This is a genomic window from Geothrix rubra (assembly GCF_030268065.1).
Classification (GTDB): domain Bacteria; phylum Acidobacteriota; class Holophagae; order Holophagales; family Holophagaceae; genus Geothrix; species Geothrix rubra.
Map to the genome: position 1 here is coordinate 1 of NZ_BSDD01000003.1, position 109,835 is coordinate 109,835.

Below are 109,835 nucleotides of genomic sequence, written 5' to 3' on the forward strand. Positions count from 1 at the left end.
CGTTTATCTCGATCCCCCGCACCGTCCTAAGACAATACGGAAAATCCTCAAAGGCTTCCTATCTCCCTATCCGGTTTTCAAAGACGCCCCCAGGTCTCCCTGGCTCCCCGCAGCCTCAACTGCGCAGGACAGCCAGAATAGCGCACCTCGGACGCAAAGCAAGCGGAAAAATTCCCGGGGCCGCGGACAGGTAGAATTCCCCATCTGGAGGGAGCGTGATCCACGTCATCGGTGCGGGCCTGGCTGGCTCGGAAGCGGCCTGGCAGCTGGCCGAGCGGGGCCACCGGGTGCGGCTCTCCGAGATGCGGCCGCGGTGGCAGACCCCGGCCCATCTCACGGATCGCGCGGCCGAGATGGTCTGCTCCAACTCCTTCAAGAGCGACGACGCCCACTCCGCCACGGGCATCCTCAAGGCCGAGATGCGCCGGATGAATTCCCTTGTCCTGTGCTGCGCGGAGGCCACGCGCGTCCCCGCCGGGAACAGCCTCGCCGTGGACCGGGAGGCCTTCTCCGTCTCAGTCACCGAAGCCCTGCGCACCCATCCGAACATCCAGTGGGACGCGTCCCTGGTGGAATCGCCCGACCTCGCCGGACCTACGCTGATCGCCACGGGCCCCCTCACGGCCGAGCCGCTTGCCGACTGGCTCTCCCGCATCACCGGCGCAGATCGGCTCCACTTCTACGATGCCATCGCGCCGATCGTCGAGCGCGAATCCATCGACATGGACATCGCCTGGCTGGCCTCCCGGTACGACAAGGGCGGAGCCGACTTCATCAACTGCCCCCTCGACCAGGCCCAGTACGAGCGGTTCCTCGACGCCCTGCTCGCCGCCGAGCGGGCGCCGCTCCACGACTTCGACACCCCCTATTTCGAGGCCTGCCTGCCCATCGAGGTCATGGCCGATCGTGGTCGCGAGACCCTGCGCCATGGCCCGATGAAGCCCGTGGGACTGGACGATCCGCGCACCGGCCGGTGGCCCCACGCCGTGGTCCAACTTCGCCAGGACACCGTCGCCGGGGACCTCTACAACCTGGTGGGCTTCCAGACCCGGCTGAAATGGAGTGCCCAGCGGGAAGTGTTCCACCTGATCCCCGGCCTGGAATCCGCCGAATTCGTCCGCTTCGGCAGCATCCACCGCAACACCTACATCCAGGCTCCGGCCGTCCTTGATGCGACATTGGCTGTCAAAAATGTTCCCTGTCTCTGGATCGCGGGGCAGCTCTCCGGCGTGGAAGGCTATCTCGAGTCCGCAGCGGCCGGGCTTGCGGCCGCCTTCGCCATGGACCGCTCAGCTAGGGAGCTGCCCCCGGCGCCCTTCCCCCGGGAGACCATGCTCGGCAGCCTGCTCCACTACCTGGCCCACGCCGCGCCCTCGGAGTTCGGTCCCACGAACGCCATGATCGGCCTCCTGCCGGCCCTGCCCGAGGGCGCCGTGGATCTCCGCGGCCTCAAGCGCTCCGGGGGCACCCGCGCCGTGAAGGTGGCCAAAGGCGAGGCCCATCGCGCCCGGGCCCTCCAGGCCCTTGAACGGCACCTCACCTCCGGAGCCCCCGCATGAAGCGCATCCTGCTCCCAGCGCTCGCATTCCTCCTGGTGACCCTTGGCCTCGGGGCGGGATGGTTCCTGAGACGAGGGCCCGCAGGGCCTCCACCCGAAGGCGGGGATCGCCCGCCCTTCCTCGTCCAGGCCGCCGGCCAGGGGCAGCTCATCGAGTTCCAGCCGTCCGAGATCCCCATCCGGAGCCTGCGCTGGTCGCGACCCCTGCCTGGCCGGGCGGCGGTGGCGCAGGTGTTGACGCAATCGAACCGGCAACAGGCCTTCCTCTTCGTGGATGGGCACCTGCAGGCGACCCTGACCCTGGTGCGTCCCGCCGGCATCCCGGAGAACCTCTTCCATTTCGCCGAGCTGCAGGACGCCGCCTACCTCCCCGGCCGGCTGCTCCTGCTGCTCTATCGGATCTCCCCGCCCGGGGAGGATCCGCTGGTGGTGGCCTGGAACCTCGAGAAGGGCGCCATCCAGTGGACCTTCCGCGGACCCGGGAGCCGGCTGGTCCTATCCCCTGAGGCACGAACCGCCTTCCTGTTCGGGCCAGGCGCCCCTGTCCAGATCCTCCGGCTCACCGGAAAGGACGGCAGCTCCCTGGCCGGCCCGTCCCCGACCCGGGTCGACCTTCCCCCTGGCTCCACCGGCTTCACGGATCTGCTGGCCATGGGCCAGGGCGACTTCCTGGCCACCGATGCCACAGGCCTTTCCGCCTGGAGGGGCGGCACCTGGAGCCAGACTCCCGCCCCGACCCGTTCCCCGCTGGGGTTCGGAGCCGATGGGGGCAGTCTCGCCCACACCGGGGATTCGTACTGGTGGCAACCCGAACCGGGCCAGCTGATCCAGGTGGGTGCCGACGGCAGGCCCTCGGGGCCCCAGGACCTCTCCACCCTGGTGGCCGGAACCCATGCCCGGGACGCCGCGCTCCTCCACCTCCTGGGTGCGGATGCCCAGGGTGCCCTGTGGTTCGCGCCTGTGGCGCCGGACTTCACCGGGTCGCCCCTGGACGCCTCCGTCCCGGGCCTCCCTGTTCCCGAGCCCGTCGTGGCGGCGCCAGCGACCGTTCCCGGGAGCCCTGAAGCCCCGCCCGGGGCCCCGGCTGCGCCAACCCCCTCCCTGCGGGAGACCTGGGAGCCGTACGTGAAGGGTGGACTGGACCGTCTCTACCGATGGAAGCCGGGCACCCCCTCCATGCAGGGGTTCGCGTGGGCCTCGGCCTGGCCCCGGCTCGGTCCCCCCGCCGTCATCTCCATGCCGACCGGCGACGGCGGGCTCGTGCCCGATTCGGGTGCTTTCCTCCTGGGCGGGCAGGAACACCGCTGGTGGCTGCCGCTGGCCTCGGTCCCGCTGGCTCAGCCCAGGTAGTTGAACAGGCTCTGCTGGTTGGTCTTCGCCATGGTGCTCAACGTGGCGGACTGGACCGTCGTGTCGCTGGAGATCTGGGTGAGGGTGTCGGGATAGTTCGTGTCCTGCAGGTTGTTCTGCTGATCCTGGAGGTTCAGGTTGAACCCGGAGAGGATGGATTTGAGGGACGTCAGGCCCGCCTGCCGACCGCCAAGGTCGGTCTGCGCTTGGCTGAAGGTACCCACAAAGTGCTGGAGGTTGTCGTAGGCCGCCTGGATCTGCGCGGTGTTGTTGGAAGCGAGCCCGTCGCGGAGGCTGGCGGTCACCTGGAAGAGGTCGATGGTGGCGGGGGGCGTGCCTCCATCGGAGGTGTAGTAGAGCTTGTCGCCCGTGAGGTTGGTCGCCACCGAGGTCCCGACTGACACGTCGAGGTTGATGCTCGCGGAATTGCCGTTGTAGGTGGTGGCCCCGCTGGCGGGGGGCGTGAAGGGCTGGGTCTGGGTCATGGTGCCGGAGAAGAGGTACTTCCCCTGGACCCTGGTGTTCGCGAGGGCGATCAGGTTAGTGCGGATGCTGTCGACTTCGGTGGCGATGGCCGCCCGGCCGTTCGCCCCGGTCGCGCCGCTGAGCCCCTGCTGGGCCAGCTGGGTCAGGTTGGAGATGGAATCCAGGGAGGAGCTCACGACATTCTCGGCCGAGCTCAGGAAGGTCATCGCCGAATCCACCTGCTTCTGGAACTGGCCGTTGGCCTGGAGGGAGGTTCCGAGATCCAGTACCGACGCGGCGGCGGCGGGGTCATCCCCCGGGTTGGTGAGGCGCAGGCCCGAGCTGACCCGCAGCGAGTTCTGGGCCAGACGTTCCTGGGTGCGCTGGAGGCCGAGAAGCATCTGGCGCGTCTGGATGCTGCTGGGCATGCGGATGGACATGGTCTACCCCTTCCCCGGCCTTATCGGCCGAAGTTGTTCACCAGCTGATCCATGAGCTGGTTGATGACGGTCAGGAAACGACCCGAGGCCTGGTAGCCCTGCTGGAGGGTCATCATGGACGCAGCCTCTTCGTTGAGATCCACCCCCGAAATGCTGTCCCTCTGGGACTTCAGGGCGGTCACGAGGTTCTGCTGGGTGGTGGACTGGGCATTGAGGGACTGGACCTTCGTTCCCACGTCGCCCACGAGGCTGGCGGCGACGCTGCTGTAGGGGCCCGAATCCCCCGTCCCGTCGCCATTGGTATCCACCGTGCCCGAGGCGAACTGGAGGTTGGCCAGGGCGTTGGCGTTGGTGTTGTCGCCCACGGCCCCGGCCACTCCGGCCGCGGCGATCAGGCCAGGGTTGGCCACCACCGCCGCGTTGACGGAGAGCGCATTGACCATGCCCTTGTAGTCCGAAGCCGCGGTGATGATCGTCGGCAGGCCGTTGGCGCCATTGGCCACGCTGGTCTGGAAGAAGTCCGTGCCCGTGGTGACGCCGTCGGCGGCATAGCCGGTGCGGTGCAGCAGGTTCACCTGGCCGGCGATGCCGGCGGCCAGCTGGTCGAGCTGGCGCTGGTAGGCGGGCAGCAGGTTGTCCCGCAGATCCAGCTGGGCTCCCAGGGAGCCCTCGCCGATCTTGGAGGTCACGTCCACCACAGTGCCGCCCATGGTCGAATCCACCCGGAGGTGGCCGTCCAGGGCCGGATCGGGGCTGGTGCTGAGCTGGTACGAGGTGTTCCCGCTCACCAGGGCGGCGGCCCCCGAATCGAGGGTGATCTGGTACTCCCCGTGGGAGCCCTCGGTGACATTGATGCCCACCAGCTGCGAGAGCTGGTTCGTCAGGGCCGTGCGCTGGTCCCGCGCATCGTTGCGGGAACCCGGGGTGATCTCGGTACCGATGGTCTCGTTGAGCTGGGCGATCTGGCCTGTGAGGGTGTTCACCTCGTTCACGAGGTTCTTCACGGAGAGGTCCGCCGTGTTCCGCTGGCCGTCAATCACCCGGTACTGGCTCTGCATGCCCGTGATCATGGCCTGGGCCTGTCCGATGAGGTTGGTCCGCAGGGAGGCGTTCTCCGGCTGCGCCGCGAGGTTCTGGAACCCCTGGAAGAAGGACTGGATCTGGGCCGCCAGGCCGGTGCTGGTGGAATCCCCGAGCGTCGAGGCCACGGCGCTCAACCCGGCATAGCGGTCCGAGGCGCCTGATTCCCGGGCCGTCTCCCGGTAGATCTGGAGATCCAGGAACTGGTTCCGGATCCCCTGCACATCGTTGAGGCTGACGCCGGTCCCGAAGTACACCCCGCCGGCATTCAGGGCCTGGGAGGCCGAAAGGTCCGCCCGCTGCCTGGAGTAGCTGGGCGTATTGACATTGGCGATGTTGTTGCCCACCACGTTGAGGGCCGACTGCTGGGCCTGGAGCCCGGACAGTCCGACGAAGAGCCCCGCATTGAGTCCCGGCATGGCTAGATCCTCCCGTACATGCGGGGAGCCAGGACCGGGCCGCCGGCGACCTGCCCGTCCCGCCCGTAGCCCCGGTCGCCCGCCAGGCCCATGAGGGTCGCGCGCAGGGGGGCCTGGAGCCCGTTCACCAGGGCCTGGATGGAGGCCACCTTCCGCTGGAGGGCCTGGGCCCCTTCGCGGTCCTCGGGCCAGCCCACCAGCTCGGACCACCGGATGGAGGAGAGCAGGCCCATGGGGTCGTCCCCGGCGATCAACCGGGCTTCCAGGGCGTCCAGAAGGTCGGGCACGGCATGCAGCATGATGGGCCTCCTCCTGGGACCTTCGGCAAGGCTCAGGCCAACAGGTCCAGGTGAGGCCCGGCACCCTCTGCCGAGTCCTGGGACATCAAGGCCTCCGCGTGCTCCGCCGCGTCGTCATCCGCGCCCGCACCATGCCCCGGCTGGCGGCCGCGACCCTCCCGCTCGGTGAGTCGGAGGACATCGGTCTCTTCGACATCGGCCACGTCCAGCATGGCCTCCGCCAGCTTCGCGTCGAAGGCCTGCCTGCGCGCCTGCTCCTGCTGGATCTGGGCCTGACCGTCCACGGCCAGACGGGCGGCCTCGACCGAGGCGGTCTGGAGGATCTGGCGCTGGGTCAGGGGACTGATCATCACCTCACGACGGGGGCCTCAGGCTAGGGGTTGGAGCCCCCCGCCAGGTGCTCTCGGATGAGCCCCTCGGCCACTGCCTCTCCATCGGGGTGGTAGGCGTCCGCATCCATCTGGTTCTTGATGGCTTCCACCTTCTCGGTCCGGATGTCCGGGGTCACCGCCAGCACTTCCTGGGCCACGGCCACCAGCCGGGCGGAGGAGGAGACCTGGAAGGCATCCGAGACGGGGGCCGGACCGGATGTGGAGCCGACGGCCGGGGAGGGCGATGCCTTGGGGCCGCTGGTCCCCTGGGTCCCGCCGACACTGCCGGTCTTGCCACCGATGCGCATGTTCACCTCGACATGAATGCGTATCGGCAGTTTGCCCGGAATCTTCAGCCCTGGACGGGTGGTTTGGTCTCCTTGCCCCGGGACCACGCCTCCTCCAGGCGTTCCGCAAGGCCCCAGCCCTTGCCGGAGGCGGCGGCCTTGTTGGCCACGGCCTGGTCCATCAGATACTCGTAGGTGGATCGGGAGTGCCCCGAATCCCCGAGGAGCCCGGAGGACTGGACGGTCTTCCGCATGGCCTGGAAGAGGAGACCCATGAGCAACCCCTCGAACTGCTGGGCGGCCTCCTTGGTCTTGTCCGAGGCCGGGGGCACCCTCTCCGCCCCCTGGCCCAGGGTTGCGGCGTCCACCGCGGGAAGGGACACCAGGCCGCTCACAGGACCCTCAGCTCGGCCTGGAGGGCACCCGCTTCCTTGATCGCCTGGAGGATGGCCACCAGATCCCGGGAGCTCACGCCCATGCTATTCAGCATTTCCGCCAGCTTGCCCACGCTCACCCCTGGTTCCACGGACACGGTCTTGGGCTTGTCCTCCTTGACGGTCACGTCCGTCTTGGTGGCGGTGACGGTCTTGCCCTGGCTGAAGGGCGCGGGCTGGCTCACCAGGGGCGTGGAGCTGACGACGATGCTCAGCCCGCCCTGGACGATGCTCACGGCCCCGATCTTCACGTCGGCCCCCAGGATCACGGTCCCGGTGCGCTCGTTCACCACCACCCGGGCGACGGGCTGCAGCTCCACCCGCAGGTTCTCGAGCCGGGCCACCAGTTCCACCGCGTGGCCCTGGAGGGCCTTCGGGATCTGCACGTCCACGGTGCGTCCATCCAGGGGCTGGGCCGCGTTCTCGCCCAGCTCCTGGTTGATGGCATGGACCACCCGCATGGCGGTGGTGAAGTCCTCTTCCTGCAGGTTGTAGCGGAGGGTGGTCCGGGCATTGAAGTTGCCGCCCACCTCCCGCTCGATGAGCGCCCCATCAGGCACACGGCCCACGTTGGGATTGTTCTTCGTCACGGACGCCCCGCCAGCCGCGGCGGCGAACCCGCCCACCAGCAGCGAGCCCTGGGCCACGGCGTAGATCTGGCCGTCGGGCCCCTGGAGCGGCGTCATCAGCAGCACGCCTCCGGCCAGGGACTTGGCATCGCCGGTGCTGGAGACGGTCACGTCCATGCGCGACCCGGACCGGGCGAAGGGCGGGAGCTCCGCCGTCACCATGACCGCGGCCACGTTCTTCACCTTCACCGAGGCGGGATTGATGGTGAGCCCCTGGCGGGCCATGAGGTTCGTGAGGGACTGGACCGTGAACTTGGTCTGGTCCTTGTCGCCCGTGCCGTCGAGGCCGACCACCATCCCATAGCCCAGGAGCTGGTTGCCCCGGACCCCCTGGAGCTGGGCCACCTCCTTCAGGCGGGCCTCCACCCGCTTGTCGGACTTGATCGTATCGGCGCCCACCAGGGCCAGGGTCGCCAGGAACAGGGCCGCGACGCGCATGGAAGCCTCCTAGAAGGGCCAGATGTAGTTGAGCAGGCGGCTGATGTAGCCGGGCTTGAGGGTCTCGTCCACCACGCCCTCGCCGCCGTAGCCAATGCGCAGCTCGGCCACCTGACCGGACGCGATGGAATTGGCGGTGTCGAGCCGCTGGGGGTCCAGCATCCCGGCCACGTAGAGCCGCTGGGTCTCGTTGTTCAGCTGGATGTCCCGGAAACCCTCGAAGATCAGGTTGCCGTTGTTCAGCACCTTCACCACCCGGGCCGTCACCACCGTGGTGAAGACGGCACTTCGGCCCGTGGTGCCTGTGCCGGCGTACTTGTTCGTGGTGGCCGTGGTGCGGTCGGTGCTCCCGCCGCCGCCGATGCCGAATCCAGCCAGGGTCCCGAAGAGGGTGGGGCTGTTCAGCTTGTTGCTGCCATCCCGCTTGGTGGTGACGTCCGCCTTGCTGATGGCGTTGGTGCTCTCGGCGATGCGGAGGGTGACCAGGTCGTTCACGTGGGCCGCGCGGAGGTCCCCGATCAGGGTGCGGTCGCGCCAGAGGCTGCCCTCGCTCAGGGGCTGCATGGGCGGCGCCTCCTCCACGTAGGGGATGGCGGGCTTCTTCACCAGGTTCACGTCATGGCGCTTGGGAAGGGAGCAGCCGACCCCGAACAGGACCAGGGCAATAGGCAGCATTTTCCGCATCACGCACCTCCACACCGGGGAAGGGCGAGGAGGATGCCAAGTCCTCAGTCGAGGGTGATCAGGACCCGGTCATGGCCAGCCATGTCCTGATGGACCATGGACTTGCGCCATCCCATGCCCAGGGCCCGGCGGCACAGTTCGCCCCCCTGGCCGGCCCCGATCTCCAGGAGGCAGGCCGGGGCCTTCCGGGTCCGGGCCTGGGTGAGGAGGTCCGTGGAGAGCTGCAGGCCCCGGTCGGGCGCGAAGAGGGCGGATTCCGGTTCGAAGGCGAGTTCCCGCTGGAGGGTCGGCCGGTCCGCAGGATCCACGTAGGGCAGGTTCGCCACCACCAGGCCCAGGGGCTCCGCCACGGGAGCCAACAGGCTCCCGGGCAGGAAGGCCACCTCGGCCCCCAGGTCGGATGCGTTCGTCCGGGCCACGGCCAGGGCCCCGGGGCTGATCTCAGTGGCCGCCACCGTCCAGTCCGTCTCCAGGGCCAGGCTGATGGCGATGATGCCGCTCCCGGTGCCCACGTCCACGCAGCGGTCCACCCCGAGACGCCGGCCCACGTCCAGGGCCGCTTCCACCAGGAGTTCCGTCTCGGGACGGGGGATCAGGGTGTCGGGGGTCACCCGGAAGCGGCGATCCCGGAAGAGGGTCCAGCCCAGGATGTAGGCCCAGGGTTCCCCGGTGCGGCGGCGGCGGACCCAGGCGCCCACCTGGCGTCGCACGGCGTCCGGGACGGGGTCACTCCCGTGGGCGGCCATCCAGCTCCGGGAGCGGCCCAACCCGTCCTCGAACCAGCGGATGCTCTCGGCGTGGGCCTCCTCCGGATCGAGGAAGACCGCCAGGGAAGAGGCCAGGTCGAGGCGGAGCTGGAGGTAGGTCTGGACCATCCCTCCAGGTTATCGCGGGAAGAGGCAGCCCCCAAACTTCGATTCTGGCCAAGCCGAGGCCTGGCTCCGGCCAGGACACGGCGTGGGGGTTCCGGGGGTGTGTGCGCAGCACGACGCTCGATCCTCGCGACGCATGCGTCGCGAGGGGGACCCCCGGGGAAACATCATCCCATCAGGGCCTTGGCCCGGGCCTGGCTCTCGGCCAGCACGATCTCGTGGAGGCTGCCCCCGTGGCTGTCCATGGTGACCACCAGGGGGAAGTCCTCCACCTCGATGATCCAGAAGGCCTCGGGGCTGCCGAACTCCTCCAGCATCTTCACGTCCACCACGCGCTTGCAGCGCTCGGCCAGCAGGCTGCCGGCCCCGCCGGTGGCGTGGAGGTAGACGGCGCCGGTCTTCTGCAGGCCCTCGCTGGTCTTCTTGCCCATGCCGCCCTTGCCGATGACGCCGCGGACCTTGTAGGTCTCGATGACGTCGGCCTGGTAGGGCTCCTCCCGGATGGAGGTGGTGGGCCCAGCGGCCACGAAGCTGTAGTGGCCGTCCTCGTGCTTCTTCACGACCGGCCCGCAGTGGTAGATGACCATGTTTTCGAGGATGGGCTTCAGCCACTCGGGCTTCTGCTCCTTCATGTACTTGTGGCCCATGTCGCGGCTGAGGACGACGCGGCCGTTGAGCAGCACCTCGTCGCCGACCTTGAGCTGGCGGATCTGGTCTTCGGTGATGGGGGTGGTGAGACGGATCATGGGAGCCTCGTCGCGATCAATCGAAGGACACTTCGCCGCTGGGCTTGAGGGTCAGTGTGCCCCGGCGGCTGCTCCAGCACATGTAGCTGATGCTCACGTAGAAGCTGGCCGGGTGGCGGTACATCTCCTCCGCCATCACGCCCAGCACGGTGGTGTTGCCGCCGTAGCCCATTGGCCCGATGCCCAGGGTGTTGAGGTCGTTGGTGACCTCCTTCTCGAAGGCGTCCATCTTCGGATCGGGGTTCGGGGTGCCGAGCTTGCGGAGGATCAGTTCCTTGCTCTTCTCGTAGCCGGTGACGCGGTCGCCGCCGATGGCCACGCCGAGGATGCCCGGGCTGCAGCCCTGGCCCTGCGCCTTTACCACGGCGTCGATGATGCACTTGCGCACGCCCTTGATGTCCCGGCCCGCGCCCAGCGCGGCGTCCGGCAGGCGGTACTGGGCGCCCACGTTCTCGCAGCCCCCGCCCTTCTGCATGACGGAGATCGCGATTTCAGGCCGGTCCCACTCCTCGAAGTGGACGGCCGGGTGGTGCTCGTGGAAGGGATCCATGTTGGTGCCGGTGTTCTTGCCGCTGAGGGACTCCACGCAGTTCGGGCGCAGCCAGGACCGCTTGGTGGCATCCACCACCGCGGCGCGGAGCTGCTGCTTGGCCGCCCGCTGGCTGAGGCCGAAGGGATGGCGCACCCAGAAGATGATGGAGCCCGTGTCCTGGCAGAGTGGCGTGACGTGGCCGTCGGCGAGGATGATGTTGCGCACCATGTCGTTCAGCGTGTTGAAGGCCCGGCTGCCCTCCTCCTCCGCGTCGCGGCCCTTCACCAGGGCATCGATCACGTCCTGGGGGAGACGGCTGGTGGTGCGGCGGAGCAGCTCCAGCACGGGCAGCGTGAGGTCGAGCCCCTTCAGGTTCGCCAGATCCGCCTTCCACCCCTGGGGCAGCACGGACTTGGATTGCACCACGTCGGCCGTGGTGAGGGTGGGAATGACGCACTCGGACATGGACCCTCCGCAGGACACCGGACCTCATGATCCGCTCGCGGAAGCTCACGCTCAAGTGATCAATGCCCGGTTCAGCAGACAGGGAGGTGGAAAGAAGATCCACGGGACGTGACCCTTCTCACATTCAGCCCCCGGTGGAGCGATTGCCCCTGGCCCTCAGGCAGGGCGACTGTATGTTCGGACAGGTTGAAACATGGACCCAATTTCGAGTCTTGCGGCCACCTGGGAGTCTCCACATGCAGTCCCGTGTCATGAACCGGATCGTTTCACGTACAGCCCTGTTGGCAGCAGGACTGGTCATCCTCGGGTGCGGAGGGAGCAGCTCCAGCCCCGGTACGACCCCGGCGCCCCCCAAGCCCGCTGCGGGCACAACCCCGATGCAGGTCAGCCTGGGCGACGCCCCCGCCGACTGGATCATGACCTTCGGGATGACGGTCAACACCATCACGCTGACGAGCTCGACGGGGGACACCGTGAGTGTGCTGCCCACGGCCTCCCCCATGGAAATGATGCAGCTGATGGCCACGGTGCAGCCCATCTCCTCCGTGGCCGTGCCTCAGGGCACCTACACCCAGGCCACGGTCACCTTCTCCGCGGTCGCCCTGGGCTACCTGGATCCCGTGTCGCACACCTACACCCAGAAGACGATGCCCGGTCCGTACTCCGCCACTGTGCCGTTCAGTCCCGCCATGACTGTGGGCACCTCACCCATGGCCCTGAATGTCGACATGAACATGGGGTCGTCGGTATCCATTGACGGCTCCGGGAATGTCACCCTCACGCCGACCCTCACCGCCGCCATGGCATCGGCCCCCGGGACCGGGATGAACCCGTGGCAGGGCACCATGCAGCAGCGGCTCGGCGCCGTTTCGAGCATCTCGGGATCCCAGTTCACGATGGGCTCGATGATGGGGATGCAGACGGCCACCTTTACCACGAACAGCAGCACGCAGTTCGCGGGGACAGGCTTCACCGGCATGGGCTCGATGTCGACCGGCATGCTGGTCGGTGTGGACGCGGCCCTGCAGGCAGACGGCACCTACCTGGCCCAGCGCGTGGAATCCATGGGGTCCGGAACCACCGGCATGATGGGCGGCGGCCTGGTCACCGCCATCACGGGCAACCCGCCCACCCAGCTCACGATGGTGGCGAACGCCGGCCAGGGGGGCGGGATGATGGCCTCCTCCATCGGCGGGACCCTCACCGTGGCCATCCCCGCCTCGACGCCCTACAGCATGGATACCGATGGCATGGATCTCACGGCCCTGCCCTTCACGCCCGCCTTCGGGCCCACGAGCCTCGCCAAGGGCCAGCGGGTCCAGGTGGTCAGCGGCGGCGGGATGATGGGGGGGGGCATGATGGGTGGCACCGGATCCCTCACCGCCAGCCAGCTCCGCCTGGAACAGCAGGGATTCCACGGTACGGCCTCCGGATACACCGCCAACGGATCCCAGGCCACCTTCACCCTGACGCTGCCCCCGGATGCCGCCTTCGCGACCCTCACCGGCACCACCACCCTGCAGGTCTACCAGCAGACGGGGACCCAGCTCCATGGCCTGACCACCCTCGCCAACGGCAATGGTGTGGTGGTCCGGGGGCTCCTCTTCGACGACGCCGGGACCTACCGGCTGGTCGCCAGCTGGATCGCCCTGCCCTGACACCGGGTTCGGCCCGCCCCGTCGCGTGCTCCCCTGCGGCGGGGCGGTATCCTGGGGCCCTGCGTGGAGACCCCGTGCGCCAGGTCTTGTTCATCCTCAACGATCCGCCCTACGGCACCGAGCGCAGCTACAACGGCCTGCGCCTGGCGGGGGCCACGGCCAAGCGCGAGGGTACGGAGGTCCGCGTGTTCCTCATGGGCGACGCCGCGGCCTGTGCCAAGCGGGGCCAGAAGACCCCTGAGGGTTTCTACAACCTGGAGCGGATGCTGAAGGGCGTCACCACGCGCCACGGGCAGGTGGGCGTCTGCGGCACCTGCATGGACGCCCGCGGGATCGCCGAGGCCGAGCTTGCCGAAGGCTGCCGCCGGAGCACCCTGGAGGAGCTGACCGACTGGACCCTGGGGGCGGACCAGGTGCTGGTGTTCTAGGGGGCCCCATGGGCGAGCCGGGCCAACCCCGCTGCGACTGTTGCGGCGAAGTGCCGGCGGCGGAGGCCGCCCCCTGCCCGGGGTGCGGCGGGGCGGGCCGGGTGGTCGGGACGCCCACCCTGCGGGCCCTCCTGGCCCCCCGCTGGGCCAGCGAAGTGCCCCGGGGCCCCTGGCGGTTCTGCGCCAGTCCCGCCTGCGACCTCGTATACTTCGGCCCGGCCGGAACCTACCGCAAGGACCAGCTCCGCGTGCGGGTGGGACTCAAGGAGACGGAAGCGCCGCGACCCCTCTGCTACTGCTTCGGCCACAGCGCCGAGAGCCTGCGGGCCGATTGGCAGGCCACTGGCCGCCTGGACGCCGTGGAGGAGATCCGTGCCGCAGTGAAGGAAGGTCGCTGCCGGTGCGACGTGGAGAACCCCTCCGGCGCCTGCTGCCTGGGGGACGTGCTGAAGGTGGCCGGGGCCATCCAGCGGCGGGGTTGAGCCTCAACGGCCCCAGGCCCGGCAGAGGGCCAGGGTCAGATCCAGCAGCGGGGCCTCGCTCCGGGACAGAGCCATGCCCTTGAGGTCCCGCTCGCACTGGTTGAGTCGGGCGAGGAGCCCCTTCAGTCCCTTGGGTTTCAGGCGGTCCAGGGTCCCCCGGTAGCCGTCCAGGAGGAAGGCCTGGCGGGGGGACAGGCCCAGGGCCGCCATCAGTTCCGCCCCCTTGCACCCGGCCGCCTCCGCCTCGGCCAGCCGCAGCAGGCGATCCACCTCGCGCCGGGCCTGGCCCAGGAGCATCAAGGGCTCGTCCCCATCCTCCAGGGCCAGGCGGAGCGCTTTCAGGGCCCCGGCCGCATCCCCCTTCTGCCAGGCCCCTGACCAGGCAAAGGCCTTCTGCTCGGCCAGACGGAAGGTGACCTGGTCCACCATGGCTTCGGTGACCTTGCGGTCCTCGGCCAGGAGATCCAGGACCTCCAGGGCCCGCTTGAGGAGGCCTGGCTGGCCGCCCTGGCGCTGGGCCAGCAGGCTGGCCGCGGCCCCCTGGAGCGAGAGCCCGAGGCGCCGGGCTTCGCCTTCGATGAAGGCCGGGATCTCGGTCACTTCGAGGGCGCCGACCCGGAGGATCCGCCCCGCCTTGCTCCAGTCTGTCCAGGGCTTGGCCCCCAGGGCCTTGCCGGGGGCCGCCGGGAGCGTGGTCCAGGCCACCAGTAGGAGCTTCACGCCCTGGGGCGGCTTCTCCAGCAGCGCCTTCACGGCGCCCGGCAGCTCCTTGGCCCGGGTGAACAGGTTGTCCGCGGCGGGCACCACCACACAGCGGGCCTCGGCCCCGAAGGGCGCGGCCTCCTGCAGGGCCGCCATGACCTCGGGCCAGGGACAGCCCTCCCCGCAGATCGTCAGCGAGAAATCCGCCCACTCGGGATCCACGTGGCGGCGCTTCCAGGCGTCCACCGCCTCGCGGCGCCCATCGCCATCCTCGCCGTGGACGAGGGCGAAGCCATGCTCCAGCCAGGCGTGCGGCGCGGCCATCAGTCCGTGCCCTCCAGGAGCTGGGTGAGGAAACTCTCCGCGAAGTCGTCCGCCAGGCTGTCGAGCACCTGAAGCTCGCGGTTGTCGAAACTGGCGAAATTCTGGTCCACCCGGTACTGGTTCGAGAAGGTGAGGCCCCGCCGGGAGAGCACCACGGCGCCGGTCTGCCCATCCAGCAGCTCCACGCTGGCCACCACCTTCACCTCGACGCGGGTGGCGGTGCCGGCGCTCTTCTGCTCGATCCCGTTCCCGAGGGTGAGGCCAAGGGGCCGGGACTCGTACTTCTCAAGGGTGCCCTGGAGCACCCAGCGCGAGGGTTCCCCGGGGCCCACCAGCTTCCAGGGGCTGGCCGCGACCACGCGGCTTTCCAGGGCCTTGGTGAACCGGTCCTCCAGTCCCAGCTTCGGCGTGAGGTTCCGGAACCGCGCCAGCCGGATCGTGTCCCCCCGGTGGGCCCACGCCGCCTGGTGCGGCTCCCGGTCCAGCCGGCGGTACCCGCAGCCGGGGACGAGCAGCAGGGCGAAAGTCAGTGCGGAAAGGCGGAACGCAGAGGACACAGGGATCACACCAGGGGCGCTAGGGATGGAACACGCCGACGTAGGGGAGGTTGCGGAGCTTGCCGTTGTAGTCGAGGCCGTAGCCTACGACGAAGTGGTCCTCGATGGTGAAGCCGACGTAGTCCACGGGCACTTCGACTTTGCGGCGGCTGGGCTTGTCCAGGAGGGTGCAGATCCTCAGGCTGGCGGGCTCCCGGTCCAGCAGGAGGTTGCGGACCTTGTGCAGGGTGAGGCCGGTGTCCACGATGTCCTCCACCACCAGCGCATCGCGGCCCTGGATGGATTTGTCGAGGTCCTTGAGGATGTGGACCTCCCCCGTGCTCTCCAGGCCCCCGCCGTAGCTGGCCACCTGCATGAAGCTCACCTCGAAGTCCAGTTCCGTGGCCCGGGCCAGGTCTGCGAAGAAGGGGAAGACGCCGTTCAGGAGGCCCACCATCACGAGATCCTTGCCCACGTAGTCCGCGGCCAGCCTGCGCCCCATCTCCCGCACCCGGGTCCGGATCTGCTCCTCGGTCAGCAGGGGGGTGATGCGGTCGCGCATGGGGTCTCCTGGAAGGGCGTGGGTCGGGCCTAGGACCACACTAACTCGATTCCATTCAACCCCAGGCCCCCATCCCGGGTCCATCCATTGACGGCGGATCCCGGCTTGATCCCCCCGCCGGAGCCTAAGATGATGCTGGCGATTGCCTTGAACGAGCCCCCGATGCCCCAGACGGCCCCCCAGACCGCCGAGCGGATCCCCGATCCGGGCTCGCCGTACCACACGCCGGAGGTGCTCGCCTGGGTGGAGGCCGCCCAGGGCGGGGACCAGGCCGCCTTCGCCTCCCTGGTCCGCCTCTTCTCCCGGGACGTCTACGGCAAGGCCTTCTCCATCGTGAAGAACCACCAGGATGCGGATGACGTGGTCCAGGAGACCTTCATCCGGGTGTTCCGGGCCCTCCCGGGCTTCCGTTTCGAGTCGTCCTTCCGGACCTGGCTCATCACCATCGCCACCCGCCAGGCCCTGAACTACCGGGAGCGCATGGCCCGGGACCACGAGAGCCTGGAGATGCCAGAAGAAGGATTGGAGCACCCCGCCCTGCGGGTCGAGGAGACCCAGGGGGCCGCCCTGCTGGACGAGGAGGCCCGCCGCCTGCTCTACGAGGCCCTCCCGAAGCTGCCCCGCCGCCAGAAGGAGGCCCTGACGCTCAAGCTCCAGCACGACTGGAAGTACGAACGCATCGCCGCGGAGATGGGCACATCCGTGGGCAGCGTGAAGGCCCACATCTTCCACGCCATCCAGAGCCTCACCCGCCATGTGAAAGGGGGCCGTCCGTGAGCCACGACATCCTCCCCATCTCTGAACGCTGCACGCGGACCCTCGCCGCCGTCGAGGCCGATCCGCTGGAACCGGGTGCCGATGCGGAGTTGCACATGAAGACCTGCACCGCCTGTGCGGAAGCCCGGGTGATCTACCTGGCCCAGGAGGACACGCCCGACGTGCTGGTGCCCGCCGGCTACTTCGACCGGCTGCCCGGCCGGGTGGTGGGCAAGCTGCCCGTCCGCCCCTCCCTGGCCCATCACGCCCGGGGCCTCTTCTGGGCCGCTGCGGCCGCCCTGCTCATGGCGGTGGGGGCCGGGGCCTTCTGGGCCGGCCGGGCCAATCGCACCCCGCTGGTGGAGGCCACCATGCCGAAACCGCCCGATACCGTCGAAGTCATGGTTCCCGAGGCCCCGTTCCACGACCGGGACGAGGAGGCCGCCCAGCTCCAATCCCTCAGCCCCGAGGAGATGAAGGCCCTGCTGGAACGGCTGGACCGCCAACCCGCTGCGACCAAGAGGTAAGCCATGTCCCGACTTTCCTTCCTCCTCCCCGCCCTGATCCTGGCCGTCCAGCCCCTGGCCATGGCCCAGGCCCAGCCCGAGGGCGAAGGCCGGCTGCTCTACCAGTTCCGGGTGGAGCACTTGGAGCGGAACGTCGGTCTCACCGAGGACCAGGCCAGGTCCGTGGCGGATCGCTGGGCCCGCTTTGACCGGGAACTCTTCGAGAAGACCCGCCAGGTCCGCGAGCTGCGGACCCAGTTCAACGACATCCTGATGGGCCCCGGCACCGAGGACGAGAAGAACGCCCGGGTGAAGCCCCTCCTGGATCAGTTCGTGGCCCTCCGTCACCAGCAGATGAACCTGAAGATGCAGTTCGAGGATGACATCCGGTCCCGTCTCAGCCCCGCCCAGCAGGTCCGCCTCATCGTGCAGGTCGATGAGATGCAGCGCCGGATGCTGGAGGTGCTGCGCCAGGGCCTGGGCAACCGGCCCGGCATGGGCCTCGGCAACCGCATGGGTCCCGGTGCCGGGTTGCGCCGTGGCGGACGGTGAGGCGCCTGGGCGCTCGAGGCCTCAAAGCGGAACACAGAGGACACAGAGGAGGCAGAGAACGGCGTGAGGAGCCTGTCTCTGTGTCCTCTGCGGGTTTCTGTGTCCTCTGTGATCCTGCTTTCCCCGAGAAAGCCCACGGCCCCGCTACTGGGGCGCTTCCAGCAGGACGGGGACGACGAGGGGCCGCGACTGGGTGGTCTTGCGGATGATGCGCCGCAGGGCCTGGCGGATGGCTTCGCGGAGGGCCTCGGGGTCCCGTCGGACCTCGGCGGGGGCCTCCTCGAAGGCCTTCCGTGCCACGCCCCGCAGCAGCTCGCCGTAGGTCTCGTCGTCCGAAAGCATGACGAACCCCCGGCTGAGGATGGTGGGATCGGCGGCCAGGGCGCCCGTGGTCGGGTCCACCAGCAGGGTGGCGAAGACGACGCCGTCCTCCTGGAGGATGAGCCGGTCCTGCACCACGCGGGCATCCACCATGTGGTCCACGCCCTCGTGGACGAAGCACTTCCCCACCGGCACGGCCCCGGGCTGGTCCACGAGGCCGTCCTGGAACAGCCGCAGGCACTGGCCCCCGTCCAGCAGCGAGATGCGGTCGGGCTCCCAGCCAAGGGAGGCCGCCAGGGCGCCGTGGGCCCGGAGGTTCCGGTAGGTCCCATGCACGGGCACCATCTGGCGGGGGCGCACCGCGCGGATGAGGTCCGCCAGTTCTTCCCGCTGGCCGTGGCCCGAAGCGTGGACCGGGCCCAGGCCCTCGAGGGAGGTATCCGCGCCGAGCCGTTCCGCCGCATCCAGCATGCGGGAGATGGCCACCTCGTTGCCCGGGATGGCCCGGGCACTGAGCAGCAGGCGGTCGCCCGGCTCCATGGGCAGGCCCTTCACCTCCCGGCGCAGGAGCCGGGCCAGGCCGCTCAAGGGCTCGCCCTGGCTGCCGGTGCAGACCACCAGGAGTTCGGAAGGCGGGTACTTCGCCGCGTCCTTCACATCCAGCAGGATGTCGTCCGGCAGGGCCAGCCGCTTGAGGGAACGCGCCAGGTTCATGCTCCGTTCCAGGCTGCGCCCCAGGAGCACCACCTGGCGGCCGTGCTCGTAGGCCAGGTCCAGGAGCAGCTGGAGACGGTGGATGTTGGAGCTGAAGGTGGTGACCACCAGCCGGCCCGGGGTCTGGCGGAAGGCCGCATCCAGCCCCTCCCGGCAGGCGGCCTCCGGCAGCGATCGCCCGGGACGCTGGACGTTGGTGGAATCGGCCATGAGCAGCCGCACGCCCCCGTCGCCGAGCGCCCGCAGCCGCTCCATGCCGGTGGTGCGGCCGTCGAGGGGATCGGGATCGATCTTGAAGTCGCCGGAATGGACCAGCACCCCCTGGGGCGTGTGGAGGGCCAGGGCGCAGGCATCGGGGATGCTGTGGGTGACGGGGATCCACTCCGCCTCCACCTCGCCGTCCCCCACCGCCACCCGACCGTAATCCGGCACCGGATGGAGGAGGTCCAGGTCGAGCCCGTGCTCCTTCAGCTTCCCCTCCACCAGCCCGAGGGTGAAGGCCGTCCCGTAGACGGGCACGGGCCAGCGGCGCAGGAAGTAGGGCAGCGCGCCGATGTGGTCCTCGTGGCCGTGGGTGAGCAGCACGGCCTGGAGGCGGCCCGCGAAGGGCTCCAGGTAGGCGAAGTCCGGCACGATGGAATCGATGCCGGGCTGGTCGTCGGAGGGGAAGAGCTGGCCGCAGTCCACGAGGAAGAGGCTGCGGGCGCTGTGGACCACGAGGGCGTTCATGCCGAACTCGCCCAGGCCGCCGATGGGGATCAGGCGGAGCTCGTCCTGGCCCGGGGGCTGGTTCCAGTCGGTGAAGGCGGGGACAGTCGTGATCACGTTGGAAACACCTCAGGATGATGGATCAACAGGGAGCGTGTGGCGGACAACCACGCCGAAGGCGTGATTACTTCGGCGCGCAGCGCCGAAGCCAGCCCAACTTCAGATAATGCCTCGCCTGAAAGGACCCCCTGCCAGTTGTTGGCCAGGGTCTTCCGCCGATGGGCGAAGGACCGGTGCAGCACCGCGAGGAGGGCCTTCCGCTCGGAAGGGGTGGGTGCCTCGGCCCGCGGCTCGAACAGCACCACGGCCGAATCGACCTTGGGGGCGGGACGGAAGGATCCCGGGCCCAGCTTGGCGAGGCGCGTGAGGCGGGCGCAGAGCTGGGCCAGGACCGACAGCGGGCCGTACGCCTTGGTGCCGGGCTCCCCCATGAGCTTCTGGGCGACCTCCAGCTGGAACATGAGGACCATGCGCTCCCAGGGGACCCCCTCCGTCAGCATCCGGGCAAGGATGGGCGTGGCGGCGTTGTAGGGGAGGTTCCCCACCACGGACCAGGGCGGCCCTTCCGGCAGCCCGATCCGCACCGCATCCCCTTCGAGCAGGTGGAAGGAGGGCCGGGCCGCGAAGCGCTCCCGCAGCAGGGCACAGGCTTCGGGATCGAGGTCCACCGCCCAGAGGGGCCGCCCATCCGCCAGCAGGCGCTCCGTCAGCACGCCCGGTCCGGGGCCGATCTCCAGCAACCGCGGGGCCGGCGAAGCCAGGGCCGCATCCACGATGGTCCGGATGGCGCCTTCGTTCACCAGGAAGTTCTGCCCGAAGGCCCGCTTGGGCCGGAGTCGCTGAAGGGGGGAGGGGTCCTGCACCATCCCACCCTAGCACGCGAAAGGAGGCCCTTGCGGGCCTCCCTCGGTGGTTGCGCTGGGATCAGCGGACGGTGCGCCAGGTGCGCGGCCGGGGCAGGCGGTCCTTGACCTGGCCGAAGATGGTCTGGATCTGGACCTGGCTGGTGCCGGGGGCGCCGGTCCCGCCCGTGGACACGACGCCGGCCTGGTTCACGGACACGGTGCTGCGGGCGGAGAAGTTGGTGGCCACGCCGGACCAGGCGAACATGTGCCCACCCACACAGGGGCCGTTGTAGCTGTTGCTCACGGTCGTGGCGTTGCCCTGGTAGGTGGGGTAGAGCACGTCGCAGATGCGGTTGGAGCTCGTGATGCCGCCGCCGCCGGTGCAGGGGTCCGATTCCGTCGGGGTGAAGTAGGAGAAGAACATCGCCCCGCCCAGCACCATCGGTTCGTTGATGCCCTTGGGGATGTACCCGCCGCTCTTCGCGGGGAACCGGATGACGTAGCCCCGCTTGCCGTTCGCCAGGTAGAACGCGGCGTTCCCGGGAATGACCTCGGAGGGGGTGACGCCGGGCGCCGAGTCAGGCACCACGTAGAGGTCGCTGGGCGTGATGGCGGTCGCACCCAGCGAGGCGTCCTGGTTGTCGAAGAGCACGGAGACCTCATGCTGCGTGAGGCTGGCGGGGGGATTGTAGTCCAGGGGGTTGTCCCGGTTGCCGGAGGCCAGGGCGATGCCCACGGGGATGGCGCCGGCGGTGGTCGGCACGTTCCCGGTGAGGAAGGGCGCGGGCAGGGTGGTGATGAAATCGTTGGTGGTGCCTGCGTAGACCTTGCGGAGCGAGAGCTTGCCGCCCACGGTGCCGTCCTGGGTCCAGGCATCGAGGCTGCTGGTGTCGCGACGGTAGTAGTTGTTGTCGCTGGCCTTGGTGTTCGCCCCGGACCCCAGGGCCCAGAGGTTGCCGTTGAAATCGGTGAAGTAGGCCCGCTGGACGAGGCCGCTGTTGAGGAAGTATTCGAAGGGCACCACACCGGCGCCCACGGGGCCCATGCCCGAGGCGATGCCGCTCAAGTTGCCGTCGTTGATGAAATCCCAGGCCTGAAGGATGTTGCCGCTGGCCGCATCCACCGCCAGGGCGGAGCGCCCCAGCTTGGTGGTGCTGGAGAAGGCGGCATCGACCTGCGGGGTGCTGAAGCCACCGCCGAGGAAGAGGGCATCCCGGAGGTGCACGGCGGGCGAGCCGTAGGCCACCCGCCCCACCGCCAGGTTGGCAGAGGAGAAGCCCATGTTCTGGACGAGGGTCTTGACCAGGGCCGGGTTCGAGGACTCGATGCGCCCGTCGAGGATGCCCGGATTGGCCGTGACCTCGTCCGGCGAAAGCGCCCACGCCATGGCGGGGTTGAAGGGATCGTGGATGTCCAGGGCGTAGTAGCTTCGGCCGCCCTTTCGGAGCCCGAAGATCACCCGGGCCGTCTCGTTGCTGTCCACGGTGCCATTGGGGAGCATCGACCCGGTGGGCGCGAGGTCCAGGTGGTAGACATAGGGCGACCCGTCCACCATGAACCGGTGGGGGTTGATGCCCTGGAGGTAGTCCAGGTGGGACAGGAGGTCCGTGGGCACGAAGGCCCACAATTCATCGGCCACCCCCTTGGTGATGGGATTGAGGGGATCCGTGGTGTCGATCCAGCTGATCTCGCCGAAGGCGTGGAGCATGCCGGTGTTGGTGCCCACGAAGATCACCCGGAAACGCGCGCCCGGGTTGGTGGCGGCGGTCGCGAGGGTGGTGGGGAGCTGGCTCGTGACGGCGGGCGTGAGCGTGTATTCCACTGCCGAGGGCGCGCTGTCGATCACGTCGCCCATGATGCCGAGGGTGTCGGTCTTGAGGGGCGGGTGGGCGATGCGGCTGGGGTAGGGCGTCGCCGTGGAGCCGGTGTCGGCCCCGAGGACGAACTCGATGAGCTTGTTCTTGGCGTCGTCGTTCATCGTCGAGGGGCCCACGTAGGCCTTGATGGCGTCGAAGGCGGACGTGGAACCGCTGGTGGGGCGGTAGGCGAAGGGCACCAGGGGCGGGTTGGGCACGCTCGTGGTGGCCGGCAGGCGCGTGAACACCTTCCGGTTGGCCCAGCCCCGGGCGTAGAGGGCATCCGCAGCCGTCCAGGTGGCGGTGGAATAGTCGATCTTGGAGGCGATGGCGCCCGTCTGGTCCAGGATCATCGTCTGCCCGTTGACCTGCTTGGTCGGGAACATCAGCAGGTCCCCGGACCACACGGCCCCGCCGTTGAGGGGGATCTGGAAGTTGCCGAGGTAGATCTGCGAGGCGAGGCCCAGCCCCACGAAGGGCACCGTGGGCTTGGAGGTGGCGTTGTTGCTGGAGAGGGCCACGGTCGAGTAGAAGGCCGCGTCCAGGTTGTCCACCAGCGTCTGCGGGTTGGCGGCGTCGAAGAAGAAGACGCTGTTGGGATCCTTGGAATTCGGGTCGGAGGGATTGGTGAGGGTGAAGGGCTTGAGCTGGGTGATGTCATCCGCATGCACCCGGTCCGGGTCGCCGAAGGCCGCCGCCAACAGGAGGCGGTACTTGGGGCTGTTCGGGTTCGACGCGCTCCCGGCCATGCTGAGGCCCACGGTCATGGTGTAGATCGGATGGGGCTTGGTGAAGGTGGTGAAGTTCGTTCCCGACCCGCGGCTCTTGATGTAGAAGGGAAGCCAATTGGCGACGGAGGTCCCACCCCCGCTGGGGTAGGTGCCGGCAGCCGGGTAGGTGACGCCCGTCGGATCGATGAAATTGGTGATGTCCGGGCGACCGCCCCCCAGGTGCGCGGCGACAGCCGCCAGGTTCATGGGGTTCCAGTCGGTGCTGTTGGGGTTCATCAGGCTCGGATTGCCCTTGATGACCCCGTTGCCGGCGTTGGCGTCGAAGGTGGTGCCGCTGGTGCCGGTGAGGTAGGGGGTGTTCGTGTTCTCGCCCCCGCCGTCCGTGTTCGGGAAGCCGTCCGTGAACAGGATCAGGAAGTGCTTCATGCAGTCCACGGGCTTGTCCGTCCCGGTCTCCACGTCATTGAAGACATTGTTCGGATCGTTGAGCTGGGCCAGGGTGTTGCCCACGGCATAGGTCATGGGGGTGTTGCCGCCGGACTGGTAGGCCGCCAGGCGCTGAAGGCCGGTGAGGGAGTTGGAGTTCAGCAGGTACCAGCCCCGCTGGGCGCCCCCGTAGACGAACGAGGAGCGCGGATCACCGCTGGGCATGTTGGTGCGCGAATCGTTGTAGACCGTGGTCCCGTGGGTGTTCTCCTGGGAGACGTTGTCGGTGATGTCGTGGATGAACCGGTAGGCCCAGTACACCTGACCGTGGTACTTGGCCCAGGTCCGCATGGCGGCATCCTTCACCGCGGAGGCGCGGGTGCGGGAGGGGATGCCGTTCTTGAAGGCCACGCCCGCGGTCGTCGAGGCATCGGGGACATAGGGCGCGGAGGCGCTGCTGAAGAGCCAGTTGAAATAGGCGTTGCGGTAGACCACCCCGGTCATGGTGTAGCTGGAGAGGGGGACCGTCCCGGAGCTGCTCACCAGGGTGTTGCTGGGAATCCGGTACCGGGTGTCCATCTCGTACTCGGTGCCCGGGGCGGTCCCGGTGTTGGGATCCAGGATGGTCATCTTGAGCGGATAGCCCATGTACTGCTTCCGGTACTCGTTGGTGCCGGGGGTGATCGAGCTGTCGTCCAGGATGGTCCAGGGCACGGGGATGTCGAGGGTCCGCCCGTTCTTGGTGAACCGGACATGGGAGAGGCTCCGGACCCAGTTGCGCACGTCGGAGGATTTCGGACTGGCCGTCTCGCCCGGGAGGGCGGGGCTGCTGGCGACATAGTTCGCGTCGATGTTGGCGGCCGTCAGCACGCTACCATCCGGACGAATCAAGGGATTGGTGGCGCTGTTGCTCTTGGCCGTCAGAGTCGACCCATTGATATAGAGGGAGGCAGTGCAAACATAGGCGCCACCTGTGTAGGTCACGCTGAACTTCATGTTCGCGCCGCCGTCGCTGTCCGTGAGATCCGCGTTGGGGAAGTTGGGGTGGAACATGATGCTGTCCATGGACCCCGTGAAGTCGAAGATCGTCACGATCTCCGGCTTCAGCGTCTGCGAATTGGTCTGCTGGTACAGGTTCAGGAAGTCCGTCGGATCCTTCTGCAGCCGGGGGTCCAGCTGGGCGGAAAGGGGTGTGGACAGCAGGGCCGCCAAGCCGAGGGCGGCCAGGGTCCGGGCGAACAGGGGGCGCAGCATGGGTGCCATGGGAGACCTCTCAGGGGAGGGTGCGTTCACTGCTTGATGGTGGTGGAGACCCACATCTCGCGGCTGTTCTGGAAGTTCAGGCCACCGCTGTAGGTGAGGTTCGCGTCGGAGCGGATGGCCCAGAGGTCGGGCTTGAGGCGCTCGTCGATCTGGCTTGTGAGGACGATGGGGAGCTTGCCCATGCGCAGCAGCTGCAGGTCGAAGCTGCCGGTCTTGCCCGGGGCCGGGGTGTAGGTCATGGAGCTGTCGGTGTTGATGGTGTAGTAGCGGCCGCCCAGCTCGGGCTGGTTCCGCAGCTTGTCCATGGCGGCGATGAGGCCCTGGTAGCCGGTGGTGGCGTTGGGATCCACCGTGGGCCGGTTCTCCTTCTCCTGGATCATCCAGTAGATGGTGTAGTCGAGGCCGGAATCGGCGATCTCGCGAGCCTCGGTGCCCTGCCGGGAGGTGCCGGCCACGATGAGCTCCCGCAGGGCGTTCCGGGAGAGGGCCAGGGCGGCCACGGTGAGGAGCACCAGCAGCATGAAGGTCACCAGGATGGTGATGCCGCCGGCCTCGGGATGCTGAAGGGAACGTGGGGATCGAGGAGTCATGGTCCGTCTCGCGATCAGTTGAAGGAGAGGCCGAAGTGCCGGGGCACCATGTAGAGGGTCTGGGTGCGCTCCTGATAGTCCGCCGTCGTTCCGGTGGCCGTGTTCTCCGCGCGCTTGATGGCGGTCCGCGTGGTGAGGTCCACCCGCACGATGAGGGGTGTGTTCCGGAACCAGTTCGGATCGCTGGTGTTCGGCACGGAGGTGAGTCCGAGGGAGGTCAGCTGCGTGTTGATGGTGGACAGGATCCCGTTGGTCCAGCCCCCGCTGAAGTCGTTGGCCGCGAGCTTCCATCCGGCCCAGGTCTTGGCGGGGTCCCCCCCGGGATCCGGGTAGGCGCTGAGGTACACCTTGAAGCCGGTGACATCCTCCGCGATGACCGTCTCCTGGGTGGGCACGAAACCGCCCGTGGCATAGTCCCCCTGCTGGCGCACCAGGCAGGGGACCCCCACGGCGGGATTGGCGGGGTCGAGGGCCATGGACTTGATGGTGTAGCGGACCATCTGGGCCGGGTGCACGAAGAGCACCGGGGCCCCGCTGGTCGAAAGGGCCCCGTTGATGGTGGAGGGCAGGCCGGTCGGGAAGGATCCGTCCCCGGCGAAGTGGCGATCCTTGTTGAGGGGGTTCACCCCGGTGGGCAGGCCCTTCTCGTTGTCGGGGGCCGTATCCGGCTTGAAGGTCACGGTGGACCCGGAGGCGACCACCCCGGTGACGGCCATGGGGCCCCACTGGTCCTTGAACACCGCCACCAGACCGGTCCTGTTGTTGGCGACGGCGGTGTTGTAGTAGGTCTGCACCATGTCGGCGTAGGTGGGATCCTGGAATTTCACGACCAGGGTGGTGTCGAGCTTGGCGACATTGGCCTGGCTGCTCACCAGGTCCGCATTGGAGGTGGTGGCGAAGGTCGCGGCCCCAGATCCGCCGGTGGGGTCGAACAGGCGCCCCTCGAAGGGCAGGGCCTCGTCGTAGTAGAAGGTCAGCTGATCCGTGAGGGCCTTCGCGGCCGGCACGTCCGTGCCTGCGTAGGCCTGGTTGGGCAGGATGTAGAACCCCGGGTTACCCGCGCCGAAGGTGGGGTAGGACGTGAGGTTCACGAGGTACTGCCCCGCGGCGTTGAGGTCGTCGTAGAGCAGGTCCATGGCCATCCGGTTCCGCCGGCCGCTGCTCAGGCTCTCACTCGATTTGTAGAAAGTGTTCATGCTCGACTGGTACACCTTGGCCATGCCCGCCATGAGCAGGGCCATGAAAACCAGGGCGACCAGCAGCTCGACCAGGGAGAAGCCGTTCCGCGTCCCGCGCGGAGTCAGGGGCAGGCGCGGCTCAGGCATGGATCACCGTCCGGGTGAGGTTGATGGCATGCTTCACGTACTGTCCGGGGTTGGTGGGGTCGGGCGACTCGTTGAATTCCACGCGGACCCTGAACACGTCCGTGGAACCCGAGGTCCCGTTCCCGATCACCTGGCTGTCCACCCAGGTGGACACGGTGTAGTAGGCCCCGGCGGCGGAGGTCAGGGGCGTGCCGGCGAAATCGAAGTAGTCCACGATGGCGCCGCCCGGTACGGGATCCGTCGGTTTCACGCCGGGCGCCACGGGGGCCTTGCCGACATAGCGGGTGGCCCCGGTCGGCGCGCTGCTGAAGATCATCCCCAGGTAGGACTGCCGGGCTTCGGTGTTGATGCGCTCCATGATGCCGTCGGCCACCAGCACCGAGGTGGACATGCCCCGGCTGGTGGTGGTGGACCGGAGGGCCAGGGTCTGGAGGGCCGTCAGCCCGAGGAGCCCGATGGCCATGATGAAGGCCGCCATGAGGAACTCGACCATGCTGAAGCCGGCCTGGGAGGCGGATCCCGGCCCCGGCCGACGCGATGTGGATGGACGGATGCTCACAGGCGCCTCCAGGGCTCGGCGGAGTTGGTCCGGAAGAACTTGTAGACGGTGCCGCTGCCCGCAGGCATCACCAGGACGCCCACCGGTCCGCTGTCCACGGGTACGCCGTTCCGGAGACCGACCACGGCGATGAAGAACCCCTTATTCGCCCGCTTGCTGTAGCCGTTGATGACGGCGGTTCCGGACTTGAACAGGTTGCTGTTCGCACCGAGCGCCGCTCCAAAGGTGGGGTCCGTGGCGAAGGGGGGGAACGTCACGAGGGAGGCGATGGCGTTGTCGGACCAGCCGGTGCCGCAATCCACGCCGGCGTACTGGTGGTCCCGGGAGGTGGGGGTGAAGACGAAGTTGTCGGCCGGACCAGTGGACCCGGTGTAGGTGAGCGTGGCCGGCGTGGCGGCGGTCCAGTTGCCCGTGGCCGTGAGGGTGATGTCGCCCAGGGTGGCGGTGGTGCCCTTGTGGGCGGCGGCGATGACCCCCTCCAGTTGGTCCATGACCCCGTGGACGGCGGAGGCGGGACGGTTGCCGATCATCTGGACGGAGGCGATGGCCAGGATGCCCACGATGACCAGCACCACGAGGAGCTCGATCAGCGTGTAGCCGGAGGCGCGCTTCCAGGATCTGCGTGATTCCATGGTTCACCTTTCCGTTGGCTCAAGCATCGGCCGAGGGAAGGCCGAGGCCCAGGTTGAAATAAGAATTCGCGTGGAACGACTTGGAGAAGAATACCCCGCCTTGTCATCTGAGTGTCATCGGGGAGTGTAATGTTTTTTTACATCATCCGAATTGCATGGGATCCCGGTCGAGGCTGAGGGGACCCGCCGGTGGCAGGGGGGACCTTCGCAGCACCTCGCCCAGAGCCCCCCGCCCCCCCTTCAGCAGCAGATGCATGCGCCAGCGGTCCCGCACCCGGGGCACGGGCGCCTCCAGGGGCCCGAGCACGCGCAGGCCCGGGACGGACAACCGCTGGCGGAAGGCCTCGAGGGCCTCCCGGGCCTCCCGCGGCGTGTCCGCCTCGGCACGGTAGAGGGAGAGGGCCGTGAAAGGCGGGTAGCCGAGGCCTTCCCGGAAGGGCAGCTCCGAGGCCGCGAAGCCCTCGAAATCCTGGGCCAGGGCGAAGGTGATGGCGGGGTGGTCCGGCGAGTAGGTCTGCAGGATCACGCGGCCCGGCAGATCCGCCCGGCCCGCCCGGCCCGCCACCTGGGTGAGCAGCTGGAAGGTGCGCTCCGACGCCCGGAAGTCAGCCACCTTGAGGCCCTGGTCCGCGTTGAGGACGCCCACCAGGGTGAGCCTCGGGAAGGTGTGCCCCTTTGCGAGCATCTGGGTGCCCACGAGGAGGTCCACCTGGCCCTGCTCGGCCGCCAGCAGGCCCGCCTCCAGGGAACCGCGGCGCCGGGTGGTGTCCCGGTCCAGCCGCAGGATGCGGGCCCCGGGGAAGCACCCCGCCAGGTGCTCCTCGACCTGCTCGGTGCCCTCGCCCACGCCCCGCAGATGGTCGGCGCCGCACTCGGGACAGGCCTCGGGCGGCACGGTCTCGAAGCCGCAGAGATGGCAGCGGAGGCGGAAGTCGCCCCGGTGGTAGGTGAGGGAGATGGCGCAGTGGGGGCAGCCCAGGGCCTTGCCGCAGGCCCGGCACATCCAGAAGTTCTCGTAGCCCCGCCGGTTCAGCAGCAGGAGGGACTGCTCGCCGCGGGCCAGGTTCTCCGTGAGGGCCTGCATCAGCGTCGGCGCGAGGATCACCTTGCGGCGGGCGGCACGGAACGCATCGCGGAGATCGACGATCTCCACCTTCGGCAAGGTGACCCCGGCGGGCCGCTCCCGCAGCCGGAGCAGCTTGTACCGCCCGGTCTGCGCCGCATGCCAGCTCTCCAGGCTGGGGGTGGCGCTGCCGAGCACCACAGGGCACCCCTCGAGCTGGGCGCGCTTCACGGCCAGGTCCCGGGCGTGGATCCGCGGGTGCTCCTCGGACTTGTACGAGCCCTCGTGCTCCTCGTCCACCACCACCAGACCGATCTCGCGGAGGGGTGCCAGCACGGCGTTCCGGACGCCCACGAACAGGTCCGCCCCATTGCCCAGCAGCCGGACCACATCGCCGTGCTTCTCACCCGCGTTGAGGCCCGCGTGGCCGACGGCCACCCGGCCGGGGAAGCGGGCCTCCAGGCGATCCAGCAGCCGCGGGGTGAGCCCGATCTCCGGCACCAGCCACAGCACCCGCATCCCCGCCGCCAGCACCCGCTCGGCCAGGGCGAGGTACACCTCCGTCTTGCCCGACCCCGTGACGCCCTGCAGCAGGTGGACGCCGAAAGCGCCAAGGACCACACCTTCGAGGGCAGTCCGCTGTTCCGCGCTGAGAGCCACCACGCGGTCCCGGCCGGCCTCGCGCCGCTGGCCCAGGAGATCCATCCGTTTCATGCGCTCGACCAGGCCGCGCTTCTCCAGGGTGGCCAGTACGGAGGGGCCCACGGCTGCGGCGGCCAGCAGGTCCGGTTCCATCAGGGCCCCGCCCGCCTCCTCCAGGGTCAGCAGCACCTTGGCCTGGGCCGGCGTCACCCGGGGGGGGTGGGGCCGACCCGTGAGGTGGACCTCGGTGAACCCCGCCCCGCGCAGGTCCTGGCGGTGCAGCAGGGTCGGCAGGATCGAGGGATCGCGGTGCCAGGCCTCGCCCAGCTCCACGAGGCTGGCCCACCGGCCGCTGTCCCGGAAGAACGCCAGGCGCTGGCCGTCGTCCTCCGTCTCCCAGCGCGGCAGCAGGGCCTGGGGCAGCGCCAGGGGCAGCAGGTGGGCCTCCAGGCAGCCGTAGTAGCGGGCGGCGAAGGCCAGCAGCTCGCGAAGCGCGGGCGGCGGCAGCGGAAAGGGATCCAGCACCGCCTCGATCGGCCGCAGCTTCACCGCGGGCGTCCCCGGGTCCGGCCCCATGGCCAGGCCCACGGCGGCGCTGTTCCGCACCTTCACCCGCACCCGCACCCAAGCGGGCAGCCCCTCCGGCGCCAGGTAGGTGAGGGGCGGCAGGGGGCGGTTGAGCTGGACGAGCGTGGGGACGAGCGCGGGGGTCATCGGCCCCAGGTTACACTTGGCGGATGCTGGTCCTGGGTCTCGAGTCCTCCTGCGACGACTGTTCCGCCGCCGTGGTGGAGGAGACGGCCCATGGGCCGGTCCTGAAGTCCCTGGTGCGCAAGAGCCAGGACGGCATCCACGGCCCCTTCGGCGGGGTGGTGCCCGAGCTGGCAGCCCGGGAGCACCTGCTGCAGGTGCGGGCCGTCATGGCCGAGGCCCTGGCCAAGGCCGGCATCGGCCTCGGCGATCTCGACCGGATCGCGGTCACCCGCGGTCCCGGCCTGGTGGGCAGCCTCCTGGCCACCTTCAGCGCCAGCAAGGCCATTGCCTGGCGGGAGGGCATCCCCTGGGTGGGCGTCCACCACCTGCTGGGCCACCTCAACGCCGCCCGGTTCGCCGCGCCGGACCTCCCCTTCCCCGCCCTGGCCCTGCTCGTCTCCGGCGGCCACACGCACATCTACCTGGCGAAGGACTGGACCTCCCTGGACCTGCTGCAGAAGACCCGGGACGATGCGGCCGGCGAGGCCTTCGACAAGACCGCTCGGATGCTGAACCTGGGCTACCCCGGCGGCCCCGTGGTGGACACCTGCGCCAGCCGTGCCCCGCAGGCCGCCGACCCCTTCACGCCCCCGAAGTTCCGCGATGGCAAGGCCGCCTGGAGCTTCTCGGGCCTGAAGACGGCCGTGAGGCTGCGGGTGGAGCGCGACCCCCGCCTGGCGGAGGCCGGCGCGGAGGATGCAGAGGTCCAGGGCCTCTGCCGCAGCCTCCAGGAGGCCATCTCAGGCTGGCTGCTGAAGCCCGTGCCTGAACTCGCCCGGGCCCACGGCGCCCGGAGCCTCGTCATCAGTGGCGGCGTCGCCTGCAACTCCCGGCTGCGAGCCGACGCCCAGGCCCTGGCCGCCCGGGAGGGCCTGGCCCTGGCCATCCCCGAACCGAGGCTCTGCACCGACAACGGCGCCATGATCGCCGCCGCGGGCGCCCTGCTGCCGGTGGACGCCGACCCCTGGCCCCGGAACGCCGACGCCGACCTGAAGCTCGGAGCCTGACATGGACGTGACCCGCGAGGACGTGCTGCGCTGCGCCCGCCTGGCCCACCTCCGCCTGGCGGAGGAGGAGATCGAACCCATGCGGCAGGCCATGGCCCAGCTGCTCACCCACGCCGCCAGCCTGGATGAGCTGCCCCTGGAGGGGGTCGAGCCGATGCTGCCCGGCCAGGGCCGACCCCTGCCGCGGCGGGAGGACGAGCCCGGAGAGGGCTTCACCCAGGCCCAGGCGCTGGCCGATGCCCCCGTCCAGGACCGTGGCCATTTCGTGGTGCCGAAGGTGCTGTAGACCCCGACAGGAAACGGCCCCGGTTCTTCCGGGGCCGTGCCTGGTTGGATGCCGGGCTCAGAAGCTGTACCGGACGCCGAGCCGGACGGAGCGCGGGGCCTGGAAGTCGAAGGGCCCCCTGTAGTTCGAGTTCGTCTGCCCCACGTCCGACTGGGCGAAGTTGTACCTCTGGTCGATGACCGTGGCGGTCTGGGAGTCGAGCAGGTTGGTCACCTCCAGCACGATCCGGACGCGGTTCTTCCCGGCCAGTTTCATCTGGTAGGCCAGGCTGGTGTCGAGGCGCGTGGTGTCCGGGGTCCGTCCCTCGGTGCCCCGAGGGGTGAGGAAGAGCTCGTACCGGCCATACCCGTCGTGGTAGCCCAGGCGGCTGATGGGCGTGCCGGTCTGGTAGGTGAGGGTGGCGCCGAGGCTCCAGCCGGAGTCCCACTGGTACGAGCCGTTCGCCTTGACCTGGTGCTTCCGGTCGCCGCTCAGGTTGCCGTAGCTGTTGACGATGAACTCCGGAAGGTCGAAGGCGCTGTTGATGTTCGGGTCGAGCTGCCCCGTGCCATCGATGCCGCCGATGCCCTGGTAGGCGCCCTCGTAGTTGCCCTTCAGCTGGCTCCAGAGATAGCTGAACTGCCAGTTGTAGTGGTCCGCGAACTTCCGCTCGGCCGTGAGCTCGACCCCCCGGTAGTCGCGGATGGCCTGGGGATAGGTCACGCCGGCCGGGGAGCTCTGGCCGGGGTTCATGATGAAGTAGTCACCCAGGGGCGAGGTCACGTCCAGGCCGTCCTCGATGGCCCGGCCGAGGTAGCGGCGGATGAACTTGCCCCCGAAGGTGTAGAGGCTCCGGTAGGTGGTCTCGACGCCGAGGATGAACTCGTCCGTGTAGGAGCCCTTCAGGTTGGTGTCCACCGGCTCCACGTAGGAGCCCACGATGGAGGAGGCCGTGCCCACGTAGCCTTCCGCGGCAGTCGAAGGGGTCAGGTCCGTGGGGCTGAAGTTGTAGGTGGTGGGATTGCGTTCCACGCTGAAGGAGCGGATCACGAGGTCGAGGGGGATCTGCTCGTAGTAGCGGGAGAAGCTGCCGTAGAGCTTGTCCTGGCCCTTGCCCCGGAAATCCCAGATGAACCCGACCCGGGGGGACCACTGGTCCTTCAGGGAGACCACGGTGTTCCCGAACTGGTCCTTGATGTCCGTCTGGTCCAGGCGGACGCCGAGGTTGAGCGTCAGCGCGGGGATCACCGTCCACTTGTCCTGGGCGAAGTAGGCCTGGCTCTGGTGCTTGGGCTTGGAGGCGAAGACGATGCTGGGCGCGTTGAAGGGGGAGACCGTCGCGTCGGCCGTGGTCCACCAGTAGTGGCTGTAGATGTCCCCGCCGGGGCTCGTCTGGAGGCGGGTGACCTGCTGGCCTCCGGTGTAGCCCCGGTGGATGTCGGCGTTGTCGGTCTGCAGGTCGAAGCCGGCTTTCACCTCGTGGTTCCCGAGGAAGCCGGTGACGGAACCCGTGATGTTGTCGCGCGTGAATTTCTTGTCGTCCCAGCGGCCGAACCCGCCGCTCTGCACCCCGCCGTTGAGCTGGTCCACCAGCTGGATCTGGTCGCCGCCGCTGCCGGGCAGCACGGAGTTCGTCTCCTCGTGACGGCTCACCTGGAACTGGCCGAACCAGCGGTCCCCGGTCACCTCGTAGCGGAGGCTCAGGTCGGTGCCGCCCACCTCGCTCTTCCCCTCCCAGGTGCCGAGGCTCCCCTGCGGGGTCTTCGCGGCACCGGTGATGGTCTCGGGATCGCCGACCACCGAGGCGATCAGGCTCTGGCCCTCCGTCAGCTTCCAGGTGAGCTTCGCCGAGAAGAGGTCGCGGGTGGCATCCTTGGGCGCCAGGTCCCCGGCGTTGGGCGCCAGCCGGATCTGGAGCTTCTGGTTCTCCCGGCGGCGATCGTAGGCCACGAAGTACCACAGCTTGTCCTTGATGATGGCGCCGCCCACGTCGAATCCGATCTCGAAGGTCTTGTCCTCGAGGAGCAGCGGCTTGGAGAGGTTCCCGTCGTTCTGGTGCTTGTTGCCGGTTTTCAGGAAGGCACCCTCCGAGTAGGCGAACACGTCCCCGGTGAACTCGTTCCCGCCGGACTTGGTGATGACGTTGATGATCCCGCCCATGGCCTTGCCGTACTCGGCCTCGTAGCCCCCGGTCTTCACCTGGAATTCCTGGATGAACTCCATGGGGACGTTCTTCCCCTTGGTGCCGAACTCCACGTTGGTGGCGTTGACGCCGTCCACCACGTAGTTGTTCTCTGCCCCCGTGGCGCCGTACACCTTGAACCCGGCGTTGTCCTGGCTCACGCCCGGCACCAGGAGGGCGATGTTGGCGTAGTCCCGGGAGACGTTCAGGGCGCTGAGGGTCTCCGGGGTGTAGTTCCCGCCCACGGTGGTGGCCTTCAGGTCCACGGCGGCAGCGCTCTCCAGCACCTCCACGACGGCCGCGGCCACGGCGTTCATGGCCAGGTCCACCGTGGCCGTCTTGTCGAGGCCCACCTGCACCTGGGCCTTGGCCGCGTTCAGGCCCTCCCGGGTGGCCGTGAGGGTGCAGGGACCCGGGGGCACCAGGCCGAACCGGAAGGCCCCGTCCTCGTCGGTGACGGTGGTCCGCCCGCCCTGCAGGCCCGCCCCGGCGAGCACCACCTTGGCCCCGATCACCGGGTGGCCCTTGGGATCCCGGACGTGGCCCTGGACCGCGCCCGTGGTCTGGGCCAGAAGGACGGCGCTGCCCGAGGCGAGGAGCAGCGGCAGGTAGCGCAAGCGGGAGGAGAGCATGGCCACTCCGTTGGAATCGGCCCCACACAGGGGACCCGGCATTCAGGAAAGTGGACCTATGCTGCCCTGCTGCGAATGGGAATCAAGAGGAAATTATCCGGAATTTAACAACCGGAAGGTCGCCATTGCGGTCCTGGTGGAGGCCTACCAGTCCCCGCCGGAATCCCCGCCACCCGAGTCGCCGCCGCCCCAATCACCGCCCCCGGTATCACCACCCGAATCCCCCCAGTCGCTGGATCCCGAACCGGAGTCGCCCCAGTCGCTGGAGGATCCGCCGGAGGCCCCGCCGCCCCAGCCCCCGTCGTCCGTGCCGCCGTGGCCGTGGGAATGGCCGCCGCCCATCATGCTGCCGATCATCATGCCCGTGAGCAGGTCACCCACGCCGCCCCCAGGCTGGCCGTACCCGACCTGCCCCGGGGCCATCCCCTGCACGGGCGCATCCAGACCCAGCCGTCGGCGGGCGGAGGGCGGCAGTTCCTCGTCCTTCAGTTCCTGGACTCCCGCCTGCGCGCCGCAGTAGCCGCAGGTCCACTTCACGGAGCGGAGGCCATCCCAGTCCTGCTTCATGCCGTCGCCGGAGCCGCCGCAGGCCTGGCACTTGGGATAGGGGCAGGGGAACTTGTGGGCCTCCAGCGAGGTGGTGGGAAGGGCGCGGCGCGCCGCACCGAGCTGCTCAGGCCGGTCCTTCTTCCCCCTCAGGACGAAGTAGAGAACGATGCCGGCGATGAGGATGATCCAGAACATGGGCCCTCCGAGGGGACAAGGGTACCCGCTTTCCCCGGCCCGGGAGGCTGCCATCATCAGCCCCATGCGCGTCCTCCTTCCGCCTCCCGACGACCGCCCCTGGCGGGTGCTGGGGCTCATGTCCGGCACCAGCGCCGACGGCGTGGACGCCGTCCTCGTGGAGGTGGACGCGACGGGCTACGACGGCGGGCGGCCCTTCCGGGCCCTCCTCGGCCACCACCACCTGGCCTACCCGGAGGCCCTCCGCGAAGGTGTGCTGGCCGCCGCGGGCGACCGCCTGGCCCCCTCGGCGCTCTGCCGCCTGCAGCGCGAGCTGGGGAACCATCATGCGGAGGCCGCCCGGGAGCTGTGCGGATCCCTGGATCTGGCGCCGGATCTCGCGTCCCTCCACGGACAGACCGTGCAGCACCACCCGGATCGGGGCGCCACCCTCCAGCTGGCGGACCCCTACGTGCTGGTCGAGGCCCTCGGCTGCCCGGTGGTGTGGGACCTGCGGCGCCGGGACCTGGCCCTGGGCGGCCAGGGTGCGCCCCTGGTGCCCCTCACGGAGCGGTGGCTGCACGGCAGCGGCCCCTGGCTGGCCCTCAACCTGGGCGGCATCGCCAACCTCTGCGCCTGGGACGGTTCGCGGCTGCGGGCCTGGGACGCGGGCCCCGCCATGTCGCTCCTCGATCTGGCCGCCCGGCGCTGGCTGGACCTGGCCTTCGATCCGGAGGGCGCCACGGCCACCGGCGCCCTCGAGGAAGCCCTGCTGGCCCGCTGGCTGGCGCATCCCTTCTTCCGCCTGGAACCCCCGAAATCCACGGGCCGCGAGACCTTCGGCGAGGCCTGGCTGGCGGCGGAGGCCCCGGCCCTGGAGGTCCTGCCCCTGCCCGACCGCCTGGCCACCCTGGCGGCCTTCTCCGCGGCCTCCGTGGCGCGCGAGGTCGCCCGCCTGGGCCCGCTGCCGCCGGGCACCCGCGGCCTGGTCAGCGGCGGCGGAGCCCGCCACCGGCGCCTGCGCGACGAACTGGCCCGCCGGCTGCCGCTGGCCCTGGCTGATGACGTGGCCTTCCCTCCTGGCGCGCGGGAGGCCGTGAGCTGGGCCCTCCTGGGCGCCGCCAGCGCCCTGGGCCTGCCGGGAAACCTGCCGGAGGTGACCGGGGCCCGGCGGCCCGCCGTCCTGGGGAGCTGGGTATGGCCCTGAGGTGGCAGCGCTGGCTGGACCACCTCCCACCCTGGCTGGCCTGGGGCGCGGCGGCCTCCACGGGCGTCTACGATCCCGGCGAGACCGCGCTCATGGCCCTTCCCCTGGCCGCCGCCGCCGCGGTGGAAGTCCTGCGCCTGGACCTCAGCGGCATCCGGCGCTGGCTGGAGGCGGGCGCCCTGGCCTTCTTCGTCTTCGACCTGTTCCGGGGGCGGGGCATCTTCCCCGTGGCCATCCACACCCTGTTCCTCCTGGCGGGCCTCCGGCTGGCCCTGCCCCGGGAGCGGCCCCAGCGCCGCCAGCTCCTCCTCATGGGCTTCCTGCTCTTCCTCACCTCGGCGGTGAGCACCACCGACCCCGTCTTCCTGGCCTGGGCCGTGGCCTGGCTCCTGGCGGCCATGGCGGCCCTGCTCCAGCAGAGCTGGGAGGCCTCCGCCGTCCTGCGGCCCGGCCGCGCCCAGCCCCCGCCCCTCCGGAAGACCCCGCTGTGGGCCCTGGGTGCCTTCGCCTTCGGCTCGGTCTTCTTCCTGATGCTCCCGCGGGTCAGCCTGGGCTTGCGTCCCGTGCCCTTCCTGGGCCTCTCCTCCGCCTTCGGCCAGGCTGGCCTGAGCGACCACCTGGACCTCTCGGGCCAGGGACCGATCCAGCCCAACCCGGAGGTGGTGCTGCGGATCATCCCCCCAGCCGGGGAGCAGCCGGGGCGGGATCCCCGCGGGGCCGAGGGCCTGGGTCTGCTCCGGGGTGTGGTGCTGGAATCCGTGCGGGGTTTCCGGTGGGAGGTGTCCGAAGCCACGCCCGATGCGCCGAACCCGCCCGTCCTGGGGGACTTCCGCGCCCCGGGCGACCTGCGGCAGGCGGAGTTCTTCCTCTCGCCCACGCCCCGCGGCATCCTCCCCCTGCCCTACGGCCTCTTCGGCATCGGGCGGCCCCCGGTGCCCCTGCGGCGCGGATCCGGGGGCAGCCTCCGGTGGCGCTACCCCACCCCCCGGGCCCTGCCCCTGCAGGTGACCTGGCGTCCGGACCGCGACGGCCCGCAGGAGCCGCGCCTGGGTCCCGCCCGCTGGGCGCAGCTCACGCGGCTCGAGCCCGAGCACGAGGCCGCACGGCGGTGGAGCCTGCGGCTGGCGCCCCAGATCCTCCAGGCCCCGGACCTGGCCCGGACCCTGGAGGCGGCGCTCCGCGGCTGGCGCTACACCCTCGACAATCCCAGCGGACGGGCCGCCAACCCGCTGGAGGACTTCCTGGACCGCACCCAGGCGGGGCATTGCGAGTACTTCGCCTCGGCCATGGCCCTCATGCTGCGGGCCCGGGGCGTGCCGGCCCGCGTGGTGAACGGCTACCGGCTGGGCCCCTGGATTGCTGAAGGCGGCTACTACCGGGTGAGCCAGGACGAGGCCCACAGCTGGGTGGAGTACTGGGACCAGGGGGTGTGGCACGTGGCGGACCCCACCCCGGCGGCTCCGGCCGCCGGGTCGGAGGGCGGGACCGGCCTGGGCCTGCTCTCCCGGTGGACCGACGCCCTGCGGTACCGCTGGGACCGCTATGTGGTGCGGTTCTCCGACCAGGACCAGCAGGCGGGCTTCGGCTGGCTCCGGGATCGCCTGTCCGGCTGGTCCTGGCGCTGGACGCCGCCGGCCCGGAGCACCGTGGGGGTCCTCGGCGGGGTCGCCGCGCTCTGGCTGCTCTGGCGCACCCGGGCATTCTGGCGGCCACGCCCCGCGGATCCGGACCGCATCAAGGCCCTCCGTCCCCTGCTGGCGCGCCTGCGCCGCAAGGTGCCTCCGGCGGCCGGGGAGACGGCCCGGGGCTGGCTCCTCCGCCTGGGGACCCACCGTCCCGAACGGCGGGAGGCCCTGGCCCGCCTCGCCGACGCGGTGGACGCCGAGGCCTACGGCGAGGGACGCCCGGGTCCCGCCGCCGACCTGGCACGGACGGAGGCGGGAGCCTGGCGCGGGTGGCGGCCTACTTCGTGAACTTCTCGAAGGCCTTCATGAGCTCCATGGGCAGCGGGAAGACGATGGTGCTGTTCTTCTCCACGGCGATCTCGGTGAGGGTCTGCAGGTAGCGCATCTGGATGGCGGTGGGGTTCTCGCTGATCTTGTTGGCGGCTTCCAGCAGCTGCTGGCTGGCCATCAGTTCGCCCTCGGCGGCGATGATCTTCGCGCGCTTCTCGCGCTCCGCCTCGGCCTGCTTGCCCATGGCGCGCTGGATCTGCTCGGGCAGGTCCACGCTCTTCAGCTCCACGGCGGACACCTGGATGCCCCAGGGCTCGGTGGACTGGTCGATGATCTCCTGCAGGCGCTTGCTCAGCTTCTCCCGGTCGGCCAGCAGCTCGTCCAGGGTCACCTCGCCGAGCACACTGCGCAGCGTCGTCTGGGCGATCTGGCTGGTGGCGTAGAAGTAGTTCTCCACGCCCACGATGGCCTGCTTGGGATCCAGCACCTTGAAGTAGACGACGGCGCTCACCTTCAGGCTCACGTTGTCGCGGGTGATGATGTCCTGGCTGGGCACGTCGAGCACCACGGTGCGGAGCGAGACGATCACGGCCTTCTGGAAGGGACGCCAGATGAAGCGGAGGCCGGGCCCCAGCGGGGTTTCGCCCACCTTGCCGAGGGTGAAGATGACGGCTCGTTCGTACTGGTTGATGACCTTGATGCAGCTCAGGACCCAGACGATCAGGGCGAGGCCCACGGGGCCGAAACAGCCAAGGGAGGAAATCAGGGCGTCCATTCAGGACCTCCGGGGATGGTTGGCCCCAGTCTACGCCCTGACGAAGGGATTCCCCCCGGCCTCCTCGCCGATGGTGGTGGCGGGACCATGGCCGGGGATCACGAGGGTGGCCCCGTCGAGGACATACAGCTCCCGGCGGATGCTCTCCTCCAGGTGGTCCCAGCTCCCGCCCCAGAGGTCCGTGCGGCCCACGCCGCCCCGGAACAGGGTGTCCCCGGCCAGCACCACCTGGCCCTTCTCGAAGGCGCCGTGGAAGCAGCAGGAACCGGGCGTGTGCCCCGGCGTGTGGAGGGTGGTCAGGTCCAGGTGACGGTCTCCGGCGGCCAGGGGGACCATGTCGGGCCGGGGGATGGCGGGCATGCCGAACATCCCTGTCTGCTGGGCCAGGGCCTCGATGAGGAAGCCGTCCTCGCCGTGCAGGTGGGCGGGACACTGCCAGAGGTCCTGGAGCTCCTTCGTGGCGCCGACGTGGTCGAAGTGGGCGTGGGTGTGCAGGAGGGATGTCACGGTGAAGCCGAGGGCCTCCACGCGGCGGCGGATCTTGGCCCCGTCTCCGCCCGGATCCACCACCACCCCGCGGCCCGTCGCCGGATCCCACAGCAGCGAGCAGTTGCAGCCCAGGGGGCCGACCGGGAAGGACTCGAGCTTCAGCATGACCCCAGTCTACGGTTCACCACTCGATGTGGTAGATGCAGGCCCGGTGGCCCTGCTTCCGGCATCCCGTCCCCGACAGGTGGGAAAGGCCCGGCGGATGCCCGCTGGGCGCATGGTGGGCGAGGAGGGTCTCGAGGATGCCCTGGTCCAGCTCGCAGCCGTAGGGATTGTCGCAGTAGAGCTCCATGCGCCGGGGCCCGAGCGGTTTGCAGGTGTAATGGCCGATCCGACCGCCCCGGTGGTTCACCTGGTAGGCGATGTCGAGGGTCAGGAGGGCCCGCTCGAGCGTTTCCACCTCAGGCGGGAAGCGCGAGCCGACGGGGATGGCCCGTCCCGCCGACCGGAGTGCGGCTTCCCCGTAGCGTCCCCCGGCCTCGCGCAAGGTGTCCAGCAGGGCCTGGTGGGAGTACCAGCCCTCCCGTTCGGGATCCAGCACCCCGGCCCGACCCAGGAGGGCCATCGCCTCGTCCCGGGGCATGCCCGCGGAGGCCAGCCCGTCGACCATCGCAAGCAGGCTTCCGCCCCAGATTTCCACGTCGGGCGAGAAGGCTTTGAACTCGGGCATGGGGACGTTCAGGATGAAGGGAGGATTCGGCCCTCGGGACTCAGTCTAGATTTGACCCAGGCCCAAACCCCTTGAAAAACATGAGCATTCGGTCAAACGTCGGAAAATCCCCAATCCTCCAGCGCAAGCTGGCCGATCTCCCTCTGCGTCCGGGTTGCTACCTCTACCGCGACCAGAAGGGGAACCTCCTCTACATCGGCAAGGCCAAGGTCCTCCGGAACCGGGTGAAGTCCTATTTCCAGAACAAGCACCAGGACGCCAAGACGCGGCGGCTGGTGGCCCGCATCTGGGACCTGGAGTTCATCGTCTGCGAGACGGAGCTGGAAGCCCTGGTGCTGGAGAACAACCTCATCAACGAGCACCTGCCGCCCTTCAACATCCTGCTCCGCGACGACAAGAGCTATCCCTACGTGAAGCTCACCTGGAAGGAGGCCTTCCCCAAGGTGTTCGTGACGCGGAAGGTGCGGAAGGACGGCGGCCTCTACTACGGCCCCTTCTTCCCGGCCAGCACGGCCTACCGCACGGCGGAGCTGGTGTACCGCTTCTTCCAGATCCGCGACTGCGACATCGAGATCGACGGCAAGCGCGGCCGGGCCTGCCTCAAGTACCAGCTCCACCGCTGCACGGCCCCCTGCATCGCCGCCGTGGACCAGGCCGCCTACCGCGAGCAGGCCAAGGAGGCGCGCCTCTTCCTGGAGGGCAAGCGGGACGAGCTGAAGGCCCGGCTGGAAGCGGCCATGTGGCAGGCGGCCGAGGCCGCGGCCTTCGAGCGGGCCGCCCAATACCGCGACGCGCTGCAGCAGGTGGACGCCTGGTTCACGCGCCAGAAGGCCGCCAGCCCCAACCTGGAGGACCTCGATGTCTACGGCAGCGCCGTGCTGGACGGCCGGGCCTGCGTGCATCGGCTGATGCTGCGCGACGGCCGGATGATGGGCCGCCAGGAGCATGTGCTGGACGACGTGGAGGCCTTCGACGGCGCGGTGCTGGCGGAGGTGCTGCAGCGCGTGTACAGCGCCGATGCCGTTCCGGGCCGCATCCTCGTGGAGGTGGAGCCCGAGGACGCGGAGCTGCTCCGCGACTGGCTCGGTGGCATGCGCGGGAGCCGCCCGCAGATCCATGTGCCCAGGAAGGGCGAGAAGGTGGACCTGCTGGCCATGGCCCAGGAGAACGCCCGCCTGGCCCTGGAGCGGAAGTTCGAGCCGGCGCGGCTGAGCGAGGCCGTGCTGGAGGGCCTGCAGGCCTTCCTGGGCCTCAGCCATCTGCCCCGGCGCATCGAGTGCTTCGACATCAGCCACGGCCAGGGCCGCGAGGTGGTGGCCAGCTGCGTGGTGTTCAGCGAGGGGGCCCCCGACAAGGCCCGCTACCGCCGCTTCAAGATGACCAACGAGCAGAACGACGACTTCGCCAACATGCACGAGGCCGTCACGCGCCGCTACAAGCGGATGAAGGAGGAAGGCCAGGACTTCCCCGACCTGGTGCTCATCGACGGCGGCCTGGGCCAGCTCCATGCCGCCGAGGCCGCGCTGAAGGAACTGGGCCTGGAGCAGTTGGAGGTGGGCAGCCTCGCCAAGAAGGAGGAGCTGGTCTTCCGCCCGGGATCCAGCGAACCGTTGCGCATCCCGAAATCCTCGCCCGTGCTCCAGCTCCTGCAGCGCATCCGCGATGAGGCCCACCGCTTCGCCATCACCTACCACCGGGCCCTCCGGGCCAAGCGCACGCTCCAGACCGAGCTCACGCAGATCCCGGGCATCGGCCCGGCCACCGCCAGGAAGCTGCTCCAGGCCTTCGGCAGCGCCACCCGCGTGCGGGAGGCCCCCGAGGCGGAACTGTCCGAGGTGGCAGGCCCCGCGGTGGCGGGACGGATCGCCTCGTGGAAGCAGTCTCAATCGCCGCAACCCCATAAATCTCAGGACATTTAGGTCAACTGGTTCGGCTTCAACCCCTCGCGGCGGAATCGCCTCTGTGGGGGTGTGCGGACGGTTCCGCACCCACCAGGAGGCACCCATGAAGACCTCGATCTGGCTGGCCGCGACCCTCGGCGCGACCCTCGCCCTCTCGGCCCAGACGACCACGCAGGACCAGACCCGGTCCCAGAGCCGGACCCAGGACCGGACGCAGGCCCGGGACCAGACCCGCGACCAGGCGCAGGCGCAGACCCGCAGCCGCGACCAGCTCCGCAAGCGCGACGGCAGCTGCGGCCAGGCCCCCGGCACGGGACAGCGGCTGGGCCAGGCCGGCGGGCGGAGTGGCCGCGGACGCTGATCGGCCGCACCCTTTCGGAATCCATTCGCCGCCCCGGAGCCCACCGATGCTGAAGCGACTCGCCCCCCTCGTCCTGGCCTCCCTGTGCCTCTCCGCCCAGGAGGACCCCTTCGACCTCGAGCCGCCGAAGCTCACCACGACCACCCGTGTGGCCGTGGGCGGGTACGACCAGGCCTTCTCCGATGGCTACGGCCGCTGGAAGGGCTGGACCCTGGAAGGCACGATCTATCCCACCAGCGGCGGGCCCTGGCAGCTCGCCGCGGTGGGCTTCGACCGGCCCGAGGGCAAGGGCACCCTCTTCTCGGCAGGCAAGTACCTGCTGATCGGCAAGGCCTCCTCCGTCTACCTCGGCGTGAGCGGGGGCACCAACGAGGACATCCTGCCGAAGGGGCGGGTGGACGTGGACTTCCATCTCGACCTCGCCGCCGGCTGGAAGTTCGACCTGGCCGGGGCCCTCAGCCGCTTCTCGGGCGACCAGGAGGTCCGGCTGCTCCAGGCAGGCCCGGCCTACCAGGGCGCCTCCTGGAGCGCCTCGGTCTGGGTGCAGCGCCTGCAGTACGAACCCACCGGGGATTCGGATACGGGCTGCATCGTGAACCTGCGCGTGGGCGCCAACGACTTCGCCATGTGGCACAACCTGCGCCTGGCCTGGGGCCGGGGCATCATTGAAAGCACCGCCTCCGGCGGCGGCCTCACCTCGGGCACGACCACCATGACCATGGGCGGCACCGGCTACGGCGGGCGCTCCGGACGCGGCCAGGGCGGGACCACCACCACCACGACCACAACCACCACCTACCTGGCGGGCTCCATCCCGCAGGAACGCCTCGCCAGCCTCTCCGGCCACTGGCCCCTGAATGACAGCCTGGCCCTGAAGGCGGAGGCCACCTGGGGCGAGAAGGTCTCCACCTACCATTTCTGGGGTGGGAGCCTGCAGCTGGTGGTCACCTTCTGAGGGAGGCTACTTCCCGGCGGCCTGCAGCTTGGCGAGTTCCTCGCGAGCCGCATCGCTGCCCTTCTCGGCCGCCTGCCGGTACCAGTGGAGCCCCTTCTCCCGATCCTGCGGCACGTTGAGGCCGTAGTAGTACATCACCCCGAGCATGCGCATGGCGTGGGCATCCCCGGCCTTCGCCTGATCGAGGTAGGTCTGGACCCCAGCTGGCACGACCTCCGGCGAAGGCGCCTGCGCAGCCGGTGCCGGGGCCGGCCCTCCGCGGAAGAAGACCAGATAGGCCCCGCCGAGGACCACCGCCAGGAAGGCGATGCCGCCGAGGAGCTTCCAGGGTCCCGACCTGTGGGCCTCGGATGCGGGCGCCAGGGGCGGCCCTTCCGGCGGCGGGGCGAGCCCCGGATCCGTGGCATCCGAGGGCAGGACGTCCATCTTGACGGTGCTGCGGGGATCCAGTGGCATCCCGGTCGGGAGCTTCTGGGTGGCGTCCGGGGAGGGTGCCCGCTCGGGGGAGGGTGGCGTCTGAGGGTCCGTCATGGGCGTTCCTCGGGAGGCGTACAGGATAGACCGGTGATCCGGGCGCTCAACCCATGCGCTGGATGCGGAGGATGAGTTCCTCGTATTTCAGCCATTCGTCGAAGGCCCAGAGGCGGGCCTGTTCCTCCCAGGCGCTCACCAGGCGATCCGCGGGCGGCAGTTCGGGCCGCCAGGCCGGTTCCGGTGCGCCGCTCTCCTCGTGGCAGACCAGGCTGGCGAGATCCGGCAGCTTGAGCTGCTCGCAGTGGCGGCTGATGACCTGGAGGGGTTCCCCCAGGGCATGGACCGGGTGCCCAATGGCCTTCCCCAGCTCGGAGGCGGTGAGCGGACGTCGGCGTTCCCGGGCCTGGGCCACCAGCAGCCGGACGAGTTCGGGGGCGAGGTGAGGGGTGCTCATGGGACCTCCTTCTGGGCCCGGGCCCAGACCTGCAGGCCCGGCATGAAACCGAGGAACATCACCGGCGGGAGGAACAGGAAGGCCAGGGCATGGCGGGCGGCATGCCAGCCCACCAGCGCCCAGTAGAGGGCGCCCCACAGGGCGCTGGTGAGCGAGAGGGCCGCGGCGAGCAGGGCCTCCCGCCGGAGGATCCCCGGCCGCGCCACGGCGGGGACCTCTCCAAAGGCCTTCAGGACCCGGCCGCGGCGCCAGGTGGCCCAGGCCGCGGCCAGGAACACGAGCCCGGTGAAGGTGTAGCCCACCTGCTGGTAGGTCCCCGCCACGGGGTTCCCACCCGGCGTCAGCACGCCGGCGGCGGCCAGGCCCAGGACCAGCAGCGGTCCGGCCACGCAGGCCGCCAGTCCCGCCGCCCGGGCCTTCCGATGGGCCTCCCGCACAGCCTCTGGGATCTCAACCACGGTGCCCCGCCTCCAGGACCGCCAGCCACGCTTCCGGTCCCGGTACCAGGATGAGGTATCCGGCCGGCGGCACCAGGAAAAGCAGGAGGGCCAGGGGGGTGGCCCCGGGACCCGCCAGCATCCCGGCCACCAGGCCGAAGATGGCCACGGATTCCAGGAGGGCGCAGGAGACCACCGTGGCCTGCCGGGAGATCGCCACGGCCCGGGACAGGGTGGGGTCCCGCCGCAGCTGGTTCATGAACAGGGGGCCCAGCAGGAAGGTGGCGCCCAGGGTGCCCGCAGCCAGGAAGGCCGACCCCAGGACCGCCGGATGGGTCCAGGGGACTCCCAGCCGGAGCGACGGGAGCACCGGGCCCTTCACCACGGTCATGGCGAACACCAGGACGTACACCAGGGGCGCGCCGAAGCACAGGACCCAGGCCAGGAGGCGCGTGAGGGTCCACGCCTGCTGGAACTGGCGACGGTCGTCGGGAGTGAGGGGCGGCATGGTCGCTCCTGGGTTGGGTCAGGCGGCCTCGGCCGCCTTCACGCGGATCTCGCCGAAGACCTCGCCCTGCACCAGGGCGATGCGGCCCGTGCGGACCAGCTCGAGTAGGGCGAGGAAGGTGAGCACCAGCTCCTCCCGGGTGCGGACCCGCCCCAGCAGGCCCTGGAAGGGCTTCCAGAGGCCGTCCTGCAGCTCGGTGAGCACCTCCATGACCCGCTGCTCCAGCGTCTTCGGCTGGGTGCGGACCTGGACGGGCGGGGGCGGCATGAGGCGCTTCAAGGCCTCCCGGTAGGCGCCCAGGAGGTCGAAGAGGGTCGCGCGGATGGGTTCGTCCTCCACCCGCCGGTGGTCCTCCAGGTCCAGCCCCGGGGCGAAGGCGATCTTCTGCCAGTCGGACTCGCGTTCGGAGAGCACCTGGGCCGCAGCCTTCACCTGCTGGTAGTCCAGCAGCCGCTGCACCAGCTCCTCGCGGGGATCCTCCTCGCCCGTCTCCGCGGGCGGGCGGGGCAGCATGAGCCGCGACTTGATCTGGAGCAGCTGGGCGGCCATGGCCACGAATTCCGCGGCGATCTCCAGGTTCAGCTCCTCCATGAGCTTCAGGTATTCCATGTACTGCCGGGTCACCTCGGCCATGGGCAGGTCGAGGATCTCCAGCTTCTGCTCGCGGATCAGGTGCAGGAGCAGGTCCAGGGGGCCATCGAAGGAGGCCAGGTGCAGGGGGAGGTCCTTGAACTTGGTCTCGAAGCCCTTGGGCGGCTCGAAGGTCCGCGGAGCTTCCGCGGCGGGCACCCCCTCGGCGGGGGGTTCGGGCAATTCCTGCGGGGTGTCGGTCATGCGTCCATTCTAACCGTCCCGGCCCCCGAGGGGCCGTTTCCGCCACAATGGAAGCCTATGGCCCGACCCCCCGTCCTCCCCGGCCCCCGTCCCGACTGGCTGAAGATCCGAGTCCCCGCGCCCGAGGTGGTGGCCGAGGTGGAGAGCCTGATCCGGGAACAGCGGCTGGTGACGGTCTGCGAGGAGGCCCGCTGCCCCAACCTGCACGAGTGCTGGGGCGTCCACCGCACGGCCACGTTCATGCTCATGGGCGAGATCTGCACGCGGCACTGCGGGTTCTGCAACGTCGGCAAGGGCCGCCCCGGGGACCTGGATCCGGGGGAGCCCCAGCGGGTCGCGGAAGCCGTGGCCCGCCTGGGCCTGCGCTTCGCCGTGGTCACCTCCGTGAACCGTGATGACCTGCCGGACGGCGGGGCGGCCCACTTCGCCGCCACCATCCGCTGGATCCGCGCCCTGTCGCCGGCCTGCGGCGTGGAGGTGCTCGTCCCCGACTTCCGCGGGAACGAGGCGGCCCTGCGCACGGTGCTGGAGGCCCAGCCCGAGGTGCTGAACCACAACGTGGAGACCGTGCCCCACCTCTACCGACGCGTCCGTCCCGATGCCGACTACCGGCAGAGCCTCGACGTCCTCCGCCGCGCCGCGGACTGGCGGGACACCCACGCCCCGGCCATGCGCGTGAAGAGCGGGATCATGGTGGGCCTGGGCGAGACGCCGGAGCAGGTGCTGGAGCTGATGGCGGACTGGCGCCGCAGCCGCGTGGACATCGCCACCCTCGGCCAGTACCTGCCGCCGTCCGAGCTGCACCTGCCCCTGCACCGTTTCGTGGAGCCGGCGGAGTTCGAGATGTACCGGGCGAAGGGCCTGGAGATGGGGTTCCAGCGGGTGGAATCCGCCCCCCTCGTCCGTTCCAGCTACCACGCCCGCGAAAGCTACGGGGGCTGAGCAGGCCCAGCCCCCGCGGCCGCCCCGTCAGCCTCAGGCGTGGGCGTGCTCGCCCTGGACCAGGAAGGCCTGCTCGAAGGCGGCCCAGTCGAGGGGTGCCGCATTCACCGCCTGGGCCTGGGTCTTGCGCAGCCGGGCGATCTCCTCCTGGTACCAGGTCACGGCGGGTTGCCCGATCCTGAGCGTCGCAAGTTCTCCGGCGAGATCGGAAGGCTCCAGCAGGCAGAGCCAGCCGCGATCGTAGGGGCTCTCCACCACGGCCTCCGGGGTGGCCCGCAGGCCGGCGTTGTCATGGGTGACCTTGCCGCTGAGGGGGGCGGCGAGATGGACGGAGCCCGCCGTGCCCTTCAAGGTGACGAGGGGATCGCCGGCCTTCACGCGCGTCCCCCTGGCCGGGAGTTCGATGGCCGTGACGCTGCCCAGGGCCTTGCGGATGAAGTCGTCGAGACCCACGCGGACCTGGCCCTCGGGCTCGATCCGCACCCAGGCGTGGCCCTGGGAGAGGAAGGCACCGCCGGGGAGGCAGTACTCGGTGGCCGGCATCACCTCGGCCATCTCGGGGGACACGACCCGCACGGTGGGCTGGCGTTGCGCCTCCAGCCGGGCCTCGCGCTTGACCAGCAGCTTCCGGGCGAATTCGGACAGCTCGTCCGCCGTGAAGGGCTTCTGCACGTATTCGCAGGCCCCGTGCTGGAGGGTCTGGACCGCCGTCTCGATGCTGCCGTAGCCCGTGATCACCACCACATCCACGTCGGGCCGGAGGTGCCTCACGGCCTTCACCACCTCGACGCCATCCATGTCCGGCATCTTCAGGTCGGTGAACACGAAATCGTAGTCGTTGCGCTGCACGAGCCCCAGGGCCTCGGGACCGGTTTCCACCGTATCCACGCTGTAGCCCTCGAGCACCAGGATGCGACGGAAGGAATCCAGCACCACGGCCTCGTCGTCCACGGCCAGGATGCGGGCCTTGGGGTTCGGCACCGCCACCCGCTTGAGGCTCTTCGCCTCATGGGTGAAGTCGAGGCGGATGGAGGTCTTCAGCACCTCCTCGCGGGCCAGGCGGTCCCGCTTCTCCCGCAGGCGCCGCATGCTCGTCCGCACCAGCAGATCGATGCCGACGAAGGCCAGGAACATCAGAAGGATGAGAAGGGCGGTCATGGGACCTCCTTGGTTGGATGTGGGGGATCTGTCCGGGGGGCCTGCGGGATGCGGACGGTGAAGCGCGCCCCTTGGCCCGGCTGGCTCTGCACGTCGATGCGGCCGCCATGGGCTTCCACCAGGCCCCAGGTCACCGCAAGGCCCAGGCCGGTTCCGCGGTTGCCCTTGGTGGAGAAGAAGGGCTCGAAGAGGTGGGGCAGGTCTTCCGCGGAGATGCCGCACCCGTCATCCGCAACCGTCAATTCGAGGGCGGGGCTGGGTTCCCCGCCAGGGGACGGGGCCGCGTCCGGATCGGTCTCGAGGGGGGGCGGCATCACGGCCGCCCGGGTGGAGACGGCGATGGTGCCGCCCCCCTCCCCGATGGCGTCCGCGGCGTTCAGGAGGAGGTTCACCACGACCTGCTGGATCTGGTTGGCATCCGCCTGCGCGGTCGGCAGATCCTCGGCCAGGTCCAGGGAGAGGCTCACGTGCCGGAGGCTCAGCTGGGACATCACCACGGCCACCGCCCGGCGGGCCACCTCGTTCAGGTCCGTGGGCTTCCGCATGGGCTGGGCGGGACGGGAGAAATCCAGGAGGCCCTTGATGATGCCCCGGCAACGCACGGTCTCCCGCACGATCACGTCGAGGTCGTCCGCGGCGGCCTGGTCCGCGTCGAACCGCTTGCGAAGGAGGGACGCATAGCTGAGCACCCCCGTCAGGGGATTGTTGATCTCGTGGGCGATCCCCGCCGCCAGCCGCCCCACGGAGGCGAGCTTGTCGGCCAGGGCCAGCTGCCGCTGGGTCTCGGAGAGGCGGTCGACCATGGTGTTGAAGGCCTTCGCCAGCTCGCCCAGTTCGTGCCGCCCGACGAAGGGAATGGGGGTCGAGAGATCCCCCTCCCCCACCCGGCGGGTTCCCGCCACCAGCGCGGCCACGGGGCGCACCACCAGGCGGCGGTTGAGCCACCAGAGGATGGCGCTCCCGGCCAGGATGGCGGCCAGGGCTGCGCCCGCCATCACCGCCCGGCTCCGGGCGATCTCGCGGTCCACCTCCGCCAGGGAGACGTTCACGTCGAGCACCCCCAGGAGGCTCTGCCGCGGGCTGTGGGCGTGGCAGTCCGCGGTGGAGCAGGAGGGCTCGTTGGGAATGGGGTTGATGATCCCCAGCAGGCGGGTCCCGTCCGGGCCCCGGAAGACCCGGGCCCGCTGCCGGATGTCCAGGTGCTCCAGGGGCCGGCCCTCGGCGTGGCAGGCATAGCAGGCCTCGCCCTTCGGATCCAGGCTGGTTCCGATCTCCTCGCCGTCGGAGGAGAACATGATGCGCCCCTCCTTGTTGAAGACCCGGACCTTGCGGATGCCCTCCTGCTCCAGGCCGCCGATGGCCCTGATCTGCCGGTGGAGGTTCTCCCGCCGGTTCTCCAGCATGTCGAAGTGCGTGCTGCTCTTGATCGTCTCGCTCAGCTGGTTGGCGCTGCGGGTCCGTTCGAAGAGCAGCTGCGAGGCGTGGTCCCGCACGATCACCACGGCCATGATCCCGATGACGAGGGCGGTCGAGAGACCGGCTCCCAGGATCAGGCGCGTGCCGATGCGGGTCCGCATGACGGGGCTCCTAGACGCTTTCCGGAAGGCTTCCCGGGATCCGTTCGGGAGGCCTGGACGCGGACTGGACGGCCCCCTCCGGGAAGATGTCGAAGAAGCGCACCGCGAACGCGAAGACCGCCATGCCCATGGCCACAAGGGCCACGGACACGATGATCTCCATGCCGGAGGGGATGTAGCGGACGCCCGCGGCGCGCTCCATGCCCGTGATGCTGACGTTCAGCCGGTTCGCCACGAAGCCGAGCACCGCCAGGAAGGCGCTTCCCACCAGCCAGTCGGGATGGGTGCGCAGGCGCCGGAAGGACATGAGCACCACCGGGAGGATCACGCCGATGGTGAACTCCAGCAGGAACATGCGGCCCTCGTAGCCGAACGCGAGGATCGAGGCGAAGGAACCGTTGCGATGGATCGACTCGAGGCGCAGGAGGCCGTAGATGCCCAGGGCCACGACCATGCCGCGGGCCAGGGGCTCGAGCAGGTCCATCTCGAGGTGCCGGTGGAAGGCCCGCCGGCTGAGGTACGACTCCAGGATCACCATGCCGATGCCCGCCCCGATGGCCGAGATGAAGAAGTGGAGCGGGAGCATGGGCGAGTACCAGAGCGGATGGAGCTTGCTCGGCACGATCAGGTACAGGGAACCCAGTGAGGACTGGTGCAGGGTGGACAGGATGACCCCCAGGATCACCAGGGGCGTGATGAGCCCGTGGATGAACCGGGCCGGCGCATGCCACCCGAACCGCTCGAACACCACCGGCGAGAACTCCACCGCCAGGACCGTGGTGTAGAGCATCACGCACCACGCCACCTCGAACATCACGGAGTGGGGATTCCAGTAGATGATCGCGTGCCAGATCCGCCAGGGCTGACCCAAGTCGAAGAGGAGGGCGAGGATCACGAAGGCATAGCCCAGGAAGCCTGTGAGGATCGTGGGCCGGACGATGGGCTCGAACCGTTTCAGGTTGAAGAGGTGGACGATGGCCGTGAGGGTGAAGGCCCCCGCAGCCAGGCCGACGCCACAGAGGAGGTCGAAACCGATCCAGAGGCCCCAGGGGAAGCTGTCGCTCAGGTGGGTGACGGCCCCCAGGCCCCTGGAGAAGCGGAGGAAGGTCACCACGCAGAAGGCCACCACCAGGACCGCGAAGACCGCGGTCCAGAAGCCGGGCCGGAAGCGCCGCTGGGTACGGACGAGGGGTGTGTTCATGACCGGCCTCCCTGGCCGTTGCGGCCGTTGCCGTGGTGCTCGACCTTCGCGACCACCTCGCGTCGAGCCGTGATCCAGTGGACGCCGTAGAGGAAGACCGCCCAGACCCCCACGAAATCGGGGATGTTGGACAGCACCTGCCAGGTCCGCATGGCGGGCGGCTCGCTGGGCAGGTTGGACTTGAGGCCGAGCTTATCGAAGGGCACGCTGGACACCATCAGCACCGAGGTGCCGCCGGCTTCCGTGAGCCCGTAGACATGGTTCACGTACTTCTCCGGCTCCTTGCGGAGGCGGGTTCTCGCCTCCCAGATCAGGTCGTCCCGCTTGCCGAAGACCGTGGCTTCCACGGGGCAGGCCTCGGCGCAGGCGGTGGGCTTGCCCTCCTTCACCCGGCTCGTGCACATGATGCATTTCCCCACCACGGGAACCGGGCGGTCCCACTGGTACTTCGGGACATCGAAAGGGCAGGCCATCATGCAGTAGCGGCAGCCCATGCACTTCTTGGCGTCATAGACCACCGGCCCCTCCGGCGTCTTCTGGAGGGCGCCCACCGGGCACACCGAGACGCAGGTGGGCACCTCGCAGTGCATGCAGAGCCTTCGGACGTTCACGCCCTCCCGCGGCTGCACCGTCGTCCACGTGTAGGCCGTGGTCACCTCCTCCACCGGACCCGGCAGCTTGTTCTGCTCCTTGCACGCGGAGCTGCAGGCGCCGCATCCGATGCAGCGCGTGGTGTCAACGAGAAGGCCCATGCTCATGGGTTCTCCTGCTTCCTTCAACGGACCCCGAGGGCTTTCGGGTCGATCCGCAGGAAGCATCCTCCTCACGCGAGGCATAGTCAACCCATGGGTATTCAAAAAGACAACCCACCTGTTGGTGTGTTTTACGCAGAAAGCCCCGCAGGTGCGGGGCTTTCTGCGTGCTGAAAAAAAAGTGGGATCAGCTCTTCTTGGCCTTGGGGCAGTCCGCCTTCTTCGGGCAGTCCTTCTGGCCCTTGCAGGCGGCCTTGTCGCCCTTGGGACACTTGCTGCAGTCCTTGCACGCCTGGGGGCAGCCGGCCTTCTTCGGGCAATCCTTGGGCGCGTTCTGCGCGAAGGCCACCGTGGCGAAGGTGATCAGGGCGAGGGGGAGGAGGAGCTTCTTCATGGGATCTCCGGGTAGGGACAACCAGACTACCTCGGCAGGGGAGGAGAAAACCGTCACAACCGCCCCCAGATAGACTGGCCCCATGCGCCTGGCCGTCCTGCATCACCGTCCACAGGAATGGGCATCTGCCCTGCAGGATGCCGAGCCCCGGCTTGAGATCCAGAGCTGGCATCCCCGGGAACTGGAGACCCTGGACCACGGCTGGCTCGCCCGGGCCGAGGGCCTCTTCTGCTGGCGGCTGCCGGCGGGGCTGGTGGCCCGCCTGCCGAACCTGCGCTGGATCCAGAACAGCGGCGCCGGCGTGGATCACCTGCTTTCGGATCCTGAACTCCCGCCGGACCTTCCCATCTCCCGGGCGGATGGGGCCTTCGGCTTCTGGATGGCGCGGTACGTGGCAGGCCACTTGCTCGCCGGGGCCCAGCGCCTGCAGCCCTGCGCCGAGGCCCAGGGAGCGGGACGGTGGGAGCCCTCGATCCTGCCGGAGGACCTCACGGGCGAACCGGCCCTCGTCGTCGGCTTCGGCCGCATCGGACGCCAGATCGGGCGGGCCCTCCAGGCGCTGGGGCTGGCCGTGACCGGCGTCGTGCGGACCCCACGGCCGGATCCCGAGTTCCCCCTGGTGGGCCTGCCGGACCTCCGCTCCCGCCTGGGCGCCGCCCGCGTGCTGGTGCTGGCGGCACCGCTCACGCCCGCCACCCGGGGTCTCGTGGACGCGCCTCTGCTCGGCCACGGAAACGGCCAGCTCACCCTCTTCAACGTGGGGCGTGGCGAGCTGGTGGACACCGACGCCCTGCTCGCGGCCCTGGCGCAGGGCACCCTCGGCCGGGCCGTGCTGGACGTCTTCCCCGAGGAGCCCCTGCCCGCGGAGTCGCCCCTCTGGCGCCATCCCGGCGTGACCGTGACCCCCCACCACAGCGGGCCCAGCACCCCGCGCCAGCTGATCCCGGACATCCTCCCGAACCTGCGCGCCTTCGCCGAGGGACGGCCCATCCCCTCGGTCGTGGATCGCGCCCGGGGCTATTGAAAAAGGCCCCGCTCGCGCGGGGCCTTTCCACCAACCGTGACGCGGCTGATCAATACATGTCTTCCATGCCGCCCATGCCGGGGCCCGCGGGGGCGGGAGCCTTGGGCTCGGGCAGCTCGGTGATGATCGCCTCGGTGGTGAGCATCATGGCGGCCACGGAAGCGCCGGCGCCGAAGGCGCACGCAGCATCATCCGCAGGGCGGACTTGGTCACCTTGGCGGGATCGACCACGCCGAACTTCACCATGTCGCGACCCTGTGGGTCGCGCAGCAGGCTCCGGTGGAGCCTGCGAAGCGGGGCCCCACAGGGAGCGAATCACGACCGGCAGAGCAGCCCCCGAAATCTCCCCTCCCCTTCATCACGAAAAAGGCCCCGCTCGCGCGGGGCCTTTCCACCAACTGTGACGCGGCTGATCAATACATGTCTTCCATGCCGCCCATGCCGGGGCCCGCGGGGGCGGGAGCCTTGGGCTCGGGCAGCTCGGTGATGATCGCCTCGGTGGTGAGCATCATGGCGGCCACGGAAGCGGCGTTCCGCAGGGCGGACTTGGTCACCTTGGCGGGATCGACCACGCCGAACTTCACCATGTCGCCGTACTCGTTGGTGGCGGCGTTGTAGCCGTGGTTGCCCTTGCTCTCGCGCACGGTGTTGACGACCACCGAGCCCTCGACACCGGCGTTGTTGGCGATCTGGCGGAGGGGCTCCTCGAGGGACTTGCGGACGATCTCGACGCCCGTGGCCTGGTCGCCGGTGACCTTCAGCTCGGCGAGCTTGGGCAGGCTGCGGAGCAGCGCGACACCGCCGCCGGCCACGATGCCGTCCTCGACGGCGGCCTTGGTGGCGTGCATGGCGTCTTCCACGCGGGCCTTCTTCTCCTTCATCTCGGTCTCGGAGGCCGCGCCCACCTTGATGACGGCGACGCCACCCACGAGCTTGGCCAGGCGCTCCTGCAGCTTCTCCTTGTCGTAGTCGCTGGTGGAGACCTCGACCTGGGCGCGGATCTGCTTCACGCGGCCCTGGATGGCCTCGGTGCTGCCGGCCCCCTCGACGATGGTGGTGTTCTCCTTGTCGATGACGATCTTCTTGGCGCTGCCGAGGTCAGCCAGCGTGAGGTTCTCGAGCTTGAGGCCCAGGTCCTCGCTGATGGCCTTGCCGCCGGTCAGGATGGCGATGTCCTCGAGCATGGCCTTGCGGCGGTCGCCGAAGCCGGGGGCCTTCACGGCGGCCACGTTCAGGGTGCCGCGGATCTTGTTCACCACGAGGGTGGCCAGCGCCTCGCCGTCCACGTCCTCCGCGATGATCAGCAGGGGGCGGCGGCTGTTGACGACCTGCTCCAGCAGGGGCAGGAGGTCGCGCATGTTGGAGACCTTCTTCTCGTAGGCGAGGATGAAGGGGTTCTCCAGCTCGACCTTCATCTGGTCGGGATTGGTCACGAAGTAGGGGCTGAGGTACCCGCGGTCGAACTGCATGCCCTCGACCACGTTCAGCTCGGTCTCGCGGCCCTTGGCCTCCTCGACGGTGATGACGCCGTCCTTGCCGACCTTGCCCATGGCCTCCGCGATGATCTTGCCGATCTCCTCGTCGCCGTTGGCGGAGATGGTGCCGACCTGGGCGATGGCGTTGCCCTCGACGGGCTTCTTGATCTCGTCGATGGCCTTCACGACGGTCTCGACGGCCAGATCGATGCCCTTCTTGATCTCCATGGTGTTGGCGCCGCTCACGACGGCCTTGATGCCCTCGCGGTAGATCGCGCGGGCCAGGACGGTGGCGGTGGTGGTGCCGTCACCGGCGATGTCGGAGGTCTTGGAGGCGACCTCACGCACCAGCTGGGCGCCCATGTTCTCGTGCTTGTCCTTCAGCTCCACTTCCTTGGCGACGGTGACGCCGTCCTTGGTCATGAGCGGGGAGCCGAACTTCTTCTCGATGAGGACGTTGCGGCCCTTGGGCCCGAGGGTGACCTGCACCGCGTCGGCGAGCTTGTTCACGCCACGCAGGATCGCCTGGCGGGCATCTTCGGCATAGATGATGGACTTGGCCATGTGTGTCTCCTGAATTCAGAAAAGGGATAAACCACGAAGACCACGAAGACAGCAACAGGAGCCCGAAGGTTTTTCTTCGTGGTCTTTCCGTCTTCGTGGTGAGTTTCCTTAGCCGACGATCGCCAGGATCTCGTCCTCGCGGACGATGACGTGGTCCACGCCGTCGATCTTCACTTCCGTGCCGCTGTACTTGCCGATCAGCACCTTCTGGCCGGCCTTCACGGACATGGGGTTGCGGGTCCCGTTCTCGTTGATCTTGCCTTCGCCGACGGCCACCACCTCGGCCTCCATGGGCTTCTCCTTGGCGGTGTCGGGGATGATGATGCCGCCCTTGACGACTTCGGCGGGGTCCACGCGCTTGAGCACAACGCGGTCGGACAGGGGCTTGATGGCCATGAGACCTCCTTGGATGAAAGAAAGAACGATGGGTTGCTGTTAGCACTCAACCACAGCGAGTGCCAAGTCTCTCAGCCCTCCCGAAGTCCCGTCAAGGCCAAAGGTGGGAGGAGGAGCAAAATTTGAGTGCATTCAATTAATATTTTCTTCTATTTCTGTTAATTCCTTGGCCCGGGGCCCGTACCCCGCGTCCGGGGTGTACGCTGGAATCCATGGATCTGCTGCCCATCCTTCGCGATCTCCAGGCCACCCTGGACTACCTCCGGACCATCGAGCGGGATCTCGCTGCCCTGCCTCCGGATCTGGCCGCCCTGGACACCCGCCTGAAGAGCCTCGCCAAGCAGGGCACCGACAAGGCCAAGGCCCTGGAGTCGGCCCGGGTCCAGATCCAGACCCGGAGCAAGGACCTGGCCGCCGCCCAGAAGGAGGAGGAGCGCGCCCGTACGGCCCTGAAGGCCACCAGCCAGAAGGTCCACTACACCGCCGCCATCCGCGAGCTGGACGAGAAGGAGCGCCAGAAGGCCCAGATCGCCAAGCCGCTGAAGGCCCTGGAGACCCAGGCGGAGGCCCTCGAGGCCGCCCTGGCCGCGCTGGAATCCGAGCGGGCCGGCCTCCAGGCCCAGTTCGACGAATTGCATGCGGTCTTCCTCGAGGAGCACGGCAACCAGGTGGCCGCCCGCACCCAGCTCCTGGCCAAGCAGGCTGAGCTGGAGGCCCACCTGCCCGAGGCGGAGCGGACCCGCTTCCACCGCCTGCTGGGCGGTCGCCAGGGCAAGGCCCTCGCCGCCGTGGAGAACGGCGCCTGCACGGGCTGCCGCGTGAAGCTGCGCGGCCCCTACCTGTCGGCCCTCCGCGAGGCGAAGGAGATCCTCGCCTGCGAGTCCTGCCAGCGCATCCTCTTCCTGCCGTGACCCTGGCCGAGCGCATCGAGGGCCTGCGGGCCCGCATCGCCCGCGCCTGCTCGGCGGCCGGACGGGATCCGCAGGCCGTGGAGCTGCTCCCCGTCTCCAAGAAGCAGCCGCTGGCGCTGATCCGCGAAGCCGCCGACCTCGGGTTCACCCGCTTCGGCGAGAACTACGTGCAGGAGGGCGCAGTCAAGGCGGAGGCTGCGCCCGACCTGGACTTCGTACTGCTGGGCCCTCTCCAGCGGAACAAGGCCAAACCCGCGCTCCTGGCCTTCCGCGAGATCCTCAGCCTCGACCGCCCCGAGCTTGCCGAGCGCCTGCGCCGGCTCGCGGAGGAACTCGACGTGGTGCGCCCGGTGTGGATCCAGGTGGACCTCTGGGGCGAGGCCACCAAGCTGGGCGGCTGCGCGGAGGCCGACCTCCCGTCCCTGCTGGACGCCCTGGGCGGCGACCCGCGGCTCCCCCTCCAGGGCCTCCTGGCCATCCCGCCCCCTGACGTCCCGGCGGCCTTCGCCCAGCTCGCCGCCCTCCGCGAGCGCCTGCAGCAGGGCCTCGGTCGACCGCTCCGCCTCAGCATGGGCATGAGCGCCGACCTGGAGGCCGCCATCGCCGCCGGCTCGGACCAGATCCGCATCGGCACGGCGTTCTTCGGCGAGCGGGTCCGCTGATCCGCGGCCCTGTCCCCCGGTAGGGCCTCGCGGTTCCCGGCCCTTCGTGGTTCGATGGCGGTTTCCCACCGGAGTCCCCATGACCACCCTCCAGACCGCCACGGCCACGCTGCCCGTTTCCGCCGACGCGCTGTACGCCTTCCTGTCCGACCTGTCGAAGCACCGCGCCTTCCTGGAACCCGCCGCCCAGAACTTCCAGGGCGAGGCCGACCGACACAGCTACGTCATCGAGGTCATGGGCATGAAGATGCCCCAGGAGCTGGTGGTGAAGGAGCGTGTCCCCGGGCAGCGTGTGAGCCTCCTGCCCGGCGGCAAGAAGATGTTCGACCACGAGCTGCGCTTCGAGATCGCCGCCAGCGGCAGCGGCAGCACCCTGCGCCTCGTGGACGAGGCCGACATCCCCGCCATGATGAAGATGATGGGCGCCGAGAAGCTCCTCCAGGGCCAGCTCGACACCGCCCTGGCGCGGATCCAGGAGCTGGCGGCGCAGGGGAGGATCTAGGACCCGGTCCCTCTCACAGGGTGCGGGTCACCTTCTGGAGGCTGGCTGGGGCATCGGGGTCCAATCCCAGCCGACCAGCCACCTCCACGCACGCCATCTGGGAGAGGAAGGCGAACACGGCCGTGCGGGCCCAGGGCCCCCCGGGGACCGGAATGCGCAAGCCAGCTTCGCGGGGAGCCTCGGCACCGACAATGAGGAAGGGCACCCCTCGGGACCGGAGCGTGGTGACCAGGGCCTGCCGGGTGGCATTCGGATCCTCCCCGCCCGAGAAGAGGATCACCCGATCCGTGGAATGGAACATGCCGATGGGCCCATGCAGGCATTCCGCTGTGGAGTAGCCGAAGGCGGCCATTCCCAGGCTCTCCTGGGTCTTCAGCGCTGCGTCCAGCGCCCCCGCACAGGAAGGCCCCCGGGCGACCCAGGCCACCGTCCGCCCCCCCTCCAGGAAAGTGGCCAGGGTCGACCCGGCCTCGCCTTCGAGGATGGCGTCCATGGCCTGCGCGGTCTCTTCTGCGGCCTGGACAAGGGGATAGCCCGCCAGGGCCGCGGCGGCGAAGAGCTGAGCGGCGAAGCTCTTGGTGGCCGGCACCGCCTGCTCCACTCCGCACTTCAGCCGGAAGACGGCATCCGCATGCTCCACCAGCCGGACGTCATCCCCCGGGGCCCCTGTCACGGCCACGGCCAGGGCTCCACGGGATCTGAGCCACCTGAGGGATTCGGCGATATCGGTGCTCTGGCCGGATGCGGAGAAGGCATAGACCACGGCATCGCTCCAGTCGGCCGCGGGCAGTTCCTGGGTGGTCAGCCAGGGGTGGAACGCGATGGGGTGCCGGCCGGTCCGCAGGGTGAGAAGGTAGGCACCGAAGGTGCAGGCATTCCCCGAACTGCCCCGCCCGATGAGCACCACACTGGGGCGGTGACCGCTGAGCTCACGGATCGACCGGGCTTGGGCCTCCCAGCCTTCGGCTTCCCTCCGGAGCATGGCCGGAGTCTCCAGGAGTTCCCGCCTCATGTGGCGTCCCTTCATTCGGCCCCCTCTGCCCTGACCAGACGGAGCCGCCAGGCCTTCCCATGGCCTTCCCAGGGCAAGCCCATGCTGAGCCAGGACCAGGGCACGAAGGCCCAGGAACGGACGAGACCCGCGACGCAGCGTGGCACTCCAGCCTCGGCGGTCATGGTCCGATCCTAGCACTTTCCAGGAAGGAGACCTCGGAAGGCTAGGCAGCTGCGGGGACCGAAAATGATATAAAAAGGCCCCCCCTGAAAGGATCTGGCCTCTCGGAGCATGACCAGATATCAGGCACCATCCAGGTTGCCTTGGCCCACCTTCCTTCCATGCTCCTTCCGGAGGTTCCATGCGCCCCGCCCTGCTGCTCGCCGCCCTGCCCGCGCTCCTGGTCGCCCAGGAGACGGCCACCACCCTGAAGGACCAGAAGGCCCTGGCGGTGACCATCTACAACGACAACCTGGCCCTGGTGAAGGACACCCGGGAGGTGCGGCTGCCGAAGGGCGAGGCGCGGCTGGCCTTCGAGGAGGTGTCGGCCCAGATCCGCCCGGAGACGGCGCTGCTGCGGAACCTCACGGCGCCGAAGGACTTCTGGGTGGCGGAGCAGAACTTCGACTTCGACCTGCTCACGCCCCAGAAGCTGCTGGACAAGCACGTGGGGAAGCAGGTGACGGTGGTGCGTAGCGTACCCAACGCGGAGGGCGCCGGGTCGAAGGAGGTCCGCGAGCCGGCCACGGTGCTGGCCACCAACGGCGGCGTGGTGCTGCAGTTCGCGGACCGCATCGAGACCAGCATCCCCGGCCGCATCGTCTATCCCGGCGTGCCGGCCAACCTGCGGGCCCGGCCCACCCTGGTCATCAGCCTCCACAGCGGCGCCGAGAAGGCCCAGCAGCTGGAGCTGAGCTACCTCACGGGGGGCCTCTCCTGGCGGGCCGACTACGTGGCCAACCTGGCCCCCGACGAGAAGACCCTGGATCTGAGCGGCTGGGTGACCCTCACCAACCAGAGCGGCGCCGCCTATCCCAATGCCACGCTGCAGCTGGTGGCCGGGGACGTGAACCGGGTGCAGGAGCGCCGGATGGAGGGCCTGGCCATGTTGGCTCCTGCCGCCAAAGCCATGGACAGGGCGCCCCAGATGCAGGAGGAGGGCCTCTTCGAATACCACCTCTACACCCTGGACCGCCCCACCACCCTGGCCGTGAACCAGACCAAGCAGGTGGCGCTGCTCAGCGCCGGCTCGGTGCCAGTGAAGAAGGAGTACGTGCTGCTGGGCCAGCCCTACTACTACACCGGCAGCTACGGCGACCTGGGGACCGCGCAGAAGGTGGGCGTCTTCGTGGCCTTCGACAACCGGGAATCCAGCCGCCTGGGCATGCCCCTGCCCAAGGGCATCATCCGGGTGTACAAGCGCGACAGCGAGGGCCGGGCCCAGTTCGTGGGCGAGGACCAGATCGACCACACGCCCAGGAACGAGCAGGTGCGCCTGAAGCTGGGCGACGCCTTCGATGTCACCGCCCACCGCAAGCAGACGGACTACAAGAGCCTGGGCCGTCAGGGCAAGTTCGGCAACGTCTCCGAGAGCGCCTACGAGATCGTGCTGAAGAACGCCAAGAAGGAGGCGGTCACGGTGGGCGTGCGGGAACCCCTGCCCGGCGACTGGGAGATGGTCCAGAGCAGCCACCCCTTCACCAAGGAGGACGCCCACACCGCCCAGTTCAAGGTGGAGGTCCCCGCGGAGGGCAGCGCCACGCTGACCTACCGGATCCGGGTGAAGTGGTAGGCGAAGGAGGGGCATGGGCCCGGCGCCGACCTGCGCCATACTGAACCCCCATGCCCCTGCCCGCCCGGTTCCTCGCCCGCCTGCGCCGTCTGCCCCTGCGCCTGCGCGGACGCCTGGGCGGCGGCACGGAGGGGCTGCATCCCTCCACCTTCAAGGGCGCCGGCCTCACCTTCGTGGAGAACCGGCCCTACGTGCCGGGGGACGATCCGCGCTTCATCAACTGGCCCCTGACGGCCCGCACGGGCGAGCCGATCATGAAGCGGTTCGAGGCCAGCCGGGACCTCGTGCTGTGGCTGGTGGTGGATCCCTCGCCCTCCATGTTCCTGGGCGACCCCGTCTCACCGCTGCGCTGGGCCCTGGAGCTCTGCGGGGCGGCCTTCGCCACCCTCCAGGCCACCGGCGATCGCCTGGGGCTCATCGTGCCCGGGGACGGCCGCACGCCCGCCCTGCGCCTCGCGCCGAAGCGCGGACGGGTCCACGGTCTCCGCCTCCTGGAGACCCTGGTGGAGCGCGGCCCGTCGAGGCCCACCGAGGCCGCCTGGCGGGAGGCCCTGGGGCGCTGGGGCGAGCACGGCAAGGGCCACCGGCTCTGGCTCTTCAGCAACGGGGCCGGCCTCCAGGGCCTGGCCCCCCTCCTCAAGCCCCTGGCGGCGCGGCACCGCGTGGTCTGGTTCCAGCCCACCGAACCCCGCAGCCGCTGGTCGGTGGACTGGCCGGATCCCGGGTTCGCGCCCACCATCGAACGCCAGTCCTGGGACCTGGCGGAGGATCCCGTGGTGAAGCTCAACGCCTGGCTGCGGGCGGGGGGCGCATGACCGGTGGAGGTCCCGCCCTTCGATCCTCCCTGCTCGAATGTCGCGGGCGACATTCGGGGTATGGGAAAGCCATGGTGATGGTGGCGGTTTCCTGGCTGGGGGCTGGCGCCGCACCGGTTTGGAAGGCGCCCGCGCGGCTCAAGCTCGGCGAGTTGCAGACGCTGGAACTCCGGGAGGAGGATCCGGCGAAACCCGCCCCGGGGCGTCCGGCCCTGGAGGACCACCTGGGCCCTCTGCGGCTCCGGGCGGTGGAGCCCCTGCCGGACGGCCGGGGCTGGCGCCTCCAGGTGCAGGCCTTCACGACCGGGACGGCCGTGGTGCCGCCCCTGGATCTGGGCGACGGACAGCGGAGCCCCGAACTGAAGCTCGAGGTGCCCCGCACCATCCCCTTCGGCGGCCCCTGGGTGGGCTTCGGCGGCGGCAATGACGACCTCCTCCCCGCCATCCCCTTCCCCTGGGCCTGGGCCAGCCTCCTGCTCCTTCCCTTCCTGGCGCTCGGCAGCTGGATCGGTCTCCGCTGGCGGCGGGGGCAGGGCAAGCGCCGGCTCCACCACGCCGCCCGCGCCTTCCGCCGCCACTGGCCGCCGCCGCAGGTGGATCGGGCCACCCTGGACGCCGCCCATGCCCTGGGTCGCGAGCTGCTGGCGGCCCGCTTCGGGGAGGCCGCCCGGGCCTGGGGACCTGGGGATTTCAAGGCCCTGAACCTCGGGCCCTGGGACCAGTGGGTGCTGAGCCTCGACGCGGCGCGGTTCGGGCGCACCCAGCCCCCCTTCCCGGGAGTGGAGCCCCTCCTCGCGGCCCTGGATGCCCGGAGCGGACTGAGGGAGGCTGGCCGATGATCGCCTTCCGCACGCCCCTCCTGCTGCTCCTGGTGCCCCCGCTCCTGGTGTGGGCCTGGCGGGTGGTCTACCGCTGGGGCATCCCCCACTCCAAGCCCTCCGGCCGGCTGGCGCGACTCAGCTCCCACTGGCTGCCGGTGCTGGTGGCCCTCTGCCTCGGCCTGGCCGCGGCCGGACCCGAGTGGCGGACGAACCTGCGGGGCATGGCCCCCGTGGTGGACTTCGCCGTGGTGCTGGATGGCAGCAGCAGCATGCGCATCCTCGACCAGCCGGACGAGGACCGCTGGCACGCGGCCCGGCGGCTCCTGGCCCAGTTCGTCCTGAAGCGGCCCGACGACCGCTTCGCCCTGATCCTCTTCAGCGCCCATCCCGTCACCCTCAGCCCGCTCACCTCGGACCACCTGCGTCTGCTGCGCATGCTGGCGCGCCTCGACCTCGACAGCCGCGACGACGGCACCGCCATCGGCTCGGCCCTGATGACGGCCGTGCGGCGCCTGGAAGACAGCCCGGCCCGGTCCCGCGTCATCCTGCTCATCACGGATGGCTCGCAGAACCGGGGCCGCGTCACCCCCCAGGAGGCGGCGGAGGAGGCCCACCAGAACGGCATCCGCATCCACACGGTCGCCCTGGGCCACAGCGGGGAGAGCCTCGTGCCCATCGAGGGCGGCGGCTTCGCCCGGCTCCATGTCGAGGTGGACCACGACGCCCTGAAACAGGTCGCCCAGGCCACGGGCGGCGAGGCCTTCAGCGCCGAGGATCCCGGCGGCCTGGCCCGCAGCCTCGCCGCCGTGGACCAGCTGGAGAAGACCCTGCTGCCCGTGGATCCGCCCACCGAGGGCCGGCCCCTGGCCCAGTGGTTCCTCCTCGCCGCGGCGATCCTCGCCCTGCCCCTCGCCGCCGACCTCGCCTTCAAGCGCGGGAAGCCCCGGCCCGCCTGGGTGGAGGGGCCATGAACCTCCCCTTCACCCACCCCTGGATCCTCCTGCCCGCGGGCCTGCTGGCCCTGGCGGCGGTGGGCTTTGGCGTCTTCGCGCAGCTGCGGCCGGGCCTGGGGGTGCGGGTGGTGGGCCAGCGGCCGGCCTGGCAGGGGCTGGGCATGGCCCTGATGCTGGCGGGCCTGGGGCTCGGGCTGGCGGAACCGCGCTGGGGCCTGCCGGACTTCCCGCGGCTGACGGTCCATGTGGTGCTGGACGCCAGCCGCTCCATGACCGTGACCGATGCCGGCAGCCGCAGCCGCTGGGACGCCGCCGTGGCCGCCCTGGACCGCATCTGGTCCCGGCCCCAGCCGGGCCTGCGCTGGAGCCTGGACCTGCTCACCGGCGACGCCATTCCCCTCCAGCCGCCGGGCGAGGACCGCACCCTGCTTCGCGAATCGCTGCGGGCAGTCACACCGGGAGACGTGGGCTCCCCGGGCACGAGCCTGGGCCGCGGCCTGCCCCAGGTGGCCGCCCAGGCGGACCGCGAGGGCCCCGAGGTGATCCTGCTGCTCAGCGACGGCGAGGAGACCTGGGAGACGCCGGAGGCCGCCCTGTCCCGGGCCTCGGAGGCCCTGAAGAAGGCGAGGCTGCCCCTCTATGCCCTGGCCTTCGGCGACGGCAGGCCCCACCCCGTCCCGCCCCGGCCCGCCCCCGTGGCGGAGGCCACCCCCGCCCCGGGAGCCTCCCCGGTCCCCGCGCCGGCCGCCGCAGCGCCCGCCGCGCCGGTGCCAGAGCCCCCCGTGAGCACAGCCCAGCCCGAGTTCCTGGCGCAACTGGCCCAGGCCACGGGCGGCCGGATGTTCGCCGATGGCGCCTCCGCCGCCACCGGCCTGCAGGACCTCGCGGCCGGGAAGCTGCCCCTCCCCGCCCGGCGTTCCCTCCAGCCTGCCCACCCGGAGCTGGGGGCCTGGGTGGCCCTCGCCGGCCTGCTGCTCTGGCTCGCCTTTGCGGGCAAGCCCATGGCCCGCTGGCGGCCGGTCCTGGGCCTCCTGCTGGCCCTGGCGGCGCCCACCCTGCGCGCGGCGCCCCCGGCGGCCCGAATCTGGGCGCCTGGCAGCGTGAAGGCCTGGATGGCGCAGCGGGCCCTGGAGGCCGGAGACCTCCAGGGGGCCCAGCGGTGGCGCCCCGCCGACGGCAACCCCGCCCACCTGCTCCTGGCCGCCGCCATCGACCTGAAGACGGGCCTCCCCGGCGACGCCCTCCAGACCCTCAGCCCCCTGGTGGGCCAAGGCGCTCCCCGTCCCGTCCCTGCCTGGCGGGCGCCGGCCCTCCTGCTCGCCGCCCGCGCCCTCCTGGACCTCAAGCGGCCGGAGGAGGCCCGGGGACTGCTCGAGCGCCTGCTCCTGGAGCAGCCCGGCCAGCGGGACGCGGTCCACGACCTGCAGACCCTGGTCCGGGACTCGAACCCGCCCCCCCCCGATCCCAAGAAGCCGCCCCCGCCGCCCCCGCCCCGCCCCAGCATGGGCGCCCAGCAGGATGAGCTGGAGGGCCTCAAGCAGCGCCTGCCCAAGCCCCCCAAGGCCCCGGGCGGGGTGAAGGACCAGTAGGGGGCAGGCGGAAAAGGAACGGCGGCCCGATGGGCCGCCGTTCCTTTTCCGCGCTGACGCCCGACTGCTACTTGGCGAGCCAGGCGGCGAACTCGGCGCCGCTCCGGAAGGCGCCCACCTGGCGGCGGACCTCCTTGCCATTGGCATCGAGGATCACCATGGTGGGGAAGGCCTCCAGGTGGAACTCCTGGGCCAGCCGGGTGCCCTCGGGTACGGGGGTTCCGTCCTTCTTCTGCACCAGGGCGGAGTAGGGCACCATGCGCGCCAGGGCGGCCTGGCCCTCGGCGCTGGGGAACACGTTCTTCTGGAGGTACTGGCAGGGCGGGCACCACTCGGTCCAGAGGTCCATGAAGATGAGCTTCTTCTCGGCCTTGGCGCGCTTCAGGGCGGACTGCATGTCGTGCTCCCACTTCACGGGCCCCTGGGCGACGAGGGGGACGGCGGTCAGCAGGAGGGCGGCGAGGGTCTTCATTCGGAATCTCCGGAGAGGGGCGGGGCAACCGCTCGGCAGTTGGATGACCGGATCCGGCGGACCGTTCCCGGCCTTCCAGGATAACCGGGCTAATCCCCTCCCCCGGTGCTTCGTAATCCCATGCGAGCCGGGGACATCCCGACCCCCCTTCAAGGAGGCCGCCCATGCGCGCCGTCATGCTTCCGCTGGCCCTCGCCGCCAGCCTCGCCCTCCCCCTGTCCGCCCAGCAGGCCGCCCGTTTCATCAAGGTGGACATCGTCTCCAAGTCCTTCCACCCCCACCACGAGCGGGCCCGCAATGCGGACGGCCCCACCGAGGTCCATATCCGCATGCCGGTGAACCTGGCCAGCAGCATCCTGGACATGGCCGGGGACAGCGAGATCAAGGTCAACGGGGAGACGAAGAAGGGCCTCAAGCCCGAGCAGCTGCAGAAGCTGCTGAAGGAATCCAAGCCCGGCGACCTGCTCCTGGAGATCACCACGGACAAGGGCGACCACGTCCGCGTGACCATCGAGTAGCCGGACCTTTCCGCGAAACGGCCCCGCCCCCGGGCGGGGCCGTTTCGTGGACAATCGATCCATGGAATCGAGGACCGAACTCCGAGTGCGCTATGCCGAGACGGATGCCATGGGCATCGTGCACCACGGGGCCCCCTCCGCGATCGCAAGCGCAGCGCCGCGGGAGCGGGAGGACAGCGCAGGGCGCTGTCCGGTCGGGGGGTAGTCGGGTGGGGCACAATCAAGCCATGGAATCGAGGACCGAACTCCGAGTGCGCTATGCCGAGACGGATGCCATGGGCATCGTGCACCACGCCACCTACCCCGTGTGGATGGAGCTGGGACGGAGCGACTTCCTGCGTGGCCTGGGCCAGAGCTATGCCGAGTGGGAAGCGCGGGGCGTCCGCCTGGTGGTGAACGAGATCCGGGTCCGATTCCGGGCCCCGGCGCGCTACGACGAGCTGGTGGTGGTGCGGACGCGCCTCGCGGAGGCCGGTCGGCGCCGCATCATGTTCCACTACGACATCGAGCGGGAGGGGGTGCCCCTGGCCGAGGGCGAGAGCGTCCACCTGGTGGCGGGGGCCGACGGCCGTGCCCGGGTGCTGCCGGAGGACCTGCTGGCCCTCGTTCAGGCGCCCTGAATCAGGCACCGCGAGAGGATGGTGCCGAGGGCGTCCATGAGGCGGCGCCGCCGTTCGTCGAACGCGTCCGTCTGGAAACTCTGGAAGCTGAGCAACCCCAAGGGCCGCTCGCCGCGCCCCAGGGGCACCCCATACCAGCTGTGGGGGATGAGGCCCGTGGCCTGCTCCGCGGCGGTGAGCAGGCTGCCCGCGGCCTGACCCTCCTCCATGGTCCGGATGTAGAGGGGCCGGCTCGAGGCGAGGACCCGCTCAGAGAGGCCCGCCCGCTCGGAGAGATGGCGGGAGGGATGGTTCCGGGTCCGTCCGCCCTCGTGGTACAGCACGAACGTGAGCCGGTCCTCCTCCCAGTCCGCCAGGGCCAGGTAAAAGCAGGCCAGGCCCAGGGGCTTGAAGCAGAGGTCCAGCAGCGCCTCTGCCAGCTCCCGGGGGGGCATCCCCGGGCGCAGGGTCTCGAGGGTCGCCAGGAGCAGGTCCTTGTCGGCATCAAGGTGCCTCACCAGCTCCTCGGTCTCCTCGAGGCGCGCCCGCACCGAGGCGCATTCGGCCTCCAGGTGGCGGAGCCGCTCCCCCTGCTCGTGGAGCGCTTCGTCCTTGGCTCGGGTTCCGAACAGACCCATGCGGGCACCTTTGGGGGGTTATGGCGGAGGGGGCGATGGTGGTTACCTAGAGCCATGAAGATGAGGCGACCCCTCTCCCTGTTCAATACCCTGACACGGAAAGTTGACGAAGTTGCGCCCCTCGAGCCCGGCGTCGTCAGCCTGTACACCTGCGGTCCCACGGTCTACAACGTGGCCCACATCGGCAACCTGCGCACGTTCCTGTTCCAGGACCTGCTCAAGCGCACCTTCCAGGCCGCCGGCCACGACGTCCGCCACTGCATGAACATCACCGACGTGGAGGACAAGATCATCCGGGATTCCCAGGGCGGCCTGCCCCCGGAGGCCTCGAACGAGGCCCGCCACGGGGCCATGAAGGCCCTCACGGACCGCTTCACGGCCCTCTTCCTGGAGGACCTGGAGGCCCTGCGGATCCAGCGGGCCACCTACCTGCCCCGGGCCACCGAGTACCTGCCCCAGATGATCCGGCTCGTCCAGGACCTGGAGGCCAAGGGCCTGGCCTACGTCCGGGAAGGCAGCGTCTACTACCGCATCGCCGGCCTGCCCCAGTACGGCTGCCTGGCCCACCTGGACCGCGAGGGCATGAAGGTGGGCACCAGCGTGGACGCCGACGAGTACGAGCGCGACTCCGTCACCGACTTCGTGCTGTGGAAGGCCGCCAAGCCGGGCGAACCCTGGTGGGACAGCCCCTGGGGCCCGGGGCGGCCCGGCTGGCACATCGAGTGCTCGGCCATGGGCATGGAGCTGCTGGGCGAGCGCGTGGACATCCACAGCGGCGGCGTGGACCTGATCTTCCCCCACCACGAGAACGAGATCGCCCAGAGCGAAGGCTGCCTGGGGCACCGCTGGGTGAACCACTGGGTCCACGGCGAGTTCCTCATGGTGGAGGGACAGAAGATGTCCAAGAGCCTGGGGAACTTCTTCAGCCTGCGCGACCTCGTGGCCAAGGGGGTCGATCCCATCGCCTTCCGCTATGCCATCCAGAGCAACCACTACCGCAAGGTGCTGAACTTCAGCTTCGAGGGCCTGCGGGCCGCGGAGAATTCGCTGAAGCGCATCCGGGCCTTCCGCAAGCGGATGGAGGGCGAAGGCGAAGCCGGCGGCGGCCCGTGGAAGGAGGCGGTGGACCCCGTCGCCCGCGTCAACCAGGCCCGCGAGGCCTTCTGGGCGGCCATGGCCGATGACCTGAACACCCCGGAGGCGCTGGCGGCCCTTTTCACCCTCATCAGCGACCTCAACGCCCAGGACGACCACATGGCCCTCACCCGCGAGGAACGGGACGCGGCCCTGGCCTTCCTCGACGAGACCGACGCCATCTTCGCCGCCTGGCCCCACGAGGAGGCCAGCCTCGATGCCGAGGTGGAGGCCCTCATCGAGGCCCGCCGGGCCGCCAAGGCCGCGAAGAACTGGGCCGAGGCCGACCGCGTCCGCGACCAGTTGAAGGCCCTGGGCATCGTCCTCGAGGACCGCAAGGACGGCACCACGGGGTGGCGGCGGGGCTGATGCGCGCCCTCCTCGGCATCGCCCTGCTGCTGGCCATCCTCGGCAGCGCCTTCACCTACATGGCGCGCCGGTCCATGGCCCTGTGCCCGCCCCTGGCGCGACACCCGGCCGGCGTCTGGGGTTTCTTCGGGCTCTTCCTCCTCCTGATGTTCCTGGTCCCGCTGGTCAACCGGCTGACGGACCACCGGGCCGATGCGCTGTACTGGCTCAGCTACGGCCTCTTCGGCTTCGTATCCACCTACCTCGTCTACCTCCTGGTCGCGGATCTGGGGCAGGTCCTTCTGCGACGCCTCGCCCACGCCCCGGCCGCCACCGGCATGTGGGCCTTCGGGCTGGCCCTGGCCGCCACCCTGGCCTCCAACCTCTCGGGCCTGGCGACGGCCCTGCGGCCGCCGGTGCTCCGGTCCCTGGAGGTCCCCATCCAGGGCCTGCCCGAGGGCCTCGACGGCTTCCGCATCGTCCAGATCTCCGACCTGCACCTGGGCCCCCTCGTGCCCGCCGCCCGGGTGGACCGCCTCGTGGCCCGCACCAATGCCCTGGCTCCCGACCTCGTGGCCGTCACCGGGGACCTGGTGGATGGCGAGGCGGATGGGGTCCGGGCCAAGGCGGAGCGCCTGGCGGCCCTGCGCAGCACCCACGGCACCTTCTTCGTGACGGGCAACCACGAGTACTACTCCGGTGTCGGGAAGTGGATCCCCGTGCTCCAGGGCATGGGCTGGCGGGTGCTGGACAATGCGCATGAAGTCCTCCCGCACCACGGGGCCGCCCTGGTGGTGGCGGGGATGCCCGATCCCGCGGCCCGGGGACGCCGGGGCACGGGCCGCGGGCCCGATCTCGCCGCAGCCCTGGCCGGGGCTCCGGAGGGGGCGCCGAAGGTGCTCCTGTTCCATCCGCCCACGGGCTACGACGCCGCCGAACGGGCGGGCATCCGGCTCCAGCTCTCCGGCCACACCCACGCCGGCCAGTACTTCCCCTGGAGCCTCGTCGTGCGGTCGGTCTACCGCTACCCCAGCGGCCTGAACCGCCACGGCAACCTGTGGCTCTACACCAGCGTGGGCACGGGCTTCTGGGGCCCGCCCACCCGGTTCCTCGTGCCGCCCGAGCTGACCCTGCTGGTGCTGCGCCGGGCCTGAGGGCTCAGAGCGCCTCGCGGACGAGTTCCGGGTCCAGCTCCTCCAGGCACTGCCGGCGCTGGCAGGCGCGCTCGCGGCAGGGGGCGCAGGCGATGCCGGTGCGGAGGACCTGGCCGGCCCCATCCGGCAATCCCGCCACCACCGGGTCGCTGGAGCCGTAGAGGCCCAGGGCGGGCACCCCCAGGACGACCGCGAGGTGCAGCAGGCCCGTGTCCGGCGCCACCACCCGGTCCGCCTGGCGCAGGGCCGCGGCGAGCTGCCAGAACCCCAGGCGCGGCAGGGCCGGCACGCCGGTGGCTTCCGGCAGCCAGGTCCGGAGGTCCTCCTCCTCCGGCCCCAGGGACCAGCGCAGGTCGTACCGGCCCTCCAGCAGGCGGGCCAGGGTGATCCAGTGGCGCAGGGGCCAGCGCTTGATGGCCCCCCGGCGGGAGGCCCCGGGCACCAGGACCACCCGGGGCTTCGCCCGTGGCGCCCAGACCTGCCCGGGGTCGGGCAGCGCCACGCCCGCCAGGACCGGCCTGAAGCGTCCCAGGCCCGGGACGCCACGGCTGCGTCCGAAGGCCTCGGCGAGGCCCAGGGCCTGGCCGTAGCGCGTCTGATGGCGGAAGGGGAGCGGGTGGGTCTGGAGGGCCCCTGCGAACTCCTTGGTCACGCCGTCGCCCCAGCGTTCCGGGATGCCCGCGAATTTCGGGAGCAGGGCGGCCTTCAGGATGCCGTGGAAGTCCAGGCTGGCCTCGCAGTCCCGGATGCCCTCCGCCGCCCGGCGCAGCTCCGGCAGGGCCGAGAGGGGGTTCGAGAGAGGCCGGCGGCGGACCACCACCGGCTCCAGCCAGGGCAACGGCTCCAGGAGGAAGGCGTGGCGGTCCTCCACCACGGCCCGGAACCGGGCCTCGGGGAAGGCGTCCCGCAGGTTCGCCCAGGCGGGCAGGACCCGCAGGATGTCGCCGAGGGCCGACAGGCGGAGGAGGGCGAGGTTCATCGGATCCTGCCAGCCATGCCGCCCCTCAAGGCTTCCCCATCCGCCCAATCCAGGGCTGGAGCTGCTTGTCCATGCCCAGGATGTGGAAGACGAGCCAGTCCTGGATCATGGGCAGGATCTGCTGGGCGGTCACCGCGTCCGGATCCGTCTCGTAGGTCTTGAGCAGGCCCGCCACCTGGGCCACGAAGGCCTGGTGGATCCGCCGGTGCTCCACCAGGCCAGGGTAGTGGCTGAGGGCCATCAGCCGCTCCTCGTCCCGGAAATGCATGACGGCATAGGCCGCCAGGAAATTCAGGTGCCGACCCACCCCCTCGACGCTGCCCCGGTCCATGCTCTCCTGGGCCTCGGCCACCATGCGGAAGAAGGTCTGGTGCTGCCCATCGATCAGGTCGTCCCCGACGCGGAAGGCGTCCTTCCAGGCGCCGGCCCCGGGGGCATCCCCCGCCGGGTCCTGCGCCCCGCCGGAGGCCGGGGTTCCGTTCGGTGTCGGGTAGGCTGAACCCATGAAATCCTTCGCCAAGGACCAGTCCAAGAACCCGCCCCCCATGAATTGGCTGGACCAGATCCTGCGCCGGTTCTCAAGGGTAGCCTACGGGACGGCCGTCCTGCTGCTCTACGTGCTGGCCTCCACCGCCCTCGGCCTGGCCCTGGCACCGGCCCTGTGGTCCTGGAGCCGCCTGCACGCCCTGATCCTCCGCCTCCCAGGCTCCTGGCACTGGTTCCTGGCTGGTTTCTCCCTGGCCCTCTGCTTCTTCATCTTCGGGCTCAGCCTCCTGGTGGTCATCCCCGTCTACAACCGCGTGCTCCCGACCCGTGTGCGGCCCTTCAAGGGCGGCTACTACACCCTGCACGCCCTGCCGTGGTTCCTCCACAACGGCCTCTTCTATCTGGTGCGCTTCACGTTCCTACCCTTCGTGACCCTCACCCCCTTCGGGGTCTGGTTCCTGAAGGCCATGGGCATGAAGATCGGCCGCCACGCCTTCATCAACACGGAATACATCAGCGATCCGCAGCTCATCACCATCGGCGACGACGCAGCCCTGGGCGGTAGCGTGCGGATCTTCGCCCACTACGGCGGCGGGGGGAACCTGGTCATCGCCCCCGTGCGGGTCGGGCACCGGGCCACCCTGGGCCTGGGCTGCTGCGTCATGGGCGATGTGGTCATCGGGGACGATGCCACCATCCTGCCCCAGAGCGTGCTCCTGCCGGGGAGCCGGGTGGGGGCGGGGGAGACCTGGGGCGGCGTCCCGGCCCGGAGGATCGACCGGGAGGAGATGGAACGGATCAAGACCGAGATCCGGGGCATGTCCGAAGCCTTGGGTTGACGCCACCTAGCTTCCGCGCTTGGCAGAAGGGGGTTCCGTTGCGACAATTTCCCCTTCCCCCGATGGGGATTGTCCGGTAGGCCCATGAACCCGTCCATGCTCCTCCTCCCCGCGATCGTCCTGCCTTCGGCCCTGGCGGCCCAGGCGCCTGCGCCCACCCTGGGCGAGCAGGTGCGTGCGACCCGGCCGGTGGTGGAGAAGCTGATGGCCGACCTGAAGTTCCAGGAGGCCCTCCAGCAGGCCCAGACCCTGCTCCCGGCCACCCGCCCGGCCTTCGACAAGTCCAACAACCAGACCATGCTGACCTGCGCCATCCGGGCCATCGACCTGGGCCAGGCCTACCGCCTGGCGGTGGAGGCCGCCGATGCCGCCGGCCAGTGGGAGAAGGCCCTCGACTACGCCAAGGAAGCCAAGGCCATCGCCGGGGAAAGCTATGCCGCCGTGCAGGATCCCTTCGGAAAGATGGTCACCTACTACGACGCCGCCGGCGCCCGGGCCCAGCAGGTGCTCAAGGAGAATGCCGACCGCATCAAGGAGCTGAAGGCGAAGAAGGACCTCGATCCCGGTGAGAAGCAGGAGCTGGACCTGGCGCTGGGCGTGGAGAAGGAGGTCGGGGACGACGCCAAGTGGTCGAAGTTCTTCCAGACCTACATCAACGCCGCCAAGGAGGAGACCACCGCCTACGATCCCCTGATCGCCGTCATGGAGAAGAAGATCCAGGGCGAGGCCGACCAGATTGCCGAGTACAAGGCCGGCAAGGGCGACAAGCTCAAGTGGGTGGAGGCGGTGGTGTCCAGCCCCGCCTACCTGGAGGCCCAGGGTGACAAGGCGGGCAAGATGCGGTTCCTCAGCCGCCTGGCGGTCATCGATCCCGACAGCAAGAAGGTCCAGCACCAGATCGACCTGCTCACCGGCAAGGCCGTCGAGCCGGCCCCGAAGCGCGTCGTCCACAGGAAGAAGTAACGGTTCCGCGGAGCATCGGACACCAGTCCCAAGGCTGTACCCTGGACCCATGGCCCGTCGCTCCGCCTCCCGCATCCCCGTCCGCCCCCCCGCCCGCACCCCCGACCGGCGGGAGGCCCCGCGAGCCCCGGCCGCCCAGGCGCCGGGGCTTCGTCGTTTCGAGACCTTCGAGGCCACCTTCCTGGGCCACCCGGAGGGCGCAGGTGGCTTCCTGCGGGTCCCCGGGCTGCCCAAGGGGCCCGGGCAGGATCCCATGGTGGACTGGCGGGACGCCCATGGCGCCATCCACGGCGACCGCGTCGTCGCCGAGATCAGCGGGGAGGGCTGGGACGGCCGCCTCAAGGCGCGGGTCCTCGAGATCAAGGGCCGGGGCGAGATCCCCCTGCCCGGCACCCTCCAGAAGCAGCCCTGGGGCTGGCGGGTGGTGCCCCTGGAGCCCCGGCTCCCGCAGGTGATCGCCGTGCCGCCCACCGACCTGGCCGAGGACGGCGAGCTGGTCAGCGTGCGGCTGGACCCCGATCCCGAGGCCAGGCAGCTGCGGGGCACCGTCGTGGCCCGGCTGGGGAAGAAGACCGACCTCCGCATCGAGAACCGCCTCACCGCCGCCCTCTTCAACCTCCGCACCGCCTTCCCCGACGCGGTGATGAAGGAGCTGGCCCCCTTCCCGACCGAGATCCCCGAGGCGTGGGCCAAGACGAGGGAGGACCTCCGCCAGGTGCTCACCTGCACGGTGGACCCACCCACGGCCAAGGACTTCGACGATGCCATCAGCCTGGAGGTGCTCCCGCCCTCCGAGGGCGGCGGCTGGATCCTGGGCGTCCACATCGCGGACGTGAGCCATTACGTGGAGGAAGGCGGACCCCTGGACGAGGAGGCCCGGCTCCGGGGCACCTCCGTCTACTTCCCCGACGAGGCCATCCCCATGCTGCCCGAGCGGCTCAGCGGCGACCTCTGCAGCCTCCGCCAGGGCGTGGACCGGCTCACCATGACCGCCTGGATGACGATCTCGCCCGGCCTCGAGGTGGTGGAGTCCCGCCTATCGGAAAGCGTCATCCGCAGCGGGAAGCGGCTCACCTACGACGAGGTCAAGGAGGCCTGCATCGAGCTCTCCAGCCGCAAACGGGCCGAACTGGGCGGCCCCCTCTGCGACCTGCTGGACCAGGCCCTCGTGCTGTCCCGCCAGCTCACGCAGAAGCGGCTGGGGCGCGGCGCCATGAACCTGGACACCGAGGAGGCCGAGTTCATCTTCGACGCCGCGGGTCGCCCCGTGGACGCCCGACGCTACCCGCGGCACGACGCCCACCGGATGATCGAGGAGTTCATGCTGCTGGCCAACGAGGCGGTGGCGCGGTTCTTCACCCGGAAGAAGATCCCCACCATCTACCGGATCCACGACAACCCCGATCCCCTGAAGCTGGAGATCTTCGCGGAAGTGGCCCGCACCTTCGGCCTGCTGAAGCCCAAGGAGGTGCCCACCCCGGAGCATCTGAACGCCATGCTCGACAAGATCCGGGGCGGGCCCCTGGAGGCCATGATCAACACGCTGCTCCTGCGCAGCCTGAAGCGGGCGGAGTACTCGGCGGACAACATCGGGCACTCGGGCCTGGCCCTCCAGGACTACCTGCACTTCACCAGCCCCATCCGCCGCTACCCGGATCTCATCGTCCACCGCCTGCTGCGCCGCGTGCTCCGCGGCCAGCCCCTGCCGGAGGGCCTCCACAGCCACCTGGCCGTCCTGGCCAAGGGCGCCAGCGACGCCGAGCAGAAGGCCACCGAGGCGGAGCGCGAGAACGACAAGTGGAAGGCCTGCCTCCTGATGAAGGACAAGGTGGGGCAGCGCTTCCGGGGCCGCATCCAGGGCTTCTCCGCCAAGGTCGCCTTCATCACCCTGGACGCCCCCTTCGTGGAGGTGGGCGTGCCCATGGGCGCCCTGGGCGGCAACTTCTGGGTGGACGAGCACCGCACCAAGGCCACGGGGCTGCGCGGCTCCGTGGTGCTCACCATCGGCGACGCCGTGGAGGTGGAGATCACCGCCGTGGACGAGGACCTCCGCCGCATCAGCGCCTGGCTCACGGAAGCCAAGGCGCAGGACGAGCATGGCAAGGCGTTCACCTTCGCGCCCGTCCTGGCCGCCCCCGCCCGCCTGGGCGAGGGCGACTTCGAGAAGCCCCGCGCGGCCCGGGCCCAGACCCGGGGCGGCGGCGAGCGCAGCCGACGGACCGAGAAGCCCCAGGGACGGCCGCCCAGGAAGGCCCGCGAAGCCAGGCCCAAGCCGCCGAAGGGCAGCGTGCGGGGCAGCGGGAAACGGAAGGGGCGATGATCCAGCCGCCCGTCCCTTCGCGCTGCCTGGGCGTGGACCCGGGCTCCCTGGCCTGTGGCTGGGCCGTGGTGGAGCGCGCCGGTTCCCGCCTCGCGCTCGTCGAGGCCGGGGTCATCCGCAATCCACGCGGCGCGGACTTCGACCAGCGCTGCCTGCTCATCCACCAGCGCCTGGGCGAGGCCATCGCGGCCCACGCGCCCGGCTTCATGGCCGTGGAATCCCCCTTCGTGGAGAAGAACGCCGCCACCGCCCTGAAGCTGGGCCAGATCAGGGGCGGCATCCTGCTCACCGCCGCCCTGCACGGGCTGCCCGTCGGCGACTACAACCCCATGCAGGTGAAGAAGGCCGTCAGCGGCTACGGTTGGGCCGACAAGGACCAGGTGGGGAAGATGGTGATGACCCTGCTCAACCTGACGGAAGCCCTGCCGGCGGACGCGGCGGACGCGGCCGCCGTGGCCATCGGCCACCTGCTGGCCACCCGGCGGGGCTGATCCCGGTCCGAGGCCACCCGGTCCCCCGGTTCGCCCACGGGTGGGATCTGTCATGAGGGCCGTGACAAACAGGTCGCGACAGCGTCTCCTAAGTCATGACAGGCCTTGTGATGTCCATCACTGGCCTTCCGCGTCGCCAAAGACAATCATGATGTCCGGAAAGCATCGGGAGCCGACATGCTCATGGACACCAGCCTTCGCCAGCACAACCCGGCCTTCTGGAGCACCGCCGAGCGCCTGCACGAAGTGTTCGGCCAGCTGGAGCGCCAGATGAGCGGATCCCCCAGCGGCCTCGCGGTCCTGCGGCAGGTGAAGGCCCTCGAGGAAGAGCTGGAGGCCGAGGTGATGCACCGGTCCCGCCGCACCGCCAACGCCTGACGCCCCCCCTGCGCAGAGAGGCCCGGCGCTGCCGGGCCTCTCTGCGCCTGGAAGCCGCATGCGGCACCGCGGAGGATCCCTGTCCCGGCGACGAAGGGTGCGGGCCTTGCGGGATCGCGGTGGGCCCATGAAAGCGGGCACCCCGAAGGGTGCCCGGAGGTCTCGGCCAAGTGCTGCTCGGGCCGGAAGGGGCTGGCGTAAACGGTCGCCCCGCGGGAGGAAAGAGGAACTCTTCCCGCCCCTCAGGCTAGGCCGGGGAACGGGCGCCACAAGGCGAAAAAGGGCGAAGGTTCAGACCAGGCGGCCCGGCCGGTAGGGGGCGTAGCGGGGCGCCCACTGGGCCTTCCGGACGGTTTCCTCCAGCTGGTCGTCATCCAGCAGACGACCAAGTCCGGCGTCCCGGGCTTCCTTGCCCACCGCCACGGCCACGGCGGCCGACACCCGGCGGATGTCCCGCATTTCGGGCAGCAGCAGGCCCATGGCCTCCTGCTCGGGGGTCACCATGGCGCTGATGGCCCGGCTGGCCGCCAGGATCATCTCGTCGGTGACCCGCGACGCGTGGCTGACGAGGGCCCCGAGCCCCAGCCCCGGGAAGATGTACATGTTGTTGCACTGCGAGGCCTGGAGGGTCCGCCCCTTCCAGGAGAGCGGCGGGAAGGGGCTTCCGGTGGCGACGAGGCCCTTCCCGTCCGTGGCCTTCCAGACCGCCTCCGCCGTGCACTCGCACTTGTGGGTGGGATTGGACAGGGCCATCACGATGGGGCGTTCCGTGTGGCGGGCCGTCTCGGCGAGGATCGCGTCGCTGAAGAGCCCCGGCTGGGCCGTCACCCCGATGAGCACGGTGGGCTTCGCGTTGCGGACCACATCGGGGAGCCCGATGCGGTTGGGATCGTCCAGCGTCCAGCCCTCCACCCAGGCCCGGCGCTGGGCCAGGGGCTTCTGGGGGCCCTCGAGCTTCGGGTCGTCGTCGAGCAGGAGGCCCTGCATGTCCACCGCGAAGATCCGGCGGCGGGCCTCCTCGTCCGAGAGGCCCTCCTCCTTCAGCATGGCGCGGATGTTCATGCAGATGCCCGTGCCGGCCTGGCCCATGCCCACCACGACGAAGCGCTCGTCCTGGAAGCGGCTCCGCTTGATGCGCATGGCCGTCATGAGGGCCGACAGGGCCGTGGCGCCCGTGCCCTGGATGTCGTCGTTGAAGGAGAGGATGCGCTCTCGGTACTTGGCCAGGTTGTCGAAGGCCGTGTGCTTGGCGAAATCCTCCCACTGCAGCAGCGCGTCCGGGAAGTTGCGCTTCACGCCCAGCACGAACTTCTCCACGATCTCCTCGTACTCCGCGCCGCGGAGCCGCGGATGCCGGTAGCCGAGGTAGAGGGGATCCTCCAGCAGGCGCGGGTTGTTGGTGCCCACGTCCAGGCTGATGGGCAGGCAGACGGCCGGATGCACGCCGCCCGCGGCCACGTAGAGGCTCACCTTCCCCACGGGGATGCCCATGCCGTCGGAGCCCAGGTCGCCCAGGCCGAGGATGCGCTCGCCGTCGGTCACCACGATGAGGTTCACCTGGGGCAGGGACACGCTCTGGAAGATCTGGTCGATGTTGGCGATGTTGTCGGGCGTGATGTAGAGGCCCCGGAACCGCCGCTGGATGTGGCTCATCTGCAGGCAGGCCTGGCCCACGGTGGGCGTGTAGACGATGGGAACCATCTCCTCGAGGTTCTCCGTCAGCAGGCGGTAGAACAGCGGCTCGCTGCGGTCCTGCAGGCCGATGAGGAAGATGTACCGCTCCATGTCGTCGGGCTTGCGGCGGAAGGATTCCAGGCTGCGGTCCAGCTGGGCCTCCATGCTGGAGACGCCCGAGCGCAGGAGGCCATCCAGTTCCAGGCTCAGCCGTTCCTCGCGGGTGAACGCCGACCCCTTGTTCAGGTGCGGATCATTCAGGACCTGCCGCCCCCGGAGGTACACCTCGTAGTATTCCTCCCCGGTGAGAGGATCGATCTTGAACCCGAAGGTCTTCATGGCTGCCCCTTGTGCTGGGCGTCCGGCCGCGACCCGTCGCCATCTCCCGCGCGGGGGCCGCCACCAGCGGCGCGAAAAAGCCAGTGTAGACCCAGGGCCGCAGGGGCCTGGGTCACAGACGCCCCGGGATCAGTCCAGCAGCCGCCCCAGGGCCCCGGGTTCGGAGACCGGCGCCGAGCAGGCCCGCCCCCGGCAGACGGTGACGACCGCACTGCCTTCCGGCGCACGCCGGCCCCGATGCAGGGGCAGCGCCGAGTCCGCGGACACCGACACCAGCCGGCCGGGCAGGAAGCGGCGGTGGACTTCCGCCAGCAGGGCCCGGGTGGCGGGCAGGGTCAAGTCACCGGACACGACGATCTCCAGAGGCTCACGCTGGGCCTGGTCGAGCACCCCCAGCAGGCCCAGGAAGGCCCGGGGCGCCCGCTGCATCCAGGGGCCGAAGCAGCGCAGCGTCCCCTCGGCCGCGGCCCTGAAATCCTCCCGCTCCAGGTGGCGGGAGAGGCGCAGCAGGGCCCGGGCGGCCAGGGTGTTGCCCGAGGGGAGGGCGTTGTCGAAGCCGGGTTTCTGCCGGAAGAGGAGATCCGCCTGGCCCGCCTCCGTGCTGAAGAACCCGCCTTCCGCGGCATCGTGGAAGCGCGCCAGCAGGGCCTCGCCCAGCCTCCCTGCCCAGTGCAGCCAGGCCGGGTCGCCCCCCGCCTCGAAGAGATCCACCAGCCCCTCCGCCACGGCCCCGTAGTCCTCGAGGAAGGCCGGGGTATGGGCTTCCCCCCCGCGCGCCACGCGAAGGAGGCGGCCCTCCTGCCAGAGGGCCCGGTGCAGGAAGGCCGCGCAGGCCTCCGCCCCGGCCAGGTAGCGTGGATCCCCCAGTGCCTGGAAGCCCCGGGCCAGGGCCGACAGGGCCAGGCCGTTCCAGGCGGCCAGCACCTTGTCGTCCTTGCCGGGGCGGACCCGCCGATCCCGCCAGATCCGCAGGCGCTCGCGAAGGTCCGCGTCCTCGCCGGGCGCCAGCTCGGCACCCTCGGGGCAGGAGAAGCGGTGCACCACGCTGCGGCCGTGCTCGAAATTCCCGCCCCCGGTGATGCCATAGGCCGCGCAGAAGCGGGCGCCGGCGGCCTCCCCCAACGCCTCGCGCACCTCGGCGGGGGTGAAGACGTAGAACTGCCCCTCCTCGCCCTCGCTGTCGGCGTCCTCGCTGGCGTGGAAGCCGCCCTCGGGATCGCGCAGGTCGCGCAGGAGGTAGTCGAGAGTCTCCCGGGCCACCCGGGCGTAGCGGGCCTCGCCCGTGGCCTGGAAGGCGGCCAGGTAGCAGGCGGCCAGCTGGGCATTGTCGTAGAGCATCTTCTCGAAGTGGGGCACGAGCCACTGCCCGTCCACGCTGTAGCGGGCAAAGCCGCCGCCCAGGTGGTCGAACATCCCCCCTTCCCACATGGCGTCGAGGGTGCGGAGGGCCATGGCGCGGTCGGCCTCGCTCCCCCGGGCGAGGATCAGGTCGACCGCCATCTGCTGGGGGAACTTGGGCGCCGGTCCGAAACCGCCCCACCGCGGATCGAACCCGTGGCGGAGCTGGGCCAGGGCGGCCTCGACCACCTCGCGGCCGGGCAGCGCCCCGCCCGCCTGCACCTCGGCCTGGCGGCGCAGTTCGTCGGAGAGCGCCCGGGCCTGGGTCTCCAGGTCCTGGCGCTGGGTCTGCCAGAGTTCGGCGATGCGCCGCAGCAGCGGCACGAAGCCCGGCATCCCCCCCCGGGATTCCCGGGGGAAATAGGTGCCGCCGTAGAAGGGCCGCAGGTCCGGTGTCAGCCACACGCTCATGGGCCAGCCGCCATGGCCCGTGAGCGCCTGCACCGCGTCCATGTAGAGGTCGTCCAGGTCGGGCCGCTCCTCCCGGTCCACCTTGATGGGCACGAAGTGGGCGTTCAGCACCTCGGCCACCTCGGGATGCTCGAAGCTCTCCCGCTCCATGACGTGGCACCAGTGGCAGGCGCTGTAGCCGATGCTCAGGAAGATGGGCCGATCCTCCGCCCGCGCCTTCGCCAGGGCCTCCCCGCCCCAGGGGTACCAGTCCACCGGGTTGTGGGCGTGCTGGAGGAGGTAGGGGCTGAGGCTGCCGGCGAGGCGGTTGGACATTCCTGACTCCGAAGGTCAAGATTATGACCCAGATCACACCTTCCCGCGGGGCCCTTCCGGAATCCCCCGGTAGAATGGGCGTTTGGCTTGGTCCGAGGTTCCATGTTCGACAGCCTTTCCCAGAAGCTCAGCCAGGCCATGAAGGCCCTGCGGGGCGAGACCCGCCTCACGGAAGCCAACCTGGAAGCCGTCCTGCGGGAGGTCCGCATGGCCCTCCTGGAGGCCGATGTCCACGTGGCCGTGGCCCGGACCTTCCTCCAGCGGGTGAAGGAGAAGGCCCTCGGCGCCGAGGTCATGCAGGGCCTCAATCCGGCCCAGGCCTTCATCGACATCGTCCACCGGGAGCTGGTGGAGATCATGGGCGGGGAGGCGCCGGAGCATCCCCTCGCCTTCGCCCCGAAGCCACCGACGGTGGTGATGATGGTGGGCCTGCAGGGCGCCGGCAAGACCACCACCTGCGGCAAGCTGGCGGTGTTCCTGAAGAAGCTGGGCCGCTCCCCCCTGCTGGTGCCCGCGGACGTCTACCGGCCCGCCGCCATCGAGCAGCTCCACGTGGTGGCGAAGGATGCCGGCGTGCCCTCCTTCCGCACCGACGAGAAGGATCCGGTCCGCATCTGCGAGGCCGCCCTGACCGAGGCGAAGCTGAAGGGCTGGGACACGGTCATCCTCGACACCGCGGGCCGCCTGCACCTGGACGAGGCCCTCATGGAGGAGCTCGTCAGCATCAAGGCCGCCGTCCCCCCCGACGAGATCCTCTTCGTGGCCGACGCCATGACGGGCCAGGACGCGGTCCGCAGCGCCACGGCCTTCCACGGGAAACTGGGCACCACGGGCGTGGTGCTCACCAAGACCGACGGCGACACCCGCGGCGGTGCGGCCTTCAGCATCAAGCAGGCCACGGGGACCCCCCTGAAGTTCGTGGGCGAGGGCGAGAAGCTGGAGGACTTCCAGCGCTTCCACCCCGACCGCATGGCCCAGCGGATCCTGGGCATGGGCGACGTGCTGAGCCTCATCGAGCACGCCAAGGACAAGCTCGACGAGAAGGAGACCGAGGCCATGGCCCAGCGCCTGGCCAAGAACCAGTTCACCCTGGAGGACATGCGCAAGCAGTTCCAGCAGGTCAAGAAGCTGGGCTCCATGAACAAGATCCTGGGCATGCTGCCGGGCATGGGGCAGATGAAGGAGCAGATCGCGCAGGTGGCCACGGACAAGCGCCTGAGCCACATGGAGGCCATCCTGAACTCCATGACGCCGAAGGAGCGTGCCAACCACAACCTCCTGGACGCCAAGCGCAAGCGCCGCATCGCCGCGGGCTCCGGCCGCCCCGTCAGCGAGATCAACCAGCTCCTGAAGCAGTACGTCGAGGCCAGGAAGATGATGGGCCAGATGAACGATCCCAAGTTCATGAACCGGATGCAGCGCATGGCCGGCGCGATGAAGGGTAAGCTTCCCTTCTAGCCACCGGCACCAGGGAGGATCCGATCACCGCACCACGAGGGTTCGGCTTCTATCTCAAGGCGGGTGCGGCCCTGGCCGCCCTGGGCTTGGTGGCCCTGCTGGTCTGGCGCCCCTTCGCCCCCGGACCCCGGGTCCGCCGGGTGCTGCTCATCCCGGCCACGGCCCTGCCCGCGGACCCGGCCCTGGAGCGGGGCCTGGAGACCCTCCTGTCCGACCACCTGGAGGTCCTGGCCGGAGCTGCGGTCGTCCACGCGCCCGTGGTGCCCTCGGGCGCCGACCTGGAACGGCTGCCCGAGGGCACCCTCCTGATGACCTTCCGGGGGCACCGGGAGGGGGACCGCCTCGCCCTCGCCGCGGCCTGGACGACCCGGGAGCGGCTCCGGGCCGGTGAGCCCTGGGCCTACGACGATCCTGGCCCCCTGCCTCCGGCCGAGGCCCTGGACCGCTGGGTGGACCACTGGCCCCTCCGCCGCCGCTTTCCCGGCCGGGAGGCCCTGTTCCCCCGCGACCCCGCCCATGGCTGGGACCTGCTGCAGGCCTTGTCCATCCGGGACGATGCCGAGGCCGCCCGGAACCTCGCGGCCACCCGGGCGCTGGCGGAGGCTGAACCCGGCTGTGCGACGGCCTGGACCGCCCTGGGCGACCACCTCTACCGGAGCCTCTGGATCGATCCCCAGGCGGCGGGCAGCGGCTTCAACGCCCGCATGGACCAGGCCTTCGTCCGCGCCCTGGAGCTCGTCCCCGGCCACCCCCGCGCCACCTACCTCCGCGCCCTGATGCTGACGGACATCGGGGACCAGCGCCGGGCCCTCCAGTCCCTGATCCCGGCGGCGCGCCAGCGGCCGGATGTGCCCGACCTCTACCTGGGCTTCGCCTACGCGGGCCGCACGGCGGGCCTGCTGGAGGGGGCCCGCCGGGCCCTGGGCCGGCGGCAGCGGATCCTCGGGACCCTGGCAGACCCCTCCCCCTGGTCCGCCGAGACCACCTACCTCTACCTGGGGGACACCGCCGCCTTCGAGCAGGACCTGGAGCGGGCCCGCACCATGCGGACGGACGCCGGCCTGCTCTTCTACCAGGGCTACCTCGCCCTCCTGAAGGGTCGGCGGGACCTGGCCCTGCGCTACATGACGGAGGGCGGCGGGTTCCCGGGCGGCCCCATCCCCTTCCAGGACCTGTGCCTGGCCTACCGGGCCCTGCTGGAGGGAAGGCTCCAGGACGGGCTGGCCGGGCTCCGCAAGGTGGATCAGATCCGGGGCCGCCTCCGGATCCCGGACGGCGAATGGACCTTCAAGGAGGCCGAAGCCTACGCCCTGCTCGGGGATCCGGACCGGAGCGTGGATGCCGCCACCCGGGCCTTTGTGCAGGGCTTCAGCTGCGCCCGGTGGTACGAGGCCTCGCCTTTCCTGGCGCCGATCCGGACCCACCCGCGCTGGCCCACCCTCCGCCGGAACCTGCTGGAACGCCAGGCCATCCTGGAGGCCGATTTCCCCGCCTCGGCCTTCACCCCGTGATCCACGCACTTTCGGCTTGGGATATGCCGTTCCCCGCGCTACACTGACCCGCTCAGGGAGTGTCCATGCTGTCCATCCGTCTCGCTCGCAATGGTGCCAAGAAGCGGCCCTTCTACCACATCGTCGTCTCCGAGAACGACCGCATCCCCACCGGCCGTGCCGTGGAGGTGCTGGGCTTCGTGAACCCGATCGCCGGCGCCGGCGAGGCGGTCCGGATCGACGCCGAGAAGGCCAAGAGCTGGCTCCAGAAGGGCGCCCAGCCCTCCAAGACCGTCCTCGATCTGTTCAAGAAGAACCAGATCCTCTAGACCGGTTTCCGTTCCGCGAAAGCCGGGCCAGGGTCCGGCTTTCGTCGTTCTCGCCTGGAGCGACCATGGATCTCGAAGCCTTCCTGGGCGACGTCATCACCCCCCTGCTGGACCACCCGGAGGCCTTCCGGGTGGAGATCACCGGCGAAGGCCGGAGGCGGGACGTGCTGGTGCACGCCGATCCCCGGGACCGGGGCCGCATCATCGGCAAGCACGGCCGCATGATCAGCGCCCTCCGCACCCTCTGCAAGACCGCCGGAGACAAGGCCGGGCTGTCGGTCAACCTCGAGCTGTTCGACGAGGACGGGGCCGCGGAGGACTGATGCTCCTCGCCGGCCACCTCGCCCGGGTCCAGGGCCTCAAGGGCGAGTTCCTCTTCCACTCGGTCATGGACGAACCCGAGCGGCTGGAATCCATGACCGGCCTCGTGCTGGCCCCGCCGCAGGCGGACCTGGAGCATGGCGAGCCGGTCCCACCCGCGCGGTCCGTGGCCCTCCGCAGCTTCCGCTGGCACCAGGACCGTCCCTGCCTGGCCTTCCGGGAGGTGGCGGATCGCACCGCCGCCGAGCCCCTCAAGGGCTGGGCCCTGTGGATGCCCGAGGCCGCGGCGGAGCTGCCCGAGGGCGAGAGCTTCCGCCACCAGTGGATCGGCTGCGAAGTCTTCGTGGCGGGACAGCGGGTGGGCGAAGTGCTCCGCCTGGACCCCACCCCCATGGGCTACGACATGGTGATCCTCCGGGACCTCCGGCCCGGCCGGACCGGTCAGCGCGAAGTGCCCTACATCAAGGCCTGGTGGACGCTGGACCTGCCCAACCACCGCCTGGACGTGGACCCGCCCCCGGGTCTCCTGGATCTGGACCTCTAGAGCCAGATGAGCGGAAGCAGGCCCAGCAGGGTCAGGCCCCCCAGCAGCCCCAGGCTCCAGAGCCCCGTACGGCCCTTGGCGAAGCCGTAGGCGTAGAAGCCCTTCACGAGGTTGTTGCTGGCGGCGCTGACGGCGATGCTGCAGGCCGCCAGGTGGAGGCTGGTCGACACCCCCGCGGCGTGCGTCATGCCCATGATGAAGGGCGTCACATCCGTGAGGCCCATCAGGCCCGCCACCGAGTACACCCCGTTCCGCCCCAGGTAGGTGATGGCCAGCTGGGTGACGATCAGCATCACGACGAACACGGCGGCGAAGAAGAAGGCTGCCCGGAGTTCCAGCGGGTTGTGGGGGTGGGCCGCCTCGGGCGTGTCCGTGGCCTCGGGATCGTGCAGGCGGTACACGAACCAGCCGCCGAGGGCCGAGATGGCCGCGAGGATCAGGAACCACGGCGCCAGGGTCAGGGCGAGGTCGCGGTTGAACATCCAGACCAGGGCCAGGATCTTGAGGTACATGGCCGCCGAGGCCACCACGATGCCGCCGGTGTACTCGTGGGGGCGCTGCCCCGCGGCGGCGCGCTTGGCCAGCACCACCGTGATGACGGTGCTGGAGTAGAAGCCACCCAGGATGGCCGAGAGGAAGATCCCGCCCCGGTCCTTGAAGGCCTTCAGCAGCACGTAGCTCGCGTAGGAGACGCCGCTGACCGCCACCACCACGAGCCAGGTCTTGAAGGGATTGATCCGGAAGGGGCCCAGGTCGCGGTTGGGCACCATCGGGAGGATCACGGCGGACAGCAGGAGGAACTTCGTGAACGCGGCGACCTCCTCGGGCCGGATGCGCTGGGTGAGCCCCTCCAGGGCCTCCTTCAGCTCCAGCAGCAGGAGGCTCACCACCACCAGCGTGCAGGCGAACCACAGATGGCCCGTGTACACCAGGGCGCCCACGAGGTAGACCAGCAGGCCCGAGAGCTCGGTGGTGATGCCCGCCTCGGTCGTCTGCTGCAGCTTGTGGAGGTAGGACACCAGCATGAAGGCGCCCACCACCAGGAAGCCCAGGAGCATGCCGAAGAGGTTGCCTCCGGACAGGAGGGACACCACGTAGCCCACCAGGCCCAGCAGCGGGAAGGTGCGCACGCCGCCGAAGACCCGCTTCCCCCCGCGCTTGAGCTCCTCCCGCTCCAGTCCGATCAGGAAGGAGAGGAAGAGCACGAGGCCGAGGTTCAGGGCCTCGGGCGGAATCGCGGACAGCAGCTGGTCGAGCACGCGGGGCCTCGCAGGGATGGGTGGTCCCCAGGGTGCCGCGCCTGGAACGGTCTTGGAAGATCAAACCTCAACCACGCCACAGGAGCGGGACTTCTCGACCAAAGAAGGCGGTATATGCTGGTCCAGTCCCAAATGAGGCCTCCATGCTCGAGATCAGGGCGCTTGAAAAGCACTTCGGGACATTGAAGGCTGTCGATGGCATCTCCTTCTCGGCCAGACCCGGCGAGATCCTGGGGCTGCTCGGACCCAACGGCGCCGGGAAAACCACGCTGGTCTCCATGATCGCCGGTCTTCTGCCCGCGGACGGCGGCCAGGTCCTCATCGATGGACGCACGCTATGCGGCGACCAGGATCCCCTCAAGCGGCGCATCGGCCTCGTCCCCCAGGACCTGGCCCTGATCGAAGAACTTCCCGCCCAGGACAATCTGGCCTTCTTCGGCGCCCTCTATGGTCTGAAGGGCCTGGCCCTCCGGGCCGCCGCGTCCCGGGTCCTCGATCTGGTCGGCCTTTCGGACCGCGCCGGGGACCGGGTGGCGACCTTCAGCGGCGGCATGAAGCGCCGCCTGAACCTCGCCGCAGCCCTCATGCACGATCCCGAGATCCTGTTGCTGGACGAGCCCACCGTCGGCGTGGATCCGCAAAGCCGCAACGCCATCTTCGACAATCTCGAAACCCTGAAGCGGCAGCGTCGAACCCTCATCTATACCACCCACTACATGGAGGAAGTGGAACGCCTCTGCGAGCGCGTCGTCATCCTCGATCACGGCCGGGTGCTGGCCGATGCGAGCCTGGCCGACCTCACCCGGACCGGGATCGTGAACCCGAGGCTCCACATCGAGTTGAATGCGGGTGGCGATGGGCATTGGCTGGAAGAACTCCGCGGCCTCGACGGGGTGGCTTCGGCCAATCTGGCAGGAACGCAACTCGCAGTCGGTATCGCCGACCTGGCCGCGGACACGTCCCGGATTCTCAGCTGGCTGTCGGGCCGGGGGATGGTCATTCATGGCTTCGCCAGCGAGCGCCCCAGCCTGGAATCGGTCTTTCTCTCCCTCACGGGAAGGAGCTTCCGCGAATGAGCCTCACCGCCCTGGTCGCCCTCGTCCGCAAGGATCTCAAGCTCTTCTTCCATGATCGGCGTGCCGTGATCATGAGTTTCGCGGCGCCGATCGTCATCGCCTCCTTCTTCGGGTTTCTCTTCCAGGGGGCCTCCGGTCAGGCCAATCAGGCCCGCATTCCGGTGGCCGTGGTGGACCAGGACCAGACGGACCTCTCGCGCAAACTGATCGCCCGGCTGGGGGAGGACAAGCAGGTCCAGGTGGAGGCCCTTTCCTTGGATCGGGCGCTGGATCAGGTCCGCCGGGGAAAAACGACCGTGGCCCTCCGCATCCCAGCCGGTTTCAGCGAGGGCGCCACCCGAACGTTCTTCTCCGGCGGGGCCAAGCCTGAACTTTCCCTGGACTACGATCCCTCCCACGCCATGGAACTGGGGCTGGTCCGGGGCCTGCTCACGGAAGCGGCCATGACCGTCGTGAGCGCCGAGATGTTCACGGGCCCGGCAGGACGGAAGAGTCTGGAGACCTCCCTGGACCAACTCGAGCGCTCGAACCTTGCCGAAGGCGAACGAAGCGACCTGAAGCGGCTCCTGGAAAGCGCCCGGGCCTGGAATGTCCGCCAGGAGCAGCAGCCCGCGACCGCCCGCAGGGGTGGTCTGAGCCTGCCCTACTCACTGAAGGAGGAGGCCCTGACGTCCAGGTCCGCCACGCCCTACAACAGCTACGCGCACGCCTTCGCCGGCATGGGTGTGCAGTTCATCCTCTTCATGGGCATCGAGGCGGGCATCTCCATTCTCGTCGCCCGACGCTCGGGCCTGTGGAAGCGCCTCTGTGCGGCCCCGCTCTCCCGCCGGCTGCTTCTGGGTGGCCGGGCCCTCAGCGCCGCGCTGGTTTCCCTTATCATCCTCGGGGTGGTCTATGTCTTCGCCCGGCTGATCTTCCATGTCCACATCGAAGGCAGCGCGGCGGGTTTCCTGGGCGTCTGCCTGGCCTTCTCCCTCATGACCGCGACCTTCGGCCTCCTCATCGCCTCCCTGGGCCGCACGCCGGAGGCCACTCGAGGCCTGGCCATCTTCGCCACCCTCATCCTGGTGATGCTGGGCGGAGCCTGGGTCCCGGCCTTCATCTTTCCCGCCTGGCTCCAGAAGCTGACCCTGTTCATCCCGACCCGATGGGCCGTGGATGGGCTGGATGCCATGACCTGGCGAGGGCTTGGATTCCAGGCGGCCCTGGCCCCCATCGCCGTGCTGCTGGGGTTCGCCCTCGCCTTCGGACTGATTGCCTTGGCGCGGTTCCGCTGGGAGGTTGAAGGCTGACCGCGCCCTCAGACGCCCGCGGCCTTCAGGGTCAGCACGAACTTCTGGATGCCGGCCAGGAGCATCTCGATGGCCATGGCGGTGAGCACGAGGCCCATCAGGCGTTCGAAGGCCATGGTCACCTGCTCGCCCAGGAAATCCGCGATCCTCTCGGCAAAGCCGAGCACCACCGCGGAGACGGCCATGGCCACCGCGAGCGCGCCGATCCACTCCCAGACCCGTCCCGGTTCGCGGGAGACCAGGAGCAGCACGGTGGCGATGGCCGAGGGCCCGGCGATGAAGGGGATGGCCAGGGGCACCAGGAAGGGCTCGCCGTGCACCCGGTGGCCGGAGGCGCCCTCCGGGTGCGGGAAGATCATCTTCAGGGCGATGAGGAAGAGGATCACGCCCCCGGCGATGCCCATGGAGGTGTCCGTGAGGTGCATGAGCGCCAGCACCCGGCGGCCGAAGAGCATGAAGAAGAGCAGGATGGCGGAGGCGAAGAGGACTTCCCGCACGATGATCCGCTGCCGCCGGGCGGGATCCACCTGGCGCAGCAGGCCGATGAACATGGGGATGTTGCCCAGGGGGTCCGTGACCAGGACCAGCAGCACGACGGCGGAGATGAAGGAGGAGGCTTCCACGGGCTAGGCCCGTCCCCGGAGCTTCATCGCCCACCAGCGCAGCCCCACGAAGAGGAAGCGCCAGTCCTTGAAGAACTCCGGGGGCTTGCCCTCCGCGGCGTGCCCGGCGAACTGGAGGATCCAGCCCGCCACGAAGACGCCGAGCCCCGCCTTCCAGAGCCCGGGCACGACGAGGGAAAGGAGGAGCAGGAGGATCCCCAGGGTCACCGTGGGGATGCCCACCGTATGGCAGGCCCGGTTCACCGGATGCCGGTGGCTCTGGGCGTACTCGGCGATCCAGTCCGCCATGGGCCGTCCGCCGAGCGCCATCGTCACCTCAGGTCCAGGTCGAAGGGCAGGCGGGCGTAGACGCCCTGGGGATCGTTCAGGGAGGAGAGCAGCTCCACCTGACGCTTGAGGTCGCCCACCAGCACGTCCACCGGACCGACCTTGGCCAGCTTCCGCGGCTTGCCCTGGATGAGGTTCCGGACCAGCTGCTTGAAGGCGTCGGGTTCCTCTTCGGGCCCGGCCACGTAGTAGTCGTCCCCGACATTGGCCTTCTTCGCGGCGTACTTCACGGCGGCATCCAGCCCCCCGATCTCGTCCACCAGGCCCAGCTTCAGGGCTTCCTGGCCAGACCACACGCGGCCCTGGGCGATCTCCTGGACGGCCTCCTTCTTCATCTTCCGGCTGTCGGCCACCTTGGTGATGAACTGGTCGTAGATGTGGTCCACGATCCCCTGGATGCGGGCCAGCTCGAAGTCGGTCTTGGGACGGGTGAGGGTCATCGGGTTGGCCAGCTTGGCGGTCTGGACGCTGTCCCAGGTGATGCCGTGGTCGTTGGCCAGCTGCTTCACGTTGGGGAGCATGCCGAACACGCCGATGGAGCCGGTGATGGTGCCGGGCTCGGCGAAGATGCGGTCGCCGTAGGTGCTGATCCAGTAGCCGCCGGAGGCGGCCAGGTGGCCCATGGAGACCACGACCGGCTTCACCTTCCGGGTGAGGATCACTTCGCGCTGGATCAGCTCGGAGGCCGCGGCGCTGCCCCCGGGGCTGTTCACGCGCAGCACCACCGCCTTGACCTTGTCGTCCAGGCGCAGGCGGCGGAGCTCGCGGCTGAGGCTGTCCCCACCGATCTGGTTGGCCCTGCCCTCGCCGTCCACGATCTCGCCCTCGGCCACCAGCACCGCGATGCGGTTGTGGCCCCGCTTCTCGGCCCCGGGGATCTCCGCGTAGGTGGCCAAGGCGATCTGGGGGAAGTCCCGGTCCTTGGGCTTCCTGCCCACGAGCGCCTTCAGCGCGTCCAGCACCTCGTCGTAGGGGGCGATCTTGTCCACGAGGCCCGCCTGCTTGGCCTCCTGCGCCTCGAGGACGCCCTTCTCGTCCGCCAGGGCCTGGAGGGCCTCGGGGGAGACCTTCCGGTCCTTCGCCACGCTGCCCTTCCAGTCGCCCCAGAGATCGTCCAGGAGCTTCTGCACCTGCTCGCGGTTGGGGTCGCTCATCTTGTCGAGGATGAAGGGCTCCACGGCGCTCTTGTACTTGCCCACCCGGGTGACCTGCACCTCCACGCCGTACTTCTTGAAGGCCTCGCCGAAGAACATGGGCTCGCTGGCGAAGCCGTTGACCTCCACGCTGCCGAAGGGGTTCACGTAGACCGTGCTGGCGCCGGCCGCCAGGTAGTATTCCCGCTTGCCCCAGCCCAGGTCGTAGGCGATGACGGGCTTCTTCGCCTTGAACCGCTGGATCGCCTCCCGCAGCTCCTTGAGCTGGGCCGGTCCGGCGGCCTGGAGGTTGCCCGTGAGGAACAGGCCGGCGATGCGGTCGTCGGAGGCGGCCCGGTCGATGGCGTCGATGGCCGCCGGCAGGGACTGGCTGCGCCCGCCCCCGCCGCTGAGGGCCTGGCTGATCGCCTCACCGGGCTCGGGATCGTGCTGCCCGTCCGTGAGGCTGGTGTCCATGTCGAAGACCAGCACCGCCTTGGAAGGGACCGTGGGCTTGTTCGAGGAACCGATGGCCGCCAGGATGCCGAAGAAGAGGAGGAAGGCCGCGCCCCCGGCCACGATCAGGGCCAGCAGGGCGGCGAAGAAGGTCTTGAAGAAGTCCTTCATGGAAGCTCCAGGGATTGGCTCCAGGATCGCACGAACGGGCCGTCAGCGCCGGGGTCCCAGACGCTCCGCGAGGGACAGGAAGGCCTCCAGGGCCCGGACCGCCTGGGCCCGGGTGCGGGGATCCGAGGGGGCGCCGTCGGCCTCGAGCTGCTGGTCCGCGTGGGGTACCGTGAGCACCTCAGGCAGGGCCAGGGCCCCCATGTTCGCCAGGGTGGCGCGCCAGGCCATCAATCCCCGGGCCCCGCCGAAGGCCCCGGGACTGGCGGCGCAGAGCAGCACCGGCAGGCCGGGCCAGGGGCTCGGCTTCAGGGTGCTCAGCCAGTCCACGGCATTCTTCAGGTGCCCCGGGATGCCGGCGTTGTACTCCGGCGAGACGAGGACGAGCCCCTGGGCCCCCAGGAGGGCCTCCTGGAGGGCGAGGGCCTCTGCCGGCGCCGGCGCCCCTTCGGCATAGAGCGGCATGGCCAGCGCCCGGCCGGAGAAGGCGGCCACCTCGTGGCCCCGCGCGGACGCCTCCCGCGCCAGGTGGCCGAGGAGCCGCCCGTTCAGGGATTCCGGCCGAAGACTGCCGCCCATCAGTGCCAGGTTCATGGTGCCTCCGGTCCCGCTCAGGGGTGGAACAATCTTGACTTGATCGGTAAACTTTTAGCACCCGAGGAGGAGATTGTGTCCAACTATCCCGAGCACATGGTGGCCCCGATGCGGCAGGAACTGGTCGAGCAGGGCTTCCGCCAGCTCATGACACCGGCCCAGGTGGACGAGGCCCTCCAGCAGCCCGGCAGCACCCTGCTCCTGGTCAACAGCGTCTGCGGGTGCGCCGCCGCCGGGGCCCGCCCGGGCGTTATCCAGGCCCTGCGCGGCTACGGCCTTAAGTTCGACCACCTGGTGACGGTCTTCGCCGGCATGGAGAAGGAGGCCACCGCCCAGGCCCGGGAGTACTTCGAGGGCGCCATGCCCACCAGCCCCCAGGCCGCGATCCTCAAGGACGGCCAGCTCGTGCACCTCATGCAGCGCGCGGATTTCCTGGGCCATGACCCCGAGGAGATCGCCGGCCACCTGGCCACCGTCTACCGGCAGACCCTCGCCAGCGCCTGACCCGCCCCTGATCCTGGGACCCTCCCCGGACTCGGGTTAGCCTGGAGCCATGCCGAAACCGCTCGCCCACTTCAAGGTCGTGGACCTCTCCTGCGTGCTCGCAGGCCCCTTCTCCACCCAGCTCCTGGCGGACCTGGGGGCGGAGGTGCAGAAGCTCGAGCCCGTGGCCGGCGATCCCACCCGCGGGTGGGGGCCGCCCTTCGAGCACGGGGAGTCCGGGGAGAGCGCCTACTTCCGCTGCGCCAACCGCGGCAAGCGCAGCCGGGTGGTGGACCTGCACACCGAGGAGGGGAAGGCGCTGCTCTTCGACCTCCTCAAGGACGCGGACGTGCTGGTGGAGAACTTCCGGCAGGACTCCGCCGACCGCCTGGGCCTCACCTGGAAGCGCCTCCACGCCCGGTTCCCGAAACTGGTGGTGGCCTCGGTGCGGGGCTTCGCCTCCGACGTCGCCGCCTCCCGGCGGGCCGGCTACGACTTCATCATCCAGGCCGAGAGCGGGTGGATGGCCATCACCGGCGAGCCCGAGGGCCGGCCCATGAAGGTGGGCGTGGCCCTGGTGGATGTCCTCGCGGGCCTCTACTGCGCCAACGGCATCCAGGCCGCCCTCCTGCACCGGGAACGCACCGGCGAGGCCCTGCACATCGAGGTGCCCCTGATGGAAGCCGCCCTGGCCGGCCTCGTGAACGTGGCCGCCGGGGCGCTCATGACGGGGGAGGCCCCGAAGCGGTACGGCAACGCCCATCCCCAGATCGTCCCCTACCAGTCCTTCCGCTGCCGCGATGGCGAAGTGGCCATCGGCGTGGGCAGCGACCGGCAGTTCGAGGTGCTGGCGCTGTGGCTGGGCCTGGACCTGGAGGCCCGTCCCGAGTGGAAGCGGAACCGCGGCCGCGTGAAGGACCGCGAGGAGGTCGTGGACCTCATCGAGGCCCACACCCAGGCCAGCTCCGTGCACGAGGTGCTGGCCTTCTGCGAGGCCCACGCCATCCCCGCCAGCCGGGTGCGCAGCGTGGACGAAGTCCTCTTCCGCCAGGGCGGCGAGCTGCACAACCTGCTCCAGCCCCTCTTCGAGGAGGAGACCGGCACCATGGTGCCCACCCTGGCCACGCCGCTCCTCCTCAACGGCGAACGGGCCTGCGCACCCCTGCCTCCGCCCCGGTGGAAGCCGTGAGACGCCCCGCCCGCCTCCTGCCCCTGGGCGCCCGCCAGGCGGAGGGCCGGGCCGAGGCCCGGCTTCGGCAGGCCTGGCCCTTCGTGGTGGGGCCCGCCCTGGCCGGGAGCACCCGGCTCCTGCGGGTGGAGCGGAACATCCTGGTCATGGGCTGCTGGGACCTGAGCCGCATCGCCCCCCTGCGCGAAGCCGCCGCCGCCGTCTGGCCCGAGACCCGGGAGCGCATCCGCCGGTCCCTGGGGATCACCCTCATGGGCCTCCAGATCGTCCCCTGCGACCCCCCCGATGCCGGCGCCGCCCCGGCCCCCAGGGACCCGGATCCCCTCCGCGGCGCCCTCCTCCTCCTGGAGCAGCGCCACCGCGAGCGCGCGGCCCGGGGCCTGGAGCCCGAGTGAGGGCTGGACGGCCCGCCCCCCCTTCGGGTACAGTCGAACCTTCGTCGGGGCGTGGCTCAGCCTGGTAGAGCGCTCGGTTCGGGACCGAGAGGTCGGAGGTTCGAATCCTCTCGCCCCGACCAACAAAGCAGGGGGCGCCATGGCGCCCCCTGCTTTGTTGGTCGGAACAACCCGAGAGGATTCGGACCTCCGAGTGGGACCGCCCGAGGCGTGCCTTGATGGCACGCCGAAGCGGGCCCGGCGGCTGGCGCAGCCAGACGCGGTTCGAATCCGGGGCCCCGGTGGGTCGGCGCCAGATACGGGGAACGGCCCCCCTCCGAGTAGGACCGCAGAGGCAGCGCGGGGCGCTGCCGGGAGCGGGACCGGCGGCTGGCTCAGCCAGGCGCGGTTCGAATCCGGGGCCACGGTGGGTCGGCGCCAGATACGGGGAACGGCCCCTCTCCGAGTGGGACCGCGGAGGCAGCGCGGGGCGCTGCCGGGAGCGGGACCGGCGGCTGGCGCAGCCAGGCGCGGTTCGAATCCGGGGCCCCGGTGGGTCGGCGCCAGGTCCGGGGAAAGAATCCCGACCAGCCTGCTCGGGATTTCCTTGCGTCCGGATCTCGAACCGATCGGGGGCCAGAACCATCCGTCCGGAGGTCCCACGTGGGACCATCCCCCCTTCGAGGCTACAATCGAACGTTCCGCCCGCCGGGTGGGGAGCCCCTCGATGACCGACGCCTGCACCATCTTCACCACCTGCGGCAGTGAAGAAACCGCCCTGACGATCGCCGCGGCGCTGGTGGACCAGGCCTACGCGGCCTGCGTGAACATCCTCCCCGGCATCAAGAGCTACTACTACTTCAAGGGCGAGACCCACCTCGACGAGGAGGTCATGCTGGTCATCAAGACCACCCAGGACCTCTTCCCCCAGGTCTCGGAGATCATCACGGACCTACACACCTACGAAGTGCCCGAGATCCTGATGTTCCCGGTGGCCGAAGGCGCCGACCCCTTCCTCGACTGGATCCGCCAGAGCGTCCGCCGCATGGCCTGAGGCCCGTCCCGACTGTCAGCCTGGAGCATTGCCATGGAACAGACCCTGTCCCTCGAGTTCCTCCGCGTGGTGGAACAGGCCGCCATCGCCTGTTCGACCTCTGTCGGCCACGGACGCCGGAAGTACAGCGACCAGCTGGCGGTGGAGGCCATGCGCCACGCCATGGAGACCGTCCGCATGGACGGCACCATCGTCATCGGCGAGGGCGAGCGGGACGAAGCCCCCATGCTCTACATCGGCGAGAAGGTGGGCATGGGCGCCGACCTCGACGGGGACCACCCCGCGGTGGACATCGCCGTGGATCCCCTGGAGGGCACCAACCTCTGCGCGACGGGTGCGCCCAACGCCATCGCCGTGCTGGCGGCCACGGAGAAGGGCGGCCTGCTCCATGCCCCCGACCTCTACATGGAGAAGCTCATCGTCGGCCCAGCGGCAAAGGGCAAGGTGAGCCTCGACGCCCCCGTCCACGAGAACCTCCAGGCCATCGCCAAGTCCCTGGACCGGCAGGTGGAGGAGATCACCGTCACCGTCCTGGATCGTCCCCGCCACGAGCAGCTCATCGCGGACATCCGCAAGGCCGGCGCCCGCATCCAGCTCATCGGCGACGGGGACCTCAGCGCGGCCATCAGCGCCGCCGTGAGCGGCACCGGCATCCACGCGGTCATGGGCACGGGCGGCGCCCCCGAGGGCGTGCTCTCTGCCGCGGCCCTGAAGTGCCTGAACGGCGAGATCCAGGGCCGCCTGAAGGTGGACACCAACACCGCCAGCCGCGAGAAGGCCGAGGAGATGGGCGTGGATTTCGGGCGCATCTACTTCACCGAGGACCTCTGCCCCGGCAACCAGATCGTGTTCGCCGCCTGCGGCGTCACCCACGGGAACCTGCTCCATGGCGTGCTCCACTTCGGCCACGGCGTCCGGACCCAGAGCCTGGTCCTCACCTACCGGGACCGGAAGGTGCACTTCATCGACACCGTCCACATGAAGGAAGGCGAGAAGGTGACGGTGCGCTTCTAGCACCGTGCCCGAATCCCTCCGCACCCGCCTCCTGCGCTGGGGCTTCAACTGGTGGCCCTGCTACCGCGGCACGGGGGCCCGGGTGACCTACATCGCCTCGGACTGGCGGGAGGTGCGCGTCCGCCTGCCCCTCTCCTGGCGCACCCGCAACTATGTGGGCACGATCTTCGGCGGAAGCCTTTACGGGGCCGTGGATCCCTTTTACATGATCATGCTCATGAAGAGCCTGGGGCCGGACTACGTGGTGTGGGACAAGGCCGCCACGGTGCGCTTCCGCCGACCTGGCCGCAGCACCCTCACGGCCACCTTCCGCCTGGACGAGGGCGAGCTGGCCGAGATCCGCGACCTGCTCACGAATCTCCCCAAGGTGGATCGGACCTACACCGTGGAACTCACGGACCGCGACGGGACCGTCCACGCCCTCGTCGAGAAGGTGCTCCACATCGCCCGCCGCCCCGCTCCCGGGCCGGAACCCGCCCCGGGAGACATCCCGGGGACTTCCTGATAGCCTTTACCCCTCATCTTACGAGGTCACCTTCATGGCATCCGCCTTCCGCACCTCCCTCTTCCTCACCCTGGGCTTGACCGCCCTCGGCCTGGTGGCCCAGTCGGGGCCCCACGGCATCGACCCGGCCAACCTCGACACCACGGTGAAGCCCTGCGACGACTTCTACCACTTCGCCAACGGCGGGTGGCTGAAGAGCCATCCGCTGCCCGCGGACAAGGCCATCTACGGCTCCTTCACCGAGGTGAGCGACCACAACCGCGAGATCCTGAAGCAGATCCTCGACGAGACCAGCGCCAAGCGGACCTGGGCCAAGGGCAGCGTCGAGCAGAAGGTGGGCGACTTCTTCGCCGCCGGAATGGACGCCGCCACCATCGAGAAGCGCGGGACGGCGCCCCTGAAGCCCATCCTCGCCGCCATCGACGGCCTGAAGGACTCCAGCCACCTGGCCGTGACCCTGGCGAAGCTCCACAGCGAGGGCCTGCCCGGCGGCTTCGGCTTCTTCGTCATGCAGGATGCCAAGAACAGCACGCGCTACATGGGCGCCCTGAACCAGGGCGGCCTGGGCCTGCCCGACCGCGACTACTACCTGAACGACGACGCCCGCACGAAGGACATCCGCGCCAAGTACGAAGCCCACGTCGCGAAGATGTTCGAGCTGGCCGGTGATCCCGCCGACCTGGCCAAGGTCCGGGCCCGCGTGGTCCTGGACCTGGAGACCCGCATGGCCAAGGCGGCCTGGTCCCGCGTGGAGCTGCGCAACCCGCAGAAGACCTACAACAAGCGCACCCTGGCCCAGCTGGAACAGGAAGCGCCGGGCTTCGACTGGGCGGCCTATTTCAAGGCCCGCGGCGCGAAGATCGACGAGCTGAACGTCCGCCAGCCCTCGTACGCCGCGGCCTTCGCCAAGTTCGCCGCCGAGACCCCCGCCCCCCAGTGGCGCACCTACCTCCGCTGGCATGCCCTCCGCGCCACGGCGGACCTCCTGCCCAAGGCCTTCGAGGAGGAGGACTTCGCCTTCTACGGCAAGGTGCTGAACGGCACGCCGGAGCAGGAGGCCCGCTGGAAGCGCGTGGAGGCCATGGAAGACGGCACGATCGGCGAGGCCCTGGGCCAGCTCTACGTGAAGAAGGCCTTCCCCCCCGAATCCAAGAAGCGGATGCTCGAGCTCGTCGGCAACCTCCGGGCGGCCCTGCACGAGCGGATCCAGAAGCTGGACTGGATGGGCGAGGAGACCAAGCAGCAGGCGCTCAAGAAGCTGGACGCCTTCGGCGTGAAGATCGGCTACCCCGACAAGTGGAAGACCTACCCCTTCGACGTGAAGCGGGACGACTACTTCGGCAACGTCCGCCGCGCCTCGGCCTACCGGGTGAAGGACAACCTCGCGAAGCTGGGCAAGCCCATCGACCGCACCGAGTGGGGGATGACGCCGTCCACCGTCAACGCCTACTACAGCCCCACCATGAACGAGATCGTGTTCCCCGCCGGCATCCTGCAGCCGCCCTTCTTCGACGCCAAGGCGGATGATGCCGTGAACTACGGCGCCATCGGGTGGGTGATCGGCCACGAGATGACCCACGGCTTCGACGACCAGGGCAGCCAGTTCGACGCAGACGGCAACCTCAAGAACTGGTGGACGGACGCAGACCGCAAGGCCTACCAGGCCCGCACCGACCTCGTGGTGAAGCAGTACGACGCCTACGAGCCCCTCAAGGGCGAGCACGTGAACGGCAAGCTCACCCTGGGCGAGAACATCGCCGACCTGGGCGGCATGAAGATCGCCTACGCCGCCTTCAAGCGCAGCCTGCAGGGCAAGCCGGAACCCGCGAAGATCGACGGCTTCACCGCCGAGCAGCGCTTCTTCCTGGGATCCGCCAGCATCTGGCGCAACCACATCCGCGACGCGGCGCTGTCCGTGCGGCTGAAGACCGATCCCCACAGCCCCGGCGTGGAGCGCGTCATCGGCCCCATGAGCGACCTGCCTGAGTTCTTCCAGGCCTGGGGCTGCGCCAACGGCTGCGCCATGGTGCGCGACGAGAAGCTGCGTCCCGCCATCTGGTAGGGCCCGATCGAACCGACCCGCGACGAGCCCGGAGCCCCTGCCCCGGGCTCGTCCCCTTCCCCGGAAGCCCCATGAACCTCTCCAGAACCCTCCTGACCCTGGCCCTGGCCGCGGCGCCCCTGGTCGCTGCGACCCCGACCCCGAAGCCCATCCTCGGGGTGGACCGGGCCTACCTCGACCCTTCGGTCTCTCCCTGCCGGGACTTCTACGCCTACGCCAACGGGACCTTCGACAAGGTGCCCATCCCCGGGGAGTACGCCTCGTACGGGGTGAACCAGGAGATCGACGAGCGCAACGAGGCCATCCTGAAGGCCATTCTCGAGACCGCTGCCCGGACGGGCGGAGCCAAGGGCACCGTCGCCCAGCGGGTGGGGGATTTCTACGCCTCCGGCATGGACGAGGCGGGGATCGAGAAGGCCGGGCTCCAGCCCCTGGCCCCTCTCTTCGCGGCCATCGCAGCCCTCAAGACCCCCGCGGACCTGACCGCCGGGATCGGCCGGCTCCAGATGCTCGGCATCCACGCCGGCTTCGGGTTCGGTGTCCAGGTGGATGACAAGGACAGCTCGGCCATGATCGCCAGCTTCTGGCAGGGCGGCCTCGGGCTGCCCGAGCGCGACTACTACCTGCGCCCCGGGAAGGAGGCCGAGGCCATCCGCCAGGCCTACGTGGCCCACATGGGCCAAATCTTCGAGCTGGCCGGCGACACCCCGGCCCAGGCCCGGACGGAAGCCCAGGCCGTCATGGCCCTGGAGACGAAGCTGGCGCAGGCCTCCCGCACCCTCGTGGCGCTGCGGGATCCCCAGGCCAACTACCACAAGGTGGCGCGTACGGATCTGGCGGCCCTGGCGCCCGGCTTCGACTGGGCCGGGTTCGCGGCGACTGTGGGCCTGCCCGCCTCCCAGGCCCATGTCCTGGTGGGCCAGCCGGAGTTCTACAAGGCCCTGGGCACCCTCCTCGCCTCGGAGCCCGTGGCCACCTGGCAGACCTACCTCCGCTGGAACGTCCTGCGCGCCGCGGCGCCCTACCTCGGCTCGGCCTTCGTGAAGGAGAACTTCGCCTTCTACGGCAGGGCGCTCTCCGGCACCACGGAGCTGAAGCCCCGGTGGAAGCGGGTCCTCTATGCCACCGACCGCGCCCTGGGCGAGGACGTGGGCCAGCTCTACGTGAAGGCCGCCTTCAGCCCCGAGGCCAAGGCCCGGGTGCTGCAGATGGTCGAATTCCACAAGGAGGCCATGCGGGCGCGCATCCTCGCGGCCGACTGGATGGGCGAGGCCACGAAGCAGCAGGCCATCAGGAAGCTCGAGGCCATCCGCGCCAAGGTGGGCTACCCGGACCGCTGGCGGGACTACCGCGGGCTCGAGGTCTCCCGTCTTCCCTACGTCCTGAACGTGCAGGCCGGCGCCGCCTTCGAGTTCCGCCGCCAGATGGCCAAGCTGGGAAAGCCCGTGGACCGCGACGAATGGCACATGACGCCCCAGACCAACAACGCCTACTACGATCCCAGCATGAACGAGATCGTGCTGCCGGCGGGCATCCTGCAGCCGCCCTTCTTCGACGAGAAGGCGGACGACGCCTCCAACTACGGCGCCCTGGCCTCCACCATCGGCCACGAGCTGACCCACGGCTTCGACGACCAGGGCCGCCAGTACGACTGGCAGGGCAACCTCAAGGACTGGTGGACAGAAGCGGACGCCAAGCGCTTCGAAGCCCGCGCGGACCACATCGTGAAGCAGTACGACGCCTTCGAGGTGCTGCCCGGCCTGCACATCAACGGCAAGCAGACCCTCGGCGAGAACATCGCCGACATCGGCGGCCTGCGCGTCTCCTACGAGGCCTTCAAGCTGGCCGCCAGGGGGAAGGACCTGAAGTCCATCGACGGGTTCACGCCGGACCAGCGGTTCTTCATCGCCTTCGCCCAGGGCTGGCGGACCAACCAGCGGCCGGAGGCCCTGCGGCTGGGCGTCACCACCGACGTCCACTCCCCGGTGCGCTGGCGGGTGATCGGCCCCGTGGCCGACTTCCCCGAGTTCCGGAAGGCCTTCGGCTGCGCCGAGGCCCCCGCCGGCCAGGCCCGCACCGCCATCTGGTAGGCCTCCCGGGCATCTGTGACCAAAGGCCGCCCCGGATCCGGGGCGGCCTTTTCTACACTGGATCCAGGCCGCCGGCCCGCCCCCAGGGAGTCCCATGCGCATCCGCCCCCTCGCCCTCCTGGCCATCCTCCTCTCCCTCGGCACGGGTCTGGAGGCCTGCACGAACCTGCTCATCACCAAGGGTGCGAGCAAGGACGGCTCGACCATGATCACCTACGCCGCCGATAGCCACACGCTCTACGGCGAGCTCTACTTCAAGCGCGGGGGCGCCCACCTGCCCTCCGAGATGCGCGACATCGTGGAGTGGGACACGGGCAAGTTCCTCGGCCGCATCCCCGAGGCCCCGGTGACCTATACCCGCGTGGGCAACATGAACGAGCACCAGCTCGCCATCGCCGAGACCACCTTCGGCGGGCGGAAGGAGCTGCAGGTCCCCAGCGGCATCGTGGACTACGGCAGCCTCATCTACATCGGCCTGGAGCGGGCGAAGACGGCCCGGGAGGCCATCGAGGTGATGACGACCCTCGCGGAGACCTACGGCTATGCCTCGGAGGGGGAGAGCTTCTCCATCGCGGATCCGAACGAGGCCTGGATCCTCGAGATGATCGGGAAGGGCAAGGGCCAGAAGGGCGCGCTGTGGGTCGCCTACAAGCTGCCGGACGGCACCATCAGCGCCCACGCCAACCAGTCCCGGATCCGCCAGTTCCCGCTCAATGATCCGAAGAACGCCCTGTACAGCAGAGACCTCATCCCCTTCGCCCGGGAGCACGGGTGGTTCAAGGGCGAGGACAAGGACTTCAGCTTCGCGGACACCTACGCCCCCCTCACCTTCGGCGCCCTCCGCTTCTGCGAGGCCCGGGTCTGGAGCCTCTTCCGCCGCGCCGCCCCGAGCCAGGATCTTCCCATCGACTACGTGAAGGCCGTGAAGGGCGCCAAGCCCCTGCCCCTCTGCATCAAGCCCGACCACAAGCTGGACGTGCGGGATGCCATGGAGCTCATGCGCGACCACTTCGAGGGCACCGAATTCGACATGACGAAGGACGTGGGCGCCGGCCCCTTCGCCTCGCCCTACCGCTGGCGGCCCATGACCTGGAAGCTCGACGGGCAGGAGTACCTGCACGAGCGGGCCATCAGCACCCAGCAGACGGGGTTCTCCTTCGTGGCCCAGTCCCGCGCCTGGCTGCCCGATCCCGTGGGCGGGGTGCTCTGGTTCGGCGTGGACGACACCTACACCACCTGCTACGTGCCCATCTCCTGCGGCGTCCAGGCCCCGCCCCACGCCTTCGCCGAGGGCACCGGGGACTTCAACGCCTTCAGCTGGGACAGCGCCTTCTGGACCTTCAACTTCGTGAGCAACTACACCTACACCCGCTGGCGCGACATGATCCAGGACGTCCAGAAGGTGCAGCGGGAATTCGAAGGGCGCTTCACCGCCGAGCAGGCCGACGTGGACCGCCGAGCCCTCGCCCTCTACAAGGAGGAGCCCGGCCTCGCGAAGGACTTCCTGACGAAGCGGGCCGCGGATGCCACCGCCGAGGTGGTGGCCCGCTGGCAGAAGCTGGGCCAGTTCCTCATCTGGAAGTACCTCGACGGCAATGTGCGGGACGAGAAGGGCAAGGTCACCCATCCCCGCTACCCCGATGCCTGGTACCGCCGCATCGTGAAGGATCACGGGCCGGTCATCGAGATGAAGAAGGTGGAGGGGCTGGCCGCGGACGAGGAGTAGCGGTCCACGCGGAAATCCCGGGCCGTTCGGAGGGGGTCCCGCGTCGCGGGGCCCCCTCCTCCTGCCGGCAGGATCGGGGGAGTTCCGGAGCCCCGATGCGGCCGTTCCTTCTCCTTCCCCTGCTCGCGCCAAGCCTGCTCCCCGTACCTGCCCGGGTGGCCGCTCCGCCGGCGGAGCCCGATGCGGCCCGGCGCGTCTCGGAGGCTGGAGACTGAAGGGGCCCCGAGGTGTGGATTGACGGGGAGGGCCGGTTCCTTCCCGTCCGCTTCCGGCTCGTCATGGATTTCCGCCTGCTGAAGGGCGGCGCCTACCAGCCGCTTCCGGCCGCGCGGAGGCCCTGGCAGGAGGGCGCCCGCCCTTCGTGCCCAAGGTCACCCTCGCCCCCCCTGGGACCCCGTGGATAATGGCAGGTCTTCCCGAGGTTCCCATGCACCGCCCCGATCCCCATTCCTTCTACGAGTCCTCCCAGCCGAAGACCCGTCGGCTGAGGCTGAAGCTGGGGGTGGATTTCGACCGGAAGCGGATCGAGGGCGAGGCGACCCTGGAATTCGGCGACAGCGTGCAGGGCGACCTGGACCTGGACACCAAGGGGCTGGAGATCCTCTCCGTGAAGGTGCCCGGGGCCGGCCCCATCCCCTGGAGCCTGGGGGAGGAGCAGCCCATCCTCGGCCGGCGCCTGCGGCTGACGCTGCCTGCGGACACGCAGGAGGTCGCCATCTCCTACCTCACCTCGCCCGAGGCCATGGCCCTGCAGTGGCTGGAGCCCGCACAGACGGAGGGCAGGCAGGCCCCCTTCCTCTTCAGCCAGTGCCAGCAGATCCACGCCCGCACCCTGGTGCCCTGCCAGGACACCCCGATGGTCCGCATCTCCTACCAGGCGGAGGTCACGGTGCCCGAGGGCCTGACCGCCGTGATGTCGGCGGGTCCCGCCGGGGACGCCCCGGCGCCCGGCGGCCGGCACGTGTTCCGGTTCGCGATGCCCCAGCCCATCCCCAGCTACCTCCTGGCCCTGGCCGTGGGGCGACTGGCGTCCCGCGACCTGAGCCCCCGCAGCCGTGTCTGGGCCGAGCCGGAAACCGTCGCGTCCGCCGCGTGGGAGTTCGCAGGCGTGGAGGACATGATCGCCAAGGCCGAGGGGCTCTTCGGCGCCTACCCCTGGGACCGCTACGACATGCTGGTGCTGCCGCCCTCCTTCCCTTATGGCGGGATGGAGAACCCGCGCATGACCTTCCTCACGCCCACGCTGCTGGCCGGGGACCGCAGCCTGGTGGACGTCGTGGCCCACGAGCTGGCCCACAGCTGGACGGGCAACCTGGTCACGAACGCCAGCATGGAGCACTTCTGGCTGAACGAGGGCTTCACCGTGTGGGCGGAGCGCCGCATCCTGCGCATCCTCCACGGCTCGGATGAGGAGGCCCTGGGCTGGGCCATGGGCCAGAAGGCCCTGGAGGACAGCCTGGAGCGCTTCAAGGACGAACCCCACCTGACGGTCCTGCGCCTGCACCTGGAGGGCATCGATCCGGACGACGCCTTCTCGAGCATCCCCTATGAGAAGGGCGCCCGGCTGGTGGCGGCCCTGGAGCGCGAGGTGGGCGAGGAGCGCTTCCACCGGTTCATCCGCGACTACATGGATGCCTTCCGCTTCACCTCCATCACCACGGAGCAGTTCTGCACCTTCGTGGAGGAGCAGCTTCCGGGGGCCCTGAAGGCCGTGGGCGCCGATGCCTACCTCCACCACCCCGGCCTGCCGGAGACGGCGCCGGTGTTCCGGAGCGCCCAGCTCGACCGGCTGACGGCCCTTGCGGAGCGCTGGCCCGAGGGCGTGCGCCCCACCGGCGAGCAGATCGCCGCCTGGAAGCCCGCCGAGCTGCTGGTCTACCTCCAGAAGCTGCCCCGCCAGCTCACACCGGCGGACTGCGCCTGGCTGGACGGGAACCTCGCCCTCATGGGCCGGGGCAACTACGAGATCCTCGTGGAGTGGCTCACCCTGGCCGCCGCCGCCGACTACGAGCCGGCCTTCCCGCGCATCCGGGAGGTGCTCTCGAAGGTGGGCCGCATGAAGTACCTGCGACCCCTCTACGGCGCCCTCGGCGGCCACGCGCGCACCCGCGCCCTGGCCCGGGAGATCTTCGCCGCCGCGAGCCCGGGGTACCACGGCCTGTCGCGGCGGGTGGTCCAGGGCGTCCTGGAGAGCTACCCCGCCTGATCCTCTCCAGGACATCCGGCCCGGGGTCCCGCCCCGCGAGCCTGCTCGCCCAACCGCCCCTCGACCCGCCTCGATCCCCACGGTGAACCATGAGCGATGATTCCACCCAGGACGGCCTGCGCCTCCCCGAGAACGCCTTCCGGGAGCTGAGGGAGGGGGAGGCCTACCAGCCGGTCGTACCCGCCGGGCTGAACCCGCCCGAGGTCACGGTGCGGAGCGTGGTCTCCGGCTTCTTCTGGTCCGTGATGTTCTCCGCGGCCGCCACCTACATCGCCCTGAAGCTGGGCCAGGGCATCGAGAGCGCCATCCCCATCTCCATCCTGGCGGTGGGCTTCTCGGTCTTCGCCGTGAAGTTCCTCAAGCGCCGGGCCTCCACCCTGCTCGAGAACGTGAACATCCTGGCCATCGGCGCCACCAGCGGCATCATCGCCGGGGGCAGCGTCTTCGTCATGCCCGCCGTCCACATCCTGGAGCTGAAGACCAGCTTCTGGCAGATCTTCCTGGTGCCCCTCCTCGGCGGCATCCTGGGCGTGTTCTTCCTCGCCCCCTTCCGCCGCTACTTCGTGCGCGACCTCCACGGCAAGCTGCCCTTCCCCGAGGCGACGGCCACCACCGAGATCCTCATGGCCGGCAAGCGGGGCGGGCACAGCGCCATCGTCCTCACCTATTCCGCCATCACCGCCGCCATCTTCGATTTCGTAGGCCCCGCCATGCATGGCTGGGCCGAGAACTTCAGCACGGCCACCATCGGGGTCCTGAACGGCTTCACCACCCGGTTCAAGGCCGTGTTCTCCATGAACACCGCCGCCGCGGTCATGGGACTCGGCTACATCATGGGCATCCGCTACGCGGCCATCATCATGGCGGGCAGCATGCTGAGCTTCCTGGTGCTGGTGCCCCTCTTCGCGCACCTGGGCCAGTTCATCCCCGGCGCCATCTCCATGGGCGCCCCACCCCTCGGCACCATGCCCTACGATGCCATCTTCGCCAACTACGTTCGGCCCGTGGGCATCGGGGGCATCTTCGCCGCCGGCATCATCTCGATCCTGAAGATGTCCCCGGTCATCGGGAAGGCCACGAAACAGGCCTTCGGCGAGATCGGACACCTCCTGAAGGGCGGCGCGAAGCAGGCGGAGGACGTCCGCACGGACCGGGCCATGCCCATGAGCATGAACCTCCTGGGCATCCTGGCCGTATCCCTCGCCATCCTTTTCTATTTCCGCTTTTCCGTGCTGGCGGGCGAGCCCAGGAGTACGTATCTCGCCCTCATCTCCACGGCCCTGACGCTGGTCATCACCTTCCTGTTCGTGGCCGTGAGCGCCTGGGCCGTGGCCATGATCAGCGTGACCCCCATCAGCGGCATGACCCTCACCACCCTGATCGTCACGGCCGTGGCCCTGGCCTCCCTGGGGCTCGCCGGCAAGAGCGGGATGCTCCAGGTGCTGCTCGTGGGCGGCGTGGTCTGCACGGCCCTCTCCATGGCCGGCTCCCTGGTCACCCAGTACAAGATCGGCTACTGGCTCGGCGCCACGCCCCGCACCATCGAGGTCAGCAACATCCTGGGCAGCGTCGCGGCCTCGCTGGCCACCACCGCCGTCATCCTCCTCATGGCCAAGGTCTACGGCTTCTCGCCCAGCGCCGCCCATCCGCATCCGCTGCCCGCCCCGCAGCCCAACGCCATGGCCGCCGTGTTGAGGGGCGTCTTCGGCGGCGCCGGCGCCCCCTGGTTCATGTACGTCATCGGCGCCGTCATCGCCGCGGCCGTGGAGATGTGTGGGGTGTCCGGCCTGGCCTTCGCCATGGGCATGTACCTGCCGATGGAATTGAACTCCCCGCTCGTCCTGGGCGCAGCCGTGGCCTGGTTCGTGCAGCGTTCCAGCGCCGATCCGGCGCTCTCGAAGGCCCGGCATGAGAAGGGCACCCTGATCGCCTCCGGGTTCATCGCGGGCGGGGCCCTGGTGGGGGTCCTGACCGCCTTCCTCAAGTTCATCGAGGATTCCGCCCACGTCCACCTCATCCCGGACGTTTCGGCCTGGGGCGGCTTCGGTGCCTTCGTGGGCGCCTGGGGCAACTGGATCGGCCTGGCCGTCTTCCTCCTGCTGGCCTGGGGTCTCTACTGGGACGCCTGCCGCGAGAAGGTGGAAGCCTGAGCCTGACCCCGGACCCCCACCGGTAGTACCTTTGTCGGATACCCCACCCCAGGAGTCCCCATGTCCCACGAGCCCGCGAGCGAGGCGATCCACGGCCTGCCGGAGAACGCCCGGCGTCCCCTGAATCCCGGCGAACACTATGTCCCGCTGGTGACCGCGGAGACCGGCGTGGCCGAGGTGACCCCCCGCAGCGTGTCCCTGGGTCTGCTCTTCTGCGCCATCTTCAGCATGGCCGCCGCCTACCTGGCCCTGAAGGTGGGCCAGGGCATCGAGGCCGCCATCCCCATCGCCATCCTGGCCGTGGGCCTGAGCCGGTTCTACCCGCGCAAGAGCACCATCCTTGAGAACGTCATCATCCAGAGCATCGGCGCCAACAGCGGCCACGTGGTGAGCGGCGCCGTGTTCACCATCCCCGCCCTCTACATGCTGGCCGCCATCCCCGGCAGCGGCGTGGTCCAGCCCCGGCTCTGGCAGGTGGTGCTGGTGAGCTTCCTGGGCGGCAGCCTTGGGATCCTGTTCCTCGTGCCCTTGCGCTACCACTTCTACATCGAGAACCACGGCATCTTCCCCTGGCCCGAGGCCACCGCCACCACGGAGATCCTGGTCACGGGCGAGAAGGCCGGCAACCAGGCCAAGACCCTCGCCATCTCCGCCGCCATCGGGGCCGTCTACGACGGCTTCGTGGGCATCTTCCGGGGCATGTCGGAGACCATCCGCTTCCGCCACGCCTGGATCGGCGAGGCGCTCGAGAAGCGCTACCTCAGCTTCAACATGCTCAACAGCGCGGCCACCCTGGGCATCGGCTACATCATCGGCCTGCACTACGCCGCCATCATCGCAGCCGGCAGCTTCTTCGCCATGTTCGTGCTGGTGCCCATGGTCCACGCCATCGGCGAGCACGTGCCGGTGATCCTCGCCCCCGGGACTAAGCTCATCGCGCAGATGGGCCCCGAGGAGGTCTTCAAGCACTACGTGAAGATCGTGGGCGTGGGCGCCATCGCCGGCGCGGGCATCATGGGCGTATTGGCCTCCGTGCCCAACATGGCCCGCTCCATCGTCAGCAACATGAAGGGCCTGAAGCACCAGGACACCCGCGAGGCCACCGCCGTCCCCCGCATGGACCGCAGCTTTAGCGGGGCCTTCATCGGCGCGGGCCTGGTCATCGCCGGCCTGCTCACCCTGCTCTTCTTCAGCTTCGGCATCGGCATCCAGCACGCCCTGGTGCCCGCCCTGGTCGCCACCGCCCTGGTGATGGTCATCGCCTTCCTCTTCGCCCCCGTGGCGGCCCGGGCCATCGCCACCATCGGCACCAACCCCATCTCCGGCATGACCATGCTGACCCTGCTGATCACCGGCGTGGTGATGCTGCGCCTGGGCTTCCGCGGCGGCCCGGGCATGTTCGTCACCATGATGGTCGGTGGCGTGGTCTGCACGGCCCTGGCGGCTTCCGGCGCCTTCGCCACGGACCTCAAGATCGGCCACTGGATCGGCGCCACCCCGGCGCGGCAGATCGGCTGGAAGTTCGTGGGCACCTTCGTGGCGGCCGTCTTCACCGGGCTCGCCATGTGGATCCTGGCCCACCAGGGTTTCGGCAGCCAGGCCGTGCCCGCCCCGCAGGCCAGCGCCATGCAGGCCATCCTGGAGGGCGTCTTCGGCACCACGGCGATGCCCCTCCGCTGGTACTTCTTCGGCCTGGGCGTGCTGCTGAGCCTGGTGCTGCGCATGGTGAACCTGCCCGCCCTGGGCTTCGCCCTGGGCATGTACCTCCCCATCGAGCTGAACACGCCGCTCCTGCTGGGCGGCATCCTGGCCCACCTGGTGAACCGCCGGAAGGCCGGGGACACCGAAGCCTCCGCCAAGGCCCGGGAGAACCGCGGCGTGCTCGTGGCCAGCGGCCTCATGGCCGGCGGCGCGATCATGGGCGTGGTCGCAGCCCTGGTGAAGATGCGCTGGCCGGACGGCTTCCCCCTCCTGAGCGAGGCCAGTGCCACGGGCGCCCTCGGCGAGTGGATCGCCATCGTCGCCCTCGCCGCCCTCTGCACCTACGTCGTCGTGGGCAGCCGGAAGGGCGAGGCCTGAGGAATCCTCAGGCCAACTCCGCCCGCAGCTCCCGCTGCACGGCCGGGTTCCCCACCACGAGGTTCCCCGTCTCGAACCAGCCCTGCCCGCCCTCCCAGTCGGTGATCACGCCGCCGGCCTCCTGCACGAGCAGGGCGCCGGCGGCGAGGTCCCAGGGCTTGAGGCCCAGCTCGAAGTAGCCGTCGAAGATGCCGCAGGCGGTGTGGGCCAGGTCGAGGGCGGCGCTGCCGGCGCGGCGGATGCCCTTGGCCCGGGGGAAGACGCGGCTGAGGGCGGCGTTGAAGGCGGGCCAGCGGTCGCCCAGCTGGTAGGCGAAGCCCGTGGCGAGGAAGGCGCCGTCCAGGCCCGGCTGCTGGGAGACCCGCATGGGCCGACCGTTCCAGGTGGCGCCCACCCCGCGCACGGCCAGGAAGCAGTCCTCCCGCAGGGGGTCGAGCACGCACCCCACCACGGGTCCCTCGCCGTCCCACAGGGCCACGGACACGCACCAGTGGGGGAAGCCCTGGACGAAGTTCAGGGTGCCGTCCAGGGGATCGACGATCCAGCGGATGTCGGCGTTGCCGGACCCGCCGGTCTCCTCGCCGAGGAACCCGTACTGGGGGAAGCGGAAGTCCAGCTCGGCGTGGATGGCGGCCTCGGCCGCCCGATCGGCCTCGCTCACGACGTCGTTCTTGGTCTTCTCGGTGATGGTGGCGGGATCCAGTTTCCGGAAGCATCCGAGCAGCACCCGGCCTCCGGCCTGGGCTGCGGCCACGCAGGCTTCCCGCTGGGCATCGTACATGGGCTTCACCTCTGCCCGATTCTCACATGCCCGCCTCGGCCTGCCGCTTCAGGGCCCGCACCATGCCGGGGAAGATGAACCGGTGGAAGGGCAGCACCGAGTACCAGTAGAGGAGCCCCGTCAGGCCCCGCGGATCGAAGAAGGCCGTCTGCTCCAGGCGGGAGCCCGCGCCCTCGGGCCGCACCTGGAACTGGAGCCAGGCGTGGCCCGGCAGCTTCATCTCGGCCCGCAGGCGCAGGAGGTGACCCGGCTCCAGGGCCTCCACCCGCCAGAAGTCCACGGGATCGCCCACCCGCAGGTTGCGGGGATGGCGTCGCCCCCGCCGCATGCCCAGGCCGCCGGTCAGGCGGTCCAGGAGGCCGCGCAGCTGCCACAGCCAGTTCCCCGCGGGCCAGCCCGCCTCCCCCCCCAAGGCGCAGCAGGCCCGGAACACCGCCTCGGGCCGGGCCTTCACGTGGCGGTGGTGGCGCTCCAGGAGCATGCCCTCGTGGGCCCCCAGCTCCATCCCTTCGGGCCCGCCGGCCAGGCCCGTGGCCCAGGTGGTCTCCACGTTGTCCTCGTCCAACCGCTGGAGGGCCAGGGCCAGGGCCTCGCGGTAGGCCATGGGACGCACGCGGAAGGCGGACAGGGCGCGGGGATCCTGCACCACCACCTCCGTGGTCATGCCGTCCACCAGCGGGCCCGCCACGGCCTTGGGGACCGGGGTCACCAGGTCCACCCAGTGGACCGACAGCCGCGGAAAGGGCACGTCCATGGGCACGATGATCCGGTGGAGGCCCCGGGCCTCGGCGTAGGCCAGCATCATCCCCCGGTAGTCGAGGACATCCCGCCCGCCGATCTCGAAGATGCCCGACAGGTCCGGGTGGTCGAGGGCCTCGAGCAGGTAGGCCAGCACGTCCCGGATGCCGATGGGCTGGCAGCGGGTGTTCACCCAGCGGGGCGTGACCATCACCGGCAGGCGCTCCGTGAGGTGGCGGATCATCTCGAAGCTGGCGCTGCCGCTGCCCACGATGACAGCGGCCCGGAATTCCAGGACGGGAACGCCGGCGGAGGCCAGGGCCTCGCCCACCTCCTGCCGGCTGGCCAGATGGTGGCTGCGCTTCCGCGTGGGGTCCCCCAGCC

The 109,835-nt window shown here is 69.9% G+C and carries 106 protein-coding genes, 1 tRNA gene and 1 pseudogene (1 of these 108 running past the window's edge); 54 read left to right on the plus strand and 54 right to left on the minus strand.

Features of this window, described 5'->3' with window-relative positions; genetic code table 11:
- Positions 1-215 precede the first annotated feature (215 nt).
- A complete protein-coding gene (trmFO, locus tag QSJ33_RS07940; protein ID WP_285724335.1) occupies positions 216-1,559 on the plus strand; it encodes a methylenetetrahydrofolate--tRNA-(uracil(54)-C(5))-methyltransferase (FADH(2)-oxidizing) TrmFO in 1,344 nt (447 codons plus the stop codon).
- Positions 1,556-2,908 carry a hypothetical protein gene (locus QSJ33_RS07945; protein ID WP_285724336.1) on the plus strand — a complete coding sequence of 451 codons (1,353 nt, stop codon included), beginning with the start codon at positions 1,556-1,558 and terminating at the stop codon, positions 2,906-2,908. The genes trmFO and QSJ33_RS07945 overlap by 4 nt, the downstream gene beginning before the upstream one ends.
- On the opposite strand, the gene flgL is transcribed toward QSJ33_RS07945, so the two are convergent.
- The 11 genes from flgL to QSJ33_RS08000 all read right to left on the minus strand — a co-directional run bounded on the left by flgL (position 2,896) and on the right by QSJ33_RS08000 (position 11,069).
- Entirely contained in the window at positions 2,896-3,813 is a 918-nt protein-coding gene (gene flgL, locus QSJ33_RS07950; RefSeq protein WP_285724338.1) for a flagellar hook-associated protein FlgL, read from the minus strand. The genes QSJ33_RS07945 and flgL overlap by 13 nt on opposite strands.
- 20 nt (positions 3,814-3,833) lie before the next feature.
- On the minus strand, positions 3,834-5,312 hold the full coding sequence (gene flgK, locus QSJ33_RS07955; RefSeq protein ID WP_285724340.1) for a flagellar hook-associated protein FlgK: 1,479 nt from the start codon (positions 5,310-5,312) through the stop codon (positions 3,834-3,836).
- Positions 5,313-5,314: 2 nt separating this feature from the next.
- Positions 5,315-5,611, minus strand: coding sequence for a hypothetical protein (locus QSJ33_RS07960; protein ID WP_285724343.1), 297 nt, complete (start codon positions 5,609-5,611; stop codon positions 5,315-5,317).
- Between the two features lie 32 nt (positions 5,612-5,643).
- Positions 5,644-5,961, minus strand: a complete 318-nt coding sequence (locus tag QSJ33_RS07965) for a hypothetical protein (RefSeq protein WP_285724345.1) — start codon at positions 5,959-5,961, stop codon at positions 5,644-5,646.
- Positions 5,962-5,984: 23 nt separating this feature from the next.
- Positions 5,985-6,290, minus strand: coding sequence for a flagellar biosynthesis anti-sigma factor FlgM (gene flgM / locus QSJ33_RS07970; protein ID WP_285724347.1), 306 nt, complete (start codon positions 6,288-6,290; stop codon positions 5,985-5,987).
- 44 nt (positions 6,291-6,334) lie between these two features.
- Positions 6,335-6,652, minus strand: coding sequence for a rod-binding protein (locus tag QSJ33_RS07975; RefSeq protein ID WP_285724349.1), 318 nt, complete (start codon positions 6,650-6,652; stop codon positions 6,335-6,337).
- Between the two features lie 8 nt (positions 6,653-6,660).
- Positions 6,661-7,770, minus strand: a complete 1,110-nt coding sequence (locus QSJ33_RS07980) for a flagellar basal body P-ring protein FlgI (RefSeq protein ID WP_285724351.1) — start codon at positions 7,768-7,770, stop codon at positions 6,661-6,663.
- Between the two features lie 9 nt (positions 7,771-7,779).
- On the minus strand, positions 7,780-8,454 hold the full coding sequence (locus QSJ33_RS07985; RefSeq protein ID WP_285724353.1) for a flagellar basal body L-ring protein FlgH: 675 nt from the start codon (positions 8,452-8,454) through the stop codon (positions 7,780-7,782).
- A gap of 44 nt (positions 8,455-8,498) precedes the next feature.
- Positions 8,499-9,329 (minus strand): peptide chain release factor N(5)-glutamine methyltransferase, encoded by an 831-nt coding sequence (gene prmC / locus QSJ33_RS07990; RefSeq protein WP_285724355.1) that lies wholly within the window; start codon positions 9,327-9,329, stop codon positions 8,499-8,501.
- 164 nt (positions 9,330-9,493) lie between these two features.
- Complete coding sequence (locus QSJ33_RS07995) at positions 9,494-10,072, minus strand: FumA C-terminus/TtdB family hydratase beta subunit (protein ID WP_285724358.1); 579 nt, start codon at positions 10,070-10,072, stop codon at positions 9,494-9,496.
- Positions 10,073-10,088: 16 nt separating this feature from the next.
- Positions 10,089-11,069, minus strand: a complete 981-nt coding sequence (locus QSJ33_RS08000; protein ID WP_285724360.1) for a fumarate hydratase — start codon at positions 11,067-11,069, stop codon at positions 10,089-10,091.
- 377 nt (positions 11,070-11,446) lie between these two features.
- On the opposite strand from QSJ33_RS08000, the gene QSJ33_RS08005 reads away from it, so the two are divergent.
- From QSJ33_RS08005 to QSJ33_RS08015, 3 genes are all read left to right on the plus strand, one after another.
- On the plus strand, positions 11,447-12,727 hold the full coding sequence (locus QSJ33_RS08005; protein ID WP_285724362.1) for a DUF5666 domain-containing protein: 1,281 nt from the start codon (positions 11,447-11,449) through the stop codon (positions 12,725-12,727).
- A 74-nt stretch (positions 12,728-12,801) separates the two neighbouring features.
- Positions 12,802-13,155, plus strand: coding sequence for a DsrE/DsrF/TusD sulfur relay family protein (locus QSJ33_RS08010; RefSeq protein ID WP_285724364.1), 354 nt, complete (start codon positions 12,802-12,804; stop codon positions 13,153-13,155).
- A gap of 8 nt (positions 13,156-13,163) precedes the next feature.
- Complete coding sequence (locus QSJ33_RS08015; protein ID WP_285724366.1) at positions 13,164-13,637, plus strand: putative iron-sulfur cluster-binding metallochaperone; 474 nt, start codon at positions 13,164-13,166, stop codon at positions 13,635-13,637.
- Positions 13,638-13,640: 3 nt separating this feature from the next.
- On the opposite strand, the gene holA is transcribed toward QSJ33_RS08015, so the two are convergent.
- From holA to hpt, 3 genes are read right to left on the minus strand one after another with little or no spacing between them, the layout of a single operon-like run.
- Complete coding sequence (holA, locus tag QSJ33_RS08020; RefSeq protein ID WP_285724368.1) at positions 13,641-14,663, minus strand: DNA polymerase III subunit delta; 1,023 nt, start codon at positions 14,661-14,663, stop codon at positions 13,641-13,643.
- Positions 14,663-15,220: an LPS assembly lipoprotein LptE gene (gene lptE, locus QSJ33_RS08025; protein ID WP_285724370.1), complete on the minus strand. Its 558-nt coding sequence runs from the start codon at positions 15,218-15,220 to the stop codon at positions 14,663-14,665. Before lptE ends, holA begins: the two co-directional genes overlap by 1 nt.
- Positions 15,221-15,239: 19 nt before the next feature.
- Positions 15,240-15,761 (minus strand): hypoxanthine phosphoribosyltransferase, encoded by a 522-nt coding sequence (gene hpt, locus QSJ33_RS08030; RefSeq protein WP_285724372.1) that lies wholly within the window; start codon positions 15,759-15,761, stop codon positions 15,240-15,242.
- Positions 15,762-15,923: 162 nt separating this feature from the next.
- Between hpt and QSJ33_RS08035 the strand changes: the two genes are divergently transcribed.
- The 3 genes from QSJ33_RS08035 to QSJ33_RS08045 are packed head-to-tail and all read left to right on the plus strand — an operon-like array spanning position 15,924 to position 17,575.
- Positions 15,924-16,538: an RNA polymerase sigma factor gene (locus QSJ33_RS08035; RefSeq protein ID WP_285724374.1), complete on the plus strand. Its 615-nt coding sequence runs from the start codon at positions 15,924-15,926 to the stop codon at positions 16,536-16,538.
- Positions 16,535-17,044, plus strand: coding sequence for a hypothetical protein (locus tag QSJ33_RS08040; RefSeq protein ID WP_285724377.1), 510 nt, complete (start codon positions 16,535-16,537; stop codon positions 17,042-17,044). Before QSJ33_RS08035 ends, QSJ33_RS08040 begins: the two co-directional genes overlap by 4 nt.
- A 3-nt stretch (positions 17,045-17,047) precedes the next feature.
- Positions 17,048-17,575: a hypothetical protein gene (locus tag QSJ33_RS08045; protein WP_285724379.1), complete on the plus strand. Its 528-nt coding sequence runs from the start codon at positions 17,048-17,050 to the stop codon at positions 17,573-17,575.
- 144 nt (positions 17,576-17,719) lie between these two features.
- On the opposite strand, the gene QSJ33_RS08050 is transcribed toward QSJ33_RS08045, so the two are convergent.
- From QSJ33_RS08050 to priA, 8 genes are all read right to left on the minus strand, one after another.
- Positions 17,720-19,435: a ribonuclease J gene (locus tag QSJ33_RS08050; protein ID WP_285724381.1), complete on the minus strand. Its 1,716-nt coding sequence runs from the start codon at positions 19,433-19,435 to the stop codon at positions 17,720-17,722.
- Positions 19,432-20,241 carry a 16S rRNA (adenine(1518)-N(6)/adenine(1519)-N(6))-dimethyltransferase RsmA gene (gene rsmA, locus QSJ33_RS08055; RefSeq protein WP_285724383.1) on the minus strand — a complete coding sequence of 270 codons (810 nt, stop codon included), beginning with the start codon at positions 20,239-20,241 and terminating at the stop codon, positions 19,432-19,434. Before rsmA ends, QSJ33_RS08050 begins: the two co-directional genes overlap by 4 nt.
- 61 nt (positions 20,242-20,302) lie before the next feature.
- Positions 20,303-24,499, minus strand: a complete 4,197-nt coding sequence (locus QSJ33_RS08060) for a pilus assembly protein (RefSeq protein WP_285724385.1) — start codon at positions 24,497-24,499, stop codon at positions 20,303-20,305.
- Positions 24,500-24,525: 26 nt separating this feature from the next.
- Positions 24,526-25,089 carry a hypothetical protein gene (locus QSJ33_RS08065; RefSeq protein ID WP_285724387.1) on the minus strand — a complete coding sequence of 188 codons (564 nt, stop codon included), beginning with the start codon at positions 25,087-25,089 and terminating at the stop codon, positions 24,526-24,528.
- 14 nt (positions 25,090-25,103) lie between these two features.
- Positions 25,104-26,414: a PulJ/GspJ family protein gene (locus tag QSJ33_RS08070; protein WP_285724389.1), complete on the minus strand. Its 1,311-nt coding sequence runs from the start codon at positions 26,412-26,414 to the stop codon at positions 25,104-25,106.
- A complete protein-coding gene (locus tag QSJ33_RS08075) occupies positions 26,407-26,907 on the minus strand; it encodes a type IV pilus modification PilV family protein (protein WP_285724391.1) in 501 nt (166 codons plus the stop codon). The genes QSJ33_RS08070 and QSJ33_RS08075 overlap by 8 nt, the downstream gene beginning before the upstream one ends.
- A 62-nt stretch (positions 26,908-26,969) precedes the next feature.
- Positions 26,970-27,605 carry a type II secretion system protein gene (locus QSJ33_RS08080; RefSeq protein WP_285724393.1) on the minus strand — a complete coding sequence of 212 codons (636 nt, stop codon included), beginning with the start codon at positions 27,603-27,605 and terminating at the stop codon, positions 26,970-26,972.
- A 142-nt stretch (positions 27,606-27,747) separates the two neighbouring features.
- Positions 27,748-30,024 (minus strand): replication restart helicase PriA, encoded by a 2,277-nt coding sequence (priA, locus tag QSJ33_RS08085; RefSeq protein WP_285724395.1) that lies wholly within the window; start codon positions 30,022-30,024, stop codon positions 27,748-27,750.
- Positions 30,025-30,047: 23 nt separating this feature from the next.
- On the opposite strand from priA, the gene tsaD reads away from it, so the two are divergent.
- Positions 30,048-31,070 carry a tRNA (adenosine(37)-N6)-threonylcarbamoyltransferase complex transferase subunit TsaD gene (gene tsaD, locus QSJ33_RS08090; protein WP_285724396.1) on the plus strand — a complete coding sequence of 341 codons (1,023 nt, stop codon included), beginning with the start codon at positions 30,048-30,050 and terminating at the stop codon, positions 31,068-31,070.
- Between the two features lies 1 nt (position 31,071).
- Positions 31,072-31,356 carry an Asp-tRNA(Asn)/Glu-tRNA(Gln) amidotransferase subunit GatC gene (gene gatC / locus QSJ33_RS08095; protein ID WP_285724398.1) on the plus strand — a complete coding sequence of 95 codons (285 nt, stop codon included), beginning with the start codon at positions 31,072-31,074 and terminating at the stop codon, positions 31,354-31,356.
- A 57-nt stretch (positions 31,357-31,413) separates the two neighbouring features.
- Here the strand turns inward: gatC and QSJ33_RS08100 are convergent, their stop codons facing one another.
- Complete coding sequence (locus tag QSJ33_RS08100; RefSeq protein WP_285724400.1) at positions 31,414-34,149, minus strand: TonB-dependent receptor; 2,736 nt, start codon at positions 34,147-34,149, stop codon at positions 31,414-31,416.
- A gap of 144 nt (positions 34,150-34,293) precedes the next feature.
- On the minus strand, positions 34,294-34,893 hold the full coding sequence (locus tag QSJ33_RS08105) for a hypothetical protein (protein WP_285724402.1): 600 nt from the start codon (positions 34,891-34,893) through the stop codon (positions 34,294-34,296).
- A gap of 64 nt (positions 34,894-34,957) precedes the next feature.
- On the opposite strand from QSJ33_RS08105, the gene QSJ33_RS08110 reads away from it, so the two are divergent.
- The gene (locus QSJ33_RS08110) at positions 34,958-36,079 is read left to right on the plus strand and encodes an anhydro-N-acetylmuramic acid kinase (protein ID WP_285724404.1); all 1,122 of its coding nucleotides are present in this window, start codon (positions 34,958-34,960) and stop codon (positions 36,077-36,079) included.
- Complete coding sequence (locus QSJ33_RS08115) at positions 36,070-38,052, plus strand: transglutaminase TgpA family protein (protein WP_285724407.1); 1,983 nt, start codon at positions 36,070-36,072, stop codon at positions 38,050-38,052. The genes QSJ33_RS08110 and QSJ33_RS08115 overlap by 10 nt, the downstream gene beginning before the upstream one ends.
- On the opposite strand, the gene QSJ33_RS08120 is transcribed toward QSJ33_RS08115, so the two are convergent.
- From QSJ33_RS08120 to QSJ33_RS08130, 3 genes are read right to left on the minus strand one after another with little or no spacing between them, the layout of a single operon-like run.
- Complete coding sequence (locus QSJ33_RS08120; protein WP_285724409.1) at positions 38,042-38,809, minus strand: slipin family protein; 768 nt, start codon at positions 38,807-38,809, stop codon at positions 38,042-38,044. The genes QSJ33_RS08115 and QSJ33_RS08120 overlap by 11 nt on opposite strands.
- Positions 38,810-38,839: 30 nt before the next feature.
- Positions 38,840-39,463, minus strand: a complete 624-nt coding sequence (locus tag QSJ33_RS08125) for an MBL fold metallo-hydrolase (RefSeq protein ID WP_285724411.1) — start codon at positions 39,461-39,463, stop codon at positions 38,840-38,842.
- A 16-nt stretch (positions 39,464-39,479) separates the two neighbouring features.
- Positions 39,480-40,028 (minus strand): hypothetical protein, encoded by a 549-nt coding sequence (locus tag QSJ33_RS08130; RefSeq protein WP_285724412.1) that lies wholly within the window; start codon positions 40,026-40,028, stop codon positions 39,480-39,482.
- 80 nt (positions 40,029-40,108) lie between these two features.
- Here QSJ33_RS08130 and uvrC point away from each other — a divergent pair, with 80 nt between their 5' ends.
- From uvrC to QSJ33_RS08145, 3 genes are all read left to right on the plus strand, one after another.
- Positions 40,109-41,947, plus strand: coding sequence for an excinuclease ABC subunit UvrC (gene uvrC, locus QSJ33_RS08135; protein WP_285724414.1), 1,839 nt, complete (start codon positions 40,109-40,111; stop codon positions 41,945-41,947).
- Between the two features lie 85 nt (positions 41,948-42,032).
- Complete coding sequence (locus QSJ33_RS08140; RefSeq protein WP_285724416.1) at positions 42,033-42,290, plus strand: hypothetical protein; 258 nt, start codon at positions 42,033-42,035, stop codon at positions 42,288-42,290.
- Between the two features lie 46 nt (positions 42,291-42,336).
- Positions 42,337-43,245: a YaiO family outer membrane beta-barrel protein gene (locus QSJ33_RS08145; protein WP_285724418.1), complete on the plus strand. Its 909-nt coding sequence runs from the start codon at positions 42,337-42,339 to the stop codon at positions 43,243-43,245.
- Between the two features lie 6 nt (positions 43,246-43,251).
- Here QSJ33_RS08145 and QSJ33_RS08150 read toward each other — a convergent pair whose 3' ends face one another.
- Genes QSJ33_RS08150 through QSJ33_RS08170 form a run of 5 tightly spaced genes read right to left on the minus strand, consistent with a single transcriptional unit; the run spans position 43,252 to position 45,952 of the window.
- Positions 43,252-43,776, minus strand: a complete 525-nt coding sequence (locus QSJ33_RS08150) for a tetratricopeptide repeat protein (RefSeq protein ID WP_285724420.1) — start codon at positions 43,774-43,776, stop codon at positions 43,252-43,254.
- 46 nt (positions 43,777-43,822) lie between these two features.
- Positions 43,823-44,173 carry a hypothetical protein gene (locus QSJ33_RS08155; RefSeq protein WP_285724422.1) on the minus strand — a complete coding sequence of 117 codons (351 nt, stop codon included), beginning with the start codon at positions 44,171-44,173 and terminating at the stop codon, positions 43,823-43,825.
- Positions 44,170-44,631, minus strand: a complete 462-nt coding sequence (locus QSJ33_RS08160) for a hypothetical protein (RefSeq protein WP_285724424.1) — start codon at positions 44,629-44,631, stop codon at positions 44,170-44,172. Before QSJ33_RS08160 ends, QSJ33_RS08155 begins: the two co-directional genes overlap by 4 nt.
- Positions 44,624-45,118 (minus strand): hypothetical protein, encoded by a 495-nt coding sequence (locus tag QSJ33_RS08165; RefSeq protein WP_285724426.1) that lies wholly within the window; start codon positions 45,116-45,118, stop codon positions 44,624-44,626. Before QSJ33_RS08165 ends, QSJ33_RS08160 begins: the two co-directional genes overlap by 8 nt.
- Positions 45,119-45,136: 18 nt before the next feature.
- Positions 45,137-45,952, minus strand: a complete 816-nt coding sequence (locus QSJ33_RS08170; protein WP_285724428.1) for a segregation and condensation protein A — start codon at positions 45,950-45,952, stop codon at positions 45,137-45,139.
- Between the two features lie 57 nt (positions 45,953-46,009).
- Between QSJ33_RS08170 and lipA the strand changes: the two genes are divergently transcribed.
- Complete coding sequence (gene lipA, locus QSJ33_RS08175; protein ID WP_285724430.1) at positions 46,010-46,894, plus strand: lipoyl synthase; 885 nt, start codon at positions 46,010-46,012, stop codon at positions 46,892-46,894.
- 33 nt (positions 46,895-46,927) lie between these two features.
- Here the strand turns inward: lipA and QSJ33_RS08180 are convergent, their stop codons facing one another.
- The 5 genes from QSJ33_RS08180 to QSJ33_RS08200 form a co-directional block, all read right to left on the minus strand.
- Positions 46,928-48,052: a response regulator gene (locus QSJ33_RS08180; protein ID WP_285724432.1), complete on the minus strand. Its 1,125-nt coding sequence runs from the start codon at positions 48,050-48,052 to the stop codon at positions 46,928-46,930.
- Positions 48,049-49,629: a sensor histidine kinase gene (locus QSJ33_RS08185; RefSeq protein ID WP_285724434.1), complete on the minus strand. Its 1,581-nt coding sequence runs from the start codon at positions 49,627-49,629 to the stop codon at positions 48,049-48,051. The genes QSJ33_RS08180 and QSJ33_RS08185 overlap by 4 nt, the downstream gene beginning before the upstream one ends.
- Before the next feature lie 10 nt (positions 49,630-49,639).
- The gene (nrfD, locus tag QSJ33_RS08190) at positions 49,640-50,830 is read right to left on the minus strand and encodes an NrfD/PsrC family molybdoenzyme membrane anchor subunit (RefSeq protein WP_285724436.1); all 1,191 of its coding nucleotides are present in this window, start codon (positions 50,828-50,830) and stop codon (positions 49,640-49,642) included.
- Positions 50,827-51,588 (minus strand): 4Fe-4S dicluster domain-containing protein, encoded by a 762-nt coding sequence (locus tag QSJ33_RS08195; RefSeq protein WP_285724438.1) that lies wholly within the window; start codon positions 51,586-51,588, stop codon positions 50,827-50,829. The genes nrfD and QSJ33_RS08195 overlap by 4 nt, the downstream gene beginning before the upstream one ends.
- Positions 51,589-51,769: 181 nt before the next feature.
- Positions 51,770-51,976 carry a hypothetical protein gene (locus tag QSJ33_RS08200; RefSeq protein WP_285724440.1) on the minus strand — a complete coding sequence of 69 codons (207 nt, stop codon included), beginning with the start codon at positions 51,974-51,976 and terminating at the stop codon, positions 51,770-51,772.
- 82 nt (positions 51,977-52,058) lie between these two features.
- Between QSJ33_RS08200 and QSJ33_RS08205 the strand changes: the two genes are divergently transcribed.
- Positions 52,059-53,000 carry a D-2-hydroxyacid dehydrogenase gene (locus QSJ33_RS08205; protein ID WP_285724442.1) on the plus strand — a complete coding sequence of 314 codons (942 nt, stop codon included), beginning with the start codon at positions 52,059-52,061 and terminating at the stop codon, positions 52,998-53,000.
- A gap of 49 nt (positions 53,001-53,049) precedes the next feature.
- Here the strand turns inward: QSJ33_RS08205 and QSJ33_RS15595 are convergent.
- The 3 genes and pseudogenes from QSJ33_RS15595 to QSJ33_RS08215 form a co-directional block, all read right to left on the minus strand.
- A pseudogene (locus QSJ33_RS15595) lies at positions 53,050-53,249 on the minus strand (hypothetical protein); the annotation flags it as partial.
- A 164-nt stretch (positions 53,250-53,413) separates the two neighbouring features.
- A complete protein-coding gene (gene groL / locus QSJ33_RS08210) occupies positions 53,414-55,039 on the minus strand; it encodes a chaperonin GroEL (protein WP_285724444.1) in 1,626 nt (541 codons plus the stop codon).
- A 108-nt stretch (positions 55,040-55,147) separates the two neighbouring features.
- A complete protein-coding gene (locus tag QSJ33_RS08215; RefSeq protein ID WP_243296006.1) occupies positions 55,148-55,435 on the minus strand; it encodes a co-chaperone GroES in 288 nt (95 codons plus the stop codon).
- 212 nt (positions 55,436-55,647) lie between these two features.
- Here QSJ33_RS08215 and QSJ33_RS08220 point away from each other — a divergent pair, with 212 nt between their 5' ends.
- The 3 genes from QSJ33_RS08220 to QSJ33_RS08230 all read left to right on the plus strand — a co-directional run bounded on the left by QSJ33_RS08220 (position 55,648) and on the right by QSJ33_RS08230 (position 57,510).
- A complete protein-coding gene (locus tag QSJ33_RS08220; RefSeq protein WP_285724448.1) occupies positions 55,648-56,346 on the plus strand; it encodes a zinc ribbon domain-containing protein in 699 nt (232 codons plus the stop codon).
- Complete coding sequence (locus QSJ33_RS08225; protein ID WP_285724451.1) at positions 56,343-57,008, plus strand: YggS family pyridoxal phosphate-dependent enzyme; 666 nt, start codon at positions 56,343-56,345, stop codon at positions 57,006-57,008. Before QSJ33_RS08220 ends, QSJ33_RS08225 begins: the two co-directional genes overlap by 4 nt.
- A 79-nt stretch (positions 57,009-57,087) precedes the next feature.
- Complete coding sequence (locus tag QSJ33_RS08230) at positions 57,088-57,510, plus strand: SRPBCC family protein (RefSeq protein WP_285724453.1); 423 nt, start codon at positions 57,088-57,090, stop codon at positions 57,508-57,510.
- Positions 57,511-57,523: 13 nt separating this feature from the next.
- On the opposite strand, the gene QSJ33_RS08235 is transcribed toward QSJ33_RS08230, so the two are convergent.
- Positions 57,524-58,522, minus strand: coding sequence for an SIS domain-containing protein (locus tag QSJ33_RS08235; RefSeq protein ID WP_285724455.1), 999 nt, complete (start codon positions 58,520-58,522; stop codon positions 57,524-57,526).
- Positions 58,523-58,865: 343 nt separating this feature from the next.
- Between QSJ33_RS08235 and QSJ33_RS08240 the strand changes: the two genes are divergently transcribed.
- From QSJ33_RS08240 to QSJ33_RS08260, 5 genes are all read left to right on the plus strand, one after another.
- Entirely contained in the window at positions 58,866-60,296 is a 1,431-nt protein-coding gene (locus QSJ33_RS08240) for a DUF4139 domain-containing protein (protein WP_285724457.1), read from the plus strand.
- Positions 60,297-60,346: 50 nt separating this feature from the next.
- A complete protein-coding gene (locus QSJ33_RS08245; RefSeq protein ID WP_285724460.1) occupies positions 60,347-61,111 on the plus strand; it encodes a DUF58 domain-containing protein in 765 nt (254 codons plus the stop codon).
- Positions 61,112-61,182: 71 nt separating this feature from the next.
- Positions 61,183-61,950 (plus strand): hypothetical protein, encoded by a 768-nt coding sequence (locus tag QSJ33_RS08250; RefSeq protein WP_285724462.1) that lies wholly within the window; start codon positions 61,183-61,185, stop codon positions 61,948-61,950.
- Positions 61,947-62,903, plus strand: coding sequence for a VWA domain-containing protein (locus QSJ33_RS08255; RefSeq protein WP_285724464.1), 957 nt, complete (start codon positions 61,947-61,949; stop codon positions 62,901-62,903). The genes QSJ33_RS08250 and QSJ33_RS08255 overlap by 4 nt, the downstream gene beginning before the upstream one ends.
- Positions 62,900-64,474, plus strand: coding sequence for a vWA domain-containing protein (locus QSJ33_RS08260; protein WP_285724466.1), 1,575 nt, complete (start codon positions 62,900-62,902; stop codon positions 64,472-64,474). The genes QSJ33_RS08255 and QSJ33_RS08260 overlap by 4 nt, the downstream gene beginning before the upstream one ends.
- 67 nt (positions 64,475-64,541) lie before the next feature.
- Here QSJ33_RS08260 and QSJ33_RS08265 read toward each other — a convergent pair whose 3' ends face one another.
- Positions 64,542-64,946 carry a thioredoxin family protein gene (locus tag QSJ33_RS08265; RefSeq protein WP_285724468.1) on the minus strand — a complete coding sequence of 135 codons (405 nt, stop codon included), beginning with the start codon at positions 64,944-64,946 and terminating at the stop codon, positions 64,542-64,544.
- A gap of 164 nt (positions 64,947-65,110) precedes the next feature.
- Here QSJ33_RS08265 and QSJ33_RS08270 point away from each other — a divergent pair, with 164 nt between their 5' ends.
- Both QSJ33_RS08270 and QSJ33_RS08275 read left to right on the plus strand, forming a co-directional pair.
- Positions 65,111-65,464, plus strand: a complete 354-nt coding sequence (locus tag QSJ33_RS08270; protein ID WP_285724470.1) for a hypothetical protein — start codon at positions 65,111-65,113, stop codon at positions 65,462-65,464.
- Between the two features lie 227 nt (positions 65,465-65,691).
- Positions 65,692-66,084 (plus strand): acyl-CoA thioesterase, encoded by a 393-nt coding sequence (locus QSJ33_RS08275; RefSeq protein WP_285724473.1) that lies wholly within the window; start codon positions 65,692-65,694, stop codon positions 66,082-66,084.
- On the opposite strand, the gene QSJ33_RS08280 is transcribed toward QSJ33_RS08275, so the two are convergent.
- Complete coding sequence (locus QSJ33_RS08280) at positions 66,072-66,701, minus strand: GAF domain-containing protein (RefSeq protein WP_285724475.1); 630 nt, start codon at positions 66,699-66,701, stop codon at positions 66,072-66,074. The genes QSJ33_RS08275 and QSJ33_RS08280 overlap by 13 nt on opposite strands.
- A 54-nt stretch (positions 66,702-66,755) precedes the next feature.
- Here QSJ33_RS08280 and cysS point away from each other — a divergent pair, with 54 nt between their 5' ends.
- Together cysS and QSJ33_RS08290 are read left to right on the plus strand one after the other, a co-directional pair.
- Positions 66,756-68,204 (plus strand): cysteine--tRNA ligase, encoded by a 1,449-nt coding sequence (gene cysS, locus QSJ33_RS08285; RefSeq protein WP_285724477.1) that lies wholly within the window; start codon positions 66,756-66,758, stop codon positions 68,202-68,204.
- The gene (locus tag QSJ33_RS08290; RefSeq protein WP_285724479.1) at positions 68,204-69,337 is read left to right on the plus strand and encodes a metallophosphoesterase; all 1,134 of its coding nucleotides are present in this window, start codon (positions 68,204-68,206) and stop codon (positions 69,335-69,337) included. The genes cysS and QSJ33_RS08290 overlap by 1 nt, the downstream gene beginning before the upstream one ends.
- Before the next feature lie 4 nt (positions 69,338-69,341).
- Here the strand turns inward: QSJ33_RS08290 and QSJ33_RS08295 are convergent, their stop codons facing one another.
- The gene (locus QSJ33_RS08295; protein WP_285724483.1) at positions 69,342-70,316 is read right to left on the minus strand and encodes a glycosyltransferase family 9 protein; all 975 of its coding nucleotides are present in this window, start codon (positions 70,314-70,316) and stop codon (positions 69,342-69,344) included.
- A gap of 25 nt (positions 70,317-70,341) precedes the next feature.
- Positions 70,342-70,821 (minus strand): bacteriohemerythrin, encoded by a 480-nt coding sequence (locus QSJ33_RS08300; protein WP_285724485.1) that lies wholly within the window; start codon positions 70,819-70,821, stop codon positions 70,342-70,344.
- Here QSJ33_RS08300 and QSJ33_RS08305 point away from each other — a divergent pair.
- The 5 genes from QSJ33_RS08305 (at position 70,820) to QSJ33_RS08325 (ending at position 75,793) form a co-directional block, all read left to right on the plus strand.
- Entirely contained in the window at positions 70,820-71,641 is an 822-nt protein-coding gene (locus QSJ33_RS08305) for an acyltransferase (protein WP_285724487.1), read from the plus strand. The two genes, QSJ33_RS08300 and QSJ33_RS08305, sit on opposite strands and share 2 nt — an antisense overlap.
- Positions 71,642-71,737: 96 nt before the next feature.
- Positions 71,738-72,604, plus strand: a complete 867-nt coding sequence (locus QSJ33_RS08310; protein ID WP_285724489.1) for a hypothetical protein — start codon at positions 71,738-71,740, stop codon at positions 72,602-72,604.
- Between the two features lie 49 nt (positions 72,605-72,653).
- Positions 72,654-74,924, plus strand: a complete 2,271-nt coding sequence (locus QSJ33_RS08315; RefSeq protein WP_285724491.1) for a ribonuclease R family protein — start codon at positions 72,654-72,656, stop codon at positions 74,922-74,924.
- On the plus strand, positions 74,921-75,415 hold the full coding sequence (gene ruvC, locus QSJ33_RS08320) for a crossover junction endodeoxyribonuclease RuvC (protein WP_285724493.1): 495 nt from the start codon (positions 74,921-74,923) through the stop codon (positions 75,413-75,415). The genes QSJ33_RS08315 and ruvC overlap by 4 nt, the downstream gene beginning before the upstream one ends.
- A gap of 177 nt (positions 75,416-75,592) precedes the next feature.
- A complete protein-coding gene (locus QSJ33_RS08325; RefSeq protein WP_285724495.1) occupies positions 75,593-75,793 on the plus strand; it encodes a hypothetical protein in 201 nt (66 codons plus the stop codon).
- A 291-nt stretch (positions 75,794-76,084) separates the two neighbouring features.
- Here QSJ33_RS08325 and QSJ33_RS08330 read toward each other — a convergent pair whose 3' ends face one another.
- Both QSJ33_RS08330 and QSJ33_RS08335 read right to left on the minus strand, forming a co-directional pair.
- Positions 76,085-77,806 carry an NAD-dependent malic enzyme gene (locus QSJ33_RS08330; protein ID WP_285724497.1) on the minus strand — a complete coding sequence of 574 codons (1,722 nt, stop codon included), beginning with the start codon at positions 77,804-77,806 and terminating at the stop codon, positions 76,085-76,087.
- A 129-nt stretch (positions 77,807-77,935) separates the two neighbouring features.
- Positions 77,936-79,930, minus strand: coding sequence for a thioredoxin domain-containing protein (locus tag QSJ33_RS08335; RefSeq protein WP_285724499.1), 1,995 nt, complete (start codon positions 79,928-79,930; stop codon positions 77,936-77,938).
- 102 nt (positions 79,931-80,032) lie between these two features.
- Between QSJ33_RS08335 and ffh the strand changes: the two genes are divergently transcribed.
- From ffh to QSJ33_RS08360, 5 genes are all read left to right on the plus strand, one after another.
- Positions 80,033-81,388 carry a signal recognition particle protein gene (gene ffh, locus QSJ33_RS08340; protein ID WP_285724501.1) on the plus strand — a complete coding sequence of 452 codons (1,356 nt, stop codon included), beginning with the start codon at positions 80,033-80,035 and terminating at the stop codon, positions 81,386-81,388.
- Positions 81,389-81,477: 89 nt separating this feature from the next.
- Positions 81,478-82,899 carry a hypothetical protein gene (locus QSJ33_RS08345; RefSeq protein WP_285724503.1) on the plus strand — a complete coding sequence of 474 codons (1,422 nt, stop codon included), beginning with the start codon at positions 81,478-81,480 and terminating at the stop codon, positions 82,897-82,899.
- Between the two features lie 65 nt (positions 82,900-82,964).
- Positions 82,965-83,207: a 30S ribosomal protein S16 gene (gene rpsP, locus QSJ33_RS08350; RefSeq protein WP_285724505.1), complete on the plus strand. Its 243-nt coding sequence runs from the start codon at positions 82,965-82,967 to the stop codon at positions 83,205-83,207.
- A gap of 65 nt (positions 83,208-83,272) precedes the next feature.
- Positions 83,273-83,530, plus strand: a complete 258-nt coding sequence (locus QSJ33_RS08355) for a KH domain-containing protein (protein WP_285724507.1) — start codon at positions 83,273-83,275, stop codon at positions 83,528-83,530.
- Entirely contained in the window at positions 83,530-84,072 is a 543-nt protein-coding gene (locus QSJ33_RS08360) for a ribosome maturation factor RimM (protein WP_285724509.1), read from the plus strand. Before QSJ33_RS08355 ends, QSJ33_RS08360 begins: the two co-directional genes overlap by 1 nt.
- Here the strand turns inward: QSJ33_RS08360 and QSJ33_RS08365 are convergent.
- Positions 84,069-85,331, minus strand: coding sequence for an MgtC/SapB family protein (locus tag QSJ33_RS08365; RefSeq protein WP_285724511.1), 1,263 nt, complete (start codon positions 85,329-85,331; stop codon positions 84,069-84,071). The two genes, QSJ33_RS08360 and QSJ33_RS08365, sit on opposite strands and share 4 nt — an antisense overlap.
- A 32-nt stretch (positions 85,332-85,363) precedes the next feature.
- On the opposite strand from QSJ33_RS08365, the gene QSJ33_RS08370 reads away from it, so the two are divergent.
- Positions 85,364-86,407: an ABC transporter ATP-binding protein gene (locus tag QSJ33_RS08370; protein ID WP_285724513.1), complete on the plus strand. Its 1,044-nt coding sequence runs from the start codon at positions 85,364-85,366 to the stop codon at positions 86,405-86,407.
- The gene (locus tag QSJ33_RS08375) at positions 86,404-87,699 is read left to right on the plus strand and encodes an ABC transporter permease (protein WP_285724515.1); all 1,296 of its coding nucleotides are present in this window, start codon (positions 86,404-86,406) and stop codon (positions 87,697-87,699) included. The genes QSJ33_RS08370 and QSJ33_RS08375 overlap by 4 nt, the downstream gene beginning before the upstream one ends.
- A gap of 8 nt (positions 87,700-87,707) precedes the next feature.
- Here QSJ33_RS08375 and QSJ33_RS08380 read toward each other — a convergent pair whose 3' ends face one another.
- The 4 genes from QSJ33_RS08380 to QSJ33_RS08395 are packed head-to-tail and all read right to left on the minus strand — an operon-like array spanning position 87,708 to position 91,000.
- Entirely contained in the window at positions 87,708-88,322 is a 615-nt protein-coding gene (locus QSJ33_RS08380) for a MarC family protein (RefSeq protein ID WP_285724517.1), read from the minus strand.
- Positions 88,323-88,325: 3 nt separating this feature from the next.
- Positions 88,326-88,631 carry an Mpo1-like protein gene (locus QSJ33_RS08385; RefSeq protein WP_285725813.1) on the minus strand — a complete coding sequence of 102 codons (306 nt, stop codon included), beginning with the start codon at positions 88,629-88,631 and terminating at the stop codon, positions 88,326-88,328.
- A 2-nt stretch (positions 88,632-88,633) separates the two neighbouring features.
- Entirely contained in the window at positions 88,634-90,409 is a 1,776-nt protein-coding gene (gene sppA, locus QSJ33_RS08390; RefSeq protein WP_285724519.1) for a signal peptide peptidase SppA, read from the minus strand.
- A gap of 42 nt (positions 90,410-90,451) precedes the next feature.
- Positions 90,452-91,000 (minus strand): NADPH-dependent FMN reductase, encoded by a 549-nt coding sequence (locus QSJ33_RS08395; RefSeq protein ID WP_285724521.1) that lies wholly within the window; start codon positions 90,998-91,000, stop codon positions 90,452-90,454.
- Between the two features lie 75 nt (positions 91,001-91,075).
- On the opposite strand from QSJ33_RS08395, the gene QSJ33_RS08400 reads away from it, so the two are divergent.
- The 13 genes from QSJ33_RS08400 to QSJ33_RS08460 all read left to right on the plus strand — a co-directional run bounded on the left by QSJ33_RS08400 (position 91,076) and on the right by QSJ33_RS08460 (position 107,932).
- The gene (locus QSJ33_RS08400; RefSeq protein WP_285724523.1) at positions 91,076-91,504 is read left to right on the plus strand and encodes a BrxA/BrxB family bacilliredoxin; all 429 of its coding nucleotides are present in this window, start codon (positions 91,076-91,078) and stop codon (positions 91,502-91,504) included.
- A 49-nt stretch (positions 91,505-91,553) separates the two neighbouring features.
- Complete coding sequence (locus QSJ33_RS08405) at positions 91,554-92,672, plus strand: CaiB/BaiF CoA transferase family protein (protein ID WP_285724525.1); 1,119 nt, start codon at positions 91,554-91,556, stop codon at positions 92,670-92,672.
- Positions 92,669-93,067: a DciA family protein gene (locus QSJ33_RS08410; RefSeq protein ID WP_285724527.1), complete on the plus strand. Its 399-nt coding sequence runs from the start codon at positions 92,669-92,671 to the stop codon at positions 93,065-93,067. Before QSJ33_RS08405 ends, QSJ33_RS08410 begins: the two co-directional genes overlap by 4 nt.
- Before the next feature lie 45 nt (positions 93,068-93,112).
- A tRNA-Pro gene (locus tag QSJ33_RS08415) sits at positions 93,113-93,189 on the plus strand.
- A 584-nt stretch (positions 93,190-93,773) separates the two neighbouring features.
- Entirely contained in the window at positions 93,774-94,100 is a 327-nt protein-coding gene (gene cutA, locus QSJ33_RS08420; protein WP_285724529.1) for a divalent-cation tolerance protein CutA, read from the plus strand.
- Positions 94,101-94,133: 33 nt separating this feature from the next.
- Positions 94,134-95,114: a class II fructose-bisphosphatase gene (glpX, locus tag QSJ33_RS08425; RefSeq protein ID WP_285724531.1), complete on the plus strand. Its 981-nt coding sequence runs from the start codon at positions 94,134-94,136 to the stop codon at positions 95,112-95,114.
- 4 nt (positions 95,115-95,118) lie between these two features.
- Positions 95,119-95,619 carry a DUF4442 domain-containing protein gene (locus QSJ33_RS08430; protein ID WP_285724533.1) on the plus strand — a complete coding sequence of 167 codons (501 nt, stop codon included), beginning with the start codon at positions 95,119-95,121 and terminating at the stop codon, positions 95,617-95,619.
- Positions 95,620-95,653: 34 nt separating this feature from the next.
- Positions 95,654-97,681: a M13 family metallopeptidase gene (locus QSJ33_RS08435; protein ID WP_285724535.1), complete on the plus strand. Its 2,028-nt coding sequence runs from the start codon at positions 95,654-95,656 to the stop codon at positions 97,679-97,681.
- Positions 97,682-97,752: 71 nt separating this feature from the next.
- On the plus strand, positions 97,753-99,771 hold the full coding sequence (locus QSJ33_RS08440; RefSeq protein ID WP_285724537.1) for a M13 family metallopeptidase: 2,019 nt from the start codon (positions 97,753-97,755) through the stop codon (positions 99,769-99,771).
- A gap of 94 nt (positions 99,772-99,865) precedes the next feature.
- Positions 99,866-101,497 carry a dipeptidase gene (locus QSJ33_RS08445; RefSeq protein ID WP_285724538.1) on the plus strand — a complete coding sequence of 544 codons (1,632 nt, stop codon included), beginning with the start codon at positions 99,866-99,868 and terminating at the stop codon, positions 101,495-101,497.
- A 427-nt stretch (positions 101,498-101,924) separates the two neighbouring features.
- Complete coding sequence (locus tag QSJ33_RS08450; protein ID WP_285724540.1) at positions 101,925-103,703, plus strand: M1 family metallopeptidase; 1,779 nt, start codon at positions 101,925-101,927, stop codon at positions 103,701-103,703.
- 89 nt (positions 103,704-103,792) lie between these two features.
- On the plus strand, positions 103,793-105,853 hold the full coding sequence (locus QSJ33_RS08455; protein WP_285724542.1) for an OPT family oligopeptide transporter: 2,061 nt from the start codon (positions 103,793-103,795) through the stop codon (positions 105,851-105,853).
- Positions 105,854-105,913: 60 nt separating this feature from the next.
- Entirely contained in the window at positions 105,914-107,932 is a 2,019-nt protein-coding gene (locus tag QSJ33_RS08460) for an OPT family oligopeptide transporter (RefSeq protein ID WP_285724544.1), read from the plus strand.
- Between the two features lie 7 nt (positions 107,933-107,939).
- Here the strand turns inward: QSJ33_RS08460 and QSJ33_RS08465 are convergent, their stop codons facing one another.
- Positions 107,940-108,713 (minus strand): inositol monophosphatase family protein, encoded by a 774-nt coding sequence (locus QSJ33_RS08465; RefSeq protein WP_285724547.1) that lies wholly within the window; start codon positions 108,711-108,713, stop codon positions 107,940-107,942.
- A gap of 22 nt (positions 108,714-108,735) precedes the next feature.
- Positions 108,736-109,835, minus strand: the 3' portion of a protein-coding gene (locus tag QSJ33_RS08470; protein ID WP_285724549.1) for an SDR family oxidoreductase. The gene runs 385 nt beyond the window's last position; only the last 1,100 of its 1,485 coding nucleotides appear in the window; the start codon falls outside the window, past its right edge; its stop codon occupies positions 108,736-108,738.

What these genes read in the sequence shown, in the direction of transcription:
- QSJ33_RS08000 (WP_285724360.1), bottom strand. Translation starts at nt 11,069, where the DNA reads ATGTCCGAGTGCGTCATTCCCACCCTCACCACGGCCGACGTGGTGCAA.
- QSJ33_RS08065 (WP_285724387.1), bottom strand. Translation starts at nt 25,089, where the DNA reads ATGACTCCTCGATCCCCACGTTCCCTTCAGCATCCCGAGGCCGGCGGC.
- QSJ33_RS08155 (WP_285724422.1), bottom strand. Translation starts at nt 44,173, where the DNA reads ATGAGCACCCCTCACCTCGCCCCCGAACTCGTCCGGCTGCTGGTGGCC.
- tsaD (WP_285724396.1), top strand. Translation starts at nt 30,048, where the DNA reads ATGCTGGTCCTGGGTCTCGAGTCCTCCTGCGACGACTGTTCCGCCGCC.
- QSJ33_RS08300 (WP_285724485.1), bottom strand. Translation starts at nt 70,821, where the DNA reads ATGGGTTCAGCCTACCCGACACCGAACGGAACCCCGGCCTCCGGCGGG.
- QSJ33_RS08445 (WP_285724538.1), top strand. Translation starts at nt 99,866, where the DNA reads ATGCGCATCCGCCCCCTCGCCCTCCTGGCCATCCTCCTCTCCCTCGGC.
- QSJ33_RS08255 (WP_285724464.1), top strand. Translation starts at nt 61,947, where the DNA reads ATGATCGCCTTCCGCACGCCCCTCCTGCTGCTCCTGGTGCCCCCGCTC.
- QSJ33_RS08240 (WP_285724457.1), top strand. Translation starts at nt 58,866, where the DNA reads ATGCGCCCCGCCCTGCTGCTCGCCGCCCTGCCCGCGCTCCTGGTCGCC.
- QSJ33_RS08195 (WP_285724438.1), bottom strand. Translation starts at nt 51,588, where the DNA reads ATGAGCATGGGCCTTCTCGTTGACACCACGCGCTGCATCGGATGCGGC.
- QSJ33_RS08075 (WP_285724391.1), bottom strand. Translation starts at nt 26,907, where the DNA reads ATGGTCGAGTTCCTCATGGCGGCCTTCATCATGGCCATCGGGCTCCTC.
- QSJ33_RS08045 (WP_285724379.1), top strand. Translation starts at nt 17,048, where the DNA reads ATGTCCCGACTTTCCTTCCTCCTCCCCGCCCTGATCCTGGCCGTCCAG.
- QSJ33_RS08215 (WP_243296006.1), bottom strand. Translation starts at nt 55,435, where the DNA reads ATGGCCATCAAGCCCCTGTCCGACCGCGTTGTGCTCAAGCGCGTGGAC.
- QSJ33_RS08245 (WP_285724460.1), top strand. Translation starts at nt 60,347, where the DNA reads ATGCCCCTGCCCGCCCGGTTCCTCGCCCGCCTGCGCCGTCTGCCCCTG.
- QSJ33_RS08205 (WP_285724442.1), top strand. Translation starts at nt 52,059, where the DNA reads ATGCGCCTGGCCGTCCTGCATCACCGTCCACAGGAATGGGCATCTGCC.
- QSJ33_RS08035 (WP_285724374.1), top strand. Translation starts at nt 15,924, where the DNA reads ATGCCCCAGACGGCCCCCCAGACCGCCGAGCGGATCCCCGATCCGGGC.
- holA (WP_285724368.1), bottom strand. Translation starts at nt 14,663, where the DNA reads ATGGCCGCGCCGCACGCCTGGCTGGAGCATGGCTTCGCCCTCGTCCAC.
- QSJ33_RS08275 (WP_285724473.1), top strand. Translation starts at nt 65,692, where the DNA reads ATGGAATCGAGGACCGAACTCCGAGTGCGCTATGCCGAGACGGATGCC.
- QSJ33_RS07995 (WP_285724358.1), bottom strand. Translation starts at nt 10,072, where the DNA reads ATGATCCGTCTCACCACCCCCATCACCGAAGACCAGATCCGCCAGCTC.
- gatC (WP_285724398.1), top strand. Translation starts at nt 31,072, where the DNA reads ATGGACGTGACCCGCGAGGACGTGCTGCGCTGCGCCCGCCTGGCCCAC.
- QSJ33_RS08110 (WP_285724404.1), top strand. Translation starts at nt 34,958, where the DNA reads ATGCGCGTCCTCCTTCCGCCTCCCGACGACCGCCCCTGGCGGGTGCTG.
- QSJ33_RS08250 (WP_285724462.1), top strand. Translation starts at nt 61,183, where the DNA reads ATGGTGATGGTGGCGGTTTCCTGGCTGGGGGCTGGCGCCGCACCGGTT.
- QSJ33_RS08460 (WP_285724544.1), top strand. Translation starts at nt 105,914, where the DNA reads ATGTCCCACGAGCCCGCGAGCGAGGCGATCCACGGCCTGCCGGAGAAC.
- QSJ33_RS08140 (WP_285724416.1), top strand. Translation starts at nt 42,033, where the DNA reads ATGAAGACCTCGATCTGGCTGGCCGCGACCCTCGGCGCGACCCTCGCC.
- ffh (WP_285724501.1), top strand. Translation starts at nt 80,033, where the DNA reads ATGTTCGACAGCCTTTCCCAGAAGCTCAGCCAGGCCATGAAGGCCCTG.
- QSJ33_RS08270 (WP_285724470.1), top strand. Translation starts at nt 65,111, where the DNA reads ATGCGCGCCGTCATGCTTCCGCTGGCCCTCGCCGCCAGCCTCGCCCTC.
- groL (WP_285724444.1), bottom strand. Translation starts at nt 55,039, where the DNA reads ATGGCCAAGTCCATCATCTATGCCGAAGATGCCCGCCAGGCGATCCTG.
- QSJ33_RS08170 (WP_285724428.1), bottom strand. Translation starts at nt 45,952, where the DNA reads ATGACCGACACCCCGCAGGAATTGCCCGAACCCCCCGCCGAGGGGGTG.
- lipA (WP_285724430.1), top strand. Translation starts at nt 46,010, where the DNA reads ATGGCCCGACCCCCCGTCCTCCCCGGCCCCCGTCCCGACTGGCTGAAG.
- hpt (WP_285724372.1), bottom strand. Translation starts at nt 15,761, where the DNA reads ATGCGCGACCGCATCACCCCCCTGCTGACCGAGGAGCAGATCCGGACC.
- QSJ33_RS08125 (WP_285724411.1), bottom strand. Translation starts at nt 39,463, where the DNA reads ATGCTGAAGCTCGAGTCCTTCCCGGTCGGCCCCCTGGGCTGCAACTGC.
- QSJ33_RS08295 (WP_285724483.1), bottom strand. Translation starts at nt 70,316, where the DNA reads ATGAACCTCGCCCTCCTCCGCCTGTCGGCCCTCGGCGACATCCTGCGG.
- QSJ33_RS08310 (WP_285724489.1), top strand. Translation starts at nt 71,738, where the DNA reads ATGCTCCTCCTCCCCGCGATCGTCCTGCCTTCGGCCCTGGCGGCCCAG.
- QSJ33_RS08180 (WP_285724432.1), bottom strand. Translation starts at nt 48,052, where the DNA reads ATGACCGCCCTTCTCATCCTTCTGATGTTCCTGGCCTTCGTCGGCATC.
- prmC (WP_285724355.1), bottom strand. Translation starts at nt 9,329, where the DNA reads ATGGTCCAGACCTACCTCCAGCTCCGCCTCGACCTGGCCTCTTCCCTG.
- QSJ33_RS08200 (WP_285724440.1), bottom strand. Translation starts at nt 51,976, where the DNA reads ATGAAGAAGCTCCTCCTCCCCCTCGCCCTGATCACCTTCGCCACGGTG.
- QSJ33_RS08145 (WP_285724418.1), top strand. Translation starts at nt 42,337, where the DNA reads ATGCTGAAGCGACTCGCCCCCCTCGTCCTGGCCTCCCTGTGCCTCTCC.
- QSJ33_RS08265 (WP_285724468.1), bottom strand. Translation starts at nt 64,946, where the DNA reads ATGAAGACCCTCGCCGCCCTCCTGCTGACCGCCGTCCCCCTCGTCGCC.
- QSJ33_RS08335 (WP_285724499.1), bottom strand. Translation starts at nt 79,930, where the DNA reads ATGTCCAACCGCCTCGCCGGCAGCCTCAGCCCCTACCTCCTCCAGCAC.
- flgL (WP_285724338.1), bottom strand. Translation starts at nt 3,813, where the DNA reads ATGTCCATCCGCATGCCCAGCAGCATCCAGACGCGCCAGATGCTTCTC.
- QSJ33_RS08120 (WP_285724409.1), bottom strand. Translation starts at nt 38,809, where the DNA reads ATGGACGCCCTGATTTCCTCCCTTGGCTGTTTCGGCCCCGTGGGCCTC.
- QSJ33_RS08260 (WP_285724466.1), top strand. Translation starts at nt 62,900, where the DNA reads ATGAACCTCCCCTTCACCCACCCCTGGATCCTCCTGCCCGCGGGCCTG.
- QSJ33_RS08015 (WP_285724366.1), top strand. Translation starts at nt 13,164, where the DNA reads ATGGGCGAGCCGGGCCAACCCCGCTGCGACTGTTGCGGCGAAGTGCCG.
- QSJ33_RS07980 (WP_285724351.1), bottom strand. Translation starts at nt 7,770, where the DNA reads ATGCGCGTCGCGGCCCTGTTCCTGGCGACCCTGGCCCTGGTGGGCGCC.
- ruvC (WP_285724493.1), top strand. Translation starts at nt 74,921, where the DNA reads ATGATCCAGCCGCCCGTCCCTTCGCGCTGCCTGGGCGTGGACCCGGGC.
- QSJ33_RS08115 (WP_285724407.1), top strand. Translation starts at nt 36,070, where the DNA reads ATGGCCCTGAGGTGGCAGCGCTGGCTGGACCACCTCCCACCCTGGCTG.
- QSJ33_RS08405 (WP_285724525.1), top strand. Translation starts at nt 91,554, where the DNA reads ATGCCGAAACCGCTCGCCCACTTCAAGGTCGTGGACCTCTCCTGCGTG.
- uvrC (WP_285724414.1), top strand. Translation starts at nt 40,109, where the DNA reads ATGAGCATTCGGTCAAACGTCGGAAAATCCCCAATCCTCCAGCGCAAG.
- nrfD (WP_285724436.1), bottom strand. Translation starts at nt 50,830, where the DNA reads ATGAACACACCCCTCGTCCGTACCCAGCGGCGCTTCCGGCCCGGCTTC.
- QSJ33_RS08435 (WP_285724535.1), top strand. Translation starts at nt 95,654, where the DNA reads ATGGCATCCGCCTTCCGCACCTCCCTCTTCCTCACCCTGGGCTTGACC.
- QSJ33_RS07960 (WP_285724343.1), bottom strand. Translation starts at nt 5,611, where the DNA reads ATGCTGCATGCCGTGCCCGACCTTCTGGACGCCCTGGAAGCCCGGTTG.
- QSJ33_RS08080 (WP_285724393.1), bottom strand. Translation starts at nt 27,605, where the DNA reads ATGGAATCACGCAGATCCTGGAAGCGCGCCTCCGGCTACACGCTGATC.
- QSJ33_RS07985 (WP_285724353.1), bottom strand. Translation starts at nt 8,454, where the DNA reads ATGCGGAAAATGCTGCCTATTGCCCTGGTCCTGTTCGGGGTCGGCTGC.
- QSJ33_RS08385 (WP_285725813.1), bottom strand. Translation starts at nt 88,631, where the DNA reads ATGGCGCTCGGCGGACGGCCCATGGCGGACTGGATCGCCGAGTACGCC.
- QSJ33_RS08355 (WP_285724507.1), top strand. Translation starts at nt 83,273, where the DNA reads ATGGATCTCGAAGCCTTCCTGGGCGACGTCATCACCCCCCTGCTGGAC.
- QSJ33_RS08465 (WP_285724547.1), bottom strand. Translation starts at nt 108,713, where the DNA reads ATGTACGATGCCCAGCGGGAAGCCTGCGTGGCCGCAGCCCAGGCCGGA.
- QSJ33_RS07945 (WP_285724336.1), top strand. Translation starts at nt 1,556, where the DNA reads ATGAAGCGCATCCTGCTCCCAGCGCTCGCATTCCTCCTGGTGACCCTT.
- QSJ33_RS08290 (WP_285724479.1), top strand. Translation starts at nt 68,204, where the DNA reads ATGCGCGCCCTCCTCGGCATCGCCCTGCTGCTGGCCATCCTCGGCAGC.
- glpX (WP_285724531.1), top strand. Translation starts at nt 94,134, where the DNA reads ATGGAACAGACCCTGTCCCTCGAGTTCCTCCGCGTGGTGGAACAGGCC.
- QSJ33_RS08280 (WP_285724475.1), bottom strand. Translation starts at nt 66,701, where the DNA reads ATGGGTCTGTTCGGAACCCGAGCCAAGGACGAAGCGCTCCACGAGCAG.
- QSJ33_RS08005 (WP_285724362.1), top strand. Translation starts at nt 11,447, where the DNA reads ATGCAGGTCAGCCTGGGCGACGCCCCCGCCGACTGGATCATGACCTTC.
- QSJ33_RS08165 (WP_285724426.1), bottom strand. Translation starts at nt 45,118, where the DNA reads ATGCCGCCCCTCACTCCCGACGACCGTCGCCAGTTCCAGCAGGCGTGG.
- QSJ33_RS08395 (WP_285724521.1), bottom strand. Translation starts at nt 91,000, where the DNA reads ATGAACCTGGCACTGATGGGCGGCAGTCTTCGGCCGGAATCCCTGAAC.
- QSJ33_RS08185 (WP_285724434.1), bottom strand. Translation starts at nt 49,629, where the DNA reads ATGCGGACCCGCATCGGCACGCGCCTGATCCTGGGAGCCGGTCTCTCG.
- QSJ33_RS08100 (WP_285724400.1), bottom strand. Translation starts at nt 34,149, where the DNA reads ATGCTCTCCTCCCGCTTGCGCTACCTGCCGCTGCTCCTCGCCTCGGGC.
- QSJ33_RS08325 (WP_285724495.1), top strand. Translation starts at nt 75,593, where the DNA reads ATGCTCATGGACACCAGCCTTCGCCAGCACAACCCGGCCTTCTGGAGC.
- QSJ33_RS08330 (WP_285724497.1), bottom strand. Translation starts at nt 77,806, where the DNA reads ATGAAGACCTTCGGGTTCAAGATCGATCCTCTCACCGGGGAGGAATAC.
- QSJ33_RS08060 (WP_285724385.1), bottom strand. Translation starts at nt 24,499, where the DNA reads ATGGCACCCATGCTGCGCCCCCTGTTCGCCCGGACCCTGGCCGCCCTC.
- QSJ33_RS08130 (WP_285724412.1), bottom strand. Translation starts at nt 40,028, where the DNA reads ATGCCCGAGTTCAAAGCCTTCTCGCCCGACGTGGAAATCTGGGGCGGA.
- QSJ33_RS08315 (WP_285724491.1), top strand. Translation starts at nt 72,654, where the DNA reads ATGGCCCGTCGCTCCGCCTCCCGCATCCCCGTCCGCCCCCCCGCCCGC.
- QSJ33_RS08070 (WP_285724389.1), bottom strand. Translation starts at nt 26,414, where the DNA reads ATGCCTGAGCCGCGCCTGCCCCTGACTCCGCGCGGGACGCGGAACGGC.
- QSJ33_RS08220 (WP_285724448.1), top strand. Translation starts at nt 55,648, where the DNA reads ATGGATCTGCTGCCCATCCTTCGCGATCTCCAGGCCACCCTGGACTAC.
- QSJ33_RS08230 (WP_285724453.1), top strand. Translation starts at nt 57,088, where the DNA reads ATGACCACCCTCCAGACCGCCACGGCCACGCTGCCCGTTTCCGCCGAC.
- flgM (WP_285724347.1), bottom strand. Translation starts at nt 6,290, where the DNA reads ATGCGCATCGGTGGCAAGACCGGCAGTGTCGGCGGGACCCAGGGGACC.
- QSJ33_RS08305 (WP_285724487.1), top strand. Translation starts at nt 70,820, where the DNA reads ATGAAATCCTTCGCCAAGGACCAGTCCAAGAACCCGCCCCCCATGAAT.
- QSJ33_RS07965 (WP_285724345.1), bottom strand. Translation starts at nt 5,961, where the DNA reads ATGATCAGTCCCCTGACCCAGCGCCAGATCCTCCAGACCGCCTCGGTC.
- cutA (WP_285724529.1), top strand. Translation starts at nt 93,774, where the DNA reads ATGACCGACGCCTGCACCATCTTCACCACCTGCGGCAGTGAAGAAACC.
- QSJ33_RS08150 (WP_285724420.1), bottom strand. Translation starts at nt 43,776, where the DNA reads ATGACGGACCCTCAGACGCCACCCTCCCCCGAGCGGGCACCCTCCCCG.
- QSJ33_RS08450 (WP_285724540.1), top strand. Translation starts at nt 101,925, where the DNA reads ATGCACCGCCCCGATCCCCATTCCTTCTACGAGTCCTCCCAGCCGAAG.
- QSJ33_RS08375 (WP_285724515.1), top strand. Translation starts at nt 86,404, where the DNA reads ATGAGCCTCACCGCCCTGGTCGCCCTCGTCCGCAAGGATCTCAAGCTC.
- QSJ33_RS08235 (WP_285724455.1), bottom strand. Translation starts at nt 58,522, where the DNA reads ATGAGGCGGGAACTCCTGGAGACTCCGGCCATGCTCCGGAGGGAAGCC.
- QSJ33_RS08455 (WP_285724542.1), top strand. Translation starts at nt 103,793, where the DNA reads ATGAGCGATGATTCCACCCAGGACGGCCTGCGCCTCCCCGAGAACGCC.
- flgK (WP_285724340.1), bottom strand. Translation starts at nt 5,312, where the DNA reads ATGCCGGGACTCAATGCGGGGCTCTTCGTCGGACTGTCCGGGCTCCAG.
- rpsP (WP_285724505.1), top strand. Translation starts at nt 82,965, where the DNA reads ATGCTGTCCATCCGTCTCGCTCGCAATGGTGCCAAGAAGCGGCCCTTC.
- QSJ33_RS08440 (WP_285724537.1), top strand. Translation starts at nt 97,753, where the DNA reads ATGAACCTCTCCAGAACCCTCCTGACCCTGGCCCTGGCCGCGGCGCCC.
- QSJ33_RS08105 (WP_285724402.1), bottom strand. Translation starts at nt 34,893, where the DNA reads ATGTTCTGGATCATCCTCATCGCCGGCATCGTTCTCTACTTCGTCCTG.
- QSJ33_RS08360 (WP_285724509.1), top strand. Translation starts at nt 83,530, where the DNA reads ATGCTCCTCGCCGGCCACCTCGCCCGGGTCCAGGGCCTCAAGGGCGAG.
- cysS (WP_285724477.1), top strand. Translation starts at nt 66,756, where the DNA reads ATGAAGATGAGGCGACCCCTCTCCCTGTTCAATACCCTGACACGGAAA.
- sppA (WP_285724519.1), bottom strand. Translation starts at nt 90,409, where the DNA reads ATGAAGGACTTCTTCAAGACCTTCTTCGCCGCCCTGCTGGCCCTGATC.
- priA (WP_285724395.1), bottom strand. Translation starts at nt 30,024, where the DNA reads ATGACCCCCGCGCTCGTCCCCACGCTCGTCCAGCTCAACCGCCCCCTG.